Genomic DNA, 115,343 nt, shown 5'->3' on the forward strand with positions numbered 1-115,343 from the left:
CGCTCAAGCCGCCTTGCTGGACACGAAAAATCACTGCGGCCTGATCGGCCAATCTAGATGAAAAGTGCTCTAGGCGGCTTCTACCAGAAGAAGTAATCGGCACGCTGACTGGCGAATTCACGATTAGGCTGCTGGTAAACAATACGCCACACCGTAACATACTGATCCCAAGGACCCGTGACTTTGCGATCTATCAAACTAATAGGTTTAGCTGAATTCAACAGCGGTTTGGGGCGGGCTTCCATCCGCTCCAGTAACTGAACAAATCCATCGGGACGGGAGAAATAAAGTGAGCGGCGTTCGAACAAGTGTTCAATGCGATTCACATAGTCTAAGTCGATGGATTCAAATTTCTGATAGTGCTCTCCAATGATGCCAGAGGTGCGGTGCATTTCAACCGCCGCCCGCCAATTGGCTTCATTAACATTGGCTCCGACTCCAAATCCGTAGGTATAAAAACGATCTTCCATGAACTGCCAAACAAGCACAACCGCATGATCGCTAAATGGGTTGTCAATGCGGATAGCCCTCACGCCAGGAAAGGGATCGCCCAAGGTATGATAGCCGAGATACCCTTCCCACCAGAGTATTAGCACATGTCGCTCCAAGGCCTCGCGCTCCGCAGCTTGACGCGCGCCCTTATCAAAGAGTCCCGGAAAAGCGCCCATGCCATTGGTGGTTGGGTCATAGTCAAAACCGTACTCATTTACATGGTTGAGTTTACAATGCCGGAAAGCCCAGCGCTCCAATGCTTCGGAGACTGCGCGAAATTTAGCCGTCGTGGGATCAGAGGCCGAGCCAACGCCATCAGGATAAGGCTGGTCGACGCGTAGATCATCACGCAGGAAGGTTGCTGCTGAATACTGCTCGCGCCCGAACATCACCTCTACCCCAACATCGATAGAGCGTATTGGTCCGCCATCCTCAGCCATGACGTCCCGATACTTAATTGGTGCAAGATTCATGTTCATAGTTTATAGAAAACAGAAAGCGCGCCGCCACCTAATGGATAACGGCACGCGACAGCAGTGGTATCATTTAGAGATGCGATGCGTTATACTTCGCAGGGCCAAGTTGGCGGAGCCTTGGCGACAATCTTCTCTGAAGTGTGGCCAACGCGAATGCCTGCGTTGTAGATAACAGTTTGGAGTATGGATACTATTGCTTTTTTCATGATTACTGAGTTTTGTGCTATTTAGCCTAGGCAATCCCGTTTTGAGATCACGCTGCATGATAAGTCGAAAACTGGCACAACACCAAGAAATGATAGCACGCATTTTTTGGTGTATTATTATAAATTTAATTTTGAGCGCTGCTCACTTGAGCGCAGGAATCATTGGATCGCCCCCTATCCGCACATTTACACCCGATGACTACCTGGCCAGCGGTAGTAACTGGTCAATCAAGCAGGATGACTCCGGCAGAATCTACATAGCCAACAACGAGGGCTTGCTGCGCTTTGACGGCGTGAACTGGGAACTATGGAAGCTCCCGTTTCCAATCCACGACATCTACATCGAATCAGAGTCGAAAATCTGGGTATGCGGCAACGATGAGTTCGGCTACTTTTTAGCTGAGGAAAACTCCGATCCTGAATACATCTCGATGGTCGATCAAATTGAGATTTCATCCAGCGAGCTTGGTGAAACATGGAGTATATTTCCCGCTGACGGACGCCTATACATTCTATCTCAAGAACATCTAATCACCGTGGAGGGCGATCGTATTAAATCCCGTTATCTGCCCGATGATGATCGCCTGACTGGCGCTATAGACGGCTCTACGCTTTACATTAGCCAGAAAGATTACGGCTTGCACGCGATTGATGGACAACACGAATCCATTATCATCCCTATAGAGTCCACAAATTCCGCCAGAGTAAATGGGGTCTTTACCGCTGAATCAGGAGAGCAGGTTTTTAGCACCTATCGCAATGGATTTGTCTACATTCAAGACGAAGCATTGCACAGCTGGCCAAACGAACTTTCTGAGCTGCTCAATCAGACTCTCTGCTATAAATCATTAAAGCTGCGTGATGGCCGCATCGCCTGCGCAACACATAACTACGGCCTACTGCTCCTTTCTGCTGATGGCAAATTCGAGGGCCAGATTTCCGAAAGAAATGGCGCATTGAGCGACATGGTTATCGACATTTTGGAAGACGCAGATGGCAACCTATGGCTCACGCATGAAATCGGCGTGAGTCTGGTCGACCTACAATCTCCCTACACGAAGATCGATAAGTCCAACGGTTTTGAGCCAAACATCGTTTTCAGTCTGAGTGATTGGGAAGATCAGTTTTTGGTTGGCACCACGACTGGTTGCCTGGCCTTAGTCAAGCCAACCTTGCAAAACCTAACCACAGAGTGGCTCACGATTGGCGCAGAAGATTCGGTTGTCTGGACGATCACGCCAACGAGCAAAGGACCACTGATCGCTGACAGCACGGGCTACAGCTTGATCCAGAATAACGAAATTCAACCTGCGCTTGCGGTCAACCAGGATGGCATCTTCTCAACGGTGCTAAACTACCAAGGCGCAGAATACATCGCCATACTGCAGATACGCAATGCCTACCTGTGTCGTTGGCAAGGAAGGCAACTCGACGTTATCAATACGATTTCCACACCGGGCCCGCTATGGACCATGGTCTACTTTAATGACAAACTCTATGCAGGGTCGATTTCACAAGGTTTGTTCACGCTATCAATGGAGGACTTTCTTTCAGACTCGCATGCAGCATTACAACCACTTGAAAACCCTTCACTTCCCGAGAATATTCAGTGGGGTTATTTTACCGAGCTGCCAGCCGGCATGATATTACTCTGCAACGCCGGAATTTACAGTTTATCCCAAGGCTCCGAAACCTGGAGTAAAGTGAATGGCTCGCCCGACTCATTGGACGATGATCCCTATGCAGTGAATTTCGACAACGCTTCAAACCAACGACTCTGGCTCACCTACATGCTGCCAGGTCAAGGCAATGTCTTTCAGCAATTGGATTGGCCGTCTGGTGAGCCCTCCCCCCGGATCACCACCATTCCCAGCCAAGGTCTTCAGGAGCTGCCGGAAGTGCATTGCCTTTGGGTCGACGAAGAGGAGTCCATTGTCTGGTTTGGTGGAAGCAATGGGCTCATCCGAGAGAACTTCGACCTGCCGCCACCAGCTCCAGTCTCCCGACCACCACTCCTAACCAATGTCGACATAACGGGAGAACCTGCATCTCACGAACGTGAATTCGAGTTCCCTGTCGAATTGGCAAAATTTGAGTTCGCCCTGCCCTATTATGGCCAGGAATCAGTCACGTATCGAACCCGCCTCGTTGGACAAAGCAACGATTGGAGCGCCGCATCAGTCAGCAATTTTAAGGAATTCACCAATCTGCGTGAAGGCGACTATGAATTTCAGGTTCAGGCATTGGTTGACAATCGACCGGCTGGCCCCATCACCAACTATCAATTTCAGATTCTTCCCCCATGGAGCCGAACCTGGAGCGCCTATGTGCTCTACTTGCTCATTGCGATCCTCGTCGCTTACTTGCTCGTTTATTTCCGAACCCGGCGACTACAACAGGCGAACATAGCGCTCGAAGAAGCAGTTCGCAGCCGGACGCTTGAGCTGGAAAAGACCAACGTGCGACTCGCCCAGGCGAATACCGCCAAAAACCGTTTTCTCGCCAACGTGAGCCATGAGATCCGTAATCCGATGAACGGTATTGTCGGGCTAGCCCACCTCCTGATTGATGATGGCAGCAGCGCGGATCAGAAACGTTTGGTTCACCTGCTGAGCACCGCCGAGCATCTCAAGGTTTTGCTCGATGGCATGCTCGACTTTGCCGCGATTGAAAATGGCCAAATTAAGCTGCAAAATTGCCAATTCTCAATTTCCTCCCTGCTCGATGAACTTGAGTCTCTGCACAAGCGTCTCGCTCAAGACAAGGGCATCGACCTGTATGTCATCAAGGAGTTTGCGGATTGCCCGGATCTGTTTGGCGACGAAGGCAAGCTCCGACAAATCCTCTACAATCTAACGACCAACGCAGTTAAATTCACTCATAGCGGCAGTGTCACCGTCCGGGCAAAAGTTGAGCTGCTTGCGGACGAGAATCGCGCAAAACTGGAATTCGCCATCGAGGATACTGGCAAGGGCATTCCCCTCGAAGATCAGAAAAACATTTTCGAGCAATTCAATCGCGGGTCACACAGCAATTCACAGATTAAGGGCATCGGGTTGGGTCTGAGCATTGCTGATCGTTTATCCAAAATTCTAGACGGTTCGCTCTCCCTCGACACGACCTATACCAGCGGCGCTCGCTTCGTGTTTAGTCTGTCATTAGCGACTGTCGAATCAACGAGCGAAAAGGCGCTGCCAACGACGAAAGCTCCCATCCAGATCTTGGCCGGACTGCAAGCCCTGGTCATTGAGGATGAGCCTTACAATCAAATTGTGGTCGAAGGCTTACTCAAACGCGAATCCGTTAAGGTCACCATTGCCGGATCGGCCGAAGAAGCCTTAAAGGTATTCGTCGAGCACAACTGGGACTTCGTGCTTGTGGACATTAATCTGCCTGGCGCCAGCGGCATTGAGTTTGCCGAGATGGTGAGGGAGTCCGCCGCCAAAGCGCAAACGCCTCTCATTGCCATGAGCGCCTATGTCGCAGATTTTGATTTGGAGAAACTGCGTAACGCGGGCATCAGCAGTTTCGTCCCGAAACCCTTTACGCCAGATCAGTTAATCACGGCAATTCAGTCACGCTCGGATACTCTACCGACTGACAAGCCCAAGGAATCTCCCAAAGAACGTTCCCTCATGGCCTACATTGCGGGGGATGATCCAGTGCGACTCAAGCAACTGGAGAAGGAGCTTTACGACTCGTTACAATCATACGGAGAGCAACTTCAAGCAACCATTGCCAATCAAGATGTGGAGAAAGCGCGCTTGGCGCTGCATGACATGACGCCTCTCGTTCGACTGACCCAAAACGACGAAATGATTCAGCTAGTCGACGCCATGCACACAGCTCTGTATGAGGATCGCTTTGAAGATTATGTCGAAAGCTTCGAAAAGTTCCAAAGCCTCCCCGTGTGGCATACTACCTCTGAAGAAGACGATAAGTAGAGCCCTTGACTCGCAGCTCCAGGGAGTATTTTGCTTTTGATGAATGCTGCCCACCTGTTTAACTAAGCCTATGTCACCCCGCATGTTTTTACTCACCCGTTGCTTGGCATTGCTTGTGTGCGCAGCAGTTTGCCAAGCCCAGCCTGTTTCCGATCCTGTTTCAAGCGGCATTCGCCTACGCGGCGCAAACGGTGCGGAAATTGTCGCTGCTGGCGTGCTCGAGGCGCATCCCGAGGGAGCGGTCCTGCTTCTCTATGGCTCCGACAGCCCCATACTGGCTCCCTGGGACAAGTTCGACTTGGAACTGCTCAAGGAGGATCAGCCCAAGATGTATTATGGCTACCTCGACGCCAAACGCTTTAATCGCCCATTTCTGCTCAAACTCGGCGTGTATGCCGACATCATCAGTTTTGAAGAAGCAATCATTGAGCTGAATCGCGAATTGCAAAAACCACGCTTTTACCCCCTGCCGGAAAACATCAACTACCTGATCGAACAGGAGCAAGACGTCATTCGTTGGAAAAGCCGTAATTATGCGCGTTACTCGAAATTAATGCGCGACTACCAAAGCCAGTTGGAAGATTTTCTCAGGCGTATATTTCCCAAGGAATCAGTCATCATTGACGACCAAGGCAATGTCCACTTCAAGGACCGGCCGAACCGAGTCGATCTCAACCGTGGCGAAACGACCACGGGCGTCATCCTGTCTGTGCTGGCCGATACCCGCCGCTCACCTTCCCGCATTGGCATCGACTACTTAAAGGAGGTAACAACCTTTCGTGAAGATGTCAGCGCCCAGTGGAATGCCATCCGGGATAAAATCCCAAACCCAGCCTTCAATGAGGGAAATTTGAATCATCAAAAGCTACCCATAATCATGGACGATGCGAAATCGGCGCTTAACCGAATAATCAACGAAGAGCACCTCCATCAATCTGACCAACAAAAGATCAGCGATTACTATCTCTTTGTCTACAGTCACTCCCCCAGCTACTAGAGCATACATCAAGCAGTGGATTATATTGCTGAGGAATCTCATTTATTTTGACGCAATTGCTTCAGGCAACCTTGACTCTGCAACGCAATCCGTGAAAATGTAACACAGCATGAGTAGCCGAAGATTTCTACCCAGCCTAGAGCAATTAAAGCGCGCAATCGAAGACCTGCCAGATCCATCTGCTTATGAAGGCAGTGACTGTGTCGTGAGCATTAAGTCTGGGCGGGCAACCAGTGAGCTCGAGTTTAAGCGGGTAAAATTCAGCGCAGGCGAAGGCGAAAGCCTCTACCGCTGGGTCTATGAAGGCAAAATCATGATCCGCAGCGGCGATATCGAGAAGAAGCGTAAAAAGGAGAAAGAAAAAGACGATTCCGTCATTTTCAGCGTATCGGTTCGATAAAGCGATCCAACACCTTGGCAGAGCTGATGACGCCGGGCAAACCAGCCCCTGGGTGCGTCCCCGCCCCTACAAAAAACAGCCCATCCACATCTTCGCTCTTATTGTGCGGCCGGAACCAGGCGCTCTGCGTCAACAATGGCTCAAATTGAAACGCGCTTCCCTGGTAAGCATCCAGCCGATCATGAAAATCCTGCGGCGTAAAGATGAGCTTGGACTTGAGGTGCTTGCGTAGGTCGGGAACCAAATGATCCTTCTCCAAAGAGGCCAAGATGCGGTCCGCATAAGCCTCTTTGATATCTGCCCAGTTTTGACCACCCTTCAGATTCGGCACAGGGCTTAGCACGTAAAAGCACTCACAGCCGGGAGGCGCAAGACTGGGGTCCGTTCGCGTCGGCGCATGCAGGTAGAGCGAAAAATCTTCGGCGACAATACGCTTATCAAAAATATCGCCCAAGAGTCCCTCATATCGTGGCCCCAAGACGATGCTGTGATGCGGCAAGTGCTCATAGGTCCGGTCCGTGCCAAAGTAGATGACAAACAGGCTCATCGCATAGCGCATACGCTCCAAGCGCGTATCGGTCCACTTGCGTCGATGCTCAGGCTTCACCAGCTTACGGTATGTGTTGGCGACATCGCCATTGCTGATCACGAAGTCTGCCTCAAAGTATGCTTCTTCGGTCCGGGAAAAGCGATAGCCCGGCTCACGGCTGTCGTCGGCCAAATCTTCCTCCTGGGATCCCAATGCTGCCCGGACCCCCTGAACGCGGCCATTCTTCACCACAATCTCCTCCGCCCGCGCATTGAGAACTAGCTTGCCGCCAATATCCTCAAACAGCTTTACGAGGCCACGGACCAGGGCATTGGTTCCTCCCATGGCGAAATACACTCCCCACGTTTTCTCCAGGTAGTGAATCATGGCATAAATCGCCGATGAACGCAGCGGATTGCCACCAATCAACAAAGGCTCAAAACTAAACACCTGCCGCAATTGAGGATCTTTAATAAAGTGACTGACGCGCTTGTAAACGGATTGCTCAGCGCGCAGCCGGATCAAGTCTGGGGCAACCTTGATCATTTCTGCAAACGAATGAAAAGAATGATCCGCAAGGTCCGTAAAAGCGCGATCAAATATCTGCTCGCTATAGGCCAAAAATTTCCGATACCCAGCGACATCGTCCGGTTGAAATTTAGCGATTTCCGATTCGAGCGAGGCTTGCTCTCCCCGGTAATCGAAGACTTTGCCGTCATTAAAATAGATTCGATAAAACGGATCGCAGGGCACAATTTCCACGTAGTCGGCGATCTTCTTGCCTGCCGCTTCAGCTAGTTCATCCAGCACGAACGGCACCGTGATGATTGTGGGGCCAGCGTCATAAGTGAACCCTTGATCGTGGTAGACGTAGGCGCGACCGCCGGGCTTGTCTCGCATTTCGAGCAGGGTCACCTCGTAGCCCTTTGCCTGGGTGCGAATGGCCGCCGCCAATCCGCCAAATCCACTGCCAATGACGACTGCCTTCTGCTTGTGCATGAATGAGATAAGAGGCAGGAAACTCGCTTTGACAAGCCCCGGCCTTAAAAAAACGATAAGCCGACTCAGGCCTTAATCGCCTCAATCATGAACGCAGGCGGGTTTTGAATGAATTGATCCCAATAGCCTGCTTCATCCGCAGCCGTTGGCGACAACTGTAGACCATGATAGCGCACTTCGCTGAAGCCAGCCTTCAACAAGGCTTCGCGGTAGCTTTCCTTGGGCAGATAGTAATTATCGACCACGCATTTAACGGAGCCCGTAGTCATGCTCCAGCGAATGAGAGCGCCTTCGCTCGGCTCGTCCTCCAACTCGATGTTGAAACCGTATTTGCTGTAGTCGCGATCAGCATAAAAATAGACATCGGGATCGGTGGTAAACGTCACAAAACGCCCTCCAGGCGCCACACGACGGGAAACGCCCGCACAAAACTCATCCAATTCCACCAAGCTACGCGCATAGACCAACAACCAGGCCGACACCACCAACCCAAACACTTCGCCTGAGCCAGGTGCACACACATCCGCCACTTCATAGCGAATGCCCAGCGGGGCGGCAGCCTCTTCTTCGCGAGCCAGACGTATCATTTCCTCCGAGATGTCCACCCCGAGCAAGTCCCCTGCTCCGCGCTGTTTCAATTTCCGGGTGAAGTGCCCCGAACCACAGGCCAAGTCGAGAACCGGCTTGCCCGTCACGTCGCCAATCAAGCTCAAGAACGAGTATTCCTCGACCATGGAGCGCCATGGCTGCTTTTTGCTTTCTACGTACTCGGCTGCAATCTGATTGTAGTCAGTTTTTTCTTCGGACATGCCGAGTATTGAAGCAAACTCCCAGACTTCGACGAGTCAAAACGCACGGCTAAGACTCATCTGGCGCCTGCTTCGCCAATTCAGCGACCAGCACACTCGTCAGGCCACGGCGCACGCCCGAGAGGGGTTTGAGGAAGCGCATCAGCCGACCAATGTCCCCCCAATGCCAAGCAAGGTAGAGACCGAGTTTTACGGGAGTTGTCACGCCTTGGGTCTGATCATAACTGCGGTCCAGGATATCCACCGGCACGTCTTCAGTAGCTAAATCACTCACCGCACGGACAACCACCAAAGGCGTCTGATGCTTCGCAGCTACGGCTTCCACATGCGCACTTTCCATATCGACGAGTGGAGCGCCGGTTTGCGCAAGTAATCGCGCTTTATCCGCCGCAGTTGCAATGACTTCATTTGCAGTGGCGATTTTCCCATCACCCCGGTTCACGATCACTTCGCCCCGCTTGAGCGCAGGATCGAGCGCGCCAGCAAATCCAGCCAAATAAAGCGTCTTGACCGGATAGTAATCCAGAAACTTTTCAGTGCGCGATACACAGTGCGGCGGCCCCATGCCTATGACGCCTACTGCGATCTCCTGCCCACCGATGCTCCCGCGCCACGAAGGCAAATGACGCTCCAGCTTGGCTGGGGCCTTATTCTTCAAGCGCACCACAAACTCTGCTGCTTCAAAATGACTGGGGAATACGACGCCGATCATCGCGACGTTGTGGCGGCAAATCCATCGGAGCGCAATCGATTTAAGCGCATACATGCTCGCCAAGCTCTTCAACATCTGTCATTTAAAGCGACACACACTACAGGGAATGTCTGACCTAAACGAGAAAATCTGGTACTACGCTGAAAGTGGCCAACAAGTTGGCCCCTACACGGGAGACGAAATGAAGGAACTTGCCCAAGCGGGCAAAATTTCCGGAGAAACCGCTGTTTGGAAGAATGGCATGGCGCAATGGGTGGAGTTGGCGCAAATTCCGGAGTTGAGTGAGGCCGACTCATCAACGCCCCCACCGACTCCCCCCACTGCAGGCGCAAGCTCGCCAGCCCTCAAGCTTGGCGCAGGACGCAAATTCGACTCAGTGAACGCTCAAGACACCGCTCCAAGCAGGGGCATGGAAATCCCGGAAATGCTGGCCGCCACGCCCGAGGGCGTCTCAGCTGCAAAATCGGCCAAGGCCAAAGAGCCCCGCATAGTCGCTCAGTCAAAGGTCGGCTTTTTCGAAAGCTTTGGCCTCGGGTCGTTTGAGTCTGCATTTTTCGCCGTCACCTTGATTTTGGGCGGCATCGCTTGCGCCGTCATGCGGGATTACTGGCACGCCATCGTCATTGGCGTTGGTTGTCTCTGGATGTTTGCCGCCGGCATTGCCCTGACTGTGCGCGCGTTCATCAAGCATTGGGCCTGGGGCTTAGCCTACCTCCTCATCCCGTTTGCCGCGCTGGTCTATATCATCGTGGACCTTAAAAACGCTTACAAGGCTGTGGTGTTGTACTTCGTTGGTCTCGCTGCCTGCATCGCCACGATTCAGAGCCCAAGTTTCCGTGAAAGTCCGCTTTGGGAGTATTTCGAGGAATACCAGCAAATGATCGAAGAAGAAATTCAACGACAACAGCAGGAAATAGAAGAATCCCGCAATCAGCGCACCGACCAATACGAGCTGGAGTAGCCTCAGCGCTTTTTCCTTGGTCTTAGACTAAATTTCACTATCCCAAACAGCTATGGCGGATACCGTTTCTTCAACCACCGGCCCTTCCTTGGAAGGCGTTGATGAGTCCATTGAGCGCATTAAAGATTTCCTCTTCTCGATTCAAGAAAAAGGCGGCTACTGGAATTGTGAGCTGCCCATCGACATCACCGTCGCCTGTGACTACGTGCTGTACTTCTTTTGGGCGCGGATCGAAGACCGCTTGCCCAAGGAGAAAATCCTCGCGCACATCAAAAAGCGTCAAAACGAAGACGGTGGCTGGTCGCAGTTCCAAGATGGCCCCAGTGAAATCGGAGCCACCGTCAAAGGCTACTACGCACTCAAAATGCTGGGCGAAAGCCCGAACTCCGAAGTCATGACCAAGGCGCGAGACCAAGCGCTAGAACTCGGCGGCATTCCCGCACTTTGCACGTGGTACAAGCTCACTCTCGCACTCATTGGCTGCTTCCCCTGGAAGGACTGTCCGCTGATCCCCGTCGAGGTGATGCTCCTGCCGAAGTGGTTCCCCATCAACATCTACCGTGTAAGCAGTTGGACCCGCAACATGCTCGTCCCGCTGGCCGTGATCAACCACTACAAGCCGACGCGCATCATCGAAAGTTGCCCGGACCTCAATGAGCTCTACCCTGGCGGCACTATGGAGGGCGAATGGGGCCTGGAGTGGAGTAAAAAACCGGTTTCCTGGAAGAATTTCTTCCTCGCCTGCGACAAGACTTTTCGCTTCGTCAACCACTTGCCCGGCGGCTTATTCCGTAACCGTGCGTTGAAGGCTGCCGAAGGCTGGATCAACGACCGCGTCACCCATGGCTCCGACGGGATGGGCGCGATTTTCCCGGCCATGATGAATGTGCTCCTCGCCCTCGAATGCCTCGGCTACTCCAAGGACCACTGGATATTCGAAAAGAACCTCAAGCACTTCGTCGACCTCACCACCGATGGCGACAGCTGGGCCACCTATGGCAAGACGCAGGGCAACACCACCGACGGCCCTGATGAATGGCGCATCGCGCCCTGCTTCTCCCCTGTTTGGGACACCGCCATCGCCACGATGGCCATCGCCGAAAGCGATCACGATCCCAATGATCCACGTCTTCAGGCTGCTGCCGACTGGCTCATTCAGCGCGAAATCTCCTTCCGCGGCGATTGGAAGGAAAACTGCGACTTCACCGAAGCAACCGGCTGGGCTTTCGAGTTTAACAACGATTTTTACCCGGACGTCGATGACACCTTCCAGGTGGTGCTTGGCCTCAAGCCGCTCCTGGCGACCGACGTCAAATCCCAGCAAATCACCCTCGACCGCGCGATACGCTGGTGCCGCGCCATGCAGTGTAAGGAAGGTGGTTTCGCTGCATTCGACAAAGACATCACCGACGCCTGGCTGGAAGAAGTGCCCTTCGCAGACCACAATGCGATCCTCGACCCACCCTGCTCGGACATTACCGGACGCGCCCTTGAAACGCTCGCGCTCATGGGCTACGGTCGCGACGACGAAGTGGTCCAGCGCGCAATTAAATTCCTTAAAGACACTCAGCTTGAGGATGGTTCATGGTTTGGCCGCTGGGGCGTGAACTACATTTACGGCACCGGTCATGCATTGCGCGGCTTGCACGCTGTTGGCGAGGACATGAGCCAAGGCTACATCCAGCGAGCACGCAATTGGTTGGAAAACTGCCAGAACGAAGATGGCGGTTGGGGCGAATCCATCTGGACCTACCACGACGAAACGACCAAGGGACAAGGCGAATCCACACCTTCACAAACTGCGTGGGCGCTGCTGGGCATGCTGACCTTCGGTAACCCTAGTCGCCCCTCAATCCAGCGCGGCGTCGAGTATTTGCTGAAAAACCAGAAAGAAGACGGTTCCTGGCGCACCCGACTATTTACCGGCACCGGCTTTCCCCGTATTTACTACCTGAAGTACGACAGCTATGAATGGAGCTGGCCGCTGTATGCCCTATCCAAGTATCGGAAGCTGGCAAACAGCGCCGATCAGAGCCAACAACTCTCTGACTAGAGCAATTTCAGATTACTCGCCTAGGAACGCGTTTTCGTCATTCTGCCGCACGATGCCCCAAATCAGTCTAAAACTGGGTGCGTAGTTGCGGCGGTCGGCGCGAATAAAGGCATCAAGCTCGTCTGGGGCATACCAGGCGCCGGAGTCAATTTCCTCCGGATCAAGCGTCATGTCGCCGTCCCAAGTCAGTTTGTAAACCTGCACAAATTCTTCCCCGGTGTAGCGGCAGGCGGGGTGCTTGAACAGCAACTCCAGCTTGGAAGCATCAGGAATCATAATGCCCAGCTCTTCGCCTAGTTCACGAACTGCAGCAATATTGTAATCTTCTCCAGAATCGACGTGACCAGAGCAGGAAGTTGTCCAAACGCCTGGCATCTGGTCCTTATTCATGGAACGCTTCTGCAGGAATAGCTGCTTTTGGCTGTTCCAAACCAGAATGTGGACTGCGCGATGGCGCAAACCCTGAGCATGGACACGGCTACGCGGGGCCTGGCCAATGACCGTATCCTGTTCATCAACGATGTCGAAAATTTCATGGGGTGATGAGGGCATAATGTTGGTGAGAGGGTATTTAGCGAAAAATGTTCCTAATTGTATACTTATTCAAAGTTTACAAAATTTAGGGTGAAGCTATGTCACATTCGGGACCGGTGCAGCATCATTCTTTGTCCCGAATCCCCCACTAAAATTAGGGGCTTTGCGGCTCTCAAAGCACCGCTTCCAAATTAATCTTGCCTCAAGTGGCGCTGGAACTCACTGTCTGCGCTTGATAAGATTTTGCTATGGAAGTTATTCGAGCTGATAGTGCTGGCTTTTGCTGGGGTGTGGAGCGCGCCATTGATATTGCTGCGAAATTCGCGGCAGAGGGCAAGCGCCCCGTCTACACAGACGGCCCCCTGATCCACAATAAACAAATGATGGAACGCCTGGAGGCGACCGGCATCAAAGAGGTTGGCGACTACCAAAGTAAGTCAGACCTCGTGGTGTCAGACCAAGACCGCGAAAGCGGCGTACTGGTTGTCCGCGCACATGGCATATCTCCCGAGCGCCGCGAGTATCTGAAGAGCTTGGGAATGAATTTCAAGGATGCGACCTGCCCCGACGTGGGCATCATCGCCGGCAAGATCAAAATGCATGCCCGCAAGGGCTTTGACACCGTGATCTTTGGCGATCCCAAGCACCCAGAAGTGATGGGCCTCATGGGCTATACTGAAGGCCGAGGTCACGTGGTCAAAAATGACGCCGACATCCGCGCCCTGCCCGACTCAATCGGCCCGCAGGTTTGCATGGTTTCGCAGTCCACGATGTTCACTGACGAATTTGAACGCCTTTCGGGCATTCTTCGCGAGCGTTTCCCGGAGGCCAAGGTGTTTGACACCATTTGCGGCGCCACCAAGGAACGCCAGAGCGACATCCACGTCCTCATGAATAATGGCGCGGAAGCAATCGTAGTGGTTGGCGGACGCCACAGTGCGAACACCAAAAAGCTCGCTGCACTAGTCGAAAAGACCGGGCTGCCAGCCTACCACGTTGAAACGGTGGCTGAGCTGGACATTGCTCATCTAACCGAGTGCTATGCCAAGGTGGGCGTAACCGCTGGCGCTTCAACTCCCGAATTCTTGATTAAAGAAGTCGTCGAGAAGCTTCAGACGGCCTGATATCGTAGGCTGATTGCTGGTAGAGCTTGAAAATCTACCTAAAAACAGATTGAATGCGGTATTTGTTTGGCATCCGCTGCCAGGTATTTGGCGCGCTGCCTCATCTTCATTTTTGATTAGCGCACTATGTCCGAATTCGACATCACTCGCCTGATACGTGAACGCGCGGGCGAGAATTACAATCTTCACGAGCAGCACGTGAACAGCACGCTGGTGAAGGTGCTGCGCACCATTGGCTTTGATAAAGTCTACACCAGCGCCAAAGGCTCCTACCTGTACGACGCCGAAGGCAATGACTACCTGGACTTCCTGAGTGGTTATGGCGTCTACAACATCGGACGAAACCACCCACTGGTGGCCAAAACGATCAAAGACGTGCTGGATCAGGACATGTCCAACATGGTCCAAATGGACTGCGCGCTGCTCAGCGGCCTGCTTGCGGAAAAGGTGGTCGAGATCACCCCCCCCCATCTCGACGCCGTGTTTTTCTGTAATTCTGGCGCCGAAGCAGTCGAAGGAGCACTGAAATTCGCCAAAGGAGCCACCGGCCGTAAGCGCATCTTATCGCTCGCTGGCGCCTACCATGGGCTGACGCTTGGCGCGCTCTCAGTCACCAACAATGGCAATTTCCAGGATGGCTTTGGCCCCCTCCTCCCCGGAGTCGAGCAAGTCGGCTACGGCGACCTCAATGAGTTGGAGGACAAACTTCGCCAGGGCGATGTTGCCGCATTCATCGCTGAGCCTGTGCAAGGCAAAGGCGTCTACTGGCCAGCCGAAGACTATTTCCCCAAAGCCCAGGAGCTCTGCCGTCGCTATGGAGCGCTCTTCATCATGGATGAGGTCCAGACCGGTTTTGGGCGCACGGGTAAAATGTGGGCCCTCGAACATTGGAACCTTGAGCCGGATATTCTCACGATGGCTAAGGCTTTGTCAGGAGGTTACGTTCCGGCTGCGGCATTTGTCACCCGGCGCGAAATCCACCAGAAAGTCTTCTCGCGCCTGGATCGCTGTGTCGTGCACTCGACAACGTTTGGCCGCAACAACCTTGCGATGGCCTGCGGCTTGGCGACCATTCACGTGCTTCAGCACGAAAAGCTCGTGGAAAACGCAGCTTGGGCCGGTAAAGTGATTGAAGAAAAGCTGCTCGAACTGAAAACGCGACATGAGTTAATCCAGGAAGTTCGCGTCAAGGGCTGCATGGTCGCCATCGAGTTTGGCGAGCCACGATCCATCAAAATGAAACTCGCCTGGAAGGGCATTCACGCAGTCGATAAAGGCCTGTTCCCGCAAATGATTGTCACCCCGCTGATGAGCAAGCACCGGATTTTAACCCACGTTGCCGGGCACAATCTGGACATCGTCAAGGCCCTCCCCCCACTCATCATTGGTGAGCCGGAAATACATCGCTTCATCAATGGCTTGGACGACGTGCTACAGGACTGCACCCGCCTCCCTGGACCGATGTGGGACTTTGGCCGCAACCTCGTCCAAACGGCGATCAAACAACGCAAATCCAAAAAACTCGCTCCAGCCTAAGCTTTGCGGCTTCACATTGCCCCGTAGCCGGTGAACAATCCGCAGATGGTTCCCCGGTTAAACCCACAAATCCAGCCCTTGCTGGATCGTCTGATCAAGTATGAAGGAGAACTGGGCCTCCAGGTTGCGGCCTATCTTGATGGCGAACTGGTCCTCGACGCTTGGGCGGGAACCGCCGCTCCCGACTTGGAGGCGCCGATCAACGGTGAAACGCTTTTCCCGGTCTTTTCCGTCACCAAAGGCGTCGCTTCAACGGCCGTCCACCTCTTGGCAGAGCGAGGCCAACTAAACTACGAGACGCCGATCACACATTATTGGCCAGAATTTGGTGTGAACGGCAAAGAAAGCTTAAAGGTCAGGCACGCGTTAGGGCACCTCGCGGGACTCCACATCATGCCGCCAGACCTCGACCATCGTAAACTGGCGAACTGGGACTACATGACCGGAGCCATTGCCGCCTCCTCCCCCACCCACTCACCTGGCGCCTCTCAAATTTATCATGCCATGACCTTCGGCTGGATAGCGGGAGAGCTCGTTCACCGCATTGATGGCCGCCCCTTTGGCCAGTTCCTGGAAGAAGAAATCAAGGCGCCATTGGGCATTACCGATCTCTACTGCGGCATTCCGGAGCACCTCGGCAACTGCATAACCCAGCTCATTGATCAAAACGCAGAAACGCCCGCTAACCTTGGCAACGGTTCGGTCCCAGAGTGGATTCAGCCGCTATATGCCTGGATGAACCGCCGTGATGCCCAGCGCGCGTGCATTCCTGCCAGCAGCGGGATCATGAGCGCCCGCGCCATCGCACGCCATTATGCAGCGCTCCTGCCGGGGGGTATAGACGGCGTCGAGTTGCTTCCACCAACACGCATCGCGCTCGTTACGCAGCGGCAATGGCCACTCGACCGGGAAAACGCGCTCAAGTTTGGTCTTGGTTACGCCCTGGGCGGCGAGGGATCAATCTACGGCGAAAACCCTCATGCTTTTGGTCATGGCGGTTACGGCGGTTCAATCGCTTTTGCCGATCCTGAGACGCGTTTTGCTTTTGCCCTCTGCAAAAACAAGCTCAATGTTGGCGACACCACCAAGTGCATTGCCAACGCCTGTCGTGAAGCGCTCGAATTGGCTTAATCAAGAGTCGCTGCAAAATCCTTCAGCGACGAGAACAGCGGGATCGAGTGCTCCGATAAAAACAATTCGACTTGCTCCGTGATCGGCTTCCCGGTTCGCAACGCAATCGGCTTCACTCCAGCGTTGAGACCACACTGCCAATCACTTTCGCGATCACCAATCATGTAGCAGGACATCGGGTCGAGTTCGTCGCGCTCCACCATCTCCAACAAATATCTTGGTGAAGGCTTCCGGTACTCACTGGGTTCATCTGGTCGCTCCGGCGCAATACATATGCCGGCAAAAAGATCAGAGCCCATGTCCAGCTCTTCAAGCAGTCGTTCATTACAGGCCAGAACGTCATCCATGCTCGTTAAGCCACGGTTTACCCCGCTTTGATTCGTTACAAGGTAAAATCGATAGCCCAGTTCACGCGCCTGCATCAAGCCCTCCCGCGCTCCTTCGATCAGGGTCACATCGTCGGGATTACTGAGGTAATGCACGTCATAGTTAAGCGTGCCGTCGCGATCAAGAAAGAGCGCCTTTTGCTTCATAGGCCGAGTCAGTCAGTTGACTTTCACATTGGCAAGCATCAGGTTTCCCCATTAAGAAACCGCCATGAAAACTTTCCAGATGCTGATCATTGCGCTGTTACTCCTGAATTTAGTTGGCTGCAATCAGGAAGAGGCAGCAGCCAATGCAGCGCCAAGCAGCACCGCGCACGCCAAGCCCGACTCCTACTTTCCCCTCACTCTAGGCAATGAGAAAATCCGCGTGCAACTCGCCATTTTACCCAGTGAACAGGCTGAAGGTCTGATGTATCGCCAAAAACTTGCCGAAAACGATGGCATGCTGTTTATTTTTCCCAGCGCGGGACAGCGAAGCTTTTGGATGAAGAACGTCGATATACCGCTCGACGTCGGCTACATACGCACGGACGGCGTTTTGCGTGAAGTTTACCCGATGTATCCCCATGTCGAAAAAGGCGTGAAATCCGACAGCGACGAAATCCAGTACGTTCTCGAAATGAATCAAGGCTGGTATAAAAACCATAAAGTTTATCCTGGCGTACAACTTGATTTTGCTGAAATCGCCTCCGCCATGCAGGCCCGAGGGTTCGATCCTGCGAATTATGGAGTACCGACGCAGTAGACCAATTTCTGCAAGCATAGCTTGCGAGCCCCATTTACAGGTATAATATTTTACCTCCAATGAAGCGCATCCTATTCCTCTGCATGGGCAACATTTGCCGCTCACCCGCAGCGCACTGTGTGTTCCAGCACCTGGTCGACAACGAGGGCTTGGGCGATCATTATCACATCGATTCGGCAGGCACCTTGGGCTATCATGAGGGCGACCCGCCTGACCACCGTATGCAGCAGGCCATGCGTCGCCGCAACATCCCCGTCATTGGCCACTCACGTCCAATATCCAGACGAGACCTGAAGGAATTCGATCTCATACTGGCGATGGATAAGGACAACCTCTCTGGCGCACGCCAACTGGCTACGAATGAAGCAGAATCCGTCAAAATCAAGCTTTTCACCAGCTTTTGCACGGAGCATAAACACCCCGAGGTGCCCGATCCCTATTATGGCGGGCCGCATGGCTTCGAGCATGTTTTAGACATGGTCGAAGATGGCTGCGCTGGGCTCCTCCTCGCAACTCGTCCTGATGCCTGAATGTTGGCAGACCGCAGCCGAGGAAGCGATTACCGAGGCGACTGGCGAACAGTTCATCACGCAAAGTAAGCAACCCTGCGGTGGAGGATGCATTAACGAAGCATTCCTCCTCTTGGGCCAATGTGGGCGCTCATTCTTTTTGAAAGTCAACACTGCGTCATCCTGCGCAATGTTCGCGGCAGAAACACTCGCCTTGGAGCATATCATCGCTACGGGGCCATCCGCGCTCCACGCCCAATTACTCAAGGCAAAACGCCCAAGCACTCTTACCTCGTGCTTGAAGCGGTGGTGTTTGGCCAGTCGCCAAAAGACTGGTCAACCATGGGCGCGCAACTTGCGACTTTGCACCGCAAAGTAAACGACCGCTTTGGCTGGCCCTGCAGTAATTTCATCGGCTCCACGCCTCAACAAAATGCTTGGGTCAATGATTGGGCGACCTTTTATCGAGAACAGCGCCTGCGTCCTCAATTTGAATTGGCCAAACGACGCGGTTCACCTATCCACGGCGCAGACGCTCTCCTGAGTGCGATTGAGCAATTACTCAGCGGCCACACACCCGAAGCATCTCTGCTCCACGGCGACTTGTGGAGTGGCAACGCCGGGCATGACGCCAATGGCGCACCGATTATCTACGACCCAGCAAGCTATTTTGGCGACCGCGAAACCGATCTGGCCTTTTCTCGCCTCTTCGGCGGCTTCCCGCCCAGCTTTTATGCGGCCTACGAACATGCCTGGCCGCTACCAGACGGTCATTTGCGCCGCGCAGAGCTTTACAATCTCTACCACGTCGTCAATCACGCTAACCTCTTTGGCGGTGGCTACCAAAGCCAAGCGGAAGCCATCATACGACGATTACTAGCCGCAAATTACTAGAGCACTCCGCGTCTAACCACAATGCGAGTCGCTAAAGAACTTTTTCGCCGCCTTCGCTGGTGCGTATGCGCTTAGCGGACTCCAGTGGCAGAACAAAAATTTTGCCGTCCCCAATTTTACCTGTCTTGGCAGCTTCAGAAATTGCAGTGATGGCTAACTCCACTTTGTCATCATTGACGCCAATGTAGAGAATTAGCTTTGGGAGGAAGTCTACTCGGTATTCATTACCGCGATAGATTTCAGTGTGACCTTTCTGTCGGCCAAATCCTTTTACTTCTGCGAGGGTCAACCCCTCGATGCCTGCTTTCTGCAAGGCGTTTTTTACGTCATCCAGACGGAATGGTTTAATTATGGCAGTTACTAGCTTCATGACAAAAAGGATGTGGTGGGGATAGGAGGCGGCGGAGGTTTGCTCCTCCGCCGCCTCAGAATCAGCTTATTGGATGTCAGTAAGCATAGCGCAGTTGTTACAGATACCTGTGACAGGAAACCCGTCACTAAATGCTAGCTTGCAGGCGCGAGCTTAAAGGGGCTCATCTGCATACTGTTGGAAGTCAGCGTAGGCTTCGTTGCCATGCTCGCCAAGGTCGAGACCTTCCAGCTCTTCTTCAGCACTGACACGCAGACCAACCATCTTGTCGATCGCGAAGAACATGCCGTAGGAGCAGATGAAGGTGAAGGCGAAGACTGCGGCCACACCCAGAAGCTGGATGCCCAATTGTGAAACACCGCCACCGTAGAACAAGCCGTCCTTGATGCAGGTTTCAGCGTCCCAGAAAACCGTGTCGATTGCCGAGCTGCCGAAGAAACCGATGGAGAGCGTGCCCCAGGCGCCACAGACGCCGTGAACCGAAACTGCGCCAACTGGATCGTCAATCTTGAGCGTGCGCTCAACGAACAGAACAGAGAACACTACGATAACACCACCGATGGCTCCAATGATAACCGCCGAGATGGGCGAAACACTCGCGCAAGGAGCCGTGATGGAAACGAGACCTGCCAGGCAGCCGTTAATCGCCATCGAAAGGTCTGGCTTACCAAACTTAGCCCATGTGGCCACGGTGGCGCCGCAGGTGCCAGCGGCAGCAGCAAGCAAAGTGGTCATCGAAACATAAGCCAGCCCGTCAACGGCAGCCAAAGTCGAGCCTGCATTGAATCCGAACCAGCCGAAGAAAAGGATGAAACCGCCGAGGGTCGCCATCGGAAGGTTGTGCCCCGGAATCGGTAGAGGCTTGCCGTCCTCGGAGTATTTGCCTTTACGAGCACCCAGAATCATCGCGCCAGCAAGACCCGCCCAAGCGCCGACGGAGTGCACCACGGTTGAGCCAGCAAAGTCACGCATCCCCATACCGCCGAGCCAGCCATCGCCACTCCAGATCCAGTGACCGGTAATTGGGTAAAGGATAGCCGAAATCATGATCGAATACATCACGTATCCAACGAACTTCGTGCGCTCAGCCATGGCACCAGAAGCAATGGTCGCTGCGGTTGCCGCGAACACAACTTGGAAAACCCAACCTGCCGCTTCGACAGAAGCTGCGGAAGCATTCTCAGGAGAGACAATGGCCGCTTCCATGAAGAAATACTCAGGCGACCAACCAATGAAACCATCACCCGCGCCATACATGAGGGAATAACCGACCGCCAGAAACGCGATCGCGCCGAAGCTAAAGTCCAGCATGTTCTTCATCATGATGTTACACGCGTTCTTGGCGCGTGTGAGGCCAGACTCGACCATGGCGAATCCAGCCTGCATGAAAAACACAAGCACTGCGGCAATGATCAGCCACAAAATATCGCCTGTGGTCTGAGAAAGCATTGCTGGCGCCTCTTCTGCCGCGGCCTCAACCGCTTCGGCCATGGCGGCGGTGTCATCTGGTAAAATGTCCTGCGCCTGGGCGGTTAATGTAAACAATGAAAACGCCAGAATGCCGAACAGGCATGTCCACCGTTTCATTTTCAAGAGGGTGAGTATAGTTGTCATCGTTTGCTTAGGTTAAAATCAATCGTTCGGCAGTAGATTTTCATCCGCCACGGACTCCAGAAGGTGCAGCGCTGCAATATCGTTATGGAGCAGGGACTGGACCTGATGGAGTGACAGTGCGCGGTAGGGACAGCTCGAAATAGCACTCCGCAATACAGTCACTAATTGCTCGTAATTTCCCTTCCAGACATACTGAGAAAGGTAATCCAATGCAGCTGGCTCAACTTCCCGCGCTCGGACAAACGAGTGCAATGAAGTCAGATCGTAGAGGATCTTCCGAATCATGAGCGGTATATCCATCTTACGGTCGCGCAAAGGCGCAATTTCCAGCTTGGCGTCACACAAGCCCTCCAGCTCCTCACGGAACTTCTGAACAACCGGAGTGGATAAATCGGAATTAATGATGCTTCCAGCAACAATCCGAACATGACGACTTGTCTTGGTGCTGTTTTTGGAAATGAAACTCAGCAAACCACTGCGCTGCTCATCGGTCAGCACTTCGATGTGCGGAATGTAAACGATACGTGGCGGGCCGTCACTGAGTAGCGCTGCAGCATTCAAAGACTCCAATGCATCGAGGCTGACTTCGTGATCCTGCAAAACAGCAGGATAAACATCAGCCGTGCCTGCAGCCTGATTAATCTCACGAACCGCCAACTCGAACTCCGAGCCTTCCTCACCACTGAGCAGGATCGCGTTCTTGAACTTACGCGCATTCCATAGATTCCCCAGAAAACGACGTGAAGCACTGCTTTTGGTGACAATGAAGCTTGGGCTATAATTGAGTGACTGATACGACTGGGTAGGCGCTCGGGTGCTCCCGCTAGCGCTGCTGGCAGATTTGGCTGGCGTCAATCCACCGCCAAATGGCGCCCGGGTCAGACCTGGCTGAACGATCGGCTTGGCCTTCATGCCAGCGTCGTTACAGAGACCTTCGATCTTGGACATCAATCGCGAGGGATTAAAAGGACGATAAATGATGTCCGAAATGCCCAACTGAGCACGGGGGGGGGTGTGCTTGGCGTCCGCCTCATCGCTGAGCAACACGACATGAGTGTTTTTGCAGCTTTTGGCAAGTTGGCGCACAAACTCGAGCCCATTGACTCCCGGCAAGTCGCGGTCGATAATCGCAACTGGAAAATTCTGCTCTACGGCCTGACGCATGGCGTCGTCCGGATCTGAGCAAGACACTACCCGGCGACCAAGCTCACGAAGTATAAGCGAAAGTTGGCTACGTGAGCGTCCGTCAGGTAAAACTAAGAATAATGAATCGTTCATATTGGCAATCGGCGGCTCCTAGCAGTGTTAAGTTGGACAGGAGGGATGATTGCAGTAGGAAATATTCTAGTAAGATGAACCACGGTACGAGCGTTGTGGTCGCGGCTTGGCGACGCGTTTACGTGCAACAGGTTCTTCTTCTGGTGCGGCTGGCGGAACCGGATCGGCGGCAGGCGCCGGTGTAGTAGGAGCTTGAGGTTGTGGCGCTGGAGCAGCCGCAGGCGCAGGTCTGGCTGCGGCGGCGCCGGGCAACTTACTCGCAGGTTTAATGTTTTTGATCGCGAGGTTCGTCACCATCTTGAGCGACACGCGATTCACACTCGGCTCTGCAAAAATCAGGATAAAGATACCATTGCCACGTCTCAGAAAAATCCAACGTTCGCTGTATTTCAGTATGTAATCGTCGCACGGTATGTAGTTTTCATCTACAGTTTCATACAGTGAGATAACGCGGCGAGCAAGGTCATCAAACAGATCTTCGACGAAGTAAGCGGGCAACTGATTATCAATCAATCCACCATCCTTATCGAAGACGCAGACACCTTCTACTCCAGCTACATCTAGTATGTTTTTAACGAATTTATCACTCATGGCTCTGTCCTCGGGTTGACATGCGGTTGTTGGATTAAGACTCGAGCAAATGCGGGAGAATGGAGGCGATATCGGCTTTATTGTCGAACATCACTCCGAGATCACTGCCTCCGCGCGGCACGCAGACAGATGTCATGCTTTTTCCGATGATGTGGCCCTCTTCCAGCCCCTCGAGGCCGAATGATTCGCCAATCAAATCGGCAATCTGGTGAACAAACACCAGGACATGCCCCAAGGCCTCTGGGTCTTCTCCTTCGGCATGAAGCACTTGTCCGGTCTCATCGCATTCGATCAGACCCATAACGCCAGGAAATTGCGGCGTTCCGTATGCATCTTCTGTAATTCCCATAATGTGTCCCTTTCGAAGGATATCTAGCACCTCTGGCGCCAGAAAGGGACTTTGGGGGAATTTTTTACGTCAAATATAGACAATCAAACCGCTAATCGCGCAAAAACCATCTTTCCGCCTGCGGAGGGCAACACGCTGGTCACCTCGACCTGAGTCTCCTGCCCGATCAAGTGCGCTGCTTCATTGACCACCACCATTGAGCCATCGCCCAAATAGCCGACTGCCTGGCCGGACTCTCGGCCAACCTTGACCAACGAGAGTCTAAGCGTTTCCCCCACATCGACTTCCGGGTTCAAAGCCTTAGCCAGCGCGGTAATGTTTAACCAGTCGACACCTTGAAATTCCGCCAGGCGCGCGAGATTGTAATCTGTGGTCAACAGCTTGGCCTTGAGAGACTCGGCGACGAAAATCAACTTCGCGTCGACTTGCTGGCCACGACCGACCTCGCTCTCATGAATCGTGAAGTGTATGTGAGGTATTTTCCGTAATTCATTGAGAACCTCCAGGCCCTTACGCCCTTTGGCTTGGCGGTTGGGGTCGTTGGAATCGGCAATATTCTGCAACTCATCCAACACGAAGCGCGGCACAACCAGCTCTGCGATTAAAAAACGACTCTGTATGATGCCAATAATGCGCCCGTCAATCAAGGCGCTGGTATCCACTACCACGATTGCCGAATCCACCTTCTGCGGCACAAATCGCACATACGGAATGACCAGGTTGAAATCATCCCGCCCACGCAGCGCAATCACGGAGCCCAGATACATGCAGACCACGAAAAGACTGAGCCGCACCAGAAATATGACCTGAACGTCTCCTTTCTCAAGGAGCGGTGAGGACGAGATGAGATAGGCAATCAGGGTGCCCATACCGATGCCAAAAGTTATCGCCGTCAGTCCACGCAAAGAAAAGCCCTTGAGCAACAGATCCACGAGGATCGTTAGCACGCCCAGCAACCCGCCAGTCACAAGGTAGAGAGCGAGTCGTCCGGCATCGTCATCCCCTACCGTATACCACAGCAGATAGGCTCCGATGAGACAAAGGAGCAAAAATAACACGCGAATGACTGTGAGCGTTTTATTCAAAGTGGAGCTATATGGGGTATCTGATTCATGCCAGTATTTTCATCACAATAAATGACTGATCACTCCGCTGGCAAGCAGACTCGGCAAAATTAACTAATTAGCCAAGCTGTTACAAATGGTGCGATAATAAAGACCGCCATCACACCATAGAGAATCCAGGTGGCGCGCTCGGCCTTGGCTAGCTCTTCTGGTGTAAATTCCTGCTTTTGCTCTGATGAGTCTGGTTTCATAATGAAGGCAAATATACCACAAATCGAAATCCTGCATAGCGGTTTCGCATACGCCGGTTACTTATTTCAACGGGAACGTCGACCAACTGGTCGACTGCAGTCTCCACCGATCCACCAGCAATGTAGGCTTCACCCTCCCCTGGAAGCGAGGCGCTCTCCAGCCACTCCGCGACATTGCCTAGCAAGTCATGAAACCCCTGGCTGTTCGGCTTCAGGGTCGCAATCTCATGCGTGACCCCATCGGCATTCTCCAGATTCCATGAAGATTCGCGTAAATTTACATAGCGCAGGCTGCCGACTGCGGCCTGAAACTCTTCCTCTGTAGGCAAACGCACTTCCTGCCCTAGCAGCCAGGCCACCCGCTGGCAAAAGTTATGAGCGTCGTCCCAATTCCCTGAATCCACTGGCAATAAATCACCAACGTGCCGACTCGGGTTGGCCTTGAGCATAACACTCATATAGAGCGCCTGGGAGACTTCAGTGCGCAGCATGCGCCAATCATCGCGCCCCTCGATAGGCAGCAACTGACCATAAATCCGGTCCTGCAGAAAGCTGATTTCGTCTTCCACCGCCGAGAGATACTGCATTTTCAGCAACGCATTCTCGCCCAAAATAGTGCTACGCGGAAATTGCTCAGTGAACTGCTGCACCTTGGGATAAAGCGCACGGATAATTTCGATAGCGCGCCATGAGGTGCGACTGCGCAAGGCTTCGTCGAGGCGCTTCATTTCAACTAAAATGCCATCGCCCAGATTACGGCTGAGGGCATTTTCACGCAGACTTTGCAATTCTTCCACCAGCACAGCACCAGCAAAGCGACTTTGAGGGAAATCCTGGTTGAGCTGTCTCTGCAGTCGGTAGGCATTTTGGTAGGCCTCAGCCGCGCCTGCGTGGTCCCCCTCCGATTCGGCCTGCTCGGCAGTCGCACGGAAGTTGCTGATGCGCTCATAGAGCCCGCTGGATTCCAGACTTGCCAGCTCCTGCTCCAGACGCGTTACGCGCTGCACATTGGCAAACTGTAGGCCGCGGTAGCGCATATTAAGTGATTCTTGAATATCAATTGCGCTCTGATAGTGCAATTTTGCTTGGTTGAAATCTTCGATGCCGATGGCTGCTTTGGCTTTTTCTTCGGCGGCGACTGATTCCTCGTAGAGTGGCTTGGCTGTCAATTGATCGACCTTCCGGTTCAGCCGGGTGAACCGACGCTTATCATTTCGGTCCGCCAACTCATAAGTTTCGTTGAGCTTCTGTTGTAAATAAGCTGCGCGCTGCATGGACTGCAGCGCCTTGTCAAACTGCTCATCTGCTTCAAAGGCCAAGGCCTGCTCTTCCAATTGCACGCTTTCTTCATAAAGCGTTTTCCCGCGATAGTCATCCCTCAGCTTATAAAGTTCCTGACGATGCTCCGCTGTTTCAGTGTGATGCCCTCCCCGCATAGCCATATACTCCGTAAGACCATCAATGGCCTCATCGAGCACGGCGTAATCTTCCTCCGTCGGGGCGCGTTGTTCCGCAAGGGCGCGAAACCGCTCTTCTTTCTGCTTGCTGAGCTCCAGGGTTTTATTCCCCTGCACTTCGTCGAACTCAACAACTGGTTTGCCCTGGTCGACTCGGGCCGGGCCGAGTTTAGTCAGAAAATAGGCGCCAGTCAGACAGGCACCAGTTAGTATCAGGATGCCAATGATCTTAAAGGGGACACGAAATCGGTAGAAAAAGCTACGGTCTCTGGACATGAAAAACCTTCTTATTTGTGGCAGGATACTGGTCTTGGCCAGCAAAATCCCGGCAAATGGCGGCAATTCGGGCTCGCCATCCGCAATCTACGACAAATGCTCGGACGCCATGTTTCAACAAGCGACCATTTTAGCCCCGGGCCTGCTTGGAGCTTCCCTGCTCATGGCGCTCAAGGAGAGCGGCCTGGCCAAGCGAACCGTTGCCTGGGCGCGCCGTGCAGAAACGCGTATTCAATGCGAGGCGCAACCCTGGTGCGACGCCGTTCATCAAACGGCTCCAGAGGCCGTCGACGGCTCTGACTTGGTGGTCCTCTGCCCACCAGTGGAATACATCGTGCCCCTGCTCCAGGACATTGCTCCAAACTTGATGCCCGGCGCACTCGTAACCGATGTAGGCAGCACCAAGAGCTTGATCTGTCGCGATGCGCGCGCTCTTGATGGCGAATGGACTTTCGTCGGCTCCCACCCCATGACCGGCTCCGAGAAAACTGGCCTAGCCAACGCCACCCCTAGCCTCTTTCCAGGTCGCGCCTGCTTCGTAACGCCACTCACCGACACGCCCACCGACGCCGTTGAGCGCACGGTCCGCCTCTGGCGAGAGCTCGGCATGGAGGTCGCCACGACTTCCCCTGAAAAGCACGACGAGATTGTCGCGCACATCAGCCACCTGCCTCACCTACTGGCGTCCACGCTCTGTAGCTACCTCGCCACCCAGGACCACAATTGGCGTAACTTCGCAGCTGGCGGACTGCGCGACACCACACGCGTCGCCTCCGGGGACCCAGCGATGTGGAAAGCCATTGTCTCACACAACAAAGAAGAGATCATCCGGTCGCTGGATGGCTTTGAGCGGGAGCTCCAACGCCTCCGCAGCGCCTTGCACAATGAGCAATATTTCGAGGTGCTCAATCAACTCGAACGCGCCAAAGACTACCGCGACCGCCTGCGAGTCAAGTGATCGGACGTTCGATCAAAACCTCAACGAAATCACCAGCACCCGGACTCTCGCACCGCAATCGAAAGTTCGTCAAGGAACTGATCACGGCGCCACTCAGTCGCGCCAAAACGCGCCAGATGGCTCGTCGGCTGCTGACAGTCGATAAAGCGAAATCCGCTATCGCGCAGACGCAGCGCCAAGGTTGCAAATGCGACCTTACTGGCGTCTGGGCGCCGGAAAAACATCGATTCACCGGCAAACATTGATCCCATCGCAATGCCATAGCAGCCGCCTGCCAATGCGCCGTCGCGCCAACATTCCACACTGTGGGCAATGCCCGCCCGGTGAAGCGCCTCGTAGCCAGCAATGATTTCTTCCGTAATCCAAGTGCCATCCTGCCCTGGCCTAGGGGCATCGGCGCACGCACGTATCACTTCGCCAAAGGATTGATCATAAGTGACTTTCCAGTGTGGCTTACGCATCTCTTTGGCTAGGCTTCGCTGGATTTTCAGCTCAGCCGGTCGCAACACAAAGCGCGGGTCCGGGCTCCACCATAAAATTGGCTGCCCAGGCGAATACCAAGGAAAGACGCCATGCCGATAGGCGTCTTTAAGCATAGGCGCTGTCAACTCCCCCCCCATGGCCAGTGGCGCATCGCGCGGGGCATACCGAGGATTGGGAAACAACGAACCTGGCGGCGATTCCGACATAGCTTTCAGTTTGCCTCCGATGCGCCCCAAATTCCAGCCTCGATCACAGTTAATTTTCATCCGCTGAGTCCTCCTTGAGCGAATCGAACCAGTGCTTGCACGAAAAACTCTTTTCCCGTCGTAAACTGCCATCGGCCGTGCCAACAAAGGGCCAGAGGGAGGCGCACAACCGCAAACTTAGTTCCAGAAAGGAATAAAAAACTTTGCCTTAAATCGTAAGAACATGGACCTAAAACACGGGATAATAGATTCAATGAGCAAGCCCCTTCCCTATTGCGCTTGAGCGGAAATCTGATTTGCTCCCCCTATGCCTGAAGAATCCAATTCGCCGAAGACCGACGTGACGAATCTTGTCGAAGACGCTACCTTTGACTACACCATGGGAGACAACGAAGCCGCACTGGCCAAGCTCCGTGAAGCCGTCGAACTGGACCGCGATTCCTTCGACGCCTGGCACGCCATGACCGAGGTCTATTTCTCCATGCGGGAGTTCCACGAAGCGCTCAAAGCCGCCGAGCAGGCGTTTCGCGTGAACAATGGCGACATTCACATCAACACCTCACTCTCCCGCATTCACATGGAACTAGGCGACAAGCCCACGGCCGAACACTTCGGCGCGCAGGCTCGCATGCTGGGCTGGAAGCAGCAGCTTCAGGAGCCGGACGAGGATTGATAACGGTGTCTTGGCTCCAGGTTCTTATTGCTCGGTTACTGAAGGACTAACAAACGAAAGCGCCACTGCCCGAAACAACATTAGACAAGGATTAACTACCGCGTGCGGCCTCGCCGCAAGACGAGCCAATAACCACGCACCAGCGCATCAGATCTCCCACATGGCCCTCTCCCATAAAAAACTCGCATCCTGGTATCTCCAACTGGCCCAGACCATGGAGAGCGGCGTAGCGCTACCGGCAGCCCTGGATACCTGCCTGGGCGCCCCGCCTACCGGCCGCCGCCAAATGTCTAACAACCTTCAGGCGGGTATGGATGTGGACGAGATGCTCAAGCATGCGCCCAGTTGGTTGCCCAAGAAGGACCGTTTTTTCTGGTCTGCGGCGGCGCACAGCGGACGCCTGCCTCAAACGTTGCGCACGCTGGCCGATCAACACAAACGCATGGGCGCAGCCAAGCTGAAACTGATCCTCGGCGGGCTTTACCCAGTCGGCATGCTCACGCTGGCTGGCATCGTCATCCCGATCATGCTGGGCATCGATTTCGAGGCGGGCGTAAGCAGCTTGAGCGATGTGTTCAATCCACAATACTTTTCCCGGGTCGCCATCATCGAAGGGTCACTGTGGGGCGGCATCATCCTGCTCTTCATCCTCGCCAAGCTGGATAGCCCGATCTTACCGCTGCTGGCCAAGTTTTTACCGGGCTTCCGTGGCCATGCACGGAATCAGGCGCTGGCGGACTTCTCCTACGCGCTGGGCGCGTTTCTGGAGGCAGGCACCCCTATCGGCAAAGCCTGGGCTGGCGCGGGCATGGTGACCAACCAGTCGAAATTCAAACGCGTAGGCATCGCCATGCGCAACCGGATCGAAGACGGCGCCACGCCTTCCGAACACCTCATGAAACATCGCAACTGCTTTCCCGAGGACTTCCGCTCGCTCTACACAACGGGCGAGAAAACCGGCCAATTGGATAAAAATCTCGTCGTTCTCGGCCAGCAATACCAACAAAGCGCCAACAGCGCGATGACCTTTACCAGCATCTTCTACCCCGCGATCATGTTTGTCTGCATCGCAGGCGTCATCGTTTATGCGATTATTCGGTTTTATGCCTCCTACCTACAGGGCATGACGAATCTCATGCAGCAGTGAAAAAGCCATTCCTAGCTCTGTTGGCGCTCATAGTCATTGCAGCCGCTTTCAGCCTCGGCTACCAGTTTGGGCGCGATTCCACGCCGACGACCATCACCCGGCCAAGCGTTTCGCAAACAACCACTCTCCCCCCGAAAATCGAACTGATCGCCACAACTGCAACAACCGACGAACCAGATCTGAAAGCATTACAGGCAGAACTCGAGCGCACGCTGGTCGAGCGCGAGGCGCTTGAGGCCGAAGTCGAACGCCTAACCGTTCCCCAGACGCTACACGACTGGTTGCTCGACCGGGCTCTCAATAACGAAAGGCTGGATGACATTATAGACAACGATGAGCTCTATCCCCGCCAAGCATTGTATGACTTTCTGAATCTTGAAGAGGACCAACGCGCTACCTTTGACCAAATCAACGAAAACATGGTCCAAGAGCTCAAGGCGTGGGAGGCTGAGAACGTCACATTGATCACCCAGGAGGACAATAAGGTCAAATACGACATTCCGCCGGCGCCGTTGAGCATCCGCGACCAGACCATTGATGAGACAAACCGCGCTTTCACCGGCGAAACAGCCCAATGGCTGGACGCCTACCTCACCAAAGCCTTCGCACCGCAAATCGACGCCCGGAGCATCGAACTGCGGATTCAGCAGGGCGGAACTGGAGTAAACTACACGCTCGAATACAGGACCAAATCATCCAGCAGCTCGCATTCCTGGCAGAGCCATAACGGCGAACAACTGAAACGCTGGGATCATCTATTCGAGCTGGAGTGACGTCGCAATCGGCCACGCTTGATATTTGTGGCAATTTGCCACAGTTTAAAGACATGAGCCAATCAGTCCGCCTCAGTGACGAACTCGTCAATCGGGCAAAGGTCCAATCCGCCAAATTCCACCGCTCGGCCGCACAGCAAATCGAGCACTGGCCTGCGCTTGGGCAACTGATGGAACCCGCCCTGTCGTTTCCAGTACAGGAGAAGGCCCTTGAGACATTAACCCGCGAATTTGATGATGCGCTTGCCGAGGTTGATTCCCCGGAGACCATTGCGCGCACACAGGCATACATTCGCGAACATACGGGTAAAATCATCGCCCGCGATGCATGAGTCGCCCTTTGTTGGGATCGACAGTCCAGAGATATCCCTCAGGCGCGTCCAACAAAGCGTGCAAGCCGGCGGACATGATGTGCCGAAAGATAAATTAATGGCCCGTATACGCGAACCATGAAGAATCTGGAAAGGGCTATTGCTACGCTTCCCTGGATAAACCTTTACGACAATGGCGACATCAAGCCATCCACATCGGCTCATTGCCCAATTTCGCAATGGGAAGCTGGCCCAGCGAGTCTTGACCAAAGGCGACAGCCCGCCATGGGCGCTGCAGTTTTTGGCAGCTAGAGAGCACTTTTCATCTAGATTGGCCGAGTCAGGTGGGGTAGAGATTGGATGCAGCGCAAGGCGGCTTTGATTGAGCGGGCTGGAAGCCCGTGATTGAAATGCCAACGCCGCGAACTTCCAATCTGGCCCCAAGCCCAAAACCGAGTGCTTAACCAGTCACTTCAATGGCCTCCAGATATTCGGCCGCGTCCCGGGCTTTCCCATAACGCGCCCAATTCAAGGGTGTCGCGTGGTAAGTGTCATCTTCAATGCTCGTGGATAAGCCCAACTCGACCAAAAACTTCACAATCGCGACCTCGTTACAGATCGCCGCCTGATGCAAGAGCGTGTAGCCCTTGGTCCCAAAAGCGTTGGAATCAACTGGGCGCTGCAAGTCGACGCCCAATTCCGCCATGCGGCGCAGCAACGTCAAGTTGCCGCACTGGCAAGCAAGGTCGGCCAACTGCATCAACTTGTCGACGGACTCAGCGGAAACATCCACTTCTTGCCCTAACACGATCCTGGCGGGAGTCTGCAACTGAGCGCCGTGGCCCAGCAACAATTCAACCATCCCAGGTTTGTCTTCGATTACCGCCAAATCCAACGCGGTGTGGCCGTTGACGTCAGTGGCGTCAACTCTGGCGCCAAGGGCGATCAGCTTTTCCAGCGAGGCGGACTGCCCTTTGATGACCGCAAGGTGCACCGGCAGGCGACGCTGCTCATAGGAAGCCATCGGACGCTCCAGCGCATCGGCGTATTTTTTGACGAGATTCTCGATCTCATCAACCACGCCCAACGCCACGGCGGAGTAGATGTTGTGCCGGGCGCTATTAGCCAGGAGCAACTCTGCGACATCCAAGTGAACCACACGGAAGCACGTCGCCCAGCCAATCACATCCAAGCCATGCTCGTCGCCAAAGCCGTTGGGGTCGGCCCCGTGATCGAGCAGCAGGCGCACGATTTCCAGAAATCCCTGCTCCGCCGCGAAATGAATCGGAAAAGCATTGTCGCCCTCACAGCGGATATCGGGGTCGGCGAGCCGGTCCAAAAGTAATTGGACGGCGTCATTGTTGCCACGCCACGCAGCAAAGTGCAATGCGGTGCGTTTGCCCTCGCCGCCACGTTCGTCGATCAGGTGCGGCTGCTCGTCCAGGATCGAGGCCAGCGTGTTGACATCTCCACTTTCCGCCGCAGTCAAGAGAGCCGCCAGCATAGCCTCGCTGGACTTCGGTTGACGGGCGAGAACTGATTCTTTCAGCACAGACCAGCTTTTGAAGCCGTAGCGCCGCGCGATCACGAGTTGCGCCTTGCTGAGCGTCAGGCTTCCGCTGAAGCCGGGCAACACGGCGATAATTTTGGCTCGGGCGTCGGCGTTATTGGCGCGATTTGCCCGCAAGAGTTCCTTGGCTTGGCGCTTGAGTTGGGCCAAATCCGGATTTTCCGGCAGTTGAATGCTATCCATTGAATGCTTCTTTCACTTTTTAGCCAGGCGCCCGCATATCCAGCCGAAAGAAGATTCAGGAGAATCTGCTAGATGAATGTATGAATTTCCTGGTGGACTCAGTCCTTTCCGCGGGCCGGAAGCAGCCAGTGTCACTGCATTTCCAGTTCTGTGACGAAGCCAAACGCTTTACAAGACATAAACCGGCTTAGAGCGACATTTTGACGCCTACCATGCATGAGACTAATTCTCAAACCGAAAAAGTTTTTGCATTTTGGATAAAGGCGCCCAAATTTCTGATTTTCCCCCAATGGGACGCTCTGCTCAGTAACTCTCTACATCCTGCGGTTGACCGACGGTCGTCCGTCGGATCGCGTTGCCGAGCAGGACAACGCCGGGCACACGCCCTGCTTCATAGATAGCTTGAACTTTAACTATTATAATACGCATCGCTTTATGTCAGACGCGCCAAAGACACCGCTAGGTTGGCCCGAGCCACAGGGCCTCTGGAATCCGCAGCAAGAACATGATTCTTGCGGCGTTGGCTTTATTGCCCACCTAAAGGGCAAACGCTCGCACGACATCATCCTGAAGACGCTCACGATGAATACCCACATGGATCACCGTGGCGGCGCGGGCGCGGAGCCGGATACCGGCGATGGCGCGGGCATCTTCATCCAGATGCCGGACAAATTTCTGCGTAAAGCCATGGCCGCCAAGGGCGTCGACCTCCCCCCCGAGGGCCAATACGGCGCGGGCATCGTCTTCATGTCCCCCAACGCCAGTGAGCGCGACTCGGCGATGGAAGTTTTTGAGCACGTTGTCGCCGAAGAAGGCCAAAAGTTCCTCGGCTGGCGCACCGTCCCCGTAAAGAGCGAAATTCTTGGCAAAATTTCCGGCAGCTATGAGCCCTGCATGAAGCAGATTTTCATTGGTCGCGATGAATCCATCACCGATGACCTTGAGTGGGAGCGCAAGCTGTATGTGATTCGCCGCCGCGCCGTGAACGCCATTCGCTCCAACCAGTTGCCAGAATCCTTTGGCAACGTCCATGGCACCAAGTCCAGCACTTTCCCGGGCAGCGAATACCTTTACGTAGCCAGCCTCTCGGGCCGCACCATGGTCTACAAGGGCATGCTCACGCCGTGCCAGCTCTCCGAATACTTTGAAGACTTCCACGACGAAGACTTCGAATCGGCGCTGGCGCTCATGCACACCCGTTTCTCGACGAACACCTTCCCCAGTTGGCCGCGCGCCCACCCGAACCGCTTCATCGCCCACAACGGCGAAATCAACACGGTCATGGGCAACGTCAACTGGATGAAAGCCCGCCAGAAGCTTTGCAAGTCGCCTAAATTCAAGGAGATCCAGAAAGTTTTCCCGGTCATCAATGAAGATGGTTCGGACTCCGCGCGCTTGGACAACGTTCTGGAATTCATGCACTTGGGTGGTTACGATCTCACCCACGCCATGATGATGATGATTCCCGAGCCTTGGGAGCGTCACGAGTCGATGAGCGAAGCCAAGAAGGCATTCTACGAGTTCCACGCCTGCCTGATGGAGCCGTGGGATGGCCCAGCCTCGATCACATTCTCCGATGGCTACCAGATCGGCGCTTCGCTCGACCGCAACGGCCTGCGCCCGAGCCGTTACTACGTCACCAAGGACGACCTTGTGATCATGGCGTCCGAAGTGGGCGTTATTCCGGACCTCGATCCGCTGACCGTCGTCAAGAAGGGCCGCTTGCAGCCGGGCCGCATGTTCCTCGTGGACATGAAGGAAGGCCGCATAATCCCGGACGACGAAGTCAAAGAGCGCGTTTACAATGCCCGTCCGTATGGTGAGTGGCTGAAGGAAAATCGCCTGCAGGTTAGTGATTTGCCGGAACCAAAGGACGCTGCGCCCTCTGACCGCGAAGGCATCCTCACCCGTCAACACGCGTTCGGCTATACCTACGAAGACCTTCGCTTCATCCTTGGCCCAACCGCTGAAAAAGGCGTTCAGCCAATTGGTTCGATGGGCAACGACACGCCGTTGGCCGTCCTCTCCAACAAATCGAAGCACCTTTATTCGTATTTCAAGCAGATCTTCGCCCAGGTGACCAATCCCGCGCTAGACTGCATCCGCGAAGAGCTCGTCACCGCGACAGATACCTTTATCGGCTCCGAAGGCAACTTGCTGGAACCTGGCCCCAAGTCCTGCCGCATGGTCCGTCTGGAGTCGCCCTTGATCGACAACAAGGTGCTTGCTCAACTACGGGAAATCCAGGCAGACGGCTTCAAATCGACCACGATCGACGCACTCTTCCCCACGGACAAGGGCGGCGTTGGCCTTGAGCGAGCAATTGCCAGCGTTTGTAAGGCTGCGGATCAGGCAATCAAAGATGGCAACAACGTCCTGATCATCTCTGACCGCGCCGTCTCCAAGGATCAAGCGGCCATTCCAACGCTGCTCGTCATGGGCGGCCTGCACCACCACTTGGTCCGCAAGGGCACACGCACGCGCGCATCCATCATTCTGGAAACCGGCGAAGCACGCGAAGTTCACCACTTCGCCACCCTCCTCGGCTACGGCGCAAACGCGATCAACCCGTACATGGCCTTCGAATCGCTCCACAAGATGATCCAGGACGACATGCTCGACATGGAGCTGGACGATGCGATTTACAACTACCTGAAGGGCTCGATCAAGGGTGTGGTCAAAACCATGGCCAAGATGGGCATTTCGACCGTCGCATCCTACCGCGGCGCACAGATATTTGAGGCAATTGGCCTGACCAGCGACGTAGTCAGCAAGTACTTTACTGGCACCGCAACGCGCATTGAAGGCTCGGATATCGACGCCATCACACAGGAAACGTTGGTTCGCCACAATAAGGCGTTCCCTGACCGCCACATCGACGACTCGGAAATCGCGCTCGATCCAGGCGGCGTCTACCAATGGCGCCGCGATGGTGAATACCACCTCTTCAATCCGAAGACTATTCACACGCTGCAAAAGGCCGTCCGCACAGGCAGCTACGAAATCTTCAAGCAGTATTCCAGCCTGGTCAACGACCAGAGCGAGAACCTCGCCACGCTGCGCGGCCTGATGAAGTTCAAGGACCGCAAGTCGATCCCGATCGAGGAAGTTGAGCCGATCGAAGCCATCATGAAACGCTTCAAGACCGGTGCAATGTCGTATGGCTCCATTTCGCAGGAAGCCCACGAGACCCTCGCCATCGCCATGAACCGCGTGGGCGGCAAGTCCAACACCGGTGAAGGCGGCGAAGACCCGGAACGCTTCAAGCCGCTGCCCAATGGCGACAGCAAGCGCTCGGCGATCAAACAGGTTGCCTCGGGCCGCTTCGGCGTGACCAGCGAATACCTGGTCAACTCCGACGAGCTGCAGATCAAGGTTTCACAAGGCGCGAAGCCGGGTGAAGGCGGCGAGTTGCCGGGCTCCAAGGTTTACCCCTGGGTAGCCAAGGTTCGCCACTCGACTCCGGGTGTGGGCCTCGTCTCCCCCCCCCCTCACCACGATATTTACTCGATTGAGGACCTCGCGGAACTCGTCCACGACCTGAAAAACGCCAACGTCAATGCCCGCGTCAACGTGAAGCTGGTGGCGGAAGTCGGCGTCGGCACGATTGCCTCGGGTGTGGCCAAGGGCCATGCGGACGTTATCCTGATCGCCGGTCACGATGGCGGCACGGGCGCGTCCCCGACCTCTTCTATCTACAATGCCGGCGCTCCATGGGAGCTTGGCTTGGCCGAAACCAACCAAATCCTTCTGCTCAACGACCTGCGCAGCCGCGTGATCGTGGAGACCGACGGCCAGCTCAAGACCGGTCGCGATGTCGCCATCGCAACCCTGCTCGGCGCGGAAGAATACGGTTTCGCCACCGCTCCGCTCGTCACCATGGGCTGCCTCATGATGCGTGTTTGTCAAAAGAACACCTGCCCGGTCGGCGTCGCCACCCAAGACCCGCGCCTGCGCAAGAAGTTCACCGGCAAGCCGGAAGACGTGGTCAACTTCATGAAGTTCCTCGCCATGGAACTCCGCGAAATCATGGCTGAGCTCGGCTTCCGCACCATCAATGAGATGGTCGGCCATGTCGAAGCACTGGACACGGCCAAGGCGATCAATCACTGGAAGGCCAAGGGCGTCGACTTGACCAGCATCTTCCACAAGCCTGACGTCGATGACTCCGTGGGCACTTACTGCCAAAAAGAACAGGACCACGGCTTGGATAAGGCGCTCGACAACACGCACCTGCTCACGCTCTGCAAGCCAGCGCTGGACAAGGGCGAGAAAGTCAAGCTGACCCTGCCGATCATCAATATCAATCGTGTGGTGGGCACCATCACCGGCTCTGAGTTGACCCGTCGCTATGGTTCCGCAGGCCTCCCCGAGGACACCATACACCTGCACTTCCAAGGCAGCGCTGGTCAGTCGCTCGGCGCATTCTGCCCCAAGGGCATGACCTTTGAGCTCGAAGGCGACGCCAACGACTACATCGGCAAGGGTGTTTCCGGCGCGAAGATCATCGTTTACCCGCCGAAGGGTTCGGAGTTCAAGCCCGAGGAAAACATCATCGTCGGCAACGTCGCGTTCTACGGCGCGACCGAGGGCAAGGCCTACATCAACGGCATCGCCGGCGAACGTTTCTGCGTCCGCAACTCCGGCGTTCACACCGTTGTCGAAGGCGTGGGCGACCACGGCTGCGAATACATGACCGGTGGCCAAGTGATCTGCCTCGGCAAGACCGGCCGTAACTTCGCAGCTGGCATGTCCGGCGGCGTCGCTTACGTTTACGATATCGACGGCAGCTTCCGGACGAACTTGAACACGAGCATGGTAAATGTCTACGAGTTGATCGAATGCGCCGACTCAGAAATCGAGTCGGTCCGCGCCGAGATCGCCAAGCACGTAGAATATACCGCTTCGCCGCGCGGCCAGGAAATCCTCGATAACTGGACAGATGTCCGCTCAAAGTTCATCAAGGTGCTACCGGCCGACTACGAGCGCATGCTCAATGCCTTCAAGAAGGTGGAAGAGCAAGGCCTCTCAGGCGACGAAGCGGCGATGGCCGCATTTGAAGCAAACATGAACGATCTCTCCCGCGTCGGCGGCAACTAATCGGAAAGGCAAAATTATAAATTCAAAATGCCCAAACCCTACTAGCAATAGATTGTTTTTGCATTTATCCTTTTGAATTTTGAATTGTATTAATTATGGGTAAACCTACCGGATTCCTGGAAGTCGAACGTAAGACCGTGAGCGAGATCCCGCCGACGGAGCGCATCAAGAACTGGAAAGAGTTCAAGGTGCATCCGGAGGAAGCACAAATCAAGTCCCAGGGCTCTCGCTGCATGGACTGCGGCACCCCGTTCTGCCACACTGGCCATCTGGTCTCAGGCATGGCGAGCGGCTGCCCGGTAAACAACCTCATTCCAGAGTGGAATGACCTCGTTTACCGCGGCCGCTGGAAGGAGGCGCTGGAGCGTTTGTCTAAGACGAACAACTTCCCCGAATTTACGGGTCGCGTATGCCCCGCTCCGTGCGAAGGCTCCTGCGTGCTCGGCGTCATTGAGCCCCCGGTAACAATTAAAAACATTGAGTGCGCCATCATCGATACCGGTTGGGAAAAGGGCTGGATGACCCCGAACCCTCCGGAAGAGCGCACCGGAAAAACAGTCGCTGTCGTTGGCTCCGGACCAGCTGGCCTGGCCGCCGCAGACCAGCTCAATCAAGCTGGCCATAACGTGACCGTCTTCGAGCGCGCCGACCGCGTTGGCGGGCTGCTCATGTATGGCATTCCGAACATGAAGCTCGACAAGGAGGAAGTCGTTCTCCGCCGCGTCAAGCTGATGACCGAAGAAGGCGTCACTTTCAAGACCAACACCGAAATCGGCAAAGACATCACTGCGAATGAACTGCAGGACCAGTTTGACGCCGTTCTGTACTGCACCGGCGCCACCAAGCCGCGTGACCTGCCCATTCCTGGCCGTGAGTTTAAGGGCGTTCATTTCGCGATGGAATTCCTGATCGGCAACACGAAGCACCAGCTCGATCACAATTTCGACGGTTCACTGCCAGAAATCCACGCCAAGGGCAAAGATGTCGTCGTCATTGGCGGTGGCGACACCGGCACCGACTGTGTGGGCACCTCGATCCGCCACGGCGCGAAGAGCGTCGTACAGCTTGAGATCATGCCGCGCCCTCCTGAAGAGCGCGAAGCCAGCAACCCTTGGCCGGAATGGCCCAAGATTTACCGCATGGACTACGGCCAGGAAGAAGCCAAGGCGCTTCAGGGCGAAGATCCCCGCGAGTATCTCGTGATGACCGAAAACTTTGTCGACGACGGCAACGGCAACCTTGCTGGCCTGAACATCGTCAACATCGAGTGGGGCAAGGACGACCAAGGCCGCTTTGTGCCGATCAAGAAGGAAGAAACCCGCCGCACTATTCCGGCGCAGTTGGCGACTCTCGCCATGGGCTTCCTCGGGCCGGAGCAAACCGTTATCGAGCAGCTCGGCATGGAGACTGACCCACGCTCGAACATGAAGGCCGACCACGAAGTTTACACGACTAATGTCGAAGGCGTCTTCGCTGCCGGTGACTGCCGTCGTGGCCAGAGCCTCGTCGTCTGGGCGATCAACGAAGGCCGCGGCGCCGCCCGCGAGGTCGATCGCTACCTGATGGGCGTCACCACCCTGCCCTAAGCTGGCGAACATAGTTTTACCAAGCGGCGTTGTCTTTCGGACAACGCCGCTTTCGTTTGGCGCATTTGTCATGTAGGGCTCGCGCTCGTGCGATGCCGCATCCGTTCAAGAGCGCCATCTAATACGGCGTCGCGCAAGGGCCAGCTCTACATTCCAACGCAATAACTCCAGCTATCCCTCACCAGAAAGGCGTTGCGTTGAGGCAATCGTCCGCTTGAGTAACTTCCAGCAATGAAACCCACTCTACTAGTTTTGGCTGCCGGGATGGGCAGCCGTTATGGCGGTCTTAAACAGCTGGACCCGATGGGCCCCAACGGCGAAACGCTGCTCGATTATTCGATCACTCAAGCTGCTAAAGCTGGCTTTAAGAAGGTCGTTTTCGTGATCCGGCGCGACTTCGCAGATGCATTCAAGGCGAATGTCGGCGACAAGCATACTGACCAATTAGAGGTCGTCTACGCCTTCCAGGAATTGACTGATTTACCCGGCGGCTACAAGGTTCCCGCTGGTCGGGAGAAACCTTGGGGAACAGCACACGCGATCCGCGCGGCTCGCCAGGTAGTTGGAGATCCCTTTGTTGCGATTAACGCCGACGACTACTACGGAAGCGACGCCTACCGGCGCGTGATTGATTTCCTCACAGCTACCCCGTCCCTCGACGCCAGCCAATGCGCCATGGTCGGCTACCCAATCGTCAACACACTTTCACCTCATGGGACGGTCAATCGTGGCGTATGCCAGCTCAACGTCAACCTGCTCAAAACCGTCGAAGAACATACGCAGATTGCTCAACGTGATGGCGTAATCCGCGGCAAGAATCTTGCTGGTTGCGAAGTCACCATTCCTAATGATGCGCCAGTATCGATGAACTTCTGGGTGTTTGCGCCATCATTCTTTGAGGTCTTGGAGTCGCATTTCATTTCGTTCCTTGAAGCTCACGGCACGGAGTTGAAATCCGAATGCTACATCCCCACCGTGGTCGATGAACTCATTGCGAAGGGCCAAGCCACCTGCAAAGTGCTCCCCACTACGGGTGAATGGTTTGGCGTCACCTATCCTGAAGACAAACCTGCAGTCCAAAAACGGCTCGCGAATATCGATTAACCGCACGCCATGCACCAACGCTATCTCCTCTCCTTCCTCCTCATTTTAGCCACCGGCTCGTCCCCTGCAAAGAGCCCGACGGACCCATACGACCTGCTGCTCAAATCTTCGGCGCAGCGCATCAATGAGGTCCTGGGCTATGTCGCGCAAAGCACAGTTGCCCTTGCAGACGAGTATCAACGCATCCGTGGACGCTCGTCTGCGAGAGATGACAGCGGGCTCAAAACTTGGCAAGATGCGAGTCTGCAGCAAGGTGATACGATCGGTTTTCGTTTCTCCGACGCTAAACTCGAGCCAACATACCAAGCGCCGGTTCCTGCATTTTACTACTATGGCGCTGCCCCACTCAACGAAGCAATCGCCCATCAGCTCAATGAGCTTCGCGCCCTCGCTCCCGTTGTTCGCACGGCGTATGAGAGCTTTGACTTCTCCTGGGTCTACATCACAACGAGCTGCGAGTTATTGCTCATCTATCCTTACCTGCCCTTCGATGAAGCGGTGAATAACTACCCGCCAACCGAGCAGATATTCTACACTTGCGCTGATTTTAAAAACCGCAAGTCAGGCTGGAGCGCTCCCTATTTTGACCTGGTCGGCGCTGGCATGATGGTCACCGTTTCGACACCAGCTTTCGTGAATGATAAACCCGTGGCCGTCGTGTCGCGCGACATCACGCTCGTTGAACTGACCGAATCCGTCTTGAAGAACTTGGTTAGCGAACCGGACGCCGTGGCCTACCTTGTAGATGAATACGGCTTGGTTATCGACGTCAGTGATCCGGCTTTGGCCAAGGAATTACTGGACATCAATACCAAGAATCAGGCAGCTACGCTTTACTATGCGGATAAAGCAACAGCGTCGGATAAAGGCGGCGTCATTTCACAGACTGCCTGGGTTAATGAAGTCACAGCGGCAGTGTTGAAGGCCGCATCGGCGCATAACCTGATTCAGCTTACGGCCGCAGGGCGCAAAGTGCTCTCAACACGAATTGAGGCGACAGGCTGGCGGCTCATATTGGCGTTTCCTCAAGATACGCAATAGCGGTTTAAGTGATTTCGTAATTGCGCATCAAAATGATCGCCCCTAATGGTTTGCCCTGTCGATGGATACGGCTGGGGAGTTAGCGGAGAAACCAATCAAGCTGAGGTCGGGCGCGCACACGCCCTTGCTCTATTTGCTGCTGCCGTTGATCGCAGGTTATGCCCTGGCGAATTATTTGCCCCACGTCGAGTTGTCCAACGGCTGGCTTTCTGCGACTCTTGTCGCCTGCATTCTGGCGACACTCGCCGCGTTTCGCGCTCAATCCAAAGCGTTGCTCATCACATGGGGCCTACTGTTCGCGCTGACAGTTACTTTGGCCAGTTGGCGCTATTACACTTACCGAATCCCTGCTCCGCCAGACTTGAGCGCACAACCCAACCGTGAGGCGGAAATTGATATCGAGATCAAACGCGTCTTCGCCATGCGCAGTCAGGAGCTTCGAATCGCCGGCATTGGCGAAATGGTTTCTGCTCCAGCCTTTGCGCCGCAATTACACGGGCAGATGGTCTACTTTCAATGCTGGAAGGACGAACCAGATGCGCCAGTCGGCCGCGGCGGCTTTATTCGCCTGCGCGGAAAGCTGGAACCCACCCCCAACGCCCCTGAAGGCTTCGATGGCTACCTGCGCCAGCAAGGTTGTTACTTAAAACTCACGCAAGCCAGCCTAAGGGAGATTATCAAACAGCCCTCTTGGCTAAATCAGCAGTTCGAGCACATCAACCAGCACTGGCAGTCCACCTTGCAAATCGGCGCCAACACCCCGCGAACCCGACAACTGGCGGGCATTGCCACCGCCATGTTTTTGGGCGAAAAAACTGCCCTGACCACCGAGCAAAAAGAACGCTACATCGCCAGCGGAACCATGCATTTGTTTGCCGTGAGCGGCCTGCATGTGGGCATCGTCGCAGCGCTGATTGCACTGGTGCTCAACGGCCTCCGTATCCCCCGTAAAGTTCAGCCCTGGCTCGGGCTTATTTTGCTTTGGGGCTATGTCCAAATAACGGGCGCCGCGCCATCTGCGGTACGCGCCTTCATCATGGCGTTCTTTTTCTGGATGGCTTACACGTTGCTGCGAAAGCCTCAGCCCCTATCCGCGCTAGCGGCGTCCGCCGTCGTTGTATTACTCCTCGATCCACGCCAACTGTGGAGCGCAGGCTTCCAGCTTTCGTACACCGTGGTCACTGGGCTGATTGTCTATGGAGCGCCCTTACAGGAGTGGTTGCAAACTCGCTTCAAGCCATACCGCCTGATCATGCCGGACTCACAAAGCCGCTGGCAAAAGCTTACGGTGTGGGCTGCTCGCCTGGCCTTTGGCTTAGTCGCCATCTCGTTTGCAGCCACACTCTACAGCGCGCCGCTGTCCGTGCGATATTTCGGAGTGCTGGCGCCCGGCGCCTTCCTGCTGAATGTGCCGCTGGTTTCCCTCGCGCCACTGGCAATGACCGCCAGCCTGATCGCCGCGCTCGCGGGCTCGGTCGGCCTCACGGCAGTCGCGAGCTTCGCCAATCACGCAAGCTGGGTGTTTGTGGCTGGCATGGACGCCCTTGTGGAAGGCTTCCTCCAGGCGCCCGACAGCTCCATGCAGCTCAGCTGGCGCTGGGCGGGGGGTGGCTACAGCCTGGCTCTGTTAATGCTCGCCGCCGCCCTGCTTCTGGCCGATCAGCGAACGCCGATTTGGGCGCGCTTGGGCGTACCGCCAACAATGCTGCTGCTCGGGCTTGTCTTTGGCACAGAGTTGCGCCACATTACGCCCATATGAAAAGCGCATACGAACTCGCCATGGAGCGGTTGGAAAAGGAATCCCCTTCGACTGAGGTGACCGCAGACCAAAAGCAGCAACTCGCTGAAATCGACCGCGTATACGACGCCAAAATTGCCGAGCGAGAAGTGTTCCTCAAGGACTCCATTGCGAAGGCCAAAGACGCCATCGAGCGCAAAAAGCTGGAGCAACAACTGGTGGCCGAGCGCAAAAATCTCAACGACGAACGCGAGTCGAAAAAGAACAAGGCCCGCAGTTAGTTTACACTTTGCGGAATTGAGCGTTGCCTTGCTGCAACACGGGCAAAGCATTCGCATCCAGCATGCGTCATCTCTTTCGCAACCTCCCACGGCTGTCATACCAGGCTTACTTCCTGGTGCAGGTCGCGGTGGTGATCATCGGGCTCGGCTTTGCCGCTGGGATGCTCGTATTTCAACTGTCCGACCGTGATGACCCCATGGACGCGCTTCAGTTGAACTCGCTCTTTGAGTTCAGCCCGGACGGCGACGAAATGCTCAACGTCATGCATCCAGCGTGGAGCACTTCCGAGGAATTTGGCGACTACTTGGGCTACCTCGCCAACATGGCCGAGTTTTACGCCAACGATACGCTCATAGCCGAAGCCAATGCATCCAACTTCAGCGAGGAGCAAAAAGAGATTGCCCGCCTGATGCTCATCAGCTTTCGCCAGGGACACGCGGACAACACCCTGCTCCAACTCAGTGAGCAGAGCCCCCCCACGCCATATGCTAATTTTGCACTGGGCGAGTTCTGGAGCCAGCAGGGGTTTCTGCTCGACGCCGGGCGCGCCTTCGAGGCTGAAGCTCAACTCTCCGGAGACAACGACGACCGTGAGCGCGCGGTAGATTGCTACTTGGAGCGAGAGTCGACCGACGATTTGGTTCGCCTGCTCGACACGCCCAATTACCAACACCTGCTCGTCGAGGAACGTGAATACATCCGGCATCTTCAAGCGATTCAGGAGCGTGACTGGCCGCAGATAATCCTCACCACTGTGGTCTTGCAGTATGATTCCATCGTCTGGCAAATCGCGCTGATCACGCTGTTAACTGGAGCAGCCTGGTATGTATTTCTCATGCATACGGCCGATCTCTGGCGCGAGCCAAAGGCGCTGGCGCTGTGCGCGTTTGTCCTTGTGCTCGGCGCCATGAGCGCATTCGCGACGCTGTTTGCCATCATTGTGCAGGAGGACTACCTCGGCTTCACCGAAAAATACGATCTCATCGGCGGCCTGCTCTACTGTGTGGCCGGCATCGGACTGCGCGAAGAGCTGCTCAAGCTGCTGTTTTTCACCCCGATGCTCCCCCTGCTCCTGCGGAAGAAAAACTCCCTGCTCGCGCTCGTTGTGGCCGGCTGCGTAGGCCTCGGATTTGCGATCGAGGAGAACATGAGTTACTTCCACAGCTCCAACGGCATGAGCGGTCCGGCTCGCTTCCTCACCGCCAACTTCCTGCATGTCTCTGCAACTGCGCTAACCGGCTTCGCCCTCTACCGCGCCTGTCTGACCCGCGGGCGTGAGCTGGATTATTTCGCGACCATGTTCGGCCTCATCGTATTCGCCCATGGGCTCTACGACGCCTTCCTGATGGTGCCCGAGTTAATGGACCTCAGCTTCTTCTCGATGATCATTTACGTGCTGATGTGCTACCAGATGTTTCAAATCCTGGAAGAAGTCAAACCGTCCCCCCACCGCCGCATTAGTCTAAGCTTCGTCTTCACAGTCTGCCTGTCCACGGTCTTCTCCATCTGCCTCGGCTGGGCAACGTCCCTCATTGGCCTAAGTGGTCTCATGCTCCTCGGCGGCAGTACGGTAGGCGTCGGCGTGATCGTGATTGTGTTTTTCAAAATCATCAATGAGCCCGTGCATTAGGGATAACATGAAACAACTGAGCGTTTCCTCTACGGCTGCTTTTAAATAGCCTACTCGGATGTTGGTCCAACATAGCAACGGTTGTTCGGCTTGGGATGCTGGCGGGTCGCTTTTTTGTGTCGCAGTAGGAATCCGTAGAAACGGCCCCCCACTATACCAACGCATCCACCTTGGGCGCGACCGTGACGCCGACTTCGATGGAGTGACGCCCCCCGCCAGTCATCGCGCCACGGACGAGGCTGACGTCCTGATAATCGCGGCCGTAGCCTACGGCGATGTGTTGCTCCCCGCAAATGATGTTGTTCGTCGGGTCGATGTCGATCCAGCCCAGGTCGGGGTCGTAAATAGAAATCCAGGCATGCGAGGCGTCGGCCCCTTCCAGTCGGGGCATGCCAGGAGGCGGATTCGTTAAAATATAACCGCTGGCATAGCGCACCGGCATACCTATCGACCGCAGGCAGGCAATGCCCAGATGCGCGAAATCCTGGCACACGCCGCGGCGCAATTTGACGACCTCTTGCACCGGCGTCATGACGTCAGTCGCGGTCGGGTCGAACTCGTAATTCTCGTAGATGAATTCCGCCAGCGCGAGCGCGCCGCCAAGGTAGTGCCCGCTCTCGGCCAGGAAGCTCCGGGTCAAGTCCTGTAGCTCGGGCAAGATCGGGATCTGCGGCGATGCGTAGGTAAACTGCTTGGCCTCGAAGGCTTCCGGCGTGCGCGGCTGCGTCAGCGCGGCGCGGACCTCGGCGCAGGTCGCGGCGATGTCTGGCAAAGGCGCGCCGGGGGAGTCCACCGTCACTTCGCTGTAGGCTTCTAGTTCGAGCTCCTGATGGCTCTTTTGCAGCGAAAACTGATGCAGCGCGTTGCCAAAGAAATCCACGCGTTCGATGACGGTCTCCGGCTGCGGCAGGATGGACAGCTCGAAGGCGTGCGTCTGCTGGCGAGCGTTGCTCAGCGGCTTGAGCCGCGCCACGTGATGCGACACCGACACGGGGAAATCGTATCGGTAGATCGTGTGGTGGCGGATCGTGTAGGTGTTTCTCATCGCGAGGTGACGGAGAAATAATACGTGCTAAGCTCGTTGGATAGCTCGGTCAGGTTGCTCAACGTGCCGTCTAGCAGCGCCTCCAAATCAGGGCGTTCACCGGCATCGCTGGACGCGACAAGTCGCTCGGGCTCGACTAGAACGACGTCGCTGTAAACGCGCAGCGCCAGCCGATCGATGTGCTTCATGTCGCTGGCATTGTAGTGCGGCAGCATACGGGTATTTTCCAGAATATCCGTCACCTGGAAGGCCAACGAGCGCGGGTTGGACGGGTCGGAAATCAGCAAATGCGCAATCGCATCGACCTGCATGCGGCTCAGGTAACGACGGCGGTAAGTGATGGCGCTGTCAGCAAACTCCAACAGGCGCAGCATGAGGAAATCTTCGTTTTTCGAGACCTGGCAAAGGCTGCCCTTGAGCAGTTCGCATAACATGATGCTGCGCTCAATGCGGCGGCCGAGATTGAGGAACGCCCAGTCGAGCCCGCGCACGGTATTTTCCGCGATGATGCCCGCAAAGGCCGCCATGTAATCGAGCAGGCGCTTCAGGATGTCGTATAGCTGCGTGTTGCTAAGGATGCTGCCTGCGCCCTCCTGCGGAATGAGGCTCACCGGCATGTCCCGCATCATGCGGGTCAGATCGCCGGACATCATTTCCTTGATCGAGAACATGACGCGGTTGAGCTGCTCCAGCACGTTGGTCAGGCGGTCCGGATAATTCTCACCCTGGATAATTCTCCGCAGCGCCTCGTCAATGTGCTCGTTGAGATCCGTGGCTGCTTTGGGCGCGCGCATAGGCAAGTTGGGCGCGTAGCCGCGGATGAATTTCAGCACCATTTGCAGGTCCTGATCGTTGCGGCTTTCCGAGGCGGCGTTGATGATAACCAACAGCCCGCGGATAAGCCCCTCGGATCGGTCCAGATAACGCCCCGCCCAAAACAGGCTGTCCGCCATGCGACTGCTCAGCGCAACCTGCGCCGTCGCCGAGAGCGACTGGTTTGCAAGGTAGTTATAGGCCGTGGTCTCTTCGCTGACCGCATCTTCGCCGCCGACGACCCACACATCCTTGCTCACGCCGCCAAGCTGCATCGACACGTCGGGCGAGACGGCGGAGTTCGCCACGCGGCACAACCCGCCGGGCATCATCACGGCCTTGTCGTCATGGTCGAACACCTGAAACGTGCGCAGCATGAAATGGCGCGGCGTCAGGTGGTCCTCGTCGTAAACCGGAGTCGTTGCCTGCAGCACGGCTTCCTGCGCGGTAAAGCGTTCGGGGAAATCCCGGATCGCCGCCACGAGCTCTTGCCGCTGCTGCTTGCTGAGCGTGGGACCGTAGTAAACGCGCACCTTGCCCAGCGTCGGGAAGGTTGGCTTGATGATGAGGTGGTCCAGATTATCGAGCACGTAATTGCGCTCTTGCTTCTGGCCACACCACCAAGTCGCCACTGATGGCATGAGCAAATCTTCGCCGAGCAGCTTTTGGCAAATGACGGGCAAAAACGCCGCCAAGGCTGGTGTCTCCAGCACGCCTACGCCGGGCGCATTGACCACGACCACCTTGTCCTGCCGCACCGCGTTGAGCAGGCCCGGCACACCGAGCAGCGAGTCGTCACGGAACTCCAGCGGGTCGCACCACTCGGAATCAAGCCGACGGAAAATGACATCGACGCGCCGCATGCCGTGAATCGTCTTTAAGAAGACGGTGTCGTCGCGAACGGTCAAATCGGCCCCCTCGACCAACGGGAAACCCAACGCCCGCGCGAGGTAAGATTGCTCGAAATACGTTTCGTTGTAGGGGCCGGGCGTCAGCAGCACGACGAACGGATTTTCCAGCGCGCGTGGCGAGGCGTTCTTCAGCGCGTCGGAAACGGTCTGCAGGTAGCTCGTCACGCGCCGCACCTCGTGAGGCCGCATCAGATCGGGCATCACGCGGTTGCTGATCACGCGGTTTTCCACCGAATAGCCAAGGCCCGACGGCGCGTCCAGGCGATCCGAGAGCACCCACCAATTGCCATCCGGCGAGCGCGCGAGGTCCGACGAATGTGTAAAGAGAAACTGCCGCGCCTCGGGCAGCAGGCCATGCACCGGCCGCAAAAAGGCCGGGTTGCCAAAGACGAGGCCAGCCGGGTAGATGTTTTCTCTCAGCAGTTGCTGCTCGCCGTAGATATCCTTGAGCAGCATGTTGAGCAGCCGCATGCGCTGGTTTTCCGCCGCCGCAATGCGCTCGTATTCATCGTGGCCCAAGAGCAGCGGAATGGCGTCCATTTTCCACTGGCGGTTGGGGTTTTCCGGGTCTGAGTAAACGTTGTAAGTAACGCCGTTCTCGTCGATGATGCGCTCCAACTGATCTTCGCGCTGGCGGTAGTCGGCCTCGCCATGATCCGCCAGTTGGCGGAAGAGAATATTCCAGTGCTCCGCCGTGGCCCCGCGAGAGGATTTCCACTCGTCGTAAAAACCATGCTGCGGCTGATACGCTGCCAACCACGACGGGCGCGGATGCATTTGCGTCTGCACCTGAGTCTGGCCAATGGGTTGGTTCTGCTGCATGGGCGGCGGGTTGTTCATGAAAACTTGTAGAATAACATAAGTCCTCCACCCCACCGATCAATGGCGAAAAGCATGCATGAAATTCATGAATCCGGCACCCAAGCAGCGCCGAAAATACTGGACACCCCTACCCCGCGTAAACGCGCCAGTTGATGTTCGGGAAAATGTTGTCCATCAGTTCGAGGGACTCGAGTTCCTTCTTGTCGACGGTGTCGTGTTCCAGGGCGTTGGCTAGGTAGTGCAAGCGGCTGCAGTGGTCGCGGACGCGGCGCTCGGCGTATTGGGCGGAGGTGCCGTTGCTCACGATGAAGGGCCAGTCCGAGCTTTGCGCGAGCACAAGTTCACGAGCGCATTGCTGTAGGGCGCGGTCGTTGAGCTTTTTCACGGTTTTCTTGGCCGCGAAATCGCGCGCCAGGCGGGTCATGCGGTCGCCGGCGGACGTGATTTGGTCGAACATCCAGTCGTTGGCGCCGTTGAGCCAATATTCGAAGTGACCCTTGTGACCCCAGGATGAAGTCGCCGGGTAAGCCGTTTGGTGGACGGGATTCCGGTCGAGGTATTTGCCCAGAGAAATTGTCTCCAACGAGCTTTGATCGTAGGCGGCCTTGCGCAGCACGTAGTCGAGCCAAGTCGGGCCCTCGAACCACCAGTGGCCGAACAGCTCGGCGTCGAACGGCGCCACGATGACTGGTGACGTATTCATGACCGAGTCGAGGTAATCGATGTGCGACACGCGCTGGAAAAGGAACTGCGCGGCATGCTGGTCGGCCTTTTTGCGGGCGCTCTCTGGGTCGTATCCGGCCTTGTAGGAGCCTGGTCCCGTGATGCGATGATACTTGATGCCGGTATCCGAACGGACATCGCCCGGGAGGAATTTACGCAGGTAGTCGAAATCGAGCTCGTGCCCGATGTCGCGGTAAAATTCGCGGTAATTGCCGTCGCCCGGGAAGCCCGCCTCGGCGGACCAAACTTGTTTCGTGCAGCCGTGGTCTCGGCCAAACGCCGCCACGCCCGAGGGCGTGTAAAGCGGCGCGTGCACGCCATAGACCGGCTGTGGCTTGGAATATTCGATACCCTCGGTTTCGGTGCAGAAAAAGCGGATGCCGTGCGCGCGCAGCCGGTCGTCGAGCCCCGGATAATAGGCGCACTCGGGGACCCAGCAGCCGTTTGGTTGGAAGCCCATGACCTCCTCGAAGTAGGCAAAGCCGTTGAGCAATTGCCCCTCCATCGTAGCGGGATTTGCCGAGAGGTGCGGCATGAAACCGTGCGTGCCGATGCAGCTGATGACCTCCAGATTGCCCTTTTCGTGCAAGGCGCGGAAGCGCTGGGAAATCCGTCCATCGCAGTCCTCGAAGTATTTCAGCGTGCGCGAGAAATAGTCGTGATACCACTTGGCGAGGTAGCTGAAGTGCGGGTCGTGCTTGAGCCGCTCCTGCTCGCGTTCGCAGAGTTCGATCAGGATCTTCATTCGGCGGGCGTAGCGCGCGCGGAGCAGTTCGTCTTCGAGCATGGCCAGCAGCGAGGGCGAGATGGAAATCGTCAACCCCCACGGCACACCATCGCGCTCCAGCGCGTCGAAATTTTGCAGCAGCGGAATGTAGGTTTCCGTGATCGCCTCGAAGAGCCAAAGCTCCTCCAGAAACTGCTCGAACTCCGGGTGGCGCACAAACGGCAGGTGCGCGTGCAAGACAAATGAAAGGTAGCCCTTGGCCATGATTACTTCGCGCCTCCCTTCTTGGAGGTCGCCAGAATGTTGTTATAAAGAATGCAAAGTTCGACCGCTAGGCTGTCCAGCGATTGCGGTTGGCTGCTAGCGCTCTGCGGATGGAATCCGCCGCGGCGCATCGGGTTGTGGAACATCTCCTGCAAGCCCCAAATGACGGAGCCCGGGTTGTCGTAAACAACGAGCCCGTTCTGCCCGTGGTTCACGCAGCCGATGCGCGCCTGGTGGGTGGTGAGGACGGATTTCCCATTTTCGATCGCCAAGTGCGCCATACCCTCATCCTGCCAGGTGCGGGCGGGAATCGCCACGAAATCGCAAGCATTGAGCAGGTCCATAAACTCCTCGCGGCCAACGTGGCCAATGAACTTGATGCGCCCGGCATGCCCGGAGCAATGTGCGCGGTGCTGCAGTTCGCCGTGGAGCGGACCGTTGCCCGCAAAGACCAGTTGCGCCTCGTGGTTCGCGCCACAAACGTGCTCCATCGCGCTCATGAGCAAGTCCGCGCCGGAAGCGTGGGAAATCTCCCCCGAGAACAGCGCCAGCGGATGCGCGGGATTCAGGTGGTAACGTTTTTTGACATCACCTGGGTCGAACGTCTTCGGCACGATGCCCTGAAAGAGGTCCGGCAGGATGACAATGCGGTCTTCCTTCACAAGCCCGTCGGCTAAAATCTGATTCCGCGCATCGCTGTGCGCGGTGATGACCCAGTCGGCCTTTTTCAGCGCAGTGGCCTCTTTTTTGGTCGCTGCCTCATCGATATCGCGGCCCCGCATCGCGGCGCGCTCGCGCTCGCTGGCGTGGAGGGTGAGCACTAGCGGGACCTTGTGCTTTTTGGCCAATTTGGACGCCTCGGCGACAGATTCGACATCGTGCGCGTGGATGAGGCTGGGCTTCTTTTTCAGCTCCTGATCACCGGCATGGAAATGCACGCCCAGCGGGTCAGCGGCGGCGTGTAGATTCTTTAAATAACTGGTCAGGCGCTCGGCGGCGTCCGGCTGCGGATCGTCCGCGAAAAAGGCGATCTCTAGATCTTCAGCCAGCGAACCGGTCCAGCTGTGGTGGACGCGCTCAAAGGTGCGGGCGTCGAAAATATTTTCCACCGGCATCACGCGGTCAAAACGCCCGCCGACATACATGCCGCGCGTGGAAGACTGGCCGGAGCGGTGCGCGCGGTCCATAAAGACCGTTTGCGAGCGGGCCAGCGCGCGGTAACGGCCGTCACGCAGGCGGAAACCGGCCTCGGCGATGAAGTAGCGCTCAATGCGGTCGGTGCTCCAGTAATAATTACCCGTGAGCCCGCTGACGTTGATGTCGAACTGGCTGTGCGCGTTCATCCCGTTGAAATCGATCCAGGACACGTCATAAAGACGCAGCGTTTGCTGGGCGCCGTTCCATTTCTCGCCTTCTTCAGCCTGCAGGGCGTCGATCGCGGCCTTATCGAGCGACCAATGAAGGTAGGCAAGACCGGCTTTTATCGGAACAAAGGCGAGATAATGCCCGGTTGGCGTTGGATTGAACTGCTGCCCGATTTTCCAGGCAACGGAGCGCATGCGCTCCATGGTTTCGGTTCCAAGACTGGCTTCTTTCATGTGTTAGGGACGTAGTGGGGACGCCAACCTCAGCAAGTCCCGTGACAAGGTTCAAGGCTAAAGGCTTTTTTGGTAAATTTACATGACATAGCACAGGCTGGCACGCTGTGTGCGGCAACCGCAAATTCACTTGACTCAACTAAACCTCGAATCATCCTGACCAACTCAATGTCCAGTTCGCAATCACGAGTTGATCAAGACGTCAATATGGCTGCTGAAGCCCTATCCAGTCTTGCCGATGTGATTGATAGCCAAGATATTGGCATGCCGGCATCCAACGCGCCCCACCTGATGCTTCTGCCAGTCGCCCCAGGCAGAATCCATGCGCACTGGCAATTAAGCGCCAACTTACTGAGCGAGGGACGCCAGATTTTAGGCGTTGGCGATTCAGACGCCAAGCTGGTCTTGCGCGCCTATCATTTCGACCACGGCGCAGGTCAGTATGCGGAAGCAAATTCAGCTGAAGATTTTCCCGTCGAAGGCTTGGAAAACAGCGGATATTTCGACTTGGACCAACAGCCCAGGCACGCTGGCGCAGTGCTTGGGTTGAAAAATGGACATGGACATTTTAGGCCGCTGGTGCGCGCTGCTTCCGTCGCGCTGCCACAACCAGCCGTTCAGTCGCCGCCTACGCCCAGAGAAGAGCCAGCCGGAATAGCGCCGACTGCGCGACAATCCCAGCCTAGCGTCACGCTGAACCCACTGGATGAAGCCTCCGTTGTCGCGCGACTTCCCCGCCTATGCAATTTGCCGGAGGAGCTGCTGAAAACGCCAGATGAACTGGCGTTTTTTAATCGCGAAACTGCCGCAAACATACCTGAGGCTGACACCATCGCGCTCACGGGCGACCTCGTGCTCGATGAATCCGCCGTCCACGAAGCAATCATCAGCGGCAATTGCAAAGTGCTGACTTTACCGCAAAAGGAAGCGGACGCCCCCCACCCCACTCAGCCATCAAGCAGTAAACTGCCCGAATCGGTCGGCGCTTCCGAACTATTGGCCAGCCAGTGGTCAGATAACTGGGACAGCGCTTCCCCCATTAATTTACGCGCCGAACTGACTTTGAATGGTCGCTTAGGTCCGGGCATGAAGCTGGCCCTTGCCGACAAATTAATTGCCCCACTCCCTGGCGGCGCCTTTAAAGTCGTCCAGAAACTGAGCGGATTTGCGGAAGTCATGCCGCTCCTCCTCACTGCCTATCAGTCGCCCAACCAAGGTTCCAGTGCGCTCGAATTGATCAAAGGGGCGTCCAATGGTCAGCCGATTCTTGAAATACATGCATCGATTGCCATCGAAGGCCGCATCAATGATGAGTCTTACCTGAAACTGCTGCCACCCGAAGTGAAAACCGACGAAGCGGGTCGCTTTGAGCTCAATCGCTCACTGCCAGACGGCGCTCTATTGCTACCTGGCCTGAGCTTAATCGCTGAAGCGTGACGGAAGCTCGGACGGTCAGCATTTTACTTCACGCGCATTTGCCCTTTGGCATGCGTCCTGAGCTCGCTATTTCCCTGGAGGAATGCTGGCTCTACGAAGCCGTTGCCAACTGCTATCTGCCGCTGCTGGAATTGATTGGCTCCCTGCCCAAGACGAGGGCACCAATGCTGGCAGTTTCACTCTCGCCTACGTTGCTTGAGCTCTGGGCGCATCCGCAATTCACGGATCGATTTGCCAAGCATCTGGAGCGCTACGCAGACATCTTGTCAGCAGAAGAAGCCAATCAATCCCTCCCCCCCGAACGCCGTAAGCTGGCGCAACAATTTCGGTTGGAATCCCAGAGGCTGGCCAATCGCTTTCTGAATCAAGGTGAATCCTTGCCCAATCAATGGAGAGCGTTGGCCGCAGCGGACAAAGTCGAGCTCCTGACGACTGCCGCGACGCATGCGTTCTTACCCGCCTACCAGCAATCACCGCTCGGGCGGAGCCTGCAGATTCGACTCGGCATGGAAACGTTTGAGCGACGCATTGGGCGCCGGCCCAAAGGCTTCTGGCTGCCCGAATGCGCTTATTATCCAGGCTTGGAAGAAGATCTCGCCCACGAAGGCGTTGCCTGGTTCGCCGTCGAAAACATGGGCGGACCAGTCGTCACCCAGTGCCCAAATGGCGTCCAAGCCATCGCCCGCAACAGCGCCTTGTCGCGTAAAGTTTGGGATGCGCAAACCGGCTACCCCGGCCATGCAAGCTACCGTGAGTTTCACCGCGATGCAGTCTTTGAGCTAACTCACGCTCAAGCGGGCCTTTACCGATTGCCCGATGGCTCCAGCCTACCCTTGGGGCTCAAGTATTGGCGCATCTCTGGCTCCAGTCACAAAGAATGGTACTGCCCACCGACAGCGCGTGCGCAAGCAGAAGCCGATGCGGATGAATTCCTGACTGCACTAAAGCAGGATGACTCCGAAACAATTTTCCTGCCCTTCGACGCCGAGCTCTTCGGGCATTGGTGGCATGAGGGGCCGCAATGGCTGCGCCAGTTGCTCAACCAAGGCAATATCATGCCAGCAATTGACTTCGCCGCGCCCAGCGCTGCGCTGGAGAGACTGAATGATATCCCAGAGGCCCAGCCCATCGCATCCACCTGGGGCCGACGCAGCGATTACTCTTTTTGGATTAATAACGAAACTGACTGGATTTACCCCTTGCTTCAATCGGCCGAAAAATCGCTGGAGGCCGTCTGGTGCGGTAGTTCTCAATCTCCGTTGCGAGATCGCGCCATTCGACAATTAATGCGCGAGCTGCTGCTGGCCCAGGCGTCCGACTGGCCCTTTATGCTGCGCGCTGAAGCCACTGCGCAGTACGCGGAAGAGCGCCTGCGGCGCCATTTGGGACGTTTTCACTTCCTGCTCCGTCAAATTCAATCCAACGAGATCGACCACAAAACGCTGGCGGCGCTCGAACAGCTTGACCCAATATTTCCTGATCTGAACACCCAGCCCGATCTTTACTTTCAGGCGTAATTCCACAACCTTCCTACTAAGGCCACTACTAGAGCCTCACCCACAATTAGCTGCTGTGAAACAAAAAGCCAATCCCATCCAACCCGCCGGCCAACCCAAAAACACGGCTTCAAAAGCTACTTCGCCCGACAGCGACGGCAAAGCCAAGAAGAAGGCTGCGGCAAAATCGCCCAAGAAAGCCACCGAGATAAAGGCAAAACGATCAAGTGCGGATTTTGTCGATTTTGACGAGATGGCACAAGCCGCAGAAGCAGCACAGGTGCAGGAAAAACTCAGCGCCCAGGAAGAGGCCGAACCGATCAATGCGGACCCAACCCAGGCCGCAGGCGTGGACCTGCACAATATTTTCCTCCACGACGAAATCCCATCGCTCTACACGGTGCACATTACGTCGGAGCTATCGCCGGTCGCCAAAGTCGGCGGGCTCGCCGATGTTGTCTTCGGCCTAACGTGGGAACTCCAGATTCGCGGCCACGCCGTGGAGATCATCTTGCCCAAGTATAACAACATGCGCTACGACCACATCTACGGGTTGGAGCGCTGTTTTGATGATCTTTGGGTGCCTTGGGGTGAAGGCGCCATCCATTGCTCGGTTTATTTTGGCTTTGTATACGGTCGCAAATGCTTCTTCATCGAGCCACACTCCAACGACTGCTTTTTTGATCGCAACAAGTTCTATGGCGATCACGACGACACTTTCCGCTTTGCGTTTTTCTCACGCGCGGCGATGGAATTCCTGCTCAAGTCCGGCAAACGGCCCAATATCATTCATTGCCACGATTGGCAGACCGGTCTGGTTCCCGTGTATCAATGGGAGATTTACCACCGACTGGGCATGCACGACTGCCGCGTTTGCTACACCATACATAACTTCAAGCATCAGGGACTTTGCGGCGTAAACCTGCTCGATGCCGCTGGTTTACATCGACACGATTATTATCTGTCGCATGAACGCTTGGGCGACTACAACCACCCGGGCGCCGTCAACCTGATGAAAGGCGGCATCGTTTACTCGAACTTCATCACCACCGTCTCCCCAACCCATGCCGGTGAAGCCAAAGACAAGGGCCAGGGCTTTGGACTTGAGCCAGCCCTACATGTGCATGGCGGCAAGTACGGCGGCGTGCTCAACGGCATCGATAACGATGTGTGGAACCCGGAAACGGATTGCCACATCCCCAGCCACTATAGTCGCGAGAACATCGACGCCAAATACGAAAACAAGCGAGCGCTGCGCGAACGCTTTCTCATGGCAGACAACGAAAAGCCGATCATCGCATTTGTCGGTCGGTTGGACCCGCAAAAAGGCCTGGAACTGGTCCGCCATGCGCTCTTCTACTGCGTTAACCATGGCGCACAATTCGTCATGCTCGGCAGCAGTCCCGACCCGTCAATCGACAGCTATTTCTGGCGCTTAAAAGGCGAAATCAACGAAAACCCGGACAGCCATATTGAAGTAGGCTTCAACGAAGAGCTCGCCCATCTGATCTACGCCGGGGCCGATATGATGGTCGTCCCAAGCCGTTACGAGCCCTGCGGCCTCACCCAGCTCATCGCCATGCGCTATGGCGCCGTGCCGCTCGTACGCGCGGTTGGCGGTTTGGCGGACACCGTGTTCGACAAGGACTTCGCCGACAAGCCGCTGGACGAGCGAAATGGTTACGTTTTCCACAACGACGACTACGGCGGCATCGAAAGTGCTTTGTCCCGCGCCATCAGCTGTTATTACATGTTCCCGGACCATTTCCGCAGCCTCATGCTCAACGCCATGAAGTGCGATTACTCATGGAATGTCCCCGGCCAACACTACTTGAACATCTACAACTACATTCGGGCCAAGTAGAACCCTGCCCGACGACACCATGAGCTCTCCTTCTCGCCGAATTCTAGCCGCCTACTGGACTGCGCCTGGCAAGGGGGTCGTCCTCATGCAGCGCAATTGGGACTCCACGGCATTTCCAGAATTTTACCTCGATGCCGAAGGCTTGGATATTGGCCTGGTGCAACGCATGGACCCAGTCGAGCTCGCCAAATTCACTGGCTTCTACGAAGACGCGGGCGACATTGTCTTCTGCCTCGACCCCAAGCGTTTCCCGCATGTGGATTTCGAAAACAATCCCGTTCGCGTCGCCGGTCCTTTCAATAATTGGGGACGCGATGAGAAAGCCGAGCACTGGACCCTCACCGCCGAAGAGGATGCAGAGGGCGAGATTTATTATGCGACCTCCATTCCCCGTGGCGAAATCGGTTCGGCCAGCAGCAAGTTGATTTTTAAATTCGTCACGCAAGACTGGCATTGGCTGACACCGCTACGCTGCGCGCCGAATGTCGAATACGACAAAGCCAACAACGCAAATTACCGCCTGAACCTCACCCACAGTGGCAAACACGCTTTTGAGTTTACCGTCGCCGATGATAAACGCGGCATGGACCAAGTCTGCCGCATCGGCTGGCGTGATGGCGGCTCCATCCGCAACCTGCAACTGATCAAACCCGGCCTCAGCTTTTACGATCTGAAAACCGACGCGCTGCTTGGCTCGACTGTCCGCAACCGTAAGACAACCTTCCGGCTCTTCGCTCCCCGAGCCAAAGGCGTCATTCTGGAACTCTACGACCGCATGGACTGCGAGTTCGTCAACCAGTATGACATGGAGCTGTCTGCGGATAAATTATGCTGGGAAATTGAGCTGAAAGGCAACCTGCACGGCTGGTATTACAACTATTACGTGGATGGCGAAAATGATGGCGTGACGACGGAATTTGAGCCGGAGCTCCCCATCCTCGACCCCTACGCAATGGCCACCGTCACCCATGAAGGCCCGGGCATCGTCATCAATACCGGCCAGACGAAAAAGCCAATCAGTCAGCACGTCGCCCCCCCCTGGCAAGACCTCATCGTGCTGGAATGCCACGTGCGCGACATCGCCGCCAAGGCCCCAATGAAGATTCCGGCGGAGGATCGCCTTGGCTTCAAGGGCGTCACCGACTACCTGCACAACGACATGTGCTACCTGCGCACGCTGGGCGCGAATTGCCTGGAGTTTCAACCGGTCCAGCAGTTCGATTCGCAGACCAAGGGTGAGTATCATTGGGGCTACATGACCACGAACTACTTTTCGCCCTGCGCGTGGTATGGCTCTAACCCCGCCCAGGCAACGCAGAACGACGAGTTTCTCGACCTGGTCGAAACCTGCCATGACCACGACCTAACCGTCATTGTGGACGTCGTTTACAACCATGTCGGCGTGCCAAATTTCCTCGGTCGCGTCGACAAGGCGTATTATTTTTACCTAACCGACGAGGGCGAATACATCAACTGGTCGGGCTGCGGCAACACACTCAATGCCGAGTCGGCGATGTCCAAGCGCCTCATGATCGATAGCCTGGTCCACTTCGTGGAAGCCTACGATGTCGATGGCTTCCGCTTTGATCTGGCTGAATTATTGACGATTGAGACGCTCAAGGAAATTGGCGATGCGCTGAAGGCAGTTAAGGAATCGATCATTGTAATTGCCGAGCCCTGGAGCTTTCGCGGCAGCATTCAATGGGATACCCGACTGGCCAGTTTTGCCTTCTGGAATGACGGCTACCGCAGCACCATCGCTGACTACGTGAAGGGCCTCAGCAATGCGGATGCACTAGCCTATTACATGAAAGGTTGCCTCGATCACATGGCAGCCTGGCCTGCGCAAAGCGTTAACTACACTGCCTCGCATGACGATCGTTGCTGGATTGATAAGATCACGACCAACAGCGACCACAATGGGGAGAATCCGAGCCAGCTGGACATTCAGCGGACTCACCTGATGGCCGCAATCGGCCTCTGCGCCGTCGGCATGCCGATGTTTTCCGAAGGGCAGGATTTCCTGCGTAGCAAAAAGGGAATCAATAACACCTATCAGCGCGGCGACATCAATGCGCTAGACTACGGACGCCTTCAGCGCTACAGCAAAACCCACACATTTTTCAAGGACCTGATCGGCTTTCGACGCTCGGAATGGGGCGAACTCATCCGCCTCTGGGACCGCCCCTCCCCCGGCTACCTCCGTGTCTTCAAGTGCGACAATGGCGAACGCAGCGCCGCCGCCCTGCTCTTCAATGCAGACTGCGCGTTGGGGCCTCGCCAGTTGCTCTTTGCGATCAATCCGCACGGCGATTCACAGTCGGTCAATTTACACGAAATCGACGGCATGCACTGGCGCTGCATCGCAAACAGCGAGGAAGTCCACTACGAAGGCATTGCTGACAACCGTTTCGACGGCCACCACCACCGCCTCAACCTGAACGGCATGGATGTGGGCATCTGGGTGCGGGAGTTCCCGCACGAGTAAAGTCAGGGCATCCTGAATCCCTTAATGCGCAGAGAGATTGCAGGCTGCTTGAACGTGCCATTCAGCATCGGTAACTCAGATCAGCCCAAATAGGTCAGCACTTTTTCAATGGGCGCGGTGTAAATCGCGACTGTTTCCAGCTTCTGCTCATTAGTGGCGGCTTGAAGCGACTGGATGATGGGCGCCACTTGATCCTTACTCAGCACCATTTGTAAGCTGCCCAACTCACGGTTAATGCGCACACCGGCGCCAGTCAGCTTGCATTCACTCTCCATGAAGCGGCCAAACACCGAAGTCACCGCAGGTGCGCCAGCTTTTAAAACTGCAGCGACCAGGACATCCAAATTTTTACGCTTGGTTGTGCAAGTGATGCGCGTCAGGTCGAACAAGTATTTGCGCGAACGCGCGCTCCCAATCCCCAGAAAACTCAAAGCGCCGCCACTGCTTTTCTGCTCGTCGATCAAGTTGCTGGTAGCGCGCCAATCTGCGCACCCCTTCAGGTCGTCAATCGCGTGAATAATCTGGTGAATGCTCGCGGCGTGCCTTGCAGATTCATGCACGCCGGGCAACTTAATCAGCCCGCGGTTGACCCCCATCTGATAGATGATCCCGCGCCCGGGCTCCGTCAGACGACCAGCTGTCGCCATTGCCTCGAACACGGCCTCAGAGTCCATTTCATCAACGATTACCCGGATGATTTCCTTGTCTGGATTTTGGGTAAAACGCAGAATGCCCAAGCGGTCGCGCACGCCACGGCCTTCACAGTAGTGAATCGTCGGGCCATGAGCGCCCGCTTTGATCGCCGCGCGGGCCACCGTTTCGGATATCGACGACTGCACCGTCGCGGCAATGCCCACCAGGTTGCGCTTGAATTTGATCATGCTCAAGCCCGCCTCGGTGTGCTCCCCGTTTTGCCAAACCGGAAAATCGGGCGTCGCCGTAAAATAGCTGCAAGGGTGAGTAAAAACCGCCCCTGCCCCCGCCAAGCGCAACTGACCGAGCGCCACGATTTGCTCCATGATCACGTCGACTTCATCATGCGGCAGTAGAAACTGAATAATCTCCTGCTCCGGGCTGATGACGGGAAGTAAAAACTGATACCAGCGGTCCTTGACCAAGGTTCCCCGGGCGCCCAGCTCGAACAGGAAACGCGCCGGTTTATCCAGCAGAAATTCCGTCACTTCGTTACTCGTGCGGCGTGGCAAAACGGCCGTCACGATGGACATTTTTTTCTGCTCGACCCAGTTATCCATCGGCCAAGCCTCCTTCCACGTGCTCAGCCGCTTCCGCAGTGCGTCGGACGATTAAGCCCACCGTCAGCACGGTAATAATCGGCCCCACGGACGCCAAAGCCAAAACGCCAAAGCCATCGATCACGCCTGGGACATTGGCGCCAATGCCGAGGCCCATCGCCAGCACCAGCGGCACGGTAATCGGCCCCGTCGTCACGCCCGCGCTATCCCAGCCGAAATTGACGAATTCCTCCGTGGAAATATAGGTCAGGAACAGCAGTAAAATATACGGCGGAATGAGCAACCAGGCCAACGGCAAGTTATAGGCGATTTTGCAAACCCCAGTCGCAATGCCGATGCCCACCCCGATCGCCACCGACTGCATCAGCAGGTTCTTGCGAAACGCGCCGGCGGTGATTTTTTGCACGGTTACGCCCAACGCATTTAGAGCCGGCTCAGCCAACGTCGCGCCATAACCGAGCAGGAAGCCAAACAGCACTGCGATTATTTTCCCAAAGTGCTCGGCATTGACCAACGGTCCAAAGCTCGCCTCAATGCCCCAAGGGCTGATTGAGGCAAACGTCGCCGGAATATTGCTCCCTAATTGTTCGCCCAGTGGCGTGAGTCCCATCGTGATTCCCAGCCCGAACAACGCCATCCCGGCCAGGGAGAAAACAATGCCAACCATCAACTGATCCAAATCGCGAATCGGCTCTTTAACCAAGAGTTTCAGGATTACGAACAGGAAAATAACCAACGGCACAATGGCTTGCAGCGCGCCAAACAGCGCTGTCTTGAATTCTTTGGGAAAGTCCGCCTGTGGGTCCCACTCTTCAATATCTTGCGCCCACAAGGAAGGGTCTTCATGCCGCTCATACACCACTCGGGCCCCGCTTTGCACCAGGCGTCCATTCACGAGTTGGGTTTCCCCGCCTTCAAAGCGAACGGTGACGTCTTCCGGCAAATCCCCGGTGAGCAGGAAATTCTGAAACTCGCCTTCCGAAATCGGTTCTTTCGCCATCAACGGCGCAGCTTCGACGTCCTGCAGTAAAGCCAGAGGCGGATCCGCAGTTTCCACGTTAAACTCCGGCAGCACAGTCTGCTCCACCTCGCCAGTGTAGTTTGGCGCACCGACATAATCCTGCGCCGCATAGTGATACAAACCCAGCAGCAGCACCGCAATAATCGGGAACAGCGAAGCCAGCGTCACAATGCCAAAACCAGCATTACTGGAATCCTCGTCGCCAACGATGCGGCAGACGCCAATGCCCAGCGCCAGCACCAGCGGAACAGTCACCGGGCCCGTTGTCACCGCGCCACAGTCCCAGGCCAAGCCTACAATTGGCGCAAGCACGTCGTTAAAATGCGCATAGACCGTTAGCCCCGCCAGGAGCCCGATCAGCGGCATGATGAACATTTTCAGCGACCAGCCGCGGAAAAACCGCAAGACGCCGAGCAACACTGCAATGCCCACGCCAATCGCCACACTGACCACGAGCTGCGTCGAAAAGTCATTCAGCAAACTGTAGAGCAACGGCGCGTCATTGGGACGAACACCGGCCCCCGCAGCTCGCAACACCGCAATCGCCGGTTCAGCAAAGGTGGCCAGGCCCCCCAGCACGAAGGCAAAAGCCAGGATCGCCGGCAGCTTGGCGTTTCGTGGTAAAACCGCGCCAATGATTTCTCCCAGCGGCATCAGCCCAAGGCGCAACCCTTCCATGAAAAACATCAACCCCAGCGCCACAACAAACACGCCGACGCCGATCATCCCAGCATAGACCAGCGGAACGCCGAGGATCAGGATCTGGAACGCCGCCAGGTAAACGATGATGAACCAGATGCTCTTGACCTGCTCAAAAAATTTATCGCGAAAGTAAGGCGTCAACAAGCGAAGCGTGCCCCGAAGCCCCAGCTTCGGCGTACTCCAGCCCATTGACTGACCCTCGCTCGCCATCGGAAGCTAAGATCGCGAATTTCACGCCTGCGCCAAGCGTAAAAGCTTTGCAATTAAGCAATTGGCGAACGTTTTACCCTTTTCCGCGTTTCAGACTGGGATCAAGCCAGTGTGGTTAAATCGCCCGGCCAAAGGGAGGAGCATTGACTTCGCGCGCATGCTTCAATGCAGCAATCCCATCCATAATTTTCGCGGCGGCGTTTTCATATCGCTGGCTGTCCGCCTTGCCGCCATCATAGTCACTCACTGGAATTGCCGGGCCAAAGCTCACGCCTAGCGGCTTGAAGAGTCGGGGTAATTTTTGATGGCGGTTCCACATCTCATAACTGCCAAAAATGCGAGCTGGCACCACCGGCACTTGCGCACGGCAGGCGATCATCCCAATCCCCTTTTTGCCCGCGTGCAAATGGCCGTCAGGCGTGCGTGTCCCCTCCGGAAAAACCAAAAGCGCGGCATCTTCCTTGAATGCGGCAAAGACGCGGCGAAACGCCTGCAAATCACGCTCGCCATCACGGTCAATCGGGATGGCGTTGAGGTTCGTAATCAACGTGCCAAAAGCGCCCTTCCACAGTGTATTACGCGCAAAGAAATGGAGCTCGCGCGGACACGCGGCCGCAAAGACGGGCGGATCAAGAAAGCTCGCGTGGTTACACGCCAGCAGGAACGGCCCCTCGCGCGGCACGTTCGCGGCCCCATGCACTTGCAACCCATTAAAAGTGTAGAACCATCCCGCCAGCGCCGCCCGGCAGTTTCGGTAAAATGGCTTCATTGGGTAAGTGATCATGGCTAGGCGCGATTCGATACCCGGTTTACGATTTCATCGACCACTTCTTCCAAAGTGAGGTTGGAGTTGTCGATGCGCTCTGCGCCTTCCGGGCAAGTCAAGGGCGCTGTTTTGCGTGAGGAATCAATTTTATCGCGCGCTTCAATGGAGTCCGTCTGCCCTTCAGCGGCGCGGCGCTGGGAGCGCGTCGCGGCGTCGGCTTCCAGGAAAATGCGGAGCGTCGCGTCCGGGAAAATCACCGAGCCAATGTCGCGCCCCTCCATAATGAGACCGGCAAAGCCCTCTGCCTGCGCGATGCCCGCCTGACTGCGCTGATAGTTGAATAAAAACTGACGCACGGCCGGTATCGCGGCGTAGGGCGAGACCGTGGCGTTCACCGCGTCGCTGCGTAAATCATTCTCCGAAGGAACCTTGCCAGCCAAGGCAATGCGCGCGCTGCGTCCCACCAATTGAGTGTCCAAAGGCAAGCCCTGCAATTTCTCCGCTACAGCGGCTTCATCATCCGGCGAAACTCCCGCCTGCAGCAGGGCAAAGGTCACCGCGCGATAGTGCGACCCCGTGTCGACATGCATCAGGTTCAGTCGCTCAGCAACAAGCCTTGACGTAGACGACTTACCGCTCGCCGCACCGCCATCCACGGCAATGATCAGAAAATCTGGTTTCATTCTTAAACTACTTTGGAACACGAATAGCCAATAGGGCGACTGAAAATCTTATAATTATTCAACACGAGATAAGGTGGCGACATTCTCGATGTGTCGTGTTTGCGGAAAAAGATCGAATGGCTGGATGCGCTCAATGCGATACCCGCCTTCGCGCAGAATCTTTAGATCGCGCGCCTGAGTCGATGGATCGCACGACACATAAACCAGCCGCTTCGGGCCAAGGTTGAGCAGTTGGCGCAAGAAAAGTTCATCACAACCGGCGCGGGGCGGATCGATGATCATCGCGGTTTCGTCACCGGGAAAAGTCAGTGACTCAAAGATTGCCTCGGACTTGCCGATCGTAAATGTGGCATTCGTAATCCCATTGGCTGCGGCGTTCAGTCGCGCCAGCTCGATGGCCTGATGGTTGATCTCCACGCCAGCCACGTGCTCGAACTCACGGGCGGCGGAAATGCCAAACACGCCCACCCCACAGTAGGCGTCAACGAGGTAGCGCAGCTTCACCTTGCCAATTTCCGCCAACACGTAGTCGATCATCTCAGGCAGGATGTAGGGATTGTTCTGGAAAAATTCCCCCGCCTTAAACTGGAACACGATGTTGCCCACTTTCGCGGAAACCGTCTCGCGCGGATCCGTCACGACGCCTTCTAACGTATCGCGCAAGAGCAGTGTGGAGCCGCGCTTAAACTTATCTTTCCGCGCAAAGATTTTTTTGCGCTCAATGGGCATTGCCTCGTTGATATTTTCCGTCGCAATCGGGCAATGCGGCACGTCGATCAGTGAATTACGACGCCCATAACGCTGGAAGCCGATTTCGAACGTGCGTGACTTCCGACCAGGATGATGCGGCGTCAGCTTTGAGCGATAATAGTACTCTTTGGGCGAACCATGCGTCGACTCTACGGCAACATCCTCGATGCCGCCCAAACGCTCCATCAGCTCTTTGACCTGGCCACGCTTCCACTCCTTCTGCCCTTCATACGCAAAGTGCTGGTATTGGCACCCTCCGCAGTCGCCAAAGAGCGGACAGGGCGGCTCCACCCGTTGCGGAGAGGGCTCCAGCACCTCGACCAAGTCGGCATCCGAATAATTCTTATGATTGCGGAAAATGCGCACGCGAACCCGTTCGCCTGGCAGCGCAAAAGGGGTCATCACGACCCAGCCGTTATCGCGCGCCAAGCCGTGCCCCAGATTGGTCAGGGTCTCGATGGTCAACTCCAGCTCGTGATGATACGGGTATGGCTCAGGAAGAAAATTGCGCGGCGCTTCTGTCATCACGCGGTTTCTAGACAACGTATCGCCTGAATCAACTGGAATCGGACAGAACGACGAATCCGGTTGATTCGCGGGTGGTGTTGTCTAAACAAGCAGCATGTCCCGATTTCCGCGCATCGAGTCACGCCAGAATCCACGAATCAAAGGCCTGGTGAAACTGCGCTCCGCCAAGGAGCGCAAAGCCATGGGCGCATTCCTGGTCGAGGGCGAGCTGGAGCTGACTCGCGCCGTCCGCGCCGACACCTCGCTGAATGAACTCTACTTGTGTCCGGAACTTTGGCGCGACGCCGATGCAGCAAATGCGATCATCGCCAGCGCCGAAAAACAACAGGCCAAGATTTTTGATGTCACGCGCGATGCCTTTGCCAAAATATCCCTGCGTGAAGGCCCCGACGGCCTCCTGGGCGTGGCCAGCATGCGCAATACGGCCCTGAGCGAACTGCATTTGCCGGAGGCTCCGCTCATCGTCATTGTGGAGCAGATCGAAAAGCCTGGCAACCTGGGCGCCTTGATCCGCTCGGCAGAAGCCGTCGGCGCCAATGCGCTCATTGCCTGCGATCCGGTTACGGATTTCTGCAACCCACAAGTGATCCGTAATTCGCGCGGGCTGGTCTTTTCCCTGCCTTGCGTATCCACCACCCAGACAGAGCTCGATGCCTGGCTGTTGGAACGGGGCGTCCAAGTGGCGGCAACAACGCCCGACGCCTCCCTCGCCCATTGGGATTGCGACTTGACTGGCCCCGTCGCGGTTCTGGCCGGAGCAGAGCACGCAGGGCTCAGCGACTTCTGGCTACAGCGCGCCGAACTCAAACTCCGCATTCCCATGCACGGTGTCGCAGACAGCTTAAATGTGAACACCGCCACCGCCATCGTTCTCTTCGAGGCCCTAAGGCAGCGTAGTCAGTAATTTTGCTCTAGCCAGTATTTGGCGCTACGAGGGCGATTTGCGATATTAGCCAGTGTTTTGAGATCGCAACGTGCAGCAAATTAGGTAGTAATCGTCGACCATCAGGGCATTTTTCCCTAAAGCTCTCAAACAACTAGGCTGATCGCGACGGCATGCTATTCATACTTGCGGGGGTTATTTTACTCTATTTTGGCGCTGAGGGCTTGGTGCGCGGCAGCACCAGCTTGGCGCTGCGGGCGGGCATTTCACCGTTGGTGGTCGGTTTAACCGTCGTAGCCTTTGGCACCAGCGCCCCGGAACTAACGGTGAGCATCTCTGCCGCCACCCGGCAAATGGGCGCCGTGTCCCTGGGTAACGTGCTTGGATCGAACATTTTCAATATCGCCGTAATCCTCGGTCTTTCCGCGCTGGTGCGTCCCCTGGAGATCCATATCAATTTGCTGCGTCGGGACATCCCGATCATGATCGGCGTATCCGCAATTGGCTTCGGTCTGCTTTTCCTCTCAGAAATTGGGCGAATAGCTGGAGTCGCTCTCCTGGTGCTTCTGGTAGGCTACATCTACTTCACGATTCATGAATCCAAACGTGAAAGCGCTCAGTCAGCCGAGGCGCTGGACGTGCCAGAAAAGCCTGCGGGCGTCTGGTGGAAGGACGTAGCGATGCTCATTGTTGGCCTGGGCCTCCTGATCTGGGGCGCGAACCTCTTTGTGGAAGGAGCGATCAACATTGCGCGTCGTTTGGGGATCTCCGAAGCCATAATCGGGCTAACAATTGTTGCAGCAGGCACGAGTCTGCCTGAACTCGCAACCAGCATTGTAGCGGCGCTCAAAAAGCAAACGGATATCGCTGTGGGCAATGTCGTCGGATCCAATATTTTCAACATCCTCTGCATTTTGGGGGCCACTGTGCTGGTCTGCCCGATTTCAACATCGGGCATCAGCCTCGTGGATGGCGGCGTGATGCTCTTGACCAGCTTAATTCTCCTGCCTCTGGCGCGCACGCAATTAACCATTCAGCGTTGGGAAGGCGCCGTATTGCTCGCGGTCTATGGAGGCTATTTACTTTGGCTTTGGCCCAAATAGGCGTCCTCAGCGCCCCCCCCAAAGAGCGCACAGGCAGAGCAGTCTGTTCGGCGCCGGGGTTTCAAGATGAAGCAACAGACGATAGGAATCAAAATTTCCGTTACGCTTCTGCGGCATATAAGATTACCGGTTGCGCGGCGGGCGCGAATCCTGCTAAGGTTCGCCCCATGAAAGACCCGGAGCTGCCTACTAACGAGCTGACTACAAACCGCAAAGCCCTGCTGGTAAACCTGGACCAGGACGTCTACGGCACTTTTGCCGAAATTGGCGCCGGGCAGGAAGTCGCCCGGCACTTCTTTAAGGTTGGCGGCGCCGCAGGCACCATCGCCAAGAGCATGTCTGCTTACGACATGAAGTTCAGCGACTCCATTTATGGCAAGGCCGCACGCTACGTCTCGCGGGAACGCCTCCTGCAAATGCTGGAGCACGAGTACAAGCTGCTCCAGGAACGCCTTGGCGAAGCTCGGGGCGCCGACACCACCTTTTTCGTCTTTTCCAACACAGTCGCCACCGCCAGTTTCAGCAACCGAAAGCCCGGGCATGGCTGGCTCGGCATGCGGTTCCAAATCGAGCCCGGCGGCCCCCCCCATGACATCCTCGTGCATGCGCGTCTGCTGGATAAAACCGCGCAGCTCCAACAGGAAGCACTGGGCATTTTCGGGGTTAATTTCATCTGGGCTGCGCTCGTCTACCACAACGATCTGGACCGCTTCATTCCCTCCCTGCTCGATCACATCGAGGAGGAACGCATCGAGGTGGACATGCTGGAGTTCATCGGCCCGCGATTTGAACACATTGAAAACCGCATCGTTGGCTTGAAGCTGGTCGAAAACGGCCTGACCAACGCCGTGCTCTTCAGCTCGGACGGCGGGTATCTGCTGCCGATGGAAGCCTTTTACAAGAAGGCGGTCCTCGTCGAGCGCGGCTCTTTCCGCCCGGTGACTCATGTGAATGTGGACATGATCACCTGCGCAGGCGGCCAATTTGTGCAGGAAGACGCCATGCAGGATCAAACCGTCATGCCGCTGTTTGAGATCACGATGAAGAACCTCCTCGCTGGCGGGCAGGAGATCGATTACAAGGACTTTCTCGCGCGGGTGGACACGATCAACACCCTGGGTTATCCAGTGCTCGTCTCCAATTATCAGGAGTATTACCGACTCAGCCAATATTTCCGCCGTTACACCGATCGCATGGTCGGCTTGGTTCTGGGCATCAACCACCTGCAAGCCATCTTCAACGAGGAATATTACCAGCACCTGGAAGGTGGCATTCTGGAGTCCTTTGGCCGCTTATTTAAGGAAAACGTCAAGCTCTACGTTTACCCGATGAAGGGCAGTGGCTACCATGCCTACCTGGCGGGCCAAGGCGACAAATTGCGCGAAACCAACAGCGATTTCGAAAGCAAAATGCTCATCACAGCCGACAATCTTCGGGTGAAAAACCACCTGCGCCATTTGTATGCCTACCTGCTGGAAAATCATTTCCTCGTGCCCGTGCTCGGCGCCAATCCGGACATCCTCAATATCTTTTCCCGCGACATCATCCGCCGCATTCAAGATGGAGAAGGTGATTGGGAAGACGCGGTCCCGGATAAAGTCGCGGCTAAAATCAAGGCCGACGGCCTTTGGGCCGAAAAAGCGACTGCGGCCGCAGCCAAGTAAGCCAAAGCTAAATAGAGAGAAACACGTCTACTCATTGTAGTCGATTAAACTTCGTTTCGCAAAAAGGTTACGGTACGCGCAACTGCTACTTTAACCTTTAAGCTTAGTCTTTTAGCCTGTATCACCGCAGGCTATGAAAACTCCCGGCATTGGCACCCTCTCCCTTCACGCAGGCCACACGCCTGATTCCGAAACGTCATCTCGCGCCGTCCCGATTTACCAGACGACCAGCTACACCTTCCGCGACACCGAGCATGCGGCGAATCTTTTCGCGCTTAAGGAGCTTGGCAACATCTACACGCGGATCATGAATCCGACCACCGATGTGCTGGAAAAGCGCATCGCTGCGCTTGAAGGCGGCACGGCAGGCCTTGCCCACGCCAGTGGCTCCGCAGCCATCTCCAGCAGTATTTTGAACCTGGCCGGAGCCGGTGACCACATTGTATCAGTTGCCCAACTCTACGGCGGCACTTACAATCTGTTTCACTACACCTTGCCCAAGCTCGGCATCGAAGTCAGCTTCGTGGACGCGGAAGATCCGGAAAGCTTCCGCACCGCGATCAAGGCCAACACCAAAGCGATCTTCGGGGAGAGCCTCGGCAACCCCAAGCTGAATATTTTCCCGTTTGCAGAAGTCGGCAAAATCGCGGCCGAAAACGGGCTCCCCCTCATCATCGACAACACAGCGCTCTCCCCTGCCCTTTGCCGACCACTTGAGCATGGGGCAAACATCGTGGTGCACTCGACCACGAAATTCCTGGGCGGACACGGCGTAGCGATCGGGGGCCTGGTCGTCGATGGCGGTAACTTTGACTGGGGCCAGGGGCGTCATCCGGGCTTTACGGAACCCGACCCCAGCTACCATGGCCTGGTCCACTGGGACGCCTTCAAGGCTTTCGAACCGGCAGGCGGCGCGAACATTGCCTACGCCATGAAAATGCGCCTCCAACTGCTTCGCGACACCGGCGGATGCGCTTCGCCGCACAACAGTTTCCTGACGTTGCTCGGCGTGGAAACGCTTCAACTACGGATGAAACAGCATTCCGCCAACGCAATGAAAGTAGCGGAGTTCCTGTGCGATCACGATAAGGTCAGTTGGGTCAACTACCCGGGCTTGCCCGATCACCCCAGCCACGCCGCCGCCAAGCAATACCTCGACGGCGGCGCCGGCGCGCTACTCGGTTTCGGCGTTCAGGGTGGCATGGCTGCCGGTCGCAAATTCATTGAATCACTGCACTTATTCAGCCACTTGGCCAATATCGGCGACGCCAAGAGCCTGGCCATCCACCCGGCGAGCACCACGCACAGCCAGCTTTCCGCCGAGGAACAGACGGCATCCGGCGTGACCGAAGACTTTGTGCGTTTGTCAGTCGGCATTGAAGACCCGGAAGACATCATTGGCGACCTGGAGCAAGCCCTGCAGCAAGTCTAGAGCACTTTTCATCTAGATTGGCCGATCAGGCCGCAGTGATTTTTCGTGTCCAGCAAGGCGGCTAGAGCGTCGCAGGCTGGAAGCCTGTGAGCGAAAAGCCAACAACGCTGGCGCGGAAAAGCACTCGGTTTAGGGCTTGGGGCCAGATTGAAAGTTCGCGGCGTTGGCATTTCAATCACGGGCTTCCAGCCCGCTCAATCAAAGCCGCCTTGCGCTGCATCCAATCTATACCCCACCTGACTCGGCAAATCTAGATGAAAAGTGCTCTAGCGGCCTGCCAGATTTGACATTGCGGTATCTGCGCGAAACCCAATGATTTCGGCATCGAGGATGTGGAGTCTTAAGGGGATATTGTGCGCTATCGTATTGCTGTCAGCCATCACGCTAACGGCGCAAACCGTTCTCTCGTCGGATAACCGCGACATCGTTGTCACGGGAGATCGCGTGATGCGCGGCATGTTCGACGATGGCTACAGCATTCTGGTGTCCAAGCCACAGGTCGATTACTCTGCTCTGCGCGAAAACCTGATCGATTCGAGCAATGACAAAGTCGGACAAAGGATTCAGGCTTGGTACGAGGAAGGCTCGGCCGCAGGCAACGTGGGGGACTGCTATGAAAACCGGGATGGCGGGCACTCGAAACTGCCACTTCATCGTTTCCAGCAATTTGCGAACATCACCTACGATAGCAGCTTGAAGAAGCAGAAGGCGAATTTCGGCGTCAAGGTCAACATCGCCAATGATCGTCCTTCGATCATTAACGCCTCACTCGCCATGATGGAGAAACCGGCCTCGCGCAGTATGGCGCGGCTGATCCTGCACAACGCAGAATTTTCATCGCAGCTATATTCATTTTACCGGCTCAGTGATTTCATTTTCTACCCAGAGCACAAAGACTACGATCAGGCGGACTGTTTTGCCGTCAACACGCCTTACCTGATTATCAGCCAGGGATCTTCCGGGTCGGACAGGCCTTTCATGTTCGCTGTGGCGCAAACGTTGGCCAGCTTCCACCCTGCGGTCAAAGAGCGTCTACACCAACGCGGTCTGCTCGCGCCCACCGTGCAGATGATCATGCGGTGGAATTACCAGGGCATCGGCAACGCCGATAACTACCTGACAGGCAATGCACACCCAACGGCCTTTGACGGAAAAAAGCTCGACCGTTCCGGCATGGCGAACATGGCGCACGCCATGACCTCGGACTGCCTCCCTCCCCTCGCGATGATCCAAATGGTCAGCGAGCAATCCAGCGTTAGCGGGGTCGATAACTTTGACGCCGGAGCGAGTGAACACCTGCTGGATACGCCCTGCGCCATTGGCCGTATCGCCCGGGACCTCGCCGAAACCCGCACGTTTCAGGTATCCGCAGAGGAGAGCTTCGACGTGCATGGGCGGCCACTCACGTTTCATTGGCGCGTCCTGCGTGGCGACACTTCGAAGATAACCATTACGCCACTCAATGACGCAGGCTCCCGGGCGGAAATCTCAATCCGCTATCAGCCCAACGTGACTGCGCCGGATCAGCCCGATCTCAGGACCCATCGCGTCGACATCGGCGTCTTCGTCGACAATGGCTTTTATTATTCAGCCCCCGCCTTCATCTCGATCTACTACCCGCCCAACGAAGAACGCGTTTACGACGAGCACGGAACGCTGCAATCGGTCCGCTACCTGAGCCCGCTGGATATGCCCGGCGAAGCCGACATGCTGCTTATCTACAACAAGCCTTGGACCGACGACTATCATTACGAAAATGGACAACTCACAGGCTGGACTCGCACGATGCATGACGGCGAGTCCTCCGAGTTCGACGCATCAGGTCAGTTGTTCGAATCCGGCTGGTTCAGCGACTCTACGCCCAACCCCGCGACTTACACGACCTCACGCACCAGCGTGGGCCTTCAAACCGTGCAATTCGAATAAATGAAGGCGCCAATCTCCCGCTACTTCCAGCATTGGAGCCAACAGCTGCTCGATGTGCTTTACCCGCGGGAGTGCTTGGTCTACGGCGAGCCCGTTGAAAGCAATTCCCCCTGTCGATTTCTTTCCCGGCGAGCGCTGGAAATGATCTATTTTATTCACGAGCCACATTGCTCGACCTGTGGCGCTCCGTTTTTTGGCGAATTGCTCGCCTTGCGCGAATGCCCGCACTGCCGGGAGCTCAACCCTGCATTTTCCCGCGGACGGTCGCTGTTTCTCCTGCGGGACACTGGACGTGAATTTATCCACGAGTTAAAATACAACAATGGCCGACACCTCGCGCCAGACCTCACCCCGATTCTCCAACGCAACCCGCGTTTTCTGGAATTCCTGCAAGGCAGCGTCCTCGTTCCCATCCCGCTGCACGCCGTGCGCGAGCGTGAGCGAGGCTACAACCAGAGCCTGCTCATCTCCCAGCAGTTGAGCCAGGCATCCGGCTGTCCAACGGTCGAAATGCTGCAACGCGTTAAGTTTACCGAAACGCAAACGCGCCTCGACCGCTCTCAGCGGCAAGCCAACCTCCGCAATGCATTTGCCCTGAAACCCGGCGTAAAAGCGCCTCTCCAGCAGCGAATTACCCTGGTCGACGACGTTTTTACGACCGGCGCGACCTTGAATTCTGCCGCCAAAACACTCCTTGCCGCTGGCGTCGAACAGATTGACGTGGTGACGCTAGGCCATGGTTGACGAAACCGAATTTACCTGCCTATTATTGCCGTTTATACACATTTGAGCAAACTGACTAAGCATGGCTATTTTCCGCAGACCGCAGTACTCCACCGTTCGCGTTAAAAAGAAAGACATCCCCGCCGGGCTCTGGACCAAGTGTCCCGAGAGCGGCGAAATCGTCTACAACAAAGAGCTTGAGGAAAACTGGATGGTGGTGCCCAAGAGCGGCTATCACTTCCAACTCAAAGCCCGTCGCCGCGTGGATTTGCTGATCGACGAAGGCACTTTCGTTGAGCACGACGCCACCCTCTCCAGCGTTGATCCGCTGGAATTCGTGGACAACAAGCCTTACCCGAAGCGCATTGAAGCCGCCCAGGCCAAAACCGGTGAAAACGACGCGCTGCTAAGCGGCACAGGCGAGCTCAACGGCATGCCCGTCTCCATCGCCGTCATGGACTTTTCCTTTAACGGCGGCAGCATGGGCTCCGTAGTGGGTGAAAAGATAGCCCGCGCCATTGAGCGCGCCACCGAAGCTGGCACGCCCGTCATCGTCGTTTGCGCTTCTGGCGGAGCTCGCATGCAGGAAGGCATCCTCAGCCTCATGCAGATGGCGAAGACTTCAGCTGCGCTCGCCCGCCATAGCGAAGCCGGTCTCCCCTACGCCGCCGTGCTCACCAACCCAACCATGGCTGGCGTGATGGCCAGCTTCGCCTCTTTGGGAGATGTCATTCTCGCCGAGCCCAAAGCGCTGATTGGCTTTGCCGGACCACGCGTCATCAAAGAAACCACACAGCAAGACTTGCCTGCCGGTTTCCAAACATCCGAATTCCTGCTGGAGCGCGGCTTGGTCGACCAGATTGTGCCTCGCCTGGAAATGAAAAATCGCCTGGCCACTTTGCTCAAGGCGTTCATGGCTGGCAAGTAAGCCAGTTAAAGCAATTTAGAGCCCTACTTGCAGAGGCTAGAGCACTGTTCATCTAGATTGGCCGATCAGGCCGCAGTGATTTTTCGTGTCCAGCAAGGCGGCTTGAGCGTCGCAGGCTGGAAGCCTGTGAGCGAAAAGCCAACAACGCTGGCGCGGAAAAGCACTCGGTTTAGGGCTTGGGGCCAGATTGGAAGTTCGCGGCGTTGGCATTTCAATCACGGGCTTCCAGCCCCCCTCAATCAAAGCCGCCTTGCGCTGCATCCAATCTCTAACCCACCTGACTCGGCCAATATAGATGAAAAGTGCTCTAATGCCTCGCAGCGTTAAGATCTGCCCTGCGCGTGTCAGTTTATCTGGCGCGCGCTAATCCTCGACTTCGGTCTCTTCTTCGATGGCGCCGAGAACGCTGCGGCGCACGCCAGATGCGATATTGAGGCCAGTCGCAATGCTTTCCAGCACATCCAGCTCTCCCTTGGTCACGCCATGATCAATCTGCGCCATCTTGCCTAGGTTCAGATAGAGCGAATTCCGCTCATCATAAGTCGAAAGCTCCAGATAACGGCGGCAAAATTGAGGGATTTGCTGCTCCGTGCATTCACGGCACAACGCCATCGTCAGAAAGATTTCGGCGCGCTCGTCATCCAGCTCACCCGTTTTTTTCAGGTAGTCGGTGATCAGCGTTAATTCCTCCGGAAGCAGAATCTGATCCGCATAGACCACGAGGCTGATCAAGGATAGCTCAAGCGAAAGTTTCTCAACTTTGCGATAGGATAGACGAAGCGCGCTAAAGTGGTCGCCATACCGCACTTTCAGGCGGAAAAGCAGCGGATTGGCCTTGTATTCAGCGAGGTAAGCCTCACGCCCAAGATCGCTGATTTTCGCCGGAAAAGGCGTGCCTGTGAGCTTATACTTAACCTTCTTGATGAGGTTAATCTGGTCCTCGACCAAGGCCTCCTTAATTTCCTGAATCGCCATGGTCTTACTCAGATTTTGCCCTGCTGGCGGGAGCAACAATTCGAGGCAGCGCGTCACATCTTTACGATCAATCGCCGAGTTGTAGGTATGGGCAAAACGCCGGGCCATACGGCGGCGCTCCATCGGCTCGATCGCATACTCCTGATAGAGGTTAAAGGAATGCGTGTCCTCGTCATTCATCCTCAGCGCACCCTTCAAATAATGACGTATTTTCAACACGTCATCATGGGCAAGTTTGCCATTTGCCCATGCCACAGCCAGCATCAGCTTTGCAATAGCCAGCGGACGTGGTTCAGTGAGGAGTGCGGCAGGTTCTGACACTGAATAGATACATAGCCCTATATGGGTGTATCTGTCAAGTATTGCTTAAATTTCACCCTATAAAACTCAGTTATATACCGTAGGTCACGGCCTAATTAATCCTCGGGCAACACCAGACAGGAATGCGCAGCAAAGCCCGCTCCAAAACTGGTCAGCCACAGTGCATCGGCGTCATCATCGCTTGAAAGCTGCTCGGCCAGCGCGAAAAGCACGGACGGGCTGCTGACATTGCCACAGGCGCGCAAGACCGTCTCACTTTCCCGCAAAGCTTGCCCAGGCAGCACCATGCGAAGCGCCTCAATCACATCACGCCCACCAGCATGCGCCAGGACTTTAGCCTCCATCGTCCGACGTTGAAAAAGCGCCAACACAGCCTGCCCGGCCTTTTCGGGCACCGACAGATCCAGTTGATTACGCAGGAACCCTTCGTGATTAACAAAACGCAGCAATTCCCGGTTCTCCGGCTGATGGATCGTATCAAAGCCAGTCGCCCGCCAGGCCAATCCAGTCGGCTTTTCACCAGTCCAAATGCTCGCACTTGCCCCATCGCCAAAGAGGCACATCGAGACCAGGACACCCGGATCATCGTTCGCGAAAAAAGCCGCTGAGCAAATTTCGACCGCGATCACTGCGACCTTGGCCTCGGGATTCGCCGCCAGTATGCCCGAGGCGTTGCGCAGCGTGGGAATCGCCGCGCCACAGCCCAAGCCAACCAAATCCTGCAAATAACAGTCACTGCGCAAGCCAAGTTGCTCAGCCACGTAACTACTCACGCCCGGACACAAGTAGCCCGTGCACGTGCAGACAATGAGCGCATCCAGCTCATCGGGCGCGAGTCCGGCCTCCTCAAGCGCATCAACCAAAGCCTGCCCAGCCAGCTTGGGCGCTTCACGCTGAAAGTCGCGATTGAGCTCCTCCGCGCTCCGGGAAAAAAGTTGCTCGATGTCCTCCACGGCAAAATGCCTTTTCTCAATGCCATTTTGGTTGTTGAGGATGCGCCGCAACAAGCTGCCGCTACGGCCAGTCAGCGTGTCGAGGACTGTTGATCGCTGAAGTATTTCCCAACACTCGGGCTGGGTGTAGGATTGCGGCGGCACGCGATTGGCAAGGCTGAGGAGGTACATAAACTACTGGCGAGGGCGCGGTTAGTGCGTCAGTCGGAAAAGAACACCAAAGGGAAGCAGACCGCTTTGGGCAAGCGTAGCCAATAATTTTTGTTTGCGGGGCGCCAATAACCAGGGATGCAGGCGGCGCGCAATCCGTCGCCGCCGATAAAAGGTCCGCGTCACCCGCTGGTTGACCATATCCACGGTTGCCTTCCAGCCAGCCTGATTCGTGGCGTATGCAGACAAAGGCTCAACTGCCAACGCAGCGCTTTCCATGGCCAAGGCCATGCCATTCCCCGTAAAGGGCGCGATCAGCCCAGACTGATCCCCCAAGCGGATTTCTCCGTCGGGCGAGCGCTGTTCGTAAGACAAGGCCGTCACGCCTATCGCGCTGAGGGCGTCCGGCGCACCATTTCTCACCCGCTCCGCCAAGTCCCCCAATCCGCAAGCCACCAAGTAGGCGGGCAACTGATCTTCGCGGGCATGGGCCTCCACCTTTCGCAGTTGAAACAACCCACAGACATTGACACAGTCGTTCTCCACTGGACACACGCCGACATAGGCGTGATCGCCCAAATGGACTTCCAGATCAGCCAGCGTTTTCATGGCTTGGCAGTGCATCTTTAGGCCAATCCACTGGCTTTCGCCCCGCTCGCGCCCGTTGGCCCATACCATGCCTTCCTGCCGCCCATTTTGTTGAAAGCGCGACTTGGTTTCAAGCTGTCCGCCCAGCGAGACAAATTTGTCTGCCAGCCGCTCATCCAAGCGATATCGCGAAATGCCCAAGGCTGCTTTCGGCAGACCTTTTTGCAGGACAATCTCCCCATGATATCGCCAAACGGTGTCCCGCAGTCGCCGTGCGTCATTGAGGCAATCCGCCACCCCCAACTGCTCAAAAACGGCGGAACCAGCGCCAGCAATGAACTCTCCACAAACTCGATGCCGGGGGTAAGTGCTCGCCTCGTGCAAAACAACCGGAATTCCTCGACGACGCAGCCCGATACCCAGGCAAAGCCCCGCCAATCCGCCACCAATGATGGAAATCTCCTTCATGAAGGTTGTTGCTTTCGCTCTGCCAGCAATCGGTATGAACCGAGGAATGTGCGCCGCACCGTGAGCGCCCATTCATCTCCCAGCCCCAGTAATTCCGGAAGCTCATTGCCCCGAAAACCCGCATCGATGCTCACCCGCCCGTCATGCCGGGAAACGTCGCACAAGAGCGGGTAAATTAAACACAACTGCCAACGATGCATCGCGTAGCGCGCCGTTTCATTAAAAGCGATTAGACGCAGATTTGATTGACGAATCCGGCTCCCGATTTCTTTTAGCACATCATCTTCAAATTGATGTAAGATGAAGTTTCCAATCAACACATCGGCTTCATCAAAACTGACCGTTTGCAGATCCTCACGAAGCCATTGAAAGTCCGCTCGCAGATGCTTGGGGCGCGGCGCCAAATCAACCCCCGTGTAACGCCCGACGCGCAAATCATCGGCGGATAATAAATCAGCCAGCAGACCTTCTCCGGCGCCGAGATCAAGAATGCGGTCACCGGTGTTCAACTGAGTGAACACCGTCCGGGCAAACCACCGGGCATTGCCCAGCAGAGAATTAATCCGCCTCAAGTCCTGGCGATTCCGCCTAGCCCGCTCGTCATCATGGGCCAACGTATCCAATATCTCTGCCTTTACGGTTCGCTTCATCGCTGCAAATTACGCGGCGCTGTCTGCCCGCGTTGTCAACGATGCTCGTTAATTCCGCAGCGCTGTCGACACTACATACTCAAATGGCGGCCAAGTTTCGTTCAGGCCAGGTCGACTTTTGCTGAGAGCGGGTGTAAAACCCTATAATCCAGCTCACTTTCGCGTGCGTAAGTCGTTGATTACCAGCGCGGATTATTAGTGAAAGCTACTCACTAATAAAATGCTCGCCCGTTCACTTTTAGTTTGTGATCCGATCCGAAAAGTTTAGTGTTTTATTGATCACTTAATTTCCCTTCTAGCGTTGCCTCACCGACGTAGCATAGGCGTCCCGCCTGTGCTCTACTCCAACTGTACGCAAACGCATGCACAGGCGTCCTGCCGGTGCATGCAGTCAGTTGGGAATCGGGGCACAGGCGGGACGCCTATGCTACGACCAATGTACCTCCCCAAAATCTTACCCACCTTACTCACCCTACAAACCTTACCCACATTCCCCCACCATTCCATGCTCCACACTCCCATCAATTTCGCCTTTGCCGCAATGCGGCAAACTCTGGATCCAACGGCACGTTGGCTGAGGTATCCCAGTCGACGCTATGCGGGGCCATTCGGTCGCGTGCATTGCGGTGACGGACAGACGGGCTCATTCGCGAACTGGCTTGGTGACAGCAACCAGCCTCGCGACGCCCAGCTTTGCCCGACCCACCCTTTGCACGACGCCCTATGCCAGCCTGGTCAGCGCAGCGTCGACGTGTGAGCGATGGATTTATCCGTCGCTCCAGCCGGTGGCCCCTGAGCCGCCTGCGCCCCACCTGCGCCTCGTCCCGGCGAGCGGGCGGGTTGAACAATGTTCTTTGATATGAAAATTTGGCGGGGTTTACCCCCCCCTCCGGCCCCCTTGGCCAGGTCATCCGATTTTTGAGACGCGCTTAGAGTGAGGAAAAAATCCTCCTGGCAGTCGGTTTAGATCAGGCTAAGCCCCACACAGATTACCAGCCCGTAAGCGCATAAAATCAGCACGCGACGCCGGGTAAGGCTGTCTTTTTGGAATTTCGTGCGCTGCTGCCGGGTATATTCCTTGGGAGGTTGTCGGTCGAACAGCGCCACGATCACCCCCACTCCCCAGGCGATTAAAAAGCCAAAGACATTCCACCACAGCCAGGATATGCCCGGTGCAAATTTCCACATTAGCCCGTTGCATAACATGCCCGTCAGGAGGCCCGCAATGGCTGCACGCGCGCCAATGAATCGCGTGAGCAAGCCCATCATAAAGAGCGCCAGCAGCGGCCCGTAAAGCACCGAACCGATCATGTTCACCGACTCCACCACCGTATCGGCAATCCCCCCCACCAGGAAAGAAAAAGCCAGGCAAAGCAGGCCCCAGAATACCGTCGTCCCCTTGGAAAGCCACAGTTCCTGACGATCACTCAGCGGATGCTTCCGCAGCCGGTGAACGTAGTCCTGCATCGTCACTGCGCTCATGGAATTCAAAGTGGAGTCCAGCGAAGACATGGCCGCGCCGAGGATGCCGACCATCAGCAAACCAATCATCCCCGTAGGAAATTGGTGCAGCATGAAAACCGGAACCGCTAGGTTCAGATCTGGCTCGCCTGGTTTGTCCGGGTTCAGCTTGAGTTGCTCCATGAACTCCGGGTGCAATGCTGCAAACGCCCCAATCGCCACCCCCAGCAAGCTATAAGTGCAAACGAGCGGAAACCGCAAAATCCCCCCCAGGAAAAGCGCCTGGTTCGTCTCATCGGCGCTGCGGGTCGATAAGCTGCGCTGAGCCTGAGTCTGGTCACAGCCATAATAGGACATGTAGAGGAAAAATCCGCCCAACAGCATCGGCCAAAACGCAAAAGTCTGCCCATCGCCCAAGCCGGTCCCCTTGAAGTCAATCGCCTGCTGACGCTCTGGCGGAAACGCCGACATCATGCCATCCCAACCGCCGCAAGCATGAATGGCCACCACCACCGCAACGAGCACAGATACGAAAATCAGAATAATCTGAATGACATCCGACCAAATGACAGCCTTCATGCCGCCCAGAAAATCATACACAATCGTGACCGCCATCAGGATCAACACCGCCGCCAGGTAGTCTACTTGCAACACTCGGGCAATGATCAGCCCAACTCCGTAAATCGTCACCCCAGTCCCAAACGCGCGCACAAAAAGAAACAGGGCCGACAGCAAAAGCCGGGCCGACAAGTCAAAGCGGTCTTCGACGTATTGGTACACCGAGATGAGGTTGAGCCGACGCAAGGCAGGCATGAGGAACAGCATGAGACCAACCATCGCAAACGGCACCCCGAGCTCATACTGCAACCACAGCAGCCCCCCGTTAAACGCCACAAAGGCCGGCACTCCCAACAGACTGTTTGTCGAGCATTGAGTCGCCATCGTGGACAACGCAATCGCCCATGGGCCAGAGCTATTGCCGCCCAAATAATAGTCCTTACCACTGTGTTGACCTCGCGACAGCCAGGCGCTCAAGCCAATCAGCCCGACCAGATAGGAAAAAATAATGACCCAATCCAGCGGTCCTAAATTTCCGGTGTTAGCCTGCATTAAATGAAACTTAGCGTCTCAGTTCTAGGTCGACAATGAAACATTCCGGCAGTTTAACGCAAAAACCGTTAAGGCTTCATTAAGCGCACTGATTTTTCCGGCTATCTTTTACGATAATCGCCAAACCAGCGCGCGGCCACGACGCTCGGTCCGATTCAGCCCAATCTCAGCTTCCAACTGACGCGTCCATTCGGGGCACGGCTGATCGTAAGGTAAATCCGCCGCCGCCTTCAGCTCACGCCAAGTCAAGCCGTCGGGCGCATGCTGCAACTGCGTTTTTACACGCCGCCTGAATTCCACGTAAGTCATTCCAACTCATCCTCCGGCAGCAGCGGCGCCATCCCGCCATCCAGGTAATCCTGCAAAATCAACGCTGCGGCGCGAGAGTCCAGATTCCCACTGCGGCGTTCCTGTTGCTTGGCTTTGATGGACTTCTTGGAGCGGCTTTTGGCTGGCTTGTTGGCTCGCATTTGAGATTCGGCGGCCTGCGAAGTCAGGCGCTCGTCAGTCCGGTAGACCGGCAGACCAAACTTCGACTCCAGTTGTTGAATAAAGGCGTCGACCTCCTGGGCTTTGAAACCGACTGAGCCGTCCATGTTGTAGGGATAGCCAACGACCAGCGCGCCAATGCGGCGCTGCTTGATTTCCTGGGCAATGTGCGCCAAACGCGCCTCCTTCATTGGCTCGACCGCGGCGGGAATCGGCACTGCGAGGCGCACATCGTCATCGCCTGCGCTCAAGCCGATGCGCTTCTCGCCATAATCTATCCCCAGAAAGTTCATTGCCGTTTTACTTGATCCGCCAGATGTAGGCCAAAAAACCGACGGAAATCAAAATCATTCCAAAGTACTGGATGCAAATAAGCCACGCTGGCGGATAAGACATCGGCGCCTGCCATAAGATCAACAAGACCGCCATCGCGATGATTGTCCCAACAAGCACCAGCGTTCGCGCAATACCGCGACCACGCCAAAGCATCGAAGCGATGACCGCGAGCAGCAACAGCCCATGCGTCAATTGAAGAGCGCCCAGCATCGTTGTGAACCGGTTATCCGCGCGATGCGTGGCGAGAGCCAGCCTACATCAACTTTTTCCACGTTTCGTGTGCGCCGAGCTGTTTGACGAGGGCTTTTATATCCTGCGCCTTATCCTTGGGGCAAACGAGCGTCGCATCCGGGGTGCGGACGACGATTAAATCATCCACACCAACGAGCGCCAGCAAGTGGCCATCAGCATTTTCGCTGAGCACGATGTTGCCACTGCCCTGCTCCACCCAGCCGTCGCCTTTCACGACATTGCCTGCATCATCCTTTGGGTGATGATTGGCCACTGCGGGCCACGATCCCACATCGTCCCAGTCAAAAGCAGACGGCAACGTAACCACATTGTCCGCTTTTTCCATGAGGGCGAAGTCGATGGAAATTTTCTCGAAGGTCGGGTATTCGCGGGCCAGTAGTTCGTCGATTGGTTCCTGGGCGGCCAATGCGCTCTTCACCTTTTCGAGCGATGCATAGAGGCTTGGCGAATGCGCCACAAAGCCTGCATCGATCGTCGGCACGCTCCACACGAACATCCCTGCATTCCAGTAGTATTCACCGCTCGCGACGTATTGCTCAGCGGTTTGCAGGTCTGGCTTTTCAACGAAGCGTTGAACCTTAAAAACTGGCTGCCCGTCAATTTCCGCATACTGCTCGCCCTTGTGAACATAGCCAAAGCCGGTCGCCGGATAAGTCGGCTCCACGCCCACGGTCACGAGCACGGGATCATTCTGCGCCGCCGTAAACGCAGCCCCCAGAACGCGACGAAAACCAGCCGCATCATGAATCACCGCATCCGCTGGCAGCATCGCGAATACGCCTTCCGGATCACGCGCACGCACCAGTTCCATGGCCAGCCCAACCGCAGGCGCCGTGTCCCGGCCCACCGGTTCGGCAATCACGTTGGCCGGCGGCAGCATGGGACAAACTTCGATCACCGCATCGCGTTGCTCAGCATTCGTGATGATGAGCACGTTATCCATTGCAACGAGTCCTTCCAGACGCTCCACAGTTTGCGTCAGCATGGGCTTGGTCCCCACGATGGGCAACAAATGCTTAGGACGGCGTAAACGGCTTTGTGGCCAGAAACGCTCACCGCGTCCACCGGCCATGATGACAACAAACTTTTCGGGCATAGCTACCCAGCATGCTCAAGCGCGGGGCGAGTTCAACCCAGTTCCACATTATTTACGCAAATGCATCGATCTCCATGGACCAACTTCAGCACGGCATCAAGTGGTTTGAAACGCATTGATAAGTGATCTATATTATAAAATCTTTGGAACTCTATAATTGAATCGGGGTTATTTAAGGGTAAGATAATGCTGTTATGAGAAAAGCCATCCACTGCACGCTCCTCACGCTGATCACTTGGTGTCAACTGATACACGCCGAAGAACTTTTCCGTGAATTCACCAGCACATCCGGCCAAACCATGATGGCGCGCCCTGTCTCAGTTGTTGGCGAGCAAATCCGTATTCAGCGAGAAGATGGCGGCGAATTCAACGTCAACACGGACATTTTTTCTCAAAAAGATCAGGATTACTTAATCGAGTGGCGACTGAAATTTCTACAGGACCAGGGGCGGCTGTTCAAAATTAACACCAAGGAAGGCAGCACCAAAAAGACCAAGACCAAAACAATGACCAAGGAATCCTGGGATTGGCAGGGCTATTATGAAATCACCTTGGAAAACCGCAGCGACTTGGCGCTCTCAAACGTTCGCATCGAGTACACTTACTTCCTCTTTAATGAGCAGGAAGCAGCCACTTCGCGTAATGATGGCCGCATTGAAAAAGAAACCGGAGAAATAAAAATCAAGCATCTATCTCCGCGCAAAACCGTCACCAATTCGACCAGCAAAATCCCAATGCGGGAAACCGAGTTGGACTCCAACGCCTACTACGTCAATGGTGGTGACGATAAATCGAAAGACCGCTTGGAAGGCATAGCCATGAAAATCTTCGTTGGCGATACTCTCGTGGCCCACTACGCCGACCCATCCAACATCTTGCAAAAGATGCGCTGAGCAGACTGATAATAGAAATCGCTTTGCAAACGCCGCTGGGCTCGCTTCACTGTGGCGCATGTCCCTGACACCAGAGCAGATTTCCCGTTATTCGCGCCATGTGCGCCTACCGCAAGTTGGCCTGGAAGGCCAGGAAAAGCTCGCGCAAGCACGCGTGCTCATCATTGGCCTCGGTGGTCTGGGCAGTCCCGCTTCTCTATACTTGGCGGCCGCAGGCGTTGGCGCGATCGGGCTGGCCGAGTTTGATCAAGTTGAGCCACACAATCTGCAGCGCCAGATCCTCCATGGCGACGCCGACGCAGGCCGCTCCAAACTGGACTCCGGCATGGCCAGCCTACGCGCGATTAATCCGCACATTGAGCTGATCCCGCACGCGGGCGGCATCACCGTGGATAATGCGGTAGACCTGATCGGCCAATACGACATCGTGGTCGACGGTTCGGACAATTTTCCGACACGCTACTTGGTCAACGACGCAGCCTTTTTCGCAGGCAAGCCTTTGGTCTACGGCAGCGTTTTCCAGTTTGAGGGGCAAGTTTCGCTCTTCGAGCCACAAGCAGGCGGTCCATGCTATCGCTGCCTCTTCCCCCAAATGCCTGCCCCCGGCACGGTGCCCAACTGCGAAGAAGCTGGCGTGTTTGGCGCGCTGTGCGGCGTTATCGGGAGCTATCAGGCGATGGAGGCGATCAAGCGCCTCATGGGCATCGGCGAAAGCTTGCTTGGGCGCCTGCTCGTCGTCGATAGCCTCGCCCAACGCCACCGAACCCTCAAACTCAAGCCCGACCCGGAGTGCCCGCTTTGCGGTTCATCACCGGGCATTCAGGAAATTTCTGCCGCCAACTACGAGTGGTCTTGCGCCGAACCCGAAGCGGCGCCAGAAGGTTTGCCCATGGAAATTTCAGTTCAAGAGGCGCAAGCCCAGCTCCAGCAAGCGAACCCGCCCGCCCTGCTCGACGTCCGCGAAGACTTCGAGGTCGCCATTGCCAAGATCGATGGCGCTATCGAAATCCCCTTAGGCCAGTTGCCCATGCGCTACACGGAGCTCGACGCCAGCCAACCGCTGCTCGTCTATTGCCACCATGGTATGCGCAGCCTGCGCGCTACGGAATTTCTCCGCGCCAAGGGCGTTGAAGGCGCCGTGAGCGTCCGGGGGGGCATCGATGCCTGGGCCATTCAAATCGAGCCCGGCATGGCGCGCTATTGAGCGTTGAAATTCCGGGCGCCTAAGGCAGCCGCCATCCGTTGGGCTATTTCGGCAACGTCGCAATGACGCGTTGCCCATCCTGCTCAATCAATGTCGCCTTTACGCCAAAAACATCGCCAACGACTTCAGCGGTTAGAGCCTTCTCAACAGCCCCACTGGCGCGCACCATCCCATCGTAAATCACCACGCATGAATCTGCATACGCCAGAGCGAGGTTGAAATCATGCAGGATACAGGCGACTCCCACGCCCTTGTCCGCCAGACGGCGCGCCTCACGTAAGCAGGTGTGCTGATGCGAAATATCGAGGTTGTTCGTTGGCTCATCAAGCATCAGGTAAGTGCTTTCCAGACCAGCGCCCTCCCCTGGCCAGACCTGCGCCAGACACCGCGCCAATTGCACCCGCTGGCGCTCCCCACCGGATAAGCTCATGTAGTGGCGGTCAGCAAACTGCACAATATCCGCCCACTGCATGGCAAGCTCGACGACACTTTCTTCATCGACATTCTTGTCAGCTTTGGCGTGTGGCAGGCGTCCCATTTCCACCACCTCGCGCACGGTGAAGTTGAACCCGAGTTGCGATGTCTGAGGCAGCACTGCGCGACGGCGCGCCAAGACATCCGCCCGATAGGATTTGAGTGGCTTGCCATCGAGCGTCACCTGGCCTGATTCAGGTTCGACGCTTCCGCTGAGCAGTCGAAAAAGGGATGTTTTCCCCGCACCATTGGGCCCCAGCAAGGCAATCACTTTCCCAGGCTCAATATTCACTGAAACCTGGTCAACGACCGTCCTTCGCCCATAAGAAAATGAGACTTTGTCCGCGCTTAACATGGTTTAGATGCTCATCTCCTTTCTAGCCTTGAGCAGAAGCATTAAAAAGAACGGACCGCCAATCAGGGACGTCAAAATGCCGATCTGCAACTCAGCAGGCGCAGCAATCGTGCGCGCCAAGGTATCAGCAATCACCAAGAGAATCGCGCCACACAGGGCGCTCGCCGGGAGCAGGAAACGGTGATCCGGCCCAAAGCTCAAACGGATAATGTGTGGCGCGACCAGCCCCACGAAACCAATCATTCCGGTGAATCCAACGGTAATGCCAACCATCAACGCACTGACTACAATCGTGATGCGCTTCACTTTGGGCACATCGACGCCCAAGTGATACGCCTCCAGTTCCCCAAACAAAAAGGCATTGAGCGGCTTGCCCAGCCAGATGGCGATAAACAAGCCCGGAAGCAGCACCAACGCCGCAATCCCCACCACTGGCCAAAGCACGCCATTGAGGCTGCCCAGGCTCCAGAATGTAAACGACTGTAGTTGCTCGGCAGTTGCGATTTGCGTGACCGCAAAACCGATAAGCGCACCGCCGATCGCATTGATCGCGATCCCGGTCAAGAGCATGGAAGCCACATTGATGCGCCCCCCCACTCGGGAGAGTTGATAAATGAGAAACGTCACGCCCACGCCGCCGACCATCGCGCAAATGGGTGTCGCCGCGTACATAATCCAGTCTCCCGACATACCGAGAAATGGCAGCACGATGATTGCAATCACCGCGCCCATGGCGGAACCGCTTGATACCCCAATCAGACCAGGATCCGCCAACGGATTACGAAAAAGCCCCTGCATCAAAGCGCCAGAGACTGCCAACCCCGCGCCAACCAGCATCGACATGATAATCCGCGGGAAGCGCAAATTCCAGATGATCGGATCTGACCAAATGCGATCCTCAGCCGATACGAAAAACAATCGATCTTTGAATACCTGCCCGATCTCGCTCCAAGTCGACTTCAACGGGCCAATATTCAATGCAGCAGCTCCGATCACGAATAAAACCATGATCAAGACGGCGTGTATCCAGATACGACGCTTCTGTGGGATGCGCAGCGGCATGCGGTGTTAATAGAACACGCAGATTAGCGAAAGCAAAAGCTATTTCGCAGCCTCAGCCAGATGGGCATTCCAACGCTGTACGGCGTCCCCCAAACGAGGACCAAAGGAAAGATCATCCAAAGGCACTGAGTAAATCGCATTGTTCTTTACCGCCTTCGTTCCAGCGAGTCCCGGCAAATGACGCATTGCCTCCACGCTTTCCGGTGAAGCGCCATGGCCATCAGAAACACCAACAAAGATCACATCGGGATCTGTCTTAATCAGAGACTCAATCGACATCACCTGAAAGCCCTGGAAATCCACTGCGTTTTCACCGCCAGCGAGCGAAATCAACTCCGCCGAACGGGTGTCATCACCCCCAGCCTGACCACCGCCGCTTGAGCTCGGTGGCGATAGGAAAAAGACGGCTGTCGGACGATTGCTCCACCTTTTTGCCACATCGGCGGTTTCCGCCAGCTTGGCGCGGACTTCCACGATAATTTCCTCAGCTTTCGCAGATTTGCCCAGCGTTTCACCGACTTCACGCAGCCCCTTCTCCAGAGCCTCCGGGCTATTGGGCTCAGGAATCCAAACGACGTTCGCGCCCATTTGCTTGAGCATTTTTTTCGCCGCAGGCGGGCCAAGCGTTTCGGTTGCAATAATCATGTCAGGGCGCATGGACAGAATTCCCTCTGGCGTCACATTACGGATATAGCCAACCTGTGGCAATTCACGCACCTCGGCAGGGTATGTGCTGGATAAATCAACCGCGACTACGTCTTGGCCAGAACCAAGCGCAAAGACGATCTCAGTCGCCGCTCCGCCGACGGTTACAATACGCTGCTGCGAATTCGCAAAAAGCGCCGCTGGCGCCAGCAAAAGCATGAAAAGGACACGAAAGGCCACGTGTTTTTGATGGAATTGAGACATAATTTCAAAAAGTTGTTTTTTCTTGTTGACCCGAGCAAGCATTTTTTCGCTGATGGGACTCGATCTCAATTTTATATTCTTATCTTAGCTTTAATGACTACTACGACATCATCGCTGGCGGATCGCTATGCCGCCTTGAAGGAAGCCGACCCCAAACTGCGCATGCGTGATTGCGCGGATCGCTTGGGTGTTACCGAGGGTGAATTAGTAGCGGCCGACTGCGGCTGCCAGTCCATTCGTTTAAAAGTCGAAAGCTGGATTGGCATTATTGAAGAATTGAAAGCCTTAGGGCGGGTCATGGTGCTGACTCGTAATGAGCATTGCGTCCACGAACGCAAAGGCTGCTACGAGCAAATTTCCTCACACAACGGCAAAATCGGCCTCGTCGTCGGCAAGGACATTGACTTGCGTCTTTTCTTCGCAGACTGGGCTCACGCCTATGCAGTCACGGCTCCTAGCCGCGGACAGGAACTGAAGTCCATTCAGTTTTTCGACCGTTACGGCAATGCGATCCACAAAGTCTACCCGAAGGAGGAATCCAAGATGAGCGTCTACGAAGAGCTCATTGCCCGTCTTCGCCATGAGGACCAGGACTCCCCCATGACGGTTGAGTCGCAACCGGCGAAAAAAGAAGCCGAGCCAGTTGACGAAGAGCGTAAGGAAAAGTTCATGGACGGCTGGGCCAACCTGAAGGATACCCACGACTTCTTCATGCTCATGGCCAAAAACAAAGTCAGCCGTTTGCAAGCCATGGAACTGGGCGAAGGTAAATTCACCCGCCGTCTGGAAAATGACGCCGCCCGACGCCTGCTTGAGCAAGCCCGCGACAAGGAAATGCCCATCATGGTCTTTGTCGGCAATGACTCCGCCATTCAGATCCACACGGGAACCGTGAGTAAGCTGGTCATCTTTGAAGACTGGTTCAATGTCCTCGACCCAGATTTCAACCTTCACCTGAAGGAATCCGGCATCGCCAGCAGTTGGCATGTCGTCAAACCAACCGACGATGGAGACGTCAACGCTGTCGAACTCTACGACGCAGAAGGAGAAATCATCGCTCAATTCTTTGGCGCCCGCAAGCCAGGCATACCAGAGCGTGAAGACTGGAGAGAGCTCGCCGCCCAACTGTAATTCGGGGACGCCCGCCAAACCATCGGGCGTCTCATTTTGAGACAGACTTGAGACTGAATCCTATTTTTAAGAATTAGAATCATTCCAAATAACTAACAAAATGAACAAGCAACTCATAACAATCCTAGCCTTCATTGGCGCAGCCTCCAGCGCATTGGCCACACTAGACGTCGTCCTGCCTGGCAATTCCGAAGAAGCCTATTGGGATGGGCTAATTGAAGATAATCATCCTGGCTATCCGGTGTTTGCTACATCAGGGAATCCTTGGCCCGCTCCAATTATTCCATCCCTCATCACACCCGGCAGTGAAGTCCCCGAATTCGACAAGGTTGCTGGTTATGGTTACCCCGCTGGCGCTGGGATCTATGTAGGTAGCAATACAGGGTTTTTGACCGGCACCTATCAGGTCTCAGTCGACTCGGCCCTCACAGGCTTAGAGACAGTTATTTTTCAGATCGACGAATCAGAATATTACTCTACTCCAACTTTTTCGTATAACAATGGTGAAGGGACTGTAGAGGCATCCTACAGCGCGACCAGCATCGGTTACTACCAGTGGGACCTCACCGGCGTTGCTTCCGAGATTCTTTCTTTTGCTATTGAGTGGGAGGCAGCTGCTCATTCTTCCATTACTGCGCTCCAACTGAACCAGGGCGACACCTACGTCCAAGTGGTTCCAGAACCTTCAACCTATGCATTGCTCGCTGGCGTTGCCTGCGGAGCCCTCATTTTGATGCGTCGTCAGAGACGTTAGTTAAAGCCAAGCAAGAAAACCTGCCCGCTGACGGTTCTATGCCGTTAGCGGGCTACTTTGCATTATAAACCTGTCATTTGCATGAAGCAAATATTCGTCATATTAACCCTATGTTTTACCGCCAACCTTTCGGCGCAATTCATCGTCCCTGATTACCGCACCAGCGAAGACGATGAGGATTTTGCCTTTTGGGAAGGTGCTGACGATGCTTACACACCTGAAAGCCCACCATACACAGGCCTCAGTTGGAACGAAGTAAACTACCCCTACTATGGCGGAAACGAAGCTGCACGACTCGCACAATACGGGACGTCAACCGCATTCCTAGTTTCCAATGACCGCATTTATACTCCTTCAGGTGAGTTACTGGCCTTCCGGGCCTATGATAATCCAACCTACAGTCCCGGGGAAATATTATTTCAAGTCATGACGTACCATGGCAGCGCTGGCATTCCTGACAATTCAACCGTTAAGCTATTCTACCGCGCCAGTGCAGATGGAGATTGGGTGGAGTACAACGGCACATTCAACACAGTAAGTAGTTCAGACCCCTACAGCAACCAATACACAGCTTGGGAATGGGACACCAGCAGCCTACTAATCTACGATTACTACATACAATTCACTTACTCTCTGTCCCACACTTCGTTTGCTGCAGCTAGCCTCGACACCAACGAAACATACGACGCTCAAATTGAAGGCTATGGCATCAGCATAAGCACCAATATCCCATTTGGCTTACAATTCGGAGAAGTCAATAAGACCCCTAGTAAAGCGATTTATCAATATGGCGACATCGTTGAACTCGAAGTCGTCATTGAAGGCTATAACAGTGGTAATTACGCCTTTTTCAAGTGGGTAGGGTCGTTTGGTGAATCGACTGATAACCCGTTGGAAATCACAATTACTGAGGACATGGAGATCTATCTGGTCATTGCTCCAAGGCAATACTCAATTTGGAGACAGCTCAACTTCCCTTCCGCCCTTGGCACAGGCTTCACCGCAAACGATTGGGCTGCTACCACTGATTACGATATGGATGGCGTTATAAACTCCATGGAATACGCCATGGACAGTAATCCCGAAAGCGGCATCCAATACGATTCATCTAGCGTTGTACAGGAGATTGTCGTGATTGACGATCAGACATACCCGGCCATCACATTCCCCATGCAATATGCGGCAACTGACTTAACCTACACTGTCGCACTATCTAGCGACCTAAGTAATTGGGTAACCAATGACGATGCAGGTGGCCCCTACACGTCAGATCCTGAAATCATTTCCCTGAACGACGACAGCACCAAACAAGTCCGTATTCGTTCGCTAATCCCCCTCGATGATGCTGCCTCACTTCCCTTCATGAAATTAAATGTAAGTCTGGAGGATTAAGACAGTGAAGACCGCCCATACGCACAACAATGCTTTCACCTTAGTTGAGCTGCTCGTGACGATTGCAGTCGTAGGCATCTTAGCCGCAATCACCATTTCTGCAGTGGGCCGTGTAAAGGAATCGGCCTACAAAGCCTCTGACTTGTCTGCTGCGCGTCAAATCATGAGCGCGTATCTGACTGTCCCTCAAGATAATGATGGACGTTTGTTGCCGTCAGTTCTGAGCGAAGACGACGAGCTCTCAATGAAAATTTTGGATCATAATGGAGATCCAATCTTAGCTGCGGAGGTAAAAAATCGTTACGTCTTCCGCCTGTTGCCTTATGCCGGAGGCATCGATCTATTCTACCCGGGCCGTTCCCAGACCCACCTGAGCGAAATTCGCGACATCAATCCCTACTACACATCTTATTTTCCTTCCTTCGGGATGAACTCGGAGTACACCGGTGGAGATTACCGCATAATGAGCGGCCGACACCGGGTCAGCAGAGATCCCACTTACGCGGTGCTGACGCTAGCGCAAAGCACTTGTCCCAGTGAGCACATTGTTTTTGTGTCCACGCACTCCGATCTGGATGACGCCGATACAGATGCCGAATACGCGGGTTACTTCGACGTGAAACCACCTACTCAGTGGAGTGGTTCGTACAATGAAGATCGCCCCAGCCGTATGGGCAACGTCCACCTTCGCTACGACAATAAAGCAATTGTTGCGCACCTCGACGGAAGCGTCGACATGCTCACAGAGGATGAGCTTAAGGATATGCGCCGCTGGTCAAACGTGGCCCGCAATACCAACAACCCCGATTACAACGCGCGCTGACACGACACTTTTCAATCAGCCATAATCGAGAAGACCCCGGAATTCAACCACCGGGGCCTTTTCATTTACTGAAAACTCAATGAGGATGCCTCAGTAAACATTGGGCACGAACATGGTCTTCGGCACCGGATGACGCTGATAATTGGCATGATGCACGCGCCCGGGCAGCACGATTTCTTCACGTGGCACTTTCTCATATGGCACCTGATGCAAGAGGTGACTGATGCAATTCAAACGCGCCCGCTTCTTGTCAATGGCGCTGACCACATTCCAGGGCGCAAATTCGAAGTTCGTCCGGGCAAAAGTTTCCTCCTTAGCCGCAGTATAATTCTCCCAACGAATACGAGACTGCAGGTCCATTGGGCTGAGCTTCCATTGTTTAAGCGGATCCGTTATGCGGCATTGAAAGCGAAATTCCTGCTCTTCATCGGTAATTGAAAACCAATATTTGATCAGCTTGATCCCCGAATTGACGAGCATCTCCTCAAAGTGAGGCACGTCGTTGAAGAACTGCTCGACGTCTTCCTCCTCACAGAAGCCCATAACTCGCTCCACGCCACTGCGGTTATACCAACTACGGTCAAAGAGCACCATCTCACCTGCGGCGGGCAAATGCGGCACATAACGCTGAAAATACCACTGGGTCTTCTCGCGCTCAGTAGGCGCTGGCAAGGCCACCGTGCGGCAAATGCGGGGGTTTGTCCGCTGGGTAATGCGCTTAATGACGCCCCCCTTCCCGGCGGCATCACGCCCTTCAAAAATCACCACAAGCTTGTAGCCCGTCGACACGACCCAATCCTGTAAGCGCACCAGCTCGATCTGCAGGCGGCGCAACTCCTTAAAATACATGTGTCGAAACTGCTGGCGGTCATCCAGACTGGGCAGTGGTTTTCCAACTTTGCCTGCATGCTGCTCTTCGAAGAGGTCCTCCAGGTCGTATTCCATCTCCTCCTCAAGCTCATCGAATATCTCGGCCTCCAATCGACCGCGGAATTCCTTATCGTGCGCTGCATAGGCGAGCACCCGTTGAATTTCTTCTTCAGTTGGCTGGGAATAGATAGAATCGGACATAGCAATTGCGAAAGCTTATTCTGCAATGAATAGACTCTACTGTAGACAGGTCAAAGCCTGACCTGTTGCATTTCTGCAACAACGAACGCCAAGAGCACTGGCTGGCTCCGGCTGCTTCAATTCTAAACCCAGTCGCGCGTGCGCCAACTCAGCGCTTGAGCCAGATCTTTCGCAAAAAACGGACCACGGTAAATCATGCCGGTGTACACTTGGATCATTTTGGCGCCAGCGTCAAAGAAATCGCCGGCCGAGCGTTCATCATGGATGCCCCCCACCCCAATGATCGGCAATTTGTCGCCCACGCTGCGGTACATGTAATTCACGATGTTAACAGAGCGCTGGTGGATCGGATTGCCGCTCAGCCCACCTGTTTCGTCTTTGCTGCCCAAATCAACTGGACGTTCGATCAAAGTATTGGTCGCAATGAGGCCATCGGCGCCGACTTCCAGAGCGCTTGCCAAAATGTCGTCAATTTCGCGATAGGTGAGGTCTGGAGCAATCTTCACCAGAATTGGAATCCGGCTCTTGCCCAATTTGCGCGCACGCTCGCGATCCGCCTCAATCACCGAGCCTACGAGGTCGCTCAGCAGGTGACGCTGCTGGAGCTGACGCAAATCCTGCGTGTTGGGGCTGCTGACATTGATCGCAAAATAGTCGGCGTAATCGGCTAATTTCTCGTAAGAGCCCAAATAATCGCCTACCGCTTGATCGATCGGCGTTACGCGGCTTTTACCAATGTTAATCCCCAGTGGAATGCGTCGTTTGCGCGATGAAGGCGCTTTTGAAAGGCGCTTGGCGACGGCCTCTGCGCCATCGTTGGGGAATCCCATGCGGTTAATGAGCGCCTCGTGCTCTGGAAAGCGGAAAATACGTGGCTTTTGGTTGCCCGGCTGCTCAAGCTTGGTCACTGTGCCAATTTCCACGTGACCAAAGCCGAGAGCGGCCATCGCCTGCCAACAATGGGCGTTTTTATCGAAGCCAGCGGCTAAACCCACCGGATTCGGAAAAGTTAACCCAAATAACTCTAAAGGTTCGCTATAGGCCGGCCGATTGTACTTCTCCATTATGCGCAAAGCCGGTCCCATGCCCGAAAGCATGCGTAACCAGCCGATTGCGCGTTCATGAACTTCCTCGGGATCTCCCCGGAATAAATATGGTCGGACCAACGTCTCGTAAAAGGCACCCATGATATAGATAGCAAATTCTCAGTAGGTGGAAACGCTCTAGAAAAAAGTCCCAGCTGTCCACTTTTAACTTGGAATGCAAAAAATATCTCCATGAATCCTTGACGACAGGCAAAACTCTCTCAACGTCCTCTTAAATTCAATACAAGTAAGCCCTAGCTATCACGAAACCCGTTTCCCAAGAACAACATGCCTAAATCAGCTCCAAAACTTGAGTGGTGCATCGTCCGACTGGGCGAAGATATGAACTGGTGGGTCGAAGAAATCAGCGACGAAGTCCACTGGGATGTCGACGGCCTGAGCATCATTGACCCACGCCAAGTCAGCCATATTATGGACTTGGTCGAACCATTGCGCGATTACGATTTTCAGCCTTCGATCTTCGAAGACGCGTTTTTCAAGTTCCGCATCGACAAAAAACTCGATGACCACCGCCTGCGCCTGGTCCGCACCAATGAGAGCCTCTTCGAGTCCGAAGAACTCCTCTTTGCCCTCCCCGACGTAATCGACGAGGAAAAGGGCCCTTACGCCGACTGCATCGACCACGTCACTGCAATGCGCGTCAAGCTGCTCAACGACCTCATCGAGTTCGAGCAAAAGTTCACCATTGAAGAACTGGAAGACGACATTCGTGAGGAGCAGAACGCCGACTTCATGGAAGGCCGCGCGATTCACTGCTTCCGCGAGCTCCTCGACATTCTCGAATTCGTGCCGGACGGCTACGAGCTCGATGGCGATGAAGATGGCGGCAGCAACGACGACGACATCGAAGAATCCTTCCCCGACCTCGACGAAGAAGACGAAAAGATCGAAGAGGACGAAACGATGAAGTGGGACGAGGACGAAGATGAGGAAGAGGATGAAGACAGCTTCGACGAAGACGAAGATGGCGAAGACCTCGGCGAAGACGACGATGAGGACGAAGAAGATGAAGAGGAGCGTCCCGCCAAAAAGTCCCGCAAGAAATAGTCTTTCGTGAAATCAACACCGCAGCAAAGCCGCACATTAATCTGGGTAATCGCCCTGGCGGCCTTGCTGTTGATGGCCGGGTGTGCATCCGGCGGTTCGGGCGCCAGCGGGAGCAATCCCAAACTAGCTGCGCCCAAATCCGCCGCTGCACTGCGCCCCGGAGACACCCTGCAAGTCAACCTTCAGGGCATTCCAGATCCAAGTTCCAACGACGTGCAGATTGACGATGAAGGCATCGTCAGTCTGCCCTTTATTGGCCGTCTGCCCGCCGCCGGGCTCACCCCCTCGGAATTGGCCACCAACATCCGCCAGCAATACATTGCCAAGCAGATTTACCGCAGTGTAGACGTCTCAGTCTACGTCACGGACCGTTATATCTATGTCGGGGGGGAGGTGCAAAGCCCGGGCCGCGTCGTTTGGACTCCGGACCTGACACTGACGAAGGCAGTGCAGTCAGCCGGTGGATTTTCCCTCTATGCCCGCGAAGGCGCCGTAAAGCTAACCCGCGAAAACGACATCTATGTCATCGACGCCGACCTAGCCCGCGACAATCCCCGTGAAGACCCCAAGCTTTTCCCGGGAGACTCCATCATGATCGAGCGCTCGCCATTTTAGCGCTGCGTCTAATCCACAAGATAAGTCATCGGCTTGATTTCCGGATTACCCCACCGTGGCCGACCATTCATAAGTCAGCCACCACAACGCGATGCCCAGCGCTAATGCGCCAATGCCAAAACACGTCCAAAAACGGCGACGGCGTGTCTTACCGTCTTCAGTCAGGTATTCGTAGTGCACCCTCGTCGAGCTGCTCGGAAACTTGCCGACATGCGTCAAGTCGTGCGCCAACTTTAGGTTGATGCGCATACGGCCATTGATGGCCCAACCTGAGGCCTCCAAAATCATACCGATATCCCGCGCCCGCAGCTTGAAAAAGCCGAGCAATACAGACGGCGCCACGACGAAAAAGATAATCAAAACCGCCGTGTAGACAAAGTATACATCGGGCAGCTCCTTGACTTGTTGCGCAATGTAAGCAAACGACGAGGAAAGCGCGGCAATGGCCACCCCTCCCCCGGCCAGCATGCCCCCCATCCCCATGCCACCGCCGGTGGCCTTGCTCTCAACTTCGGCTGGCGGCTTCGCTGCGACATTCTTATCCATCTCTATCATCGTGCCCGAAATTTCCTTTTCGATGGCCTTCTGCCGAGATTGGGTGATCTTTTCGATCTGCGAGGTGATCAGCTCTCCAATGGCCTTAAACGGCGCCCAAGCCGCCTCACGCAAGCTAATGGAGTTGACGAGCACCTTGGTTACCTTGGCGTCCCAGTCACGCCCCTTGCGGTCGTAAAACACGCCATTCTTGCCCACTGTCATGCGACCAGCGCTACGACTCGTCACGGCGGCGCACACATTGATCGGCGCTGGCTGATCCTTTCGCTTGGCCTCCAGGTAAATGAGGTAGATGCCAGATTTTTCCGCAATCACTGGATGCAGCTTCATATCCAGCACCTCCACGCACATCTGCAGCGAACAACCATCGATGATCAAGTGACCCGTCTGGAAAATCGCCTGTTTATCGGTGTCGTAAAACTCCGGAAAACTGATGACGTTGTTCAACAAGCGAAACAAATCACGGTGGTAGCGCAGGAGCTTTTCCACCTCCTCGACTGCTTTAATCTCACCCGCCAAAGCGGAATCAACTTGAATCAGAGCTTCAATGGCCTGTTTTTCCGGCCCATTCAGTATCGCGCCAATGCGCGCAGCGCCCAACGCCTCTACTGCTGAGCCCTTCTTCGCGTTAATCCAGGCTTCATAGGCCGCGAGCTTTCCTAGCAACATCGCCCAGTCCTCCGGCGTCAAAATTTCCCGTTCGCCAATCAACGGTGCGACGGCGCGCATTTTGAGCGCCAAGAGCGCGTCCGCATAAGCAGGGTTCACCCCTTTGGTCAACGGCAGGTCTGCATCTGCTTCCACATGAGCTAATGGCAACCCAAGCATGACCTCCTTCAGGCTCGCTTCATCACGCTTGCCAGCCTCAATTAAATCGCTTTCGCGAAAATTAATGAAAGTCACCGCGCGCGCATCAAACGCCGCGATACGGCGTTGGGCAAAAAATTCCTCGACCTTGCTCCGCAAAGCCTGCACTGCGCCATAGGCCACAGGCGTATCTGCCCCCAAAGGAAAAATACCTGAATCGCGCTCCGGCAGTTCAATCGCAGGTGGCGGCTCGACGGCTTCCGACTCAAGCTTGGCCTCAGCCTCAGAACCCTTTTCAATCGCGTCCTCGAGCGAAAGCGCCGTCTCCTCTTGAACCGGCGGCACATACCCCGGCAGGTGAATTCGATCCGCCGGATATCCCTGCACCCACCAATTGAGAAATTCCTGCGCCGCCTGGTAAAACGCGTTCACTTTATCCGCCGTCACGCCGAGTTCCCCGCTGCGATCCGCTTCGCCCCCCATCGCCTTGATGATGTCACGAATCACGGCTTTGGTTTCATCTTTCTCAGCGGCAACTTCGGGTATAACGCCATCTCCATTGCTCTTTACCTGGGCAAAAATACCACTTCGGTCCTGCGCGTCGGCGAGTGTGATTCGATCAGCATCCGCCCGACCGAGATTCTCCAATATTCGCTGAGCCGACTTAAGCAAAGCGGCGCCTTTTTCACTTTCAGCGTTCAGTTGACTAAGCTCTAGCCAATCCCGTCCTTCAATGACGGTCTCATACCCTGATAAAACGTCGAAGAACCACCGAATCGCTTCTTTAATTTCCGGCGGGCGAATGCGGCCATCGCTATCGGAATCAATCAAGCTCAGGGTCTTCTCATCAATATCCAAACCCTTAACGGGGCAACTGGAGGCCACCCATAGCGTTTCGTCCAGATCTAGAACCAAACGTAAGTCATCAGCCTTTTCCAGGCACATTTGGTTAAACCCGCCAGCCTTGAAAAATCGTAGCGTCGTGTCGGTCGATACAGTCTCCACGGGGCATAGGATGCTCTAAATGGTCATTTTAACAAGTTTTTATGAAAACTTGGCCAGTGCAACGATTGACACCTTGGCGCATTGTTCTGTTTACTGTTTGCGCACATGAAGCGAAATCGCCAGCAAACTGAAAAGCGTATCGTAGAGGCAGCCATTGGCTTGCTGGCCGAAGAAGGATTCCAAAGTTTTGGGGTCAACGCAGTCGCGGCGCGCGCTGGAGTGGACAAGGTTTTAATCTACCGCTACTTCTCCGGACTCGACGGCCTGCTCCAATTCATTGGCGAAACCCAAATCCTGTTCCCATCCGCAGGAGCGATCCTCGCAAAGGACTTGCCAAGTTTTTACGGCAATTTCTGCGTGGCCTTCGCTCAAAACCCGCTCAGCGCCTGTGTTCAAAATTGGGAGCGCGTAGCAGACAACCCACTGACACAGGCATACCGGAGACAGCGCGAGATCTTCTGGCAAGACGCTCGTCAGTTGCTCCGACCACAGGATGACGTAGGCCACACACTCCTCACCTTGCTGGCAGCCGTGCCATTGGGCTGCGTGACAAGCGATGAGATTCAGCCACTGCTCAGCTTACCAGACTATGCGCCAGAACCACCTCGCGAAAAACCCCAAAGTGACTACAAACTCGCTGGCAGACTTGCTGATAACCTCTTGTAGGGTGCTGAAAATCTAATTTTCACCTCTTCAATCTGCGCTTTTATTAACTCATGATGATGTGAAACTGGAGGTTGCTAGGACCTGGCTGAAATTATTTTAATGCGCAGACTTGCACTATTTCAAAAACTGTCAAATAGTGAAGGTTTATGCATTTCCCCGACGCTCAGACCATCCGCTTACGCGGCGCCCGCCAAAACAATCTACAGGGCATAGACCTCGATTTGCCCTTGGGGCAATTGATCGTCGTCACAGGCTTAAGCGGCGCCGGCAAGAGCTCTCTTGTGTTTGATACGCTCCACGCCGAGGGGCAACGCCGCTACGTTGAAACATTCTCCCCCTACACGCGACAATTCCTCGAAATGCTCGACCGCCCCAAGGTCGACTCCATCGAAAACATCCGCCCATCCATCGCCATCCGCCAAAGCAACACGGTTAAAACGTCGCGCTCCACGGTCGGCACCATGACTGAGCTGTGTGACTATTTCAAAGTCTGGTTCGGCCAAGTTTGTCAGCTCATCGATCCGGCAAGCGGCAAACCGATCCAAGACGACAACCCGCAGAGCATTTGGCGAGCGGGGCACAAGGCGCACAATGGCGAGTCTGCACTGGTGATGTTTGAAGTCACCCGTCCCGGCAAGCTCAAGTGGAAGCAAATACTGGATTCCGTTTCGAGCCAGGGCTTCACCCGCATCCTGCATCAGGACACCATTACTCGCATCAATGAGATCGACGCTGAGAAGCTGGCCACGGACGCTGTAATCGCCGTTATTGTCGACAAAGTAAAGCTCACGCCAAACCAGCGCTCACGCTTCATCGACGCCGCCACGACTGCACTTAAATTCGGTCAGGGCGAGCTGTTGCTTGGTGTGCTGGCTGGCGACCGTCCGGAAGCAATGGAACGCTTCACCGAAGGCCTGCACTCGCCGATGACCGGGCAGACTTTTTCACCCGCCACCCCGAACCTGTTTTCCTTCAACTCTCCAGTCGGCGCATGTCCACGCTGCCGGGGTTTTGGCCGCGTTATTGAAATCGACTACCGTCTCGTAGTGCCCGATGAAACGCTCACTTTGGCCGAGGGCGCGATCAAACCATTTCAGGGTGAAGTTTACAGCGAATCATTACGAGACCTGCAAAAAGCCGCCAAAAAACATGGCGTGCCGATGGACGTACCTTGGCGCGAGCTCAGCGACGAGCATCGTAACTTTGTGCTCAATGGAGAAAGCGGTTACGGCGAGGGTAATCGCGAATGGCTCAAAGCCTGGTACGGCGTGAAGCGTTTCTTCGATTGGCTTGAAGGCAACACCTATAAAATGCACGTGCGGGTGTTTCTCTCACGCTTCCGCAGCTACACCGAGTGTCCAGATTGCCACGGCTCGCGGCTCGTCCCCGATGCGCTGAATTGGAAATGGCGAGGGCATACGCTGCCTGACCTTTACCAAATGCCAATCGGACAGCTTTATGATCTGATCAAGGCAGCGCCGGAATTCGAAGATGTAAACAAGCCTGCCCAGCTCGCACTGGATAACATTCTGACGCGACTGAATTACCTGACGCAAGTCGGCCTGGAATACCTAACTCTGGATCGCACAAGCCGCACTTTGTCCGGCGGCGAAGCACAGCGCGTCAACCTGACTTCATGCCTGGGAGCATCACTCGTAGACACGCTTTTCGTACTGGATGAGCCGAGCATTGGCCTACATGCACGCGACATCGACCGCCTAGTCAGCATTCTGAGAAACCTGACTAATCAAGGCAATACAGTGGTCGTCGTCGAACATGATGAGTCTGTGATGCGCGCAGCAGATTGGTTAGTCGAAATTGGTCCTCAGCCGGGCAGTGGCGGCGGTCGCGTAGTCTATGCCGGACCCGCCAAACAAATCGCGACCGCTCGGGAGAGCATCACCGGTAAATATCTCTCCGGCCAGGAGACGATCACACCGCCTACAGCGCGCCGCAAAGTAAGCAAGAAGCAACCGTCACTTGCGATCAGAGGCGCGTGCAAACACAACCTCGAAAAGGTTAATTTGAATGTTCCACTGGGTCGCTTCGTGGCGTTGACCGGTGTCTCCGGCTCAGGCAAATCCACGCTGCTCGACAACGTCATCCACCAGGGAGTGCTAACTTTGCGTGGCAAAGTAAGTGAAAACCCAGCCGCCGTGAAGAGCATAACGGGCGAAGGGTTGTTTGGCGACATCGTGCTTGTCGACCAGTCTCCCATCAGCAAGACGCCACGCTCAAACCCCGCTCTCTTCGCCGATGCCTGGGACGGCATTCGCAATCTCTTTGCCGCCACGGAACAAGCCCGCCAAGATGGCCTGACCGCCTCTCATTTCTCATTCAACTCGGGCCAGGGCCGCTGTGAGCATTGTCAGGGGCTCGGATTCGAGCGCGTGGAAATGCAATTCCTATCCGACGTTTATGTGCCCTGCCCTGTCTGTGAATCGAAGCGGTTCAAGCCAGAAGTCCTGGCCATTCGCTGGAAAGAAAAATCAGTCGACCAAGTGCTCGGCCTGACGGTCCAAGATGCGCGCCTATTTTTCCAAGGCCAAAAGAAAATAGAGAACAAGCTGGCGGCGCTGACCGATGTGGGCCTCGGCTACTTGCCGCTTGGGCAACCGCTCAACACCTTGTCCGGCGGTGAATCCCAGCGCCTGAAACTCGTAAAATATTTGAGCGGGTTTGATCAGGAAAAGGAACTCCCGGCACTCCTGCTACTTGACGAACCCACCACCGGACTCCACCGGGATGACGTCAAGCGACTCATTGCTGTCTTGCAAAAACTTGTTGAGCACAACCACAGCCTTGTGGTCATCGAACATCAGTTGGACATGATAATCGCCGCAGACTGGCTCATCGAAATGGGCCCTGGCGCCGGTGACAAAGGCGGCAAAATCGTGTTCGAAGGCACGCCCTCCCAAGCGTCTAAAAAGCAAACTGAGACCGCCCCATATCTTCGTGAAGCGCTTGAGCTTAACAATGATCGCATCGTAGACTTTGCAACGCAAAGTAAATCGCTGGAAGCCGCAGAACCTTTGCCGAAAGCTCGCAGCGAAACGGCGGTTATCGTGTCAGGCGCGCGCGAACACAATCTGCGCAACCTGAACGTGAAGATTCCACATGGCGTGTTCAACGTTGTGACCGGCGTTTCAGGCTCCGGCAAATCCTCACTTGCCTTCGACATTATTTTTGCTGAAGGCCAACGCCGCTTCCTCGAATCGATGTCGTCCTATGCACGTCAATTCGTGGAGCAATTGCCGCGACCTGACATTGACGACCTGCGCGGCATCCCCCCCACCGTAGCCATCGAGCAGCGCATCACGCGTGGCACGCGCAAATCGACTGTCGCAACGATTACTGAAGTCGCCCAATACCTGCGCCTGCTCTTTGCCAAAGTAGGCATACAGCACAGCCCCACCACGGGCGAACCAGTCGCCGCGCAAAGCATGGCGTCGATTAAAAAACGATTGGCCAGCGCCATCGATTCACCCGAAGCGAAAAAGGCAAAGGCGCTCTACTTATGCGCGCCTTTGATCCGCTCGCGCAAGGGACATCATCAGCCACTGGCCAATTGGGCGGCAGACCATGGCTACGAACTTTTGCGCTGTGACGGTAAGCTCGTCGAGGTTGCGAAATTCGAAAAGCTTGACCGTTACCGCGAACACGATATCGAGCTGGCGTTGGCTTTAGGCAAGCCCACCGTGCGCGCCGAAAAAGCCGCAGGCTACCTCGATGAGGCGCTCAAGCTCGGCAAAGGCTCTTGCTTTTTGCTGTCGGACAACGGCGAAGTTTTAGCGTGGTTTTCGACCAGCCGAACCGATCCGGCAACTGGAGAGGCATTCCCCGAACTCGACCCGAAACACTTCTCGTGGAACTCGCCCAAAGGCTGGTGCGAAACCTGCCGCGGGCATGGCGTCATTCATGATTGGATGCTCGACCACGAAGACTACGAGGAAATTCCCGACGATGTCAGCGGCGGTCAAGATTGTCCCGATTGCCTAGGCGAGCGTTTGAACCCAATCGCCCGTGCGGTTCGTGCGCCAGTGAAAAAAGCCACGCTAAAGAAGTACTGCGCCCATGATGCGGACAGCATTTCTTTACCGGAATTGCTGGCCCTCCCCCCCTCTGCACTGCTGACCATTCTGGTTAGCCTGAAGCTTGACGCGCGCGGAAAGAAAATCGCGGCGGAGATCGTGCCGGAAGTCACCGAGCGGCTCAAGTTCATGGACCGCGTGGGTCTTAGCTACCTGACGCTTGACCGCGCGACAGCGACGCTTTCCGGGGGCGAAGCGCAACGTATTCGCCTCGCAGCGCAGTTGGGCTCGAATCTGGCTGGTGTCTTATACGTCCTCGATGAACCGTCGATAGGCTTACATGCACGCGACAATGACGACCTGATCAAGTCGCTGCATCAACTTCGCGACAACGGCAACACATTGCTCGTCGTGGAGCATGACGACGAGACGATGCGCGCAGCAGATAACATTATCGACCTAGGGCCAGGCGCGGGAGTCAACGGCGGGCGTTTACTTGCGCAGGGCGACTACCGGACAATCTCCAAGGCGGAGGAAAGTCTGACTGGGCGATTGCTGCGCGAGGGGATCCCCCACCCTCTCCGAGGCAGCTATCGAACATTGCCCAAAAAATGGAGCGTGCGCTCCCGCCCCAAAGAGCCGAGCTGGATGGTTTTGCGTGAAGCGAATCTGCGCAATCTCAAGGGCGGTGAATTACGATTGCCGCTTGAGCGGCTCATCATGGTCTCCGGGGTGTCGGGCGCTGGCAAAAGCACGATGTTCCGCGACCTGCTTCACCCGGCTGTTGATGCGGCAATCGGCGAAAACAATCGCAAATTGACGCCAAAAGATCTGCCCAAGAAAAGTACGCTTTGCTCCACTCCTGGTGCATTTAAAGAACTCTATGACGGCAATGCCTTCCGTAAAGTAATTGAGGTCGACCAAGCGCCGATCGGCAAGACGCCCAGGTCAACGCCAGCTACTTACATTGGCGCTTTCGATATCATACGAGATGTTTTCGCGACCCTGCCGGAAGCCAAGATGCGTGGACTAACACCTGGCGCCTTTTCTTTCAACACCAAGGGAGGCCGCTGCGAAACCTGCAAAGGCGCCGGCCGCATAAAGCTGGAGATGGCGTTTCTCCCCAACAGCTACCAACCATGCGACGAATGTGGAGGCCTGCGCTATGGGAAAGAGATGCTCGATTTACGTTGGAACGGTAAAAACATTGCCGACGTACTCGACATGACCTTTGAAGAAGCAGCGGCATTTTTCGATTTTCACTCACGCTTAAGCGACTTGATGCAGCTCATGGTCGAAACCGGTCTTGGCTACCTGACGCTTGGGCAAAGCAGTCCAACCCTGTCTGGTGGCGAAGCGCAGCGTCTAAAGCTAGTCAGTGAGCTGGCGGCTGGCTTACCAAGCTTCAAGGAGAAGTCGCGCAACATCCTGCGCCGCAATCTATACATCCTGGAAGAGCCAACAATTGGACTGCACCTGAGCGACTGCCAACGCCTGATCGAACTACTGCATCGGCTCGTCGATCAGCGCCATACAGTCATCGTGATCGAACACAATCTAGACCTAATCGCTGAAGCAGACTATGCCGTGGAAATCGGCCCGCAAGGTGGCGACGGTGGTGGCAAAATACTCTACCAAGGCGCCGTTAAGGGGCTTGCGGAGCAAGCTGCTTGCCCGACAGCTCCTTACCTGAAGTCCTTGCTACGCGTATGATGGCAAAAGCATAGGAATCAGCCAACAGTTTGTCATTCGCATCGAAGGCGCCGAGTTTGAATTTCGCACGCCCAGGCTTTTCCACTTTGGGCTCAACGGTGACGGTGTAGTCACCGACGCCGCTTTCCGCGCGAACAATCGTCACGTTAAAATCTTCAGGATTGTCGCCCCCGATCAAACGCACATCTGCTTCAACATTTTCGCCAAGCACAACTTGAAATTGCTTTGCCTCCAAAGGCTCACTCCCAACATTCCAAAAGACCACCCGCGGCTTGATAGTCATAATTTCCGGAATGGTAATCTCCAGCCGCAATGTCGCCCGCTTGGGCTCGCTATCGGTGATCACAGAAATCGTCTTTTGCTGATGCCCTGTTCGAGCGTCAAAGCTGAAAGTCGCTGTAATTTCGCCTGATTCACCAGGAGCATAGACCTTCTTAGCAAGGGCCGGCACCGTGCAACCGCAAGACGATTTAGCTGAGAGAATGGTGATCGTGGAATCGCCAGTGTTTTTGAACGGAAACTTTGCAACGAATTCTTTTTCTCCGAGTTTGGCCACACCACCATCCACACTAGTCGTTTCAAATACCAACTCGGCATTCAGGACCAGCGTGGCAAGGAGGCTAAAGAAAAGGATCAGATACTTCATGAGATTTTTTTATGCGATTTAATATCCAGTAAATAAACTCCAGTCAAAGCCGCAAGCAGGAAGCAGTTACGGACGAGGGCAAAAGTTACCGAACTCCCCGCGCCGCCGGTACAACCGCAGTCTATATTGAGCCCACGCGCCAAGGCAGATAGCAAGGCCGTAATGAACACAGTAAGCATCGCCACGAGCCAGAACAGACCACCCTTCCGTGTAAAAGGCGGCATAACCCCTAAACCTGCAAATACTTCAAGCCAGGGAAGAAACAGGGCAACCCACCAAGCCATTCTTTCGCCTAGCAATTGATAATTCAATATACTCCGGTAGAATTCGACCGGATCTGCAATTTTTCCAACGCTGGTCCAAATGAAAAAGCCCCCCACACAGATTGCCAATACATGCGCAAAGGCTTTCATTGCTTGGAATGCTCCTCCCAAGCCTCAATTCCCCCAAAGAGCCAATACACCCGGTCATCTCCCAGATCAGAACGCAATCTGGCAGCAGCCTCCTTGCTCAGTTCGCAACCTTCGCCATCACAGTAAACCACAATGGCCGCATCGGGCGACCACTGCGCGAGCATTTCACCAAAACCATGATCCCAGTCTTGCAGGGAGACATTAACAGCGCCTTCGATGTGCTTTTCGGCAAAAACGTCGGGAGTGCGCGCATCAACCCAGAGGAAATCATCCATCGTGACGACTTGCTCGACAGTGCGCATCCATTCGTCTTCCACAAGTTGTGTTGGCTCCGGACGCGGATGCAGCAACGCGCTACCCCCCGCCCCGGCGAACGCAAGCGAGAATATCAACAGGGTTTGCATCCAACATCGCATGCGGCAAAGCTGCGACATTTTAGCTCTCATGCAAGCGCACAGCGCATAAATCGCTTGCGCCCAGGGCAGTTTGCCCTGATGAATAGGCGGTTTCACATGCCAGAGCCCGAAGCTATCAGATTGCAGAAATACTTGTCCGAACAGGGGTTTTGCTCGCGTCGCAAGGCCGAGACCCTGATCGAGGAAGGCGTCGTGTCCATCAACGGTAAGACCGCCCAACTCGGCGATAAAGTCGTGACCGGCAAAGACATCGTCAAAGTCGAGGGGCAGCGCGTCAACGCCCGTAAGCTCAAGCGCTGGATTTTGATGATGAACAAGCCCAAGGGTGTCATCTGCAGCCACAACGACCCCCATAACAGCAAAACCATCTACCACCTGATGCCTCCAGAGTTGGCGACGGAAAAGCTCATTTGCTGCGGTCGTCTGGACAAAGAAAGTGAAGGCATGCTGATTTTGACTACGGACGGCGATCTGGCTCAACGCATCACCCACCCCTCAGGAGGCGTGGTGAAGCGTTACCGCGTGAAGCTTAGCCGCAACTTCGACACCACGCTGATTCCGAAACTAATCAAGGGCGTCAAACGCGATGGCGACTTCCTGCAGGCGAAGAAAATCGTCATGGCGACGCATGGGCCGGACGTCGAGCGACGCTTGGAAGTGCACCTCGAACAAGGCCGCAAGCGCGAGATCCGGCGCATGTTTGAAGCCTTCGGCTACTTTGTGGATAAGCTCGAGCGTTTCCAAATGGGCAATTTACCCATGAAGGGCATCCCCCGAGGTGGGGTTCGTGAAGTGACAAAACGCGAATTGGACTTTCTCTTTTCAAAATAGTCGTTACGATAAATACCGATGATCTTTAAGACCCGTTTCATGCTTTTTATTGGCGCATTGTTGGCGTCGCTATCCCTTCAGGCCCAAGACCGGATGATGAACATATACCTGGAGCCTGACATCAATGGCACTGTGTATTTTCAGGAGGATCTGGAAGAGCTGAACGACTTGGAGCCCCGCCCGCTTCTCGATGGCTCCGGCGCAGGGCAAGGCTGGATGTTCGTCCAATACCCGGGCAAGTATGTCGGCCATGTGCAGGCATCCGACGTATCAGCAGGCAAAATAGTTCGCAACGGGTCAAAAGCTTACCTGCGCGCGGATACAGGAAGCCCAGTGCTGGCTGTCATTCTGGATGGCGACGAAGCCGAAGTAGCTCGTGTCGAAAACGGATGGGCCACCGTTTACTTTGAGGGCGAGGCGCCGGCTTACTTTCGCATGGACTCTTCAGGCCCAAGCAGCGTTGCGGCGGTAGCTCCAGCTGGAGCAGTGGGCAAGGCGAAGGCGTCCAATGGCGCAGGCGCCCCACCAGTCTTGCAAGAAGTAAAGATGCAGGAAACGCTAATCAATGCGCCGGTCACGTCTGGTATCCGCCCAATGTCACAAAGCGTGGCCCGCTACGTTCAGGGAAAATTCGTCCCCATATCATCATGGGATCGCATTTTCGGCTCCGACTATCGCTATCGTTTAGTCGACGCCAATGACGACACCATCGCTTACGTCAAAGTCGAGGACACCATAGTATTTGGTAAGCTGGAAAGCTACTTTGGCGAGAAAGTTGAAATTCAGGGCGTTCTCCGCCGGATCAAAGGCGGCGTACCCATTGAAATTACGGCTGATAACATCCGCGTACTGCGTTAATTTCGTCCACTACCTCATTTTGAAAGGGCCCGTTAAATACGGGCCTTTTTCGTATCTGGCGATACAGATCATATGACGCCATGAAATCCAACCCATAAGAAAATTTTATTATTAGACATTTTTATATTAAAAGTTCGAATATAAAGCCAAATTACCTATTGTCTTAAACATCTACTAAAGAAGGGGGATGTAGGTCCAGAGCAGTTGCTCGACCGAAGCCGCCTATTTGACTACAATAGGACCAATGAAAACAGGGTTAGGCAACGAAGTGGCGTCCAAAGACGCAGTGGTATCAGGTTCCTCCTCGCCATGGCGGGGATTCACGCCGGGTGATTGGACGGACTCAATCGACGTCCGTGATTTCATCCAGAAAAACCATGCGCCTTATCTCGACGGTGACGAGTTTCTCTGCGAACCAACAGAGCGGACACTCAAGCTTTGGGATGCGCTGAAGGATTTACTCGCACAAGAACGCGCTGCTGGCGGCGTCCTCGACGCCGACGATAAAGTCGTTGGCAAAGTCGATTCGCACGGCGCGGGTTACATCGTGCAGGAGTTGGAGCAGATAGTCGGTCTCCAGACGGACAAGCCGCTCAAGCGCGCACTCTTGCCCTACGGCGGACTGCGGATCGCCGCCAAAGCGCTTCAAGCCCACGGACGCGAGATTGATCCGGAAACAGCGGATACATTCCTGAAGCATCGCAAGACTCATAACGACGGCGTTTTCGACGCCTACACTGACGACATTCGCGCCGCCCGGAGCGCTGGTATCGTGACTGGCCTCCCCGACGGGTATGGCCGGGGCCGAATCATCGGCGATTATCGCCGCGTCGCCCTCTACGGTGTAAATCGTCTGATTGCGGATAAGCAGGAGCTGATCCAGACCATGCAGGACGAAGCATTCACCGAAGAGTGGGTCCGAGAGCGCGAAGAAATTGCGGATCAAGTCCGCGCCTTAAAAGCGCTCAAGAAGATGGCCGCCGCTTACGGCATTGACATTTCCCAACCTGCGCAAACTGGTCAGCAAGCCGTCCAGTGGACGTATTTTGGCTACCTCGGCGCAGTCAAGGAGCAGAACGGCGCAGCGATGTCCTTTGGCCGCGCCTCGACCTTCTTCGACATCTACTTCGAGCGCGACTTGCGGGAAGGGACCATTGACGAGGCAGGCATTCAGGAAATCATCGACCACCTGGTCATGAAGATGCGCATCGTGCGCTTCATCCGCACCGCTGACTATGACGAGTTGTTCTCCGGCGACCCGACCTGGGTCACCGAAAGCATCGGCGGCGTGGGTGAAGATGGTCGGCCACTCGTTGGCAAAAGCAGCTACCGCATGCTTCACACCTTGCGGAACCTCGGCCCCTCCCCCGAGCCCAATTTAACCGTTCTCTGGTCGGAAAAATTGCCGCAGACGTTTAAAGATTTCTGCGCGAAGATTTCCATCGAAACCAGTTCGATCCAATATGAGAACGACGATCTCATGCGCCCATACTGGGGTGACGACTACGGCATCGCCTGCTGCGTCTCCGCCATGCGCATCGGCAAGCAAATGCAGTTCTTCGGCGCCCGCGCCAACCTCGCCAAAGCTCTACTTTACGCAATTAATGGCGGCGTTGATGAAAAGAGTGGCAACCAGGTCGCCCCGGCATCTCCCGCATTTGAGGGCGAATATCTCGACTACACAGACCTGACTCAGCGGTTCGATCGCATGATGGACTGGCTCGCCAAGACCTACGTCAAGGCGCTGAACATCATCCATTACATGCATGATAAATACAGCCCTGAGCACCTCATGATGTCGCTGCATGACCGCACGATCTTCCGCACCATGGCTTGCGGCATCGCGGGCCTGTCCGTCGCTGCTGACTCGCTGTCAGCCGTGAAGTATGCCAAGGTCAAAGTCATCCGTAACGAAGACGGCCTGGCCTGTGATTACGAAGTTCAAGGCGAATACCCGGCCTACGGCAACAATGACGACCGCGCGGACGACATCGCCTGCAAGCTCGTTGAAACCTTCATGGACAAGATTCGTGAGCAGCCGACCTACCGTAACTCGGTGCCGACTCAGTCGATCCTGACCATCACTTCCAACGTCGTTTACGGCAAGAAGACTGGCAACACGCCGGACGGCCGCAAGGCTGGCGAGCCCTTCGCACCGGGTGCCAACCCGATGCACGGCCGCGACCGCAACGGCGCCATCGCGTCGATGTCCTCCGTAGCCAAGCTCCCTTACGATCAGAGCCAGGACGGCATTTCCTACACCTTCTCCATCGTTCCCAAGGCCTTGGGCAAGGACGACGGCGAGCGCGTGAACAACCTCGTTGACCTGCTGGACGGCTACTTCACCAACAAGGGCCACCACATCAACGTGAACGTGTTCGACCGCGAAACCCTCCAGGACGCCATGGACCATCCGGAGAAGTATCCGCAGCTGACCGTGCGCGTGTCGGGCTACGCCGTGAACTTCATCAAGCTCACGCGAGAGCAACAGATCGACCTCATCAACCGCACCTTCCACGGCTCATTCTAACCGCAGGCGACTGTGTCCCGAAAGGAGGCAGACATGTATGCGAACTGCAGTTTCACCAATGCGGCCGCGACCGAGCTAACCATGCCCGGCGCGGTCCCGGGACCTGACACCGAGGGCGTCGTCGAGACTATCGAGACTTGCGGCGCCGTCGATGGCCCGGGCCTACGGTATGTGGTCTTTACGCGCGGCTGCCCGCTGCGCTGCCAGTATTGCCACAACCCGGAAACCCAGGGCAAGCCGAAGGGCGACATCACCACGGCGGAGAAGGTCCTGGCCGACGTTAAGCGCTACAAGGCGTTTATCAAGCGGGGCGGCTTGACGATCAGTGGCGGCGAACCGCTGATGCAGGCTGACTTCGTGCACGCGATCTTCAAGGGAGCTAAAGAAGCGGGCATCCACACGGCGCTCGACACCTCGGGCTTCCTGGGCGCGCGCGCATCCGATGAACTCTTGAAGCACGTGGACCTCGTCCTGCTCGACATTAAGAGCGGGCTTTCCTCCACGTATAAAAACGTCACCGGCGTGCAGCTTTCCCCGACTTTAGACTTTGCCCAGCGGCTCGATGCCCTGGGTAAATCTATGTGGATCCGCTTTGTGCTCGTGCCCGGCCTGACCGACAGCGAGCGCAACATCGAGGCGGTGGCCAAGTTTGTCGCCACGCTCAAGCACGTGGACCGGGTGGAGATCCTGCCCTTCCACAAAATGGGCGAGCACAAATACGAGCACACCGGCCTGACCTACAACCTGTCCAACACACCGACTCCCACGCGGGAGCAGGTCGAAACCGCCCGGGCCATCTTCGCCCGGCATGGGGTTGAGGCACGGTAAGCGAGACGCCGAATTAACGAATAAAGGTAGCGCGGATCGTCCCCGATCCGCAAGGATTGGTGAAATGAATCAATAGGTTCGCGAAAGCGGGTTGCGCCATTGCGCCTAATGCGAACCGATGGCGCTTACAGCCGCTGCTTGCGGATCGGGGACGATCCGCGCTACCTTATTTCAGCTATTTCAATTTTATCCGATTCAAGATACAAACCATTTAGAAATCAAAATGGATAAGATCAAAAACCGTTGGCTCATTGCCGCATCGACGATGGGGGTGCACGTCTCCATTGGCAGCGTTTACGCCTACAGTGTGTTCAAGAAACCGCTGTTGGAGGCCGTTGGCTGGCAGCCGTCGCAGACGGCGTGGTCGTTTAGCATCGCGATCCTGGTGCTCGGCTTGTCGGCGTCGTTTCTCGGCGTGAAGGTCGAGAAGATGGGCCCGCGACTCAGCGGTCAGATCGCGGCGGTGTTTTACGGACTCGGGCTGATCCTGGCTGGCGTCGCCGTGCAGCAGGCGCAGATCTGGATGTTCTATCTGGGCTACGGCGTCATCGCGGGCATCGGCCTCGGCATTGGCTACATCTGCCCGGTCTCGACGCTGGTTAAATGGTTTCCCGACCGACGCGGGCTCGCGACCGGCTTGGCCGTGATGGGCTTTGGCTTCGGCGCGCTCTTTGCCAGCAAAATCTTTGTCCTGCTGATTCACAGCTTCGGCATCCCGGCAACGTTCATCGGCGCCGGCATCACCTACTTCGTCATAATGATGGCTTCTTCGCGCTACCTCGCGCCGCCTCCCGAAGGCTGGGCGCCAGCGGGCATGGACTCTGCATCGCAAAGTAAGAAGAAGAAAGTCGTCCGCGAAGACCCCGTGCAACTCACCGCGAAAGAAGCCCTGCGCACGCGCCGTTTTTATTTCCTGTGGTCGATGCTGTTCATCAACATTACCTGTGGCATCGCGGTGATCTCGACCGCCTCACCGATGTCTCAACAGATCGCGGGCCTCTCACCGGAAGCCGCCGCAACGATGGTCGGTCTAATGGGACTCTTCAACGGCCTCGGCCGCATCGGCTGGTCCGCGCTGAGTGACTACCTCGGCCGCGCGGGCGTGTTTGGGATATTCTGCGTGCTGCAGTTCGGCATCTTCTTTGCGCTGCCACAGATCTCGCAGCCAATCCTTTTCCAAGCCGCGGTGTGCGTGATCATTTCATGCTACGGCGGCGGCTTCGCGCTGATGCCCGCCTTCATCGGCGACGTGTTCGGCGTCAAGCAGCTCTCGGCCATCCTCGGCAACCTGCTCACGGCCTGGGCTGCGGCAGGTGTAGTCGGCCCCATGCTCAGCGCCTTCGTCTACGAAAAGACGCAGAGCTACGCGATCAGCCTCTACATCTTTGGCGGCGCCTTCGTGGTGGGGCTAGTTTTATCTGTAGTGATGGCGTTGGAGTCCAAACGTCTACGAGAATCTACCGCAAAAGCACTGCTAAGGCCAGCAAACGTAATCGGTTAGCCCGCTTTGGCGCTTGCATTTCGCTTAAACTTTCTACGCCAGCGTTCAACCGGCTCATCGATCAACTTTATCGCAATGTAGCTAATAATGAGCACCGAACAATAGCCCAGAACAAGGAATACAAGTCCATCTTTTGTTAGATATGACCTTCTAAGCTCTTGCCCCGAAATCAGATAAATCATTGCAGCCCCTTGCCAATGGCATAAATACATTGGGTAGCTAAATTTCCCAACAAACACATCCACCTTCCTTAGCCATCCAACTGGTTTTTGTTCATTAAGGCTAACAACAACAAGGATCATGAGTAATAAATTTACATATAATCCTGCACCCATCATATAGTTATCAAATATCTTGTATTGTATAAAATACGAAAACGCAAAATTTAGACATATAGCTATCATTAAAACAACTGGAGTCAGAGGAAATTTAATAAATTTCACTCGGTCAATTTTTTCTCGATAGTGAAATAGCATAGCGCCAATGGAGAAAGGTAGACTTGCAGCAGGAATAGGAAAATATCGGTCATACCATAGGTCAGAAGGCAGTGTGATCAGAAGGAACACAGTGTAAATCACACTCTGTATAAACCAAATCTTAGTCATCTCGCGAGTTCGAGATAAACCCAAACCAATCATTACATAGAAAAACAATTCTACAGTCAGCGCCCACGAAGCGGGAGAAAGCCTCGGCTCACTATCTACTGAGAACACTAAAAACAGATTCTGAAACCATTCAAAAAAATCCCCAGGAGGATATAAATTATTTTTCAACCCGGAAATGCTACCCCATAGAAAAATGATAGCTAAACTTAAAATAATCGAAAACCAATAAGTAGGGTAAATACGAAGAAATCGATTAATATAAAAATCATAACGACCCGCCCTACTGTATCCATATGTGTTATGCATAACAAAGGTCATTAAGTATCCACTCAATACATAAAACCCGAATACGGCATACATCCCAAGAAACTTTGGACCAAATAAATGCCCAACTACCACAAACGTTGCCAAAATGGTCCTAAAAATCCCAAACATGGCACAAGTTTGGGTTAATAACTCTAGGAACCGCAAGCTGAGAATTTCAAGAGGCGGCGCAGCGTTATATGAGTTTGCGAGATTCTTATGACACTAAGCAATGAGACACGCTACGATCTGTATTCACTAAAGAGCTAGCTGCAAAATGTGGTTACGCGTGCCAAAGAGACAACTCGTGCCCCCGAACCGTTACAAGTGATACCTTAGCTAAACGCGATGATCATGACGATATCATGGGGTATTGATAAGATTTGGGGTTGAATCGGTGACGGAATTGGATGTTTTAGACCGTTCACCATGGCCATAGAACTACATGACACGCTCACCCGCAGCCGGAAAACGCTCGTCCCCTCGGACGGTGAAACCTACCGGTTCTACTGCTGCGGTCCCACGGTCTATGGCCCGGCGCACATCGGCAATTTTCGCGCTTTCGTAGTGCAAGACGTGCTGCGACGCGTAATCGAAACCGATTTTCTGGCGCACACCGATCCTAGCCAGACGCCCATCGCACTCAAGCACGTGCGGAACATCACCGACGTCGACGATAAGACGATTCGCACCAGCCAAAAGCTCGGTGAAACACTCAAGGCGTTCACCGAAAAGTGGACGGAGAAATTTCACGCTGATTGCGCTGCGCTGAACTGCCTCCCTCCCCATGTCGAACCGCGCGCAACGGAACACATTCCAGAGCAAGTCGCGCTGGTGGAGCAATTGCTCTCGGGCGGTTTTGCTTATGTTGGCGGTGACGGGTCAGTTTACTTTAAAGTCTGCGCCTGCGAGCACTATGGCGAACTTTCCCATCTGGACCGTGCTCAACTGCAAACGCAAAACGAAAACAGTGCGGGCGAAGTTAACGACGCAGACGAGTACGAACGCGAATCGGTGAGCGACTTCGCCCTCTGGAAAGCGCACAAGCCAGAAGATGGCGACAACAAATGGCCCGGGCCCAAACACCCCGACACTGGCGAGCAGATCGTTGGTCGCCCCGGCTGGCACCTTGAGTGCTCGGCCATGAGCACTGCCTACCTGGGAGACAGTTTCGACCTCCACGGAGGCGGTGTTGACCTGTGCTTTCCTCACCATGAAAACGAAATCGCACAGAGCGAATCAGCCAACGGCAACCGGCCATTCTGCCACCACTGGTTCCACAACGCGCACCTCATGGTCGAAGGCAAAAAGATGTCCAAGAGCCTGGGCAATCTTTACACTCTGGAAGAGCTTGCTCAAGAGGGACACTCCCCGATGGCAGTCCGCTACGTACTCATCAATGGGCACTACCGCTCCCAGCTCAATTTTACCTTCAACGGATTGAAAGCTGCCGCCAGCGCCATGGCCAAGCTCGAAAAGGCAGTGCGACCGATTTTGGAAATAGTTGGCATGAGCCCAGAGGAATTTCGCGCAATTTGCGGTCAGCCAACTTCCCTTGCGACGACCGGTATGTTCGTACGCGCGTGGGAAAACCTCTGCGACGATTTGAACGTTCCAGGAGCCTTGGGCGAAATCTTCAGCACGATCAGCGACTTGAATGACCCCGCTTACGAAAAGAGCGCGATTACGGGACAGTTGATGTCATTGGCTGGCTTGCT

General features: G+C 55.4%; 95 protein-coding genes and 1 pseudogene (1 of these 96 running past the window's edge). 51 read left to right on the forward strand and 45 right to left on the reverse strand.

All coding sequences use genetic code 11. The features are described from left to right. Nucleotides 1-80: 80 nt before the first annotated feature. Nucleotides 81-965: a hypothetical protein gene (locus tag RBB63_RS06380; RefSeq protein ID WP_309382258.1), complete on the reverse strand. Its 885-nt coding sequence runs from the start codon at nt 963-965 to the stop codon at nt 81-83. A gap of 340 nt (nt 966-1,305) precedes the next feature. Here RBB63_RS06380 and RBB63_RS06385 point away from each other — a divergent pair, with 340 nt between their 5' ends. The 3 genes from RBB63_RS06385 (at nt 1,306) to RBB63_RS06395 (ending at nt 6,515) form a co-directional block, all read left to right on the forward strand. Continuing rightward, a complete protein-coding gene (locus tag RBB63_RS06385) occupies nt 1,306-5,118 on the forward strand; it encodes a hybrid sensor histidine kinase/response regulator (protein ID WP_309382260.1) in 3,813 nt (1,270 codons plus the stop codon). 70 nt (nt 5,119-5,188) lie between these two features. Continuing rightward, entirely contained in the window at nt 5,189-6,115 is a 927-nt protein-coding gene (locus tag RBB63_RS06390; protein ID WP_309382261.1) for a hypothetical protein, read from the forward strand. Nucleotides 6,116-6,224: 109 nt separating this feature from the next. Continuing rightward, nucleotides 6,225-6,515 carry a hypothetical protein gene (locus tag RBB63_RS06395; protein ID WP_309382263.1) on the forward strand — a complete coding sequence of 97 codons (291 nt, stop codon included), beginning with the start codon at nt 6,225-6,227 and terminating at the stop codon, nt 6,513-6,515. Here the strand turns inward: RBB63_RS06395 and RBB63_RS06400 are convergent. From RBB63_RS06400 to RBB63_RS06410, 3 genes are all read right to left on the reverse strand, one after another. Then, nucleotides 6,496-8,043, reverse strand: a complete 1,548-nt coding sequence (locus tag RBB63_RS06400; RefSeq protein WP_309382265.1) for a phytoene desaturase — start codon at nt 8,041-8,043, stop codon at nt 6,496-6,498. The genes RBB63_RS06395 and RBB63_RS06400 overlap by 20 nt on opposite strands. A 65-nt stretch (nt 8,044-8,108) precedes the next feature. Further along, entirely contained in the window at nt 8,109-8,852 is a 744-nt protein-coding gene (locus RBB63_RS06405) for a class I SAM-dependent methyltransferase (RefSeq protein ID WP_309382267.1), read from the reverse strand. 49 nt (nt 8,853-8,901) lie between these two features. Further along, the gene (locus RBB63_RS06410; RefSeq protein ID WP_309382269.1) at nt 8,902-9,639 is read right to left on the reverse strand and encodes a phosphorylase family protein; all 738 of its coding nucleotides are present in this window, start codon (nt 9,637-9,639) and stop codon (nt 8,902-8,904) included. A 31-nt stretch (nt 9,640-9,670) separates the two neighbouring features. Between RBB63_RS06410 and RBB63_RS06415 the strand changes: the two genes are divergently transcribed. Continuing rightward, on the forward strand, nt 9,671-10,525 hold the full coding sequence (locus RBB63_RS06415) for a DUF4339 domain-containing protein (RefSeq protein WP_309382271.1): 855 nt from the start codon (nt 9,671-9,673) through the stop codon (nt 10,523-10,525). A 52-nt stretch (nt 10,526-10,577) separates the two neighbouring features. Then, complete coding sequence (gene shc / locus RBB63_RS06420) at nt 10,578-12,578, forward strand: squalene--hopene cyclase (protein ID WP_309382273.1); 2,001 nt, start codon at nt 10,578-10,580, stop codon at nt 12,576-12,578. A 12-nt stretch (nt 12,579-12,590) separates the two neighbouring features. Here shc and RBB63_RS06425 read toward each other — a convergent pair whose 3' ends face one another. After that, a complete protein-coding gene (locus RBB63_RS06425) occupies nt 12,591-13,130 on the reverse strand; it encodes an NUDIX hydrolase (protein WP_309382275.1) in 540 nt (179 codons plus the stop codon). Between the two features lie 230 nt (nt 13,131-13,360). Between RBB63_RS06425 and ispH the strand changes: the two genes are divergently transcribed. The 3 genes from ispH (at nt 13,361) to RBB63_RS06440 (ending at nt 16,903) form a co-directional block, all read left to right on the forward strand. Beyond that, on the forward strand, nt 13,361-14,236 hold the full coding sequence (gene ispH / locus RBB63_RS06430) for a 4-hydroxy-3-methylbut-2-enyl diphosphate reductase (RefSeq protein ID WP_309382277.1): 876 nt from the start codon (nt 13,361-13,363) through the stop codon (nt 14,234-14,236). A 126-nt stretch (nt 14,237-14,362) separates the two neighbouring features. Continuing rightward, nucleotides 14,363-15,772 carry an aspartate aminotransferase family protein gene (locus RBB63_RS06435; RefSeq protein WP_309382279.1) on the forward strand — a complete coding sequence of 470 codons (1,410 nt, stop codon included), beginning with the start codon at nt 14,363-14,365 and terminating at the stop codon, nt 15,770-15,772. A 45-nt stretch (nt 15,773-15,817) separates the two neighbouring features. After that, nucleotides 15,818-16,903 (forward strand): serine hydrolase domain-containing protein, encoded by a 1,086-nt coding sequence (locus RBB63_RS06440; RefSeq protein ID WP_309382281.1) that lies wholly within the window; start codon nt 15,818-15,820, stop codon nt 16,901-16,903. On the opposite strand, the gene RBB63_RS06445 is transcribed toward RBB63_RS06440, so the two are convergent. Next, entirely contained in the window at nt 16,900-17,436 is a 537-nt protein-coding gene (locus RBB63_RS06445; protein WP_309382283.1) for a D-glycero-alpha-D-manno-heptose-1,7-bisphosphate 7-phosphatase, read from the reverse strand. The two genes, RBB63_RS06440 and RBB63_RS06445, sit on opposite strands and share 4 nt — an antisense overlap. Before the next feature lie 64 nt (nt 17,437-17,500). On the opposite strand from RBB63_RS06445, the gene RBB63_RS06450 reads away from it, so the two are divergent. The 3 genes and pseudogenes from RBB63_RS06450 (at nt 17,501) to RBB63_RS06460 (ending at nt 19,437) form a co-directional block, all read left to right on the forward strand. Continuing rightward, nucleotides 17,501-18,034 carry a DUF192 domain-containing protein gene (locus RBB63_RS06450; protein WP_309382285.1) on the forward strand — a complete coding sequence of 178 codons (534 nt, stop codon included), beginning with the start codon at nt 17,501-17,503 and terminating at the stop codon, nt 18,032-18,034. 59 nt (nt 18,035-18,093) lie between these two features. Further along, the gene (locus RBB63_RS06455; protein WP_309382287.1) at nt 18,094-18,564 is read left to right on the forward strand and encodes a low molecular weight protein-tyrosine-phosphatase; all 471 of its coding nucleotides are present in this window, start codon (nt 18,094-18,096) and stop codon (nt 18,562-18,564) included. Next, nucleotides 18,557-19,437, forward strand: a pseudogene (locus RBB63_RS06460) (fructosamine kinase family protein). Before RBB63_RS06455 ends, RBB63_RS06460 begins: the two are co-directional and overlap by 8 nt. Before the next feature lie 31 nt (nt 19,438-19,468). Here RBB63_RS06460 and RBB63_RS06465 read toward each other — a convergent pair. The 8 genes from RBB63_RS06465 to RBB63_RS06500 form a co-directional block, all read right to left on the reverse strand. After that, entirely contained in the window at nt 19,469-19,807 is a 339-nt protein-coding gene (locus RBB63_RS06465; RefSeq protein WP_309382291.1) for a P-II family nitrogen regulator, read from the reverse strand. A 153-nt stretch (nt 19,808-19,960) separates the two neighbouring features. Then, the gene (locus RBB63_RS06470; protein ID WP_309382293.1) at nt 19,961-21,421 is read right to left on the reverse strand and encodes an ammonium transporter; all 1,461 of its coding nucleotides are present in this window, start codon (nt 21,419-21,421) and stop codon (nt 19,961-19,963) included. An 18-nt stretch (nt 21,422-21,439) separates the two neighbouring features. Further along, nucleotides 21,440-22,699 carry a response regulator gene (locus tag RBB63_RS06475; RefSeq protein WP_309382295.1) on the reverse strand — a complete coding sequence of 420 codons (1,260 nt, stop codon included), beginning with the start codon at nt 22,697-22,699 and terminating at the stop codon, nt 21,440-21,442. A gap of 66 nt (nt 22,700-22,765) precedes the next feature. Further along, nucleotides 22,766-23,290 carry a hypothetical protein gene (locus RBB63_RS06480; protein ID WP_309382297.1) on the reverse strand — a complete coding sequence of 175 codons (525 nt, stop codon included), beginning with the start codon at nt 23,288-23,290 and terminating at the stop codon, nt 22,766-22,768. A gap of 34 nt (nt 23,291-23,324) precedes the next feature. Further along, nucleotides 23,325-23,639, reverse strand: a complete 315-nt coding sequence (locus tag RBB63_RS06485; protein WP_309382299.1) for a hypothetical protein — start codon at nt 23,637-23,639, stop codon at nt 23,325-23,327. 83 nt (nt 23,640-23,722) lie between these two features. After that, complete coding sequence (locus RBB63_RS06490) at nt 23,723-24,724, reverse strand: PIN/TRAM domain-containing protein (RefSeq protein WP_309382301.1); 1,002 nt, start codon at nt 24,722-24,724, stop codon at nt 23,723-23,725. A gap of 89 nt (nt 24,725-24,813) precedes the next feature. After that, entirely contained in the window at nt 24,814-24,954 is a 141-nt protein-coding gene (locus tag RBB63_RS06495; RefSeq protein ID WP_309382303.1) for a hypothetical protein, read from the reverse strand. Continuing rightward, nucleotides 24,951-26,687: a formylglycine-generating enzyme family protein gene (locus RBB63_RS06500; RefSeq protein WP_309382305.1), complete on the reverse strand. Its 1,737-nt coding sequence runs from the start codon at nt 26,685-26,687 to the stop codon at nt 24,951-24,953. The genes RBB63_RS06495 and RBB63_RS06500 overlap by 4 nt, the downstream gene beginning before the upstream one ends. Between RBB63_RS06500 and RBB63_RS06505 the strand changes: the two genes are divergently transcribed. Next, entirely contained in the window at nt 26,686-27,645 is a 960-nt protein-coding gene (locus RBB63_RS06505; protein WP_309382307.1) for a prephenate dehydrogenase, read from the forward strand. The genes RBB63_RS06500 and RBB63_RS06505 overlap by 2 nt on opposite strands. A gap of 29 nt (nt 27,646-27,674) precedes the next feature. Here the strand turns inward: RBB63_RS06505 and aat are convergent, their stop codons facing one another. Then, nucleotides 27,675-28,394, reverse strand: a complete 720-nt coding sequence (gene aat, locus RBB63_RS06510; RefSeq protein ID WP_309382309.1) for a leucyl/phenylalanyl-tRNA--protein transferase — start codon at nt 28,392-28,394, stop codon at nt 27,675-27,677. Between the two features lie 247 nt (nt 28,395-28,641). Here aat and RBB63_RS06515 point away from each other — a divergent pair, with 247 nt between their 5' ends. The 4 genes from RBB63_RS06515 to RBB63_RS06530 all read left to right on the forward strand — a co-directional run bounded on the left by RBB63_RS06515 (nt 28,642) and on the right by RBB63_RS06530 (nt 31,259). Then, nucleotides 28,642-29,007, forward strand: a complete 366-nt coding sequence (locus RBB63_RS06515) for a tetratricopeptide repeat protein (RefSeq protein ID WP_309382311.1) — start codon at nt 28,642-28,644, stop codon at nt 29,005-29,007. A 160-nt stretch (nt 29,008-29,167) separates the two neighbouring features. After that, nucleotides 29,168-30,154 carry a type II secretion system F family protein gene (locus RBB63_RS06520; RefSeq protein ID WP_309382313.1) on the forward strand — a complete coding sequence of 329 codons (987 nt, stop codon included), beginning with the start codon at nt 29,168-29,170 and terminating at the stop codon, nt 30,152-30,154. Beyond that, nucleotides 30,151-30,927, forward strand: coding sequence for a hypothetical protein (locus RBB63_RS06525; RefSeq protein WP_309382315.1), 777 nt, complete (start codon nt 30,151-30,153; stop codon nt 30,925-30,927). Before RBB63_RS06520 ends, RBB63_RS06525 begins: the two co-directional genes overlap by 4 nt. A 53-nt stretch (nt 30,928-30,980) precedes the next feature. After that, nucleotides 30,981-31,259, forward strand: coding sequence for a TA system antitoxin ParD family protein (locus tag RBB63_RS06530; RefSeq protein ID WP_309382317.1), 279 nt, complete (start codon nt 30,981-30,983; stop codon nt 31,257-31,259). A gap of 439 nt (nt 31,260-31,698) precedes the next feature. Here the strand turns inward: RBB63_RS06530 and RBB63_RS06535 are convergent, their stop codons facing one another. Then, on the reverse strand, nt 31,699-32,991 hold the full coding sequence (locus RBB63_RS06535) for an ankyrin repeat domain-containing protein (RefSeq protein ID WP_309382319.1): 1,293 nt from the start codon (nt 32,989-32,991) through the stop codon (nt 31,699-31,701). A gap of 303 nt (nt 32,992-33,294) precedes the next feature. Next, nucleotides 33,295-33,420 carry a hypothetical protein gene (locus RBB63_RS06540; RefSeq protein ID WP_309382321.1) on the reverse strand — a complete coding sequence of 42 codons (126 nt, stop codon included), beginning with the start codon at nt 33,418-33,420 and terminating at the stop codon, nt 33,295-33,297. A gap of 6 nt (nt 33,421-33,426) precedes the next feature. Here RBB63_RS06540 and gltB point away from each other — a divergent pair, with 6 nt between their 5' ends. The 7 genes from gltB to RBB63_RS06575 all read left to right on the forward strand — a co-directional run bounded on the left by gltB (nt 33,427) and on the right by RBB63_RS06575 (nt 45,472). Beyond that, the gene (gene gltB, locus RBB63_RS06545) at nt 33,427-38,091 is read left to right on the forward strand and encodes a glutamate synthase large subunit (RefSeq protein WP_309382323.1); all 4,665 of its coding nucleotides are present in this window, start codon (nt 33,427-33,429) and stop codon (nt 38,089-38,091) included. Between the two features lie 95 nt (nt 38,092-38,186). Next, nucleotides 38,187-39,677 (forward strand): glutamate synthase subunit beta, encoded by a 1,491-nt coding sequence (locus RBB63_RS06550; protein WP_309382326.1) that lies wholly within the window; start codon nt 38,187-38,189, stop codon nt 39,675-39,677. Nucleotides 39,678-39,908: 231 nt separating this feature from the next. Continuing rightward, nucleotides 39,909-40,781, forward strand: a complete 873-nt coding sequence (locus RBB63_RS06555; protein WP_309382328.1) for a nucleotidyltransferase family protein — start codon at nt 39,909-39,911, stop codon at nt 40,779-40,781. Nucleotides 40,782-40,790: 9 nt separating this feature from the next. Then, complete coding sequence (locus RBB63_RS06560; RefSeq protein WP_309382329.1) at nt 40,791-41,822, forward strand: PDC sensor domain-containing protein; 1,032 nt, start codon at nt 40,791-40,793, stop codon at nt 41,820-41,822. A gap of 61 nt (nt 41,823-41,883) precedes the next feature. Beyond that, nucleotides 41,884-43,581 (forward strand): ComEC/Rec2 family competence protein, encoded by a 1,698-nt coding sequence (locus RBB63_RS06565; protein WP_309382331.1) that lies wholly within the window; start codon nt 41,884-41,886, stop codon nt 43,579-43,581. Continuing rightward, nucleotides 43,578-43,841, forward strand: a complete 264-nt coding sequence (locus RBB63_RS06570; protein ID WP_309382333.1) for a hypothetical protein — start codon at nt 43,578-43,580, stop codon at nt 43,839-43,841. Before RBB63_RS06565 ends, RBB63_RS06570 begins: the two co-directional genes overlap by 4 nt. Nucleotides 43,842-43,903: 62 nt before the next feature. Then, a complete protein-coding gene (locus RBB63_RS06575; RefSeq protein ID WP_309382335.1) occupies nt 43,904-45,472 on the forward strand; it encodes a PrsW family glutamic-type intramembrane protease in 1,569 nt (522 codons plus the stop codon). A gap of 151 nt (nt 45,473-45,623) precedes the next feature. On the opposite strand, the gene RBB63_RS06580 is transcribed toward RBB63_RS06575, so the two are convergent. The 4 genes from RBB63_RS06580 to RBB63_RS06595 form a co-directional block, all read right to left on the reverse strand. After that, nucleotides 45,624-46,517, reverse strand: a complete 894-nt coding sequence (locus RBB63_RS06580; RefSeq protein ID WP_309382337.1) for a transglutaminase family protein — start codon at nt 46,515-46,517, stop codon at nt 45,624-45,626. Beyond that, complete coding sequence (locus RBB63_RS06585; protein ID WP_309382339.1) at nt 46,514-49,081, reverse strand: circularly permuted type 2 ATP-grasp protein; 2,568 nt, start codon at nt 49,079-49,081, stop codon at nt 46,514-46,516. Before RBB63_RS06585 ends, RBB63_RS06580 begins: the two co-directional genes overlap by 4 nt. A gap of 109 nt (nt 49,082-49,190) precedes the next feature. Beyond that, nucleotides 49,191-50,777, reverse strand: coding sequence for a glycoside hydrolase family 57 protein (locus RBB63_RS06590; protein ID WP_309382341.1), 1,587 nt, complete (start codon nt 50,775-50,777; stop codon nt 49,191-49,193). Nucleotides 50,778-50,779: 2 nt separating this feature from the next. Next, nucleotides 50,780-52,375, reverse strand: coding sequence for a DUF4912 domain-containing protein (locus RBB63_RS06595; RefSeq protein WP_309382343.1), 1,596 nt, complete (start codon nt 52,373-52,375; stop codon nt 50,780-50,782). A gap of 168 nt (nt 52,376-52,543) precedes the next feature. On the opposite strand from RBB63_RS06595, the gene RBB63_RS06600 reads away from it, so the two are divergent. The 4 genes from RBB63_RS06600 to RBB63_RS06615 are packed head-to-tail and all read left to right on the forward strand — an operon-like array spanning nt 52,544 to nt 59,660. Further along, nucleotides 52,544-53,812, forward strand: coding sequence for a DUF4912 domain-containing protein (locus RBB63_RS06600; protein ID WP_309382345.1), 1,269 nt, complete (start codon nt 52,544-52,546; stop codon nt 53,810-53,812). Next, complete coding sequence (locus RBB63_RS06605) at nt 53,809-55,329, forward strand: 1,4-alpha-glucan branching protein domain-containing protein (protein ID WP_309382347.1); 1,521 nt, start codon at nt 53,809-53,811, stop codon at nt 55,327-55,329. Before RBB63_RS06600 ends, RBB63_RS06605 begins: the two co-directional genes overlap by 4 nt. A gap of 55 nt (nt 55,330-55,384) precedes the next feature. Next, nucleotides 55,385-57,172 (forward strand): glycogen synthase, encoded by a 1,788-nt coding sequence (locus RBB63_RS06610; RefSeq protein ID WP_309382349.1) that lies wholly within the window; start codon nt 55,385-55,387, stop codon nt 57,170-57,172. Nucleotides 57,173-57,191: 19 nt separating this feature from the next. After that, complete coding sequence (locus tag RBB63_RS06615; protein ID WP_309382351.1) at nt 57,192-59,660, forward strand: alpha-amylase family glycosyl hydrolase; 2,469 nt, start codon at nt 57,192-57,194, stop codon at nt 59,658-59,660. An 80-nt stretch (nt 59,661-59,740) separates the two neighbouring features. Here the strand turns inward: RBB63_RS06615 and RBB63_RS06620 are convergent, their stop codons facing one another. The 5 genes from RBB63_RS06620 to RBB63_RS06640 all read right to left on the reverse strand — a co-directional run bounded on the left by RBB63_RS06620 (nt 59,741) and on the right by RBB63_RS06640 (nt 65,570). After that, nucleotides 59,741-60,913 (reverse strand): P-II family nitrogen regulator, encoded by a 1,173-nt coding sequence (locus tag RBB63_RS06620; RefSeq protein WP_309382353.1) that lies wholly within the window; start codon nt 60,911-60,913, stop codon nt 59,741-59,743. Then, nucleotides 60,906-62,846, reverse strand: a complete 1,941-nt coding sequence (locus RBB63_RS06625) for a DUF1538 domain-containing protein (RefSeq protein WP_309382355.1) — start codon at nt 62,844-62,846, stop codon at nt 60,906-60,908. Before RBB63_RS06625 ends, RBB63_RS06620 begins: the two co-directional genes overlap by 8 nt. 115 nt (nt 62,847-62,961) lie before the next feature. Continuing rightward, nucleotides 62,962-63,630, reverse strand: coding sequence for a lysophospholipid acyltransferase family protein (locus RBB63_RS06630; RefSeq protein WP_309382357.1), 669 nt, complete (start codon nt 63,628-63,630; stop codon nt 62,962-62,964). A 2-nt stretch (nt 63,631-63,632) separates the two neighbouring features. Next, entirely contained in the window at nt 63,633-64,295 is a 663-nt protein-coding gene (gene cmk, locus RBB63_RS06635; protein WP_309382359.1) for a (d)CMP kinase, read from the reverse strand. Between the two features lie 54 nt (nt 64,296-64,349). Further along, entirely contained in the window at nt 64,350-65,570 is a 1,221-nt protein-coding gene (locus RBB63_RS06640; RefSeq protein WP_309382361.1) for a class I SAM-dependent RNA methyltransferase, read from the reverse strand. 97 nt (nt 65,571-65,667) lie between these two features. Between RBB63_RS06640 and RBB63_RS06645 the strand changes: the two genes are divergently transcribed. The 7 genes from RBB63_RS06645 to accD all read left to right on the forward strand — a co-directional run bounded on the left by RBB63_RS06645 (nt 65,668) and on the right by accD (nt 74,232). After that, nucleotides 65,668-66,477 (forward strand): RNA methyltransferase, encoded by an 810-nt coding sequence (locus tag RBB63_RS06645; RefSeq protein WP_309382363.1) that lies wholly within the window; start codon nt 65,668-65,670, stop codon nt 66,475-66,477. 152 nt (nt 66,478-66,629) lie between these two features. Further along, a complete protein-coding gene (locus RBB63_RS06650) occupies nt 66,630-67,559 on the forward strand; it encodes a calcium/sodium antiporter (RefSeq protein ID WP_309382365.1) in 930 nt (309 codons plus the stop codon). A gap of 167 nt (nt 67,560-67,726) precedes the next feature. Continuing rightward, a complete protein-coding gene (locus tag RBB63_RS06655) occupies nt 67,727-69,223 on the forward strand; it encodes a TonB-dependent receptor (RefSeq protein WP_309382367.1) in 1,497 nt (498 codons plus the stop codon). 133 nt (nt 69,224-69,356) lie between these two features. Continuing rightward, on the forward strand, nt 69,357-70,655 hold the full coding sequence (locus tag RBB63_RS06660; RefSeq protein WP_309382369.1) for an O-acetylhomoserine aminocarboxypropyltransferase/cysteine synthase family protein: 1,299 nt from the start codon (nt 69,357-69,359) through the stop codon (nt 70,653-70,655). A 312-nt stretch (nt 70,656-70,967) separates the two neighbouring features. Then, entirely contained in the window at nt 70,968-72,581 is a 1,614-nt protein-coding gene (locus RBB63_RS06665; RefSeq protein WP_309382371.1) for a hypothetical protein, read from the forward strand. Then, a complete protein-coding gene (locus RBB63_RS06670) occupies nt 72,582-73,325 on the forward strand; it encodes a ComF family protein (RefSeq protein ID WP_309382373.1) in 744 nt (247 codons plus the stop codon). Between the two features lie 61 nt (nt 73,326-73,386). Further along, nucleotides 73,387-74,232: an acetyl-CoA carboxylase, carboxyltransferase subunit beta gene (gene accD / locus RBB63_RS06675; protein WP_309382375.1), complete on the forward strand. Its 846-nt coding sequence runs from the start codon at nt 73,387-73,389 to the stop codon at nt 74,230-74,232. Between the two features lie 363 nt (nt 74,233-74,595). Here the strand turns inward: accD and RBB63_RS06680 are convergent, their stop codons facing one another. The 4 genes from RBB63_RS06680 to RBB63_RS06695 form a co-directional block, all read right to left on the reverse strand. Beyond that, nucleotides 74,596-75,528, reverse strand: coding sequence for a tellurite resistance TerB family protein (locus RBB63_RS06680; protein WP_309382377.1), 933 nt, complete (start codon nt 75,526-75,528; stop codon nt 74,596-74,598). Nucleotides 75,529-75,623: 95 nt separating this feature from the next. Beyond that, complete coding sequence (locus RBB63_RS06685) at nt 75,624-76,652, reverse strand: type III polyketide synthase (RefSeq protein WP_309382379.1); 1,029 nt, start codon at nt 76,650-76,652, stop codon at nt 75,624-75,626. Between the two features lie 21 nt (nt 76,653-76,673). Continuing rightward, complete coding sequence (locus RBB63_RS06690) at nt 76,674-77,687, reverse strand: NAD(P)/FAD-dependent oxidoreductase (RefSeq protein WP_309382381.1); 1,014 nt, start codon at nt 77,685-77,687, stop codon at nt 76,674-76,676. Continuing rightward, complete coding sequence (locus RBB63_RS06695) at nt 77,684-78,337, reverse strand: class I SAM-dependent methyltransferase (protein ID WP_309382384.1); 654 nt, start codon at nt 78,335-78,337, stop codon at nt 77,684-77,686. Before RBB63_RS06695 ends, RBB63_RS06690 begins: the two co-directional genes overlap by 4 nt. Nucleotides 78,338-78,842: 505 nt before the next feature. Between RBB63_RS06695 and RBB63_RS06700 the strand changes: the two genes are divergently transcribed. Beyond that, nucleotides 78,843-79,094, forward strand: a complete 252-nt coding sequence (locus RBB63_RS06700) for a hypothetical protein (RefSeq protein WP_309382386.1) — start codon at nt 78,843-78,845, stop codon at nt 79,092-79,094. 206 nt (nt 79,095-79,300) lie between these two features. On the opposite strand, the gene RBB63_RS06705 is transcribed toward RBB63_RS06700, so the two are convergent. The 5 genes from RBB63_RS06705 to RBB63_RS06725 form a co-directional block, all read right to left on the reverse strand. Then, entirely contained in the window at nt 79,301-80,908 is a 1,608-nt protein-coding gene (locus RBB63_RS06705) for a sodium:solute symporter family transporter (protein ID WP_309382388.1), read from the reverse strand. A gap of 108 nt (nt 80,909-81,016) precedes the next feature. Further along, nucleotides 81,017-81,217, reverse strand: a complete 201-nt coding sequence (locus RBB63_RS06710) for a hypothetical protein (RefSeq protein WP_309382390.1) — start codon at nt 81,215-81,217, stop codon at nt 81,017-81,019. After that, complete coding sequence (gene ruvX / locus RBB63_RS06715; protein ID WP_309382392.1) at nt 81,214-81,690, reverse strand: Holliday junction resolvase RuvX; 477 nt, start codon at nt 81,688-81,690, stop codon at nt 81,214-81,216. Before ruvX ends, RBB63_RS06710 begins: the two co-directional genes overlap by 4 nt. A 7-nt stretch (nt 81,691-81,697) precedes the next feature. Continuing rightward, entirely contained in the window at nt 81,698-81,943 is a 246-nt protein-coding gene (locus RBB63_RS06720) for a hypothetical protein (RefSeq protein WP_309382394.1), read from the reverse strand. Between the two features lie 43 nt (nt 81,944-81,986). After that, nucleotides 81,987-83,081 (reverse strand): mannose-1-phosphate guanylyltransferase, encoded by a 1,095-nt coding sequence (locus RBB63_RS06725; protein WP_309382396.1) that lies wholly within the window; start codon nt 83,079-83,081, stop codon nt 81,987-81,989. Nucleotides 83,082-83,275: 194 nt separating this feature from the next. Between RBB63_RS06725 and RBB63_RS06730 the strand changes: the two genes are divergently transcribed. Then, nucleotides 83,276-83,974 (forward strand): hypothetical protein, encoded by a 699-nt coding sequence (locus RBB63_RS06730; RefSeq protein ID WP_309382400.1) that lies wholly within the window; start codon nt 83,276-83,278, stop codon nt 83,972-83,974. Between the two features lie 58 nt (nt 83,975-84,032). Then, nucleotides 84,033-85,178, forward strand: a complete 1,146-nt coding sequence (moeB, locus tag RBB63_RS06735; protein WP_309382402.1) for a molybdopterin-synthase adenylyltransferase MoeB — start codon at nt 84,033-84,035, stop codon at nt 85,176-85,178. Between the two features lie 43 nt (nt 85,179-85,221). Here the strand turns inward: moeB and RBB63_RS06740 are convergent, their stop codons facing one another. From RBB63_RS06740 to RBB63_RS06750, 3 genes are read right to left on the reverse strand one after another with little or no spacing between them, the layout of a single operon-like run. Beyond that, nucleotides 85,222-86,007 (reverse strand): heme ABC transporter ATP-binding protein, encoded by a 786-nt coding sequence (locus tag RBB63_RS06740; protein WP_309382404.1) that lies wholly within the window; start codon nt 86,005-86,007, stop codon nt 85,222-85,224. A 3-nt stretch (nt 86,008-86,010) separates the two neighbouring features. Next, nucleotides 86,011-87,069, reverse strand: a complete 1,059-nt coding sequence (locus tag RBB63_RS06745; RefSeq protein WP_309382406.1) for a FecCD family ABC transporter permease — start codon at nt 87,067-87,069, stop codon at nt 86,011-86,013. A 39-nt stretch (nt 87,070-87,108) separates the two neighbouring features. Beyond that, on the reverse strand, nt 87,109-87,978 hold the full coding sequence (locus tag RBB63_RS06750) for a heme/hemin ABC transporter substrate-binding protein (RefSeq protein WP_309382409.1): 870 nt from the start codon (nt 87,976-87,978) through the stop codon (nt 87,109-87,111). A 93-nt stretch (nt 87,979-88,071) separates the two neighbouring features. Here RBB63_RS06750 and RBB63_RS06755 point away from each other — a divergent pair, with 93 nt between their 5' ends. The 4 genes from RBB63_RS06755 to RBB63_RS06770 all read left to right on the forward strand — a co-directional run bounded on the left by RBB63_RS06755 (nt 88,072) and on the right by RBB63_RS06770 (nt 92,078). Further along, nucleotides 88,072-89,109 (forward strand): hemin-degrading factor, encoded by a 1,038-nt coding sequence (locus RBB63_RS06755; RefSeq protein ID WP_309382410.1) that lies wholly within the window; start codon nt 88,072-88,074, stop codon nt 89,107-89,109. 100 nt (nt 89,110-89,209) lie between these two features. Next, the gene (locus RBB63_RS06760) at nt 89,210-89,863 is read left to right on the forward strand and encodes a PEP-CTERM sorting domain-containing protein (RefSeq protein ID WP_309382411.1); all 654 of its coding nucleotides are present in this window, start codon (nt 89,210-89,212) and stop codon (nt 89,861-89,863) included. Between the two features lie 81 nt (nt 89,864-89,944). Then, entirely contained in the window at nt 89,945-91,255 is a 1,311-nt protein-coding gene (locus tag RBB63_RS06765; RefSeq protein WP_309382413.1) for a hypothetical protein, read from the forward strand. Nucleotides 91,256-91,259: 4 nt separating this feature from the next. Further along, nucleotides 91,260-92,078 carry a type II secretion system protein gene (locus RBB63_RS06770; RefSeq protein WP_309382415.1) on the forward strand — a complete coding sequence of 273 codons (819 nt, stop codon included), beginning with the start codon at nt 91,260-91,262 and terminating at the stop codon, nt 92,076-92,078. Between the two features lie 90 nt (nt 92,079-92,168). On the opposite strand, the gene ppk2 is transcribed toward RBB63_RS06770, so the two are convergent. Further along, nucleotides 92,169-93,149: a polyphosphate kinase 2 gene (gene ppk2 / locus RBB63_RS06775; RefSeq protein ID WP_309382417.1), complete on the reverse strand. Its 981-nt coding sequence runs from the start codon at nt 93,147-93,149 to the stop codon at nt 92,169-92,171. A 122-nt stretch (nt 93,150-93,271) separates the two neighbouring features. Beyond that, a complete protein-coding gene (locus tag RBB63_RS06780; RefSeq protein WP_309382418.1) occupies nt 93,272-94,336 on the reverse strand; it encodes a quinone-dependent dihydroorotate dehydrogenase in 1,065 nt (354 codons plus the stop codon). 186 nt (nt 94,337-94,522) lie between these two features. Between RBB63_RS06780 and RBB63_RS06785 the strand changes: the two genes are divergently transcribed. Both RBB63_RS06785 and RBB63_RS06790 read left to right on the forward strand, forming a co-directional pair. Then, nucleotides 94,523-95,302: a hypothetical protein gene (locus RBB63_RS06785; RefSeq protein WP_309382420.1), complete on the forward strand. Its 780-nt coding sequence runs from the start codon at nt 94,523-94,525 to the stop codon at nt 95,300-95,302. 6 nt (nt 95,303-95,308) lie between these two features. Beyond that, nucleotides 95,309-95,917, forward strand: coding sequence for a polysaccharide biosynthesis/export family protein (locus tag RBB63_RS06790; RefSeq protein WP_309382421.1), 609 nt, complete (start codon nt 95,309-95,311; stop codon nt 95,915-95,917). Between the two features lie 45 nt (nt 95,918-95,962). On the opposite strand, the gene RBB63_RS06795 is transcribed toward RBB63_RS06790, so the two are convergent. Continuing rightward, nucleotides 95,963-98,284: a hypothetical protein gene (locus RBB63_RS06795; RefSeq protein WP_309382423.1), complete on the reverse strand. Its 2,322-nt coding sequence runs from the start codon at nt 98,282-98,284 to the stop codon at nt 95,963-95,965. Nucleotides 98,285-98,389: 105 nt separating this feature from the next. On the opposite strand from RBB63_RS06795, the gene RBB63_RS06800 reads away from it, so the two are divergent. Both RBB63_RS06800 and uvrA read left to right on the forward strand, forming a co-directional pair. Further along, a complete protein-coding gene (locus tag RBB63_RS06800; protein ID WP_309382426.1) occupies nt 98,390-98,950 on the forward strand; it encodes a TetR/AcrR family transcriptional regulator in 561 nt (186 codons plus the stop codon). Between the two features lie 146 nt (nt 98,951-99,096). Beyond that, nucleotides 99,097-104,694, forward strand: coding sequence for an excinuclease ABC subunit UvrA (gene uvrA / locus RBB63_RS06805; RefSeq protein WP_309382428.1), 5,598 nt, complete (start codon nt 99,097-99,099; stop codon nt 104,692-104,694). Here uvrA and RBB63_RS06810 read toward each other — a convergent pair. Genes RBB63_RS06810 through RBB63_RS06820 form a run of 3 tightly spaced genes read right to left on the reverse strand, consistent with a single transcriptional unit; the run spans nt 104,627 to nt 106,157 of the window. Then, a complete protein-coding gene (locus RBB63_RS06810; RefSeq protein WP_309382430.1) occupies nt 104,627-105,340 on the reverse strand; it encodes a DUF1573 domain-containing protein in 714 nt (237 codons plus the stop codon). The genes uvrA and RBB63_RS06810 overlap by 68 nt on opposite strands. Continuing rightward, the gene (locus RBB63_RS06815; protein WP_309382432.1) at nt 105,337-105,753 is read right to left on the reverse strand and encodes a MauE/DoxX family redox-associated membrane protein; all 417 of its coding nucleotides are present in this window, start codon (nt 105,751-105,753) and stop codon (nt 105,337-105,339) included. The genes RBB63_RS06810 and RBB63_RS06815 overlap by 4 nt, the downstream gene beginning before the upstream one ends. Then, nucleotides 105,750-106,157, reverse strand: coding sequence for a rhodanese-like domain-containing protein (locus tag RBB63_RS06820; RefSeq protein WP_309382434.1), 408 nt, complete (start codon nt 106,155-106,157; stop codon nt 105,750-105,752). Before RBB63_RS06820 ends, RBB63_RS06815 begins: the two co-directional genes overlap by 4 nt. A gap of 108 nt (nt 106,158-106,265) precedes the next feature. Here RBB63_RS06820 and RBB63_RS06825 point away from each other — a divergent pair, with 108 nt between their 5' ends. The 5 genes from RBB63_RS06825 (at nt 106,266) to RBB63_RS06845 (ending at nt 112,717) form a co-directional block, all read left to right on the forward strand. Then, nucleotides 106,266-107,000, forward strand: coding sequence for a pseudouridine synthase (locus tag RBB63_RS06825; protein WP_309382436.1), 735 nt, complete (start codon nt 106,266-106,268; stop codon nt 106,998-107,000). Nucleotides 107,001-107,018: 18 nt separating this feature from the next. Beyond that, the gene (locus RBB63_RS06830; RefSeq protein WP_309382439.1) at nt 107,019-107,858 is read left to right on the forward strand and encodes an SH3 domain-containing protein; all 840 of its coding nucleotides are present in this window, start codon (nt 107,019-107,021) and stop codon (nt 107,856-107,858) included. A gap of 244 nt (nt 107,859-108,102) precedes the next feature. After that, nucleotides 108,103-110,388 (forward strand): formate C-acetyltransferase, encoded by a 2,286-nt coding sequence (gene pflB, locus RBB63_RS06835; protein ID WP_309382441.1) that lies wholly within the window; start codon nt 108,103-108,105, stop codon nt 110,386-110,388. A gap of 33 nt (nt 110,389-110,421) precedes the next feature. Then, nucleotides 110,422-111,216 carry a pyruvate formate-lyase-activating protein gene (gene pflA / locus RBB63_RS06840; RefSeq protein ID WP_309382443.1) on the forward strand — a complete coding sequence of 265 codons (795 nt, stop codon included), beginning with the start codon at nt 110,422-110,424 and terminating at the stop codon, nt 111,214-111,216. Between the two features lie 223 nt (nt 111,217-111,439). After that, the gene (locus RBB63_RS06845) at nt 111,440-112,717 is read left to right on the forward strand and encodes an L-lactate MFS transporter (protein ID WP_309382444.1); all 1,278 of its coding nucleotides are present in this window, start codon (nt 111,440-111,442) and stop codon (nt 112,715-112,717) included. On the opposite strand, the gene RBB63_RS06850 is transcribed toward RBB63_RS06845, so the two are convergent. After that, nucleotides 112,714-113,757 carry an acyltransferase family protein gene (locus RBB63_RS06850; protein ID WP_309382446.1) on the reverse strand — a complete coding sequence of 348 codons (1,044 nt, stop codon included), beginning with the start codon at nt 113,755-113,757 and terminating at the stop codon, nt 112,714-112,716. The genes RBB63_RS06845 and RBB63_RS06850 overlap by 4 nt on opposite strands. A gap of 297 nt (nt 113,758-114,054) precedes the next feature. On the opposite strand from RBB63_RS06850, the gene cysS reads away from it, so the two are divergent. Further along, on the forward strand, nt 114,055-115,343 hold the 5' portion of the coding sequence (gene cysS / locus RBB63_RS06855; protein WP_309382448.1) for a cysteine--tRNA ligase. 205 nt of this gene lie beyond the right edge of the window; the window shows 1,289 of its 1,494 coding nt (coding positions 1-1,289); it begins with the start codon at nt 114,055-114,057; its stop codon lies beyond the right edge, outside the window.

This window comes from Cerasicoccus frondis, assembly GCA_031296915.1.
In the GTDB taxonomy this organism is placed as follows: domain Bacteria; phylum Verrucomicrobiota; class Verrucomicrobiia; order Opitutales; family Cerasicoccaceae; genus Cerasicoccus; species Cerasicoccus frondis.

Coding starts and splice junctions, on each gene's coding strand:
- RBB63_RS06380 (WP_309382258.1), bottom strand. CDS start 965: ATGAATCTTGCACCAATTAAGTATCGGGACGTCATGGCTGAGGATGGC.
- RBB63_RS06390 (WP_309382261.1), top strand. CDS start 5,189: ATGTCACCCCGCATGTTTTTACTCACCCGTTGCTTGGCATTGCTTGTG.
- RBB63_RS06395 (WP_309382263.1), top strand. CDS start 6,225: ATGAGTAGCCGAAGATTTCTACCCAGCCTAGAGCAATTAAAGCGCGCA.
- RBB63_RS06400 (WP_309382265.1), bottom strand. CDS start 8,043: ATGCACAAGCAGAAGGCAGTCGTCATTGGCAGTGGATTTGGCGGATTG.
- RBB63_RS06405 (WP_309382267.1), bottom strand. CDS start 8,852: ATGTCCGAAGAAAAAACTGACTACAATCAGATTGCAGCCGAGTACGTA.
- RBB63_RS06410 (WP_309382269.1), bottom strand. CDS start 9,639: ATGTTGAAGAGCTTGGCGAGCATGTATGCGCTTAAATCGATTGCGCTC.
- RBB63_RS06415 (WP_309382271.1), top strand. CDS start 9,671: ATGTCTGACCTAAACGAGAAAATCTGGTACTACGCTGAAAGTGGCCAA.
- shc (WP_309382273.1), top strand. CDS start 10,578: ATGGCGGATACCGTTTCTTCAACCACCGGCCCTTCCTTGGAAGGCGTT.
- RBB63_RS06425 (WP_309382275.1), bottom strand. CDS start 13,130: ATGCCCTCATCACCCCATGAAATTTTCGACATCGTTGATGAACAGGAT.
- ispH (WP_309382277.1), top strand. CDS start 13,361: ATGGAAGTTATTCGAGCTGATAGTGCTGGCTTTTGCTGGGGTGTGGAG.
- RBB63_RS06435 (WP_309382279.1), top strand. CDS start 14,363: ATGTCCGAATTCGACATCACTCGCCTGATACGTGAACGCGCGGGCGAG.
- RBB63_RS06440 (WP_309382281.1), top strand. CDS start 15,818: ATGGTTCCCCGGTTAAACCCACAAATCCAGCCCTTGCTGGATCGTCTG.
- RBB63_RS06445 (WP_309382283.1), bottom strand. CDS start 17,436: ATGAAGCAAAAGGCGCTCTTTCTTGATCGCGACGGCACGCTTAACTAT.
- RBB63_RS06450 (WP_309382285.1), top strand. CDS start 17,501: ATGAAAACTTTCCAGATGCTGATCATTGCGCTGTTACTCCTGAATTTA.
- RBB63_RS06455 (WP_309382287.1), top strand. CDS start 18,094: ATGAAGCGCATCCTATTCCTCTGCATGGGCAACATTTGCCGCTCACCC.
- RBB63_RS06465 (WP_309382291.1), bottom strand. CDS start 19,807: ATGAAGCTAGTAACTGCCATAATTAAACCATTCCGTCTGGATGACGTA.
- RBB63_RS06470 (WP_309382293.1), bottom strand. CDS start 21,421: ATGACAACTATACTCACCCTCTTGAAAATGAAACGGTGGACATGCCTG.
- RBB63_RS06475 (WP_309382295.1), bottom strand. CDS start 22,699: ATGAACGATTCATTATTCTTAGTTTTACCTGACGGACGCTCACGTAGC.
- RBB63_RS06480 (WP_309382297.1), bottom strand. CDS start 23,290: ATGAGTGATAAATTCGTTAAAAACATACTAGATGTAGCTGGAGTAGAA.
- RBB63_RS06485 (WP_309382299.1), bottom strand. CDS start 23,639: ATGGGAATTACAGAAGATGCATACGGAACGCCGCAATTTCCTGGCGTT.
- RBB63_RS06495 (WP_309382303.1), bottom strand. CDS start 24,954: ATGAAACCAGACTCATCAGAGCAAAAGCAGGAATTTACACCAGAAGAG.
- RBB63_RS06505 (WP_309382307.1), top strand. CDS start 26,686: ATGAAAAACCTTCTTATTTGTGGCAGGATACTGGTCTTGGCCAGCAAA.
- RBB63_RS06500 (WP_309382305.1), bottom strand. CDS start 26,687: ATGTCCAGAGACCGTAGCTTTTTCTACCGATTTCGTGTCCCCTTTAAG.
- aat (WP_309382309.1), bottom strand. CDS start 28,394: ATGAAAATTAACTGTGATCGAGGCTGGAATTTGGGGCGCATCGGAGGC.
- RBB63_RS06515 (WP_309382311.1), top strand. CDS start 28,642: ATGCCTGAAGAATCCAATTCGCCGAAGACCGACGTGACGAATCTTGTC.
- RBB63_RS06520 (WP_309382313.1), top strand. CDS start 29,168: ATGGCCCTCTCCCATAAAAAACTCGCATCCTGGTATCTCCAACTGGCC.
- RBB63_RS06530 (WP_309382317.1), top strand. CDS start 30,981: ATGAGCCAATCAGTCCGCCTCAGTGACGAACTCGTCAATCGGGCAAAG.
- RBB63_RS06535 (WP_309382319.1), bottom strand. CDS start 32,991: ATGGATAGCATTCAACTGCCGGAAAATCCGGATTTGGCCCAACTCAAG.
- RBB63_RS06540 (WP_309382321.1), bottom strand. CDS start 33,420: ATGCGTATTATAATAGTTAAAGTTCAAGCTATCTATGAAGCAGGGCGT.
- gltB (WP_309382323.1), top strand. CDS start 33,427: ATGTCAGACGCGCCAAAGACACCGCTAGGTTGGCCCGAGCCACAGGGC.
- RBB63_RS06550 (WP_309382326.1), top strand. CDS start 38,187: ATGGGTAAACCTACCGGATTCCTGGAAGTCGAACGTAAGACCGTGAGC.
- RBB63_RS06555 (WP_309382328.1), top strand. CDS start 39,909: ATGAAACCCACTCTACTAGTTTTGGCTGCCGGGATGGGCAGCCGTTAT.
- RBB63_RS06560 (WP_309382329.1), top strand. CDS start 40,791: ATGCACCAACGCTATCTCCTCTCCTTCCTCCTCATTTTAGCCACCGGC.
- RBB63_RS06565 (WP_309382331.1), top strand. CDS start 41,884: ATGGATACGGCTGGGGAGTTAGCGGAGAAACCAATCAAGCTGAGGTCG.
- RBB63_RS06570 (WP_309382333.1), top strand. CDS start 43,578: ATGAAAAGCGCATACGAACTCGCCATGGAGCGGTTGGAAAAGGAATCC.
- RBB63_RS06575 (WP_309382335.1), top strand. CDS start 43,904: ATGCGTCATCTCTTTCGCAACCTCCCACGGCTGTCATACCAGGCTTAC.
- RBB63_RS06580 (WP_309382337.1), bottom strand. CDS start 46,517: ATGAGAAACACCTACACGATCCGCCACCACACGATCTACCGATACGAT.
- RBB63_RS06585 (WP_309382339.1), bottom strand. CDS start 49,081: ATGAACAACCCGCCGCCCATGCAGCAGAACCAACCCATTGGCCAGACT.
- RBB63_RS06590 (WP_309382341.1), bottom strand. CDS start 50,777: ATGGCCAAGGGCTACCTTTCATTTGTCTTGCACGCGCACCTGCCGTTT.
- RBB63_RS06595 (WP_309382343.1), bottom strand. CDS start 52,375: ATGAAAGAAGCCAGTCTTGGAACCGAAACCATGGAGCGCATGCGCTCC.
- RBB63_RS06600 (WP_309382345.1), top strand. CDS start 52,544: ATGTCCAGTTCGCAATCACGAGTTGATCAAGACGTCAATATGGCTGCT.
- RBB63_RS06615 (WP_309382351.1), top strand. CDS start 57,192: ATGAGCTCTCCTTCTCGCCGAATTCTAGCCGCCTACTGGACTGCGCCT.
- RBB63_RS06620 (WP_309382353.1), bottom strand. CDS start 60,913: ATGGATAACTGGGTCGAGCAGAAAAAAATGTCCATCGTGACGGCCGTT.
- RBB63_RS06625 (WP_309382355.1), bottom strand. CDS start 62,846: ATGGCGAGCGAGGGTCAGTCAATGGGCTGGAGTACGCCGAAGCTGGGG.
- RBB63_RS06630 (WP_309382357.1), bottom strand. CDS start 63,630: ATGATCACTTACCCAATGAAGCCATTTTACCGAAACTGCCGGGCGGCG.
- cmk (WP_309382359.1), bottom strand. CDS start 64,295: ATGAAACCAGATTTTCTGATCATTGCCGTGGATGGCGGTGCGGCGAGC.
- RBB63_RS06640 (WP_309382361.1), bottom strand. CDS start 65,570: ATGACAGAAGCGCCGCGCAATTTTCTTCCTGAGCCATACCCGTATCAT.
- RBB63_RS06645 (WP_309382363.1), top strand. CDS start 65,668: ATGTCCCGATTTCCGCGCATCGAGTCACGCCAGAATCCACGAATCAAA.
- RBB63_RS06650 (WP_309382365.1), top strand. CDS start 66,630: ATGCTATTCATACTTGCGGGGGTTATTTTACTCTATTTTGGCGCTGAG.
- RBB63_RS06655 (WP_309382367.1), top strand. CDS start 67,727: ATGAAAGACCCGGAGCTGCCTACTAACGAGCTGACTACAAACCGCAAA.
- RBB63_RS06660 (WP_309382369.1), top strand. CDS start 69,357: ATGAAAACTCCCGGCATTGGCACCCTCTCCCTTCACGCAGGCCACACG.
- RBB63_RS06665 (WP_309382371.1), top strand. CDS start 70,968: ATGATTTCGGCATCGAGGATGTGGAGTCTTAAGGGGATATTGTGCGCT.
- RBB63_RS06670 (WP_309382373.1), top strand. CDS start 72,582: ATGAAGGCGCCAATCTCCCGCTACTTCCAGCATTGGAGCCAACAGCTG.
- accD (WP_309382375.1), top strand. CDS start 73,387: ATGGCTATTTTCCGCAGACCGCAGTACTCCACCGTTCGCGTTAAAAAG.
- RBB63_RS06685 (WP_309382379.1), bottom strand. CDS start 76,652: ATGTACCTCCTCAGCCTTGCCAATCGCGTGCCGCCGCAATCCTACACC.
- RBB63_RS06690 (WP_309382381.1), bottom strand. CDS start 77,687: ATGAAGGAGATTTCCATCATTGGTGGCGGATTGGCGGGGCTTTGCCTG.
- RBB63_RS06695 (WP_309382384.1), bottom strand. CDS start 78,337: ATGAAGCGAACCGTAAAGGCAGAGATATTGGATACGTTGGCCCATGAT.
- RBB63_RS06700 (WP_309382386.1), top strand. CDS start 78,843: ATGCTCCACACTCCCATCAATTTCGCCTTTGCCGCAATGCGGCAAACT.
- RBB63_RS06705 (WP_309382388.1), bottom strand. CDS start 80,908: ATGCAGGCTAACACCGGAAATTTAGGACCGCTGGATTGGGTCATTATT.
- RBB63_RS06710 (WP_309382390.1), bottom strand. CDS start 81,217: ATGACTTACGTGGAATTCAGGCGGCGTGTAAAAACGCAGTTGCAGCAT.
- ruvX (WP_309382392.1), bottom strand. CDS start 81,690: ATGAACTTTCTGGGGATAGATTATGGCGAGAAGCGCATCGGCTTGAGC.
- RBB63_RS06720 (WP_309382394.1), bottom strand. CDS start 81,943: ATGCTGGGCGCTCTTCAATTGACGCATGGGCTGTTGCTGCTCGCGGTC.
- RBB63_RS06725 (WP_309382396.1), bottom strand. CDS start 83,081: ATGCCCGAAAAGTTTGTTGTCATCATGGCCGGTGGACGCGGTGAGCGT.
- RBB63_RS06730 (WP_309382400.1), top strand. CDS start 83,276: ATGAGAAAAGCCATCCACTGCACGCTCCTCACGCTGATCACTTGGTGT.
- moeB (WP_309382402.1), top strand. CDS start 84,033: ATGTCCCTGACACCAGAGCAGATTTCCCGTTATTCGCGCCATGTGCGC.
- RBB63_RS06740 (WP_309382404.1), bottom strand. CDS start 86,007: ATGTTAAGCGCGGACAAAGTCTCATTTTCTTATGGGCGAAGGACGGTC.
- RBB63_RS06745 (WP_309382406.1), bottom strand. CDS start 87,069: ATGCCGCTGCGCATCCCACAGAAGCGTCGTATCTGGATACACGCCGTC.
- RBB63_RS06750 (WP_309382409.1), bottom strand. CDS start 87,978: ATGTCTCAATTCCATCAAAAACACGTGGCCTTTCGTGTCCTTTTCATG.
- RBB63_RS06755 (WP_309382410.1), top strand. CDS start 88,072: ATGACTACTACGACATCATCGCTGGCGGATCGCTATGCCGCCTTGAAG.
- RBB63_RS06760 (WP_309382411.1), top strand. CDS start 89,210: ATGAACAAGCAACTCATAACAATCCTAGCCTTCATTGGCGCAGCCTCC.
- RBB63_RS06765 (WP_309382413.1), top strand. CDS start 89,945: ATGAAGCAAATATTCGTCATATTAACCCTATGTTTTACCGCCAACCTT.
- ppk2 (WP_309382417.1), bottom strand. CDS start 93,149: ATGTCCGATTCTATCTATTCCCAGCCAACTGAAGAAGAAATTCAACGG.
- RBB63_RS06780 (WP_309382418.1), bottom strand. CDS start 94,336: ATGGGTGCCTTTTACGAGACGTTGGTCCGACCATATTTATTCCGGGGA.
- RBB63_RS06785 (WP_309382420.1), top strand. CDS start 94,523: ATGCCTAAATCAGCTCCAAAACTTGAGTGGTGCATCGTCCGACTGGGC.
- RBB63_RS06800 (WP_309382426.1), top strand. CDS start 98,390: ATGAAGCGAAATCGCCAGCAAACTGAAAAGCGTATCGTAGAGGCAGCC.
- uvrA (WP_309382428.1), top strand. CDS start 99,097: ATGCATTTCCCCGACGCTCAGACCATCCGCTTACGCGGCGCCCGCCAA.
- RBB63_RS06810 (WP_309382430.1), bottom strand. CDS start 105,340: ATGAAGTATCTGATCCTTTTCTTTAGCCTCCTTGCCACGCTGGTCCTG.
- RBB63_RS06815 (WP_309382432.1), bottom strand. CDS start 105,753: ATGAAAGCCTTTGCGCATGTATTGGCAATCTGTGTGGGGGGCTTTTTC.
- RBB63_RS06820 (WP_309382434.1), bottom strand. CDS start 106,157: ATGCAAACCCTGTTGATATTCTCGCTTGCGTTCGCCGGGGCGGGGGGT.
- RBB63_RS06825 (WP_309382436.1), top strand. CDS start 106,266: ATGCCAGAGCCCGAAGCTATCAGATTGCAGAAATACTTGTCCGAACAG.
- RBB63_RS06830 (WP_309382439.1), top strand. CDS start 107,019: ATGATCTTTAAGACCCGTTTCATGCTTTTTATTGGCGCATTGTTGGCG.
- pflB (WP_309382441.1), top strand. CDS start 108,103: ATGAAAACAGGGTTAGGCAACGAAGTGGCGTCCAAAGACGCAGTGGTA.
- pflA (WP_309382443.1), top strand. CDS start 110,422: ATGTATGCGAACTGCAGTTTCACCAATGCGGCCGCGACCGAGCTAACC.
- RBB63_RS06845 (WP_309382444.1), top strand. CDS start 111,440: ATGGATAAGATCAAAAACCGTTGGCTCATTGCCGCATCGACGATGGGG.
- RBB63_RS06850 (WP_309382446.1), bottom strand. CDS start 113,757: ATGTTTGGGATTTTTAGGACCATTTTGGCAACGTTTGTGGTAGTTGGG.